This is a genomic window from Pseudomonas sp. BS3782 TE3695 (genome assembly GCF_050435305.1).
Taxonomy (GTDB): domain Bacteria; phylum Pseudomonadota; class Gammaproteobacteria; order Pseudomonadales; family Pseudomonadaceae; genus Aquipseudomonas.
Map to the genome: position 1 here is coordinate 3,510,423 of NZ_JBNDKB010000001.1, position 115,343 is coordinate 3,625,765.

At 60.3% G+C, this 115,343-nt stretch carries 91 protein-coding genes and 2 pseudogenes (2 of these 93 cut by a window edge); 50 read left to right on the forward strand and 43 right to left on the reverse strand.

The genetic code is table 11. The features are described from left to right. Window positions 1-932, forward strand: the 3' portion of a protein-coding gene (tssA, locus tag ABH909_RS15990; protein ID WP_429434803.1) for a type VI secretion system protein TssA. The gene continues 157 nt to the left of window position 1, outside the view; 932 of the gene's 1,089 nt are visible here — the last part of the coding sequence; its start codon lies beyond the left edge, outside the window; it ends in the stop codon at window positions 930-932. Window positions 933-940: 8 nt separating this feature from the next. Here tssA and ABH909_RS15995 read toward each other — a convergent pair whose 3' ends face one another. After that, complete coding sequence (locus ABH909_RS15995) at window positions 941-1,912, reverse strand: 2-hydroxyacid dehydrogenase (protein WP_429434806.1); 972 nt, start codon at window positions 1,910-1,912, stop codon at window positions 941-943. Between the two features lie 579 nt (window positions 1,913-2,491). Between ABH909_RS15995 and ABH909_RS16000 the strand changes: the two genes are divergently transcribed. After that, window positions 2,492-3,772, forward strand: coding sequence for a serine/threonine transporter (locus ABH909_RS16000; RefSeq protein WP_429434809.1), 1,281 nt, complete (start codon window positions 2,492-2,494; stop codon window positions 3,770-3,772). 256 nt (window positions 3,773-4,028) lie between these two features. Here the strand turns inward: ABH909_RS16000 and acnB are convergent, their stop codons facing one another. Further along, entirely contained in the window at window positions 4,029-6,629 is a 2,601-nt protein-coding gene (gene acnB, locus ABH909_RS16005) for a bifunctional aconitate hydratase 2/2-methylisocitrate dehydratase (RefSeq protein ID WP_429439939.1), read from the reverse strand. A 498-nt stretch (window positions 6,630-7,127) separates the two neighbouring features. Here acnB and ABH909_RS16010 point away from each other — a divergent pair, with 498 nt between their 5' ends. Then, window positions 7,128-7,598: a DUF1289 domain-containing protein gene (locus ABH909_RS16010; RefSeq protein ID WP_429427578.1), complete on the forward strand. Its 471-nt coding sequence runs from the start codon at window positions 7,128-7,130 to the stop codon at window positions 7,596-7,598. A 129-nt stretch (window positions 7,599-7,727) separates the two neighbouring features. Here the strand turns inward: ABH909_RS16010 and ABH909_RS16015 are convergent, their stop codons facing one another. After that, window positions 7,728-8,591, reverse strand: a complete 864-nt coding sequence (locus ABH909_RS16015; RefSeq protein ID WP_429434811.1) for a universal stress protein — start codon at window positions 8,589-8,591, stop codon at window positions 7,728-7,730. A 161-nt stretch (window positions 8,592-8,752) separates the two neighbouring features. On the opposite strand from ABH909_RS16015, the gene ABH909_RS16020 reads away from it, so the two are divergent. Continuing rightward, window positions 8,753-9,361 carry a tRNA-(ms[2]io[6]A)-hydroxylase gene (locus ABH909_RS16020; protein WP_429434814.1) on the forward strand — a complete coding sequence of 203 codons (609 nt, stop codon included), beginning with the start codon at window positions 8,753-8,755 and terminating at the stop codon, window positions 9,359-9,361. A 97-nt stretch (window positions 9,362-9,458) separates the two neighbouring features. Here the strand turns inward: ABH909_RS16020 and ABH909_RS16025 are convergent, their stop codons facing one another. The 3 genes from ABH909_RS16025 to ABH909_RS16035 all read right to left on the reverse strand — a co-directional run bounded on the left by ABH909_RS16025 (window position 9,459) and on the right by ABH909_RS16035 (window position 11,860). Further along, window positions 9,459-9,947, reverse strand: coding sequence for a GFA family protein (locus tag ABH909_RS16025; protein ID WP_429434816.1), 489 nt, complete (start codon window positions 9,945-9,947; stop codon window positions 9,459-9,461). Between the two features lie 185 nt (window positions 9,948-10,132). Beyond that, window positions 10,133-10,750, reverse strand: a complete 618-nt coding sequence (locus tag ABH909_RS16030; protein WP_429434818.1) for a DNA-3-methyladenine glycosylase family protein — start codon at window positions 10,748-10,750, stop codon at window positions 10,133-10,135. Window positions 10,751-10,777: 27 nt separating this feature from the next. Beyond that, complete coding sequence (locus ABH909_RS16035; protein ID WP_429434821.1) at window positions 10,778-11,860, reverse strand: bifunctional transcriptional activator/DNA repair enzyme AdaA; 1,083 nt, start codon at window positions 11,858-11,860, stop codon at window positions 10,778-10,780. A gap of 125 nt (window positions 11,861-11,985) precedes the next feature. On the opposite strand from ABH909_RS16035, the gene ABH909_RS16040 reads away from it, so the two are divergent. Continuing rightward, window positions 11,986-12,399 carry a VOC family protein gene (locus ABH909_RS16040; RefSeq protein WP_429434823.1) on the forward strand — a complete coding sequence of 138 codons (414 nt, stop codon included), beginning with the start codon at window positions 11,986-11,988 and terminating at the stop codon, window positions 12,397-12,399. A 112-nt stretch (window positions 12,400-12,511) separates the two neighbouring features. Here the strand turns inward: ABH909_RS16040 and ABH909_RS16045 are convergent, their stop codons facing one another. The 3 genes from ABH909_RS16045 to ABH909_RS16055 form a co-directional block, all read right to left on the reverse strand. Further along, the gene (locus ABH909_RS16045) at window positions 12,512-12,802 is read right to left on the reverse strand and encodes a hypothetical protein (RefSeq protein ID WP_429434825.1); all 291 of its coding nucleotides are present in this window, start codon (window positions 12,800-12,802) and stop codon (window positions 12,512-12,514) included. A 240-nt stretch (window positions 12,803-13,042) separates the two neighbouring features. After that, entirely contained in the window at window positions 13,043-13,255 is a 213-nt protein-coding gene (locus ABH909_RS16050) for a DUF1059 domain-containing protein (RefSeq protein ID WP_429434827.1), read from the reverse strand. 195 nt (window positions 13,256-13,450) lie between these two features. Continuing rightward, a complete protein-coding gene (locus tag ABH909_RS16055; protein WP_429434830.1) occupies window positions 13,451-17,116 on the reverse strand; it encodes a hypothetical protein in 3,666 nt (1,221 codons plus the stop codon). A 243-nt stretch (window positions 17,117-17,359) separates the two neighbouring features. On the opposite strand from ABH909_RS16055, the gene ABH909_RS16060 reads away from it, so the two are divergent. After that, window positions 17,360-17,947, forward strand: a complete 588-nt coding sequence (locus ABH909_RS16060; protein WP_429434832.1) for a LysE family translocator — start codon at window positions 17,360-17,362, stop codon at window positions 17,945-17,947. A 143-nt stretch (window positions 17,948-18,090) separates the two neighbouring features. Here ABH909_RS16060 and ABH909_RS16065 read toward each other — a convergent pair whose 3' ends face one another. Together ABH909_RS16065 and ABH909_RS16070 are read right to left on the reverse strand one after the other, a co-directional pair. Continuing rightward, window positions 18,091-18,924 (reverse strand): helix-turn-helix domain-containing protein, encoded by an 834-nt coding sequence (locus tag ABH909_RS16065; RefSeq protein ID WP_429434835.1) that lies wholly within the window; start codon window positions 18,922-18,924, stop codon window positions 18,091-18,093. A gap of 34 nt (window positions 18,925-18,958) precedes the next feature. After that, window positions 18,959-19,462, reverse strand: a complete 504-nt coding sequence (locus ABH909_RS16070) for a VOC family protein (RefSeq protein WP_429434838.1) — start codon at window positions 19,460-19,462, stop codon at window positions 18,959-18,961. A 391-nt stretch (window positions 19,463-19,853) separates the two neighbouring features. On the opposite strand from ABH909_RS16070, the gene ABH909_RS16075 reads away from it, so the two are divergent. The 4 genes from ABH909_RS16075 to ABH909_RS16090 all read left to right on the forward strand — a co-directional run bounded on the left by ABH909_RS16075 (window position 19,854) and on the right by ABH909_RS16090 (window position 23,771). Beyond that, a complete protein-coding gene (locus ABH909_RS16075; RefSeq protein ID WP_429434840.1) occupies window positions 19,854-20,309 on the forward strand; it encodes a (2Fe-2S)-binding protein in 456 nt (151 codons plus the stop codon). A gap of 25 nt (window positions 20,310-20,334) precedes the next feature. After that, the gene (locus tag ABH909_RS16080; RefSeq protein ID WP_429434843.1) at window positions 20,335-22,503 is read left to right on the forward strand and encodes a molybdopterin cofactor-binding domain-containing protein; all 2,169 of its coding nucleotides are present in this window, start codon (window positions 20,335-20,337) and stop codon (window positions 22,501-22,503) included. 1 nt (window position 22,504) lies between these two features. Continuing rightward, on the forward strand, window positions 22,505-23,083 hold the full coding sequence (locus ABH909_RS16085) for a hypothetical protein (protein WP_429434845.1): 579 nt from the start codon (window positions 22,505-22,507) through the stop codon (window positions 23,081-23,083). Window positions 23,084-23,159: 76 nt separating this feature from the next. Further along, window positions 23,160-23,771 carry a GGDEF domain-containing protein gene (locus ABH909_RS16090; RefSeq protein WP_429439942.1) on the forward strand — a complete coding sequence of 204 codons (612 nt, stop codon included), beginning with the start codon at window positions 23,160-23,162 and terminating at the stop codon, window positions 23,769-23,771. Here the strand turns inward: ABH909_RS16090 and ABH909_RS16095 are convergent. Next, window positions 23,750-25,039, reverse strand: a complete 1,290-nt coding sequence (locus ABH909_RS16095) for an amidase (RefSeq protein ID WP_429434848.1) — start codon at window positions 25,037-25,039, stop codon at window positions 23,750-23,752. The genes ABH909_RS16090 and ABH909_RS16095 overlap by 22 nt on opposite strands. Next, window positions 25,036-25,461: a VOC family protein gene (locus ABH909_RS16100; protein ID WP_429434851.1), complete on the reverse strand. Its 426-nt coding sequence runs from the start codon at window positions 25,459-25,461 to the stop codon at window positions 25,036-25,038. The genes ABH909_RS16095 and ABH909_RS16100 overlap by 4 nt, the downstream gene beginning before the upstream one ends. A 114-nt stretch (window positions 25,462-25,575) precedes the next feature. Here ABH909_RS16100 and ABH909_RS16105 point away from each other — a divergent pair, with 114 nt between their 5' ends. Beyond that, window positions 25,576-26,442, forward strand: a complete 867-nt coding sequence (locus ABH909_RS16105; protein ID WP_429434853.1) for a LysR family transcriptional regulator — start codon at window positions 25,576-25,578, stop codon at window positions 26,440-26,442. 177 nt (window positions 26,443-26,619) lie between these two features. Here ABH909_RS16105 and fabI read toward each other — a convergent pair whose 3' ends face one another. The 8 genes from fabI to gloB form a co-directional block, all read right to left on the reverse strand. Next, window positions 26,620-27,414, reverse strand: coding sequence for an enoyl-ACP reductase FabI (fabI, locus tag ABH909_RS16110; RefSeq protein WP_090282903.1), 795 nt, complete (start codon window positions 27,412-27,414; stop codon window positions 26,620-26,622). A 21-nt stretch (window positions 27,415-27,435) separates the two neighbouring features. After that, window positions 27,436-29,046 carry an ABC transporter ATP-binding protein gene (locus ABH909_RS16115; protein ID WP_429434857.1) on the reverse strand — a complete coding sequence of 537 codons (1,611 nt, stop codon included), beginning with the start codon at window positions 29,044-29,046 and terminating at the stop codon, window positions 27,436-27,438. A 1-nt stretch (window position 29,047) separates the two neighbouring features. After that, the gene (locus tag ABH909_RS16120; RefSeq protein ID WP_429434859.1) at window positions 29,048-30,067 is read right to left on the reverse strand and encodes an ABC transporter permease; all 1,020 of its coding nucleotides are present in this window, start codon (window positions 30,065-30,067) and stop codon (window positions 29,048-29,050) included. 1 nt (window position 30,068) lies between these two features. Next, the gene (locus tag ABH909_RS16125) at window positions 30,069-31,142 is read right to left on the reverse strand and encodes a microcin C ABC transporter permease YejB (protein WP_429434861.1); all 1,074 of its coding nucleotides are present in this window, start codon (window positions 31,140-31,142) and stop codon (window positions 30,069-30,071) included. A 4-nt stretch (window positions 31,143-31,146) separates the two neighbouring features. Next, the gene (locus ABH909_RS16130; RefSeq protein ID WP_429434863.1) at window positions 31,147-32,988 is read right to left on the reverse strand and encodes an extracellular solute-binding protein; all 1,842 of its coding nucleotides are present in this window, start codon (window positions 32,986-32,988) and stop codon (window positions 31,147-31,149) included. Next, on the reverse strand, window positions 32,985-34,817 hold the full coding sequence (locus ABH909_RS16135; RefSeq protein ID WP_429434865.1) for an extracellular solute-binding protein: 1,833 nt from the start codon (window positions 34,815-34,817) through the stop codon (window positions 32,985-32,987). Before ABH909_RS16135 ends, ABH909_RS16130 begins: the two co-directional genes overlap by 4 nt. Before the next feature lie 282 nt (window positions 34,818-35,099). After that, window positions 35,100-36,554 carry a transglycosylase SLT domain-containing protein gene (locus ABH909_RS16140; RefSeq protein ID WP_429434868.1) on the reverse strand — a complete coding sequence of 485 codons (1,455 nt, stop codon included), beginning with the start codon at window positions 36,552-36,554 and terminating at the stop codon, window positions 35,100-35,102. Between the two features lie 99 nt (window positions 36,555-36,653). Then, window positions 36,654-37,421: a hydroxyacylglutathione hydrolase gene (gene gloB / locus ABH909_RS16145; RefSeq protein WP_429439945.1), complete on the reverse strand. Its 768-nt coding sequence runs from the start codon at window positions 37,419-37,421 to the stop codon at window positions 36,654-36,656. A 65-nt stretch (window positions 37,422-37,486) separates the two neighbouring features. Between gloB and ABH909_RS16150 the strand changes: the two genes are divergently transcribed. The 5 genes from ABH909_RS16150 (at window position 37,487) to ABH909_RS16170 (ending at window position 42,991) form a co-directional block, all read left to right on the forward strand. Next, window positions 37,487-38,245, forward strand: coding sequence for a methyltransferase domain-containing protein (locus ABH909_RS16150; protein WP_008074391.1), 759 nt, complete (start codon window positions 37,487-37,489; stop codon window positions 38,243-38,245). Between the two features lie 92 nt (window positions 38,246-38,337). After that, a complete protein-coding gene (rnhA, locus tag ABH909_RS16155) occupies window positions 38,338-38,790 on the forward strand; it encodes a ribonuclease HI (protein ID WP_003180633.1) in 453 nt (150 codons plus the stop codon). 263 nt (window positions 38,791-39,053) lie between these two features. Then, complete coding sequence (dnaQ, locus tag ABH909_RS16160) at window positions 39,054-39,812, forward strand: DNA polymerase III subunit epsilon (protein WP_123495104.1); 759 nt, start codon at window positions 39,054-39,056, stop codon at window positions 39,810-39,812. Window positions 39,813-40,106: 294 nt separating this feature from the next. Beyond that, window positions 40,107-42,362 carry an Orn/Lys/Arg decarboxylase N-terminal domain-containing protein gene (locus tag ABH909_RS16165; RefSeq protein ID WP_429434870.1) on the forward strand — a complete coding sequence of 752 codons (2,256 nt, stop codon included), beginning with the start codon at window positions 40,107-40,109 and terminating at the stop codon, window positions 42,360-42,362. A gap of 14 nt (window positions 42,363-42,376) precedes the next feature. Next, the gene (locus tag ABH909_RS16170) at window positions 42,377-42,991 is read left to right on the forward strand and encodes a GNAT family N-acetyltransferase (RefSeq protein WP_429427533.1); all 615 of its coding nucleotides are present in this window, start codon (window positions 42,377-42,379) and stop codon (window positions 42,989-42,991) included. Here ABH909_RS16170 and ABH909_RS16175 read toward each other — a convergent pair. Continuing rightward, entirely contained in the window at window positions 42,957-43,850 is an 894-nt protein-coding gene (locus ABH909_RS16175; protein ID WP_429434873.1) for a LysR family transcriptional regulator, read from the reverse strand. The two genes, ABH909_RS16170 and ABH909_RS16175, sit on opposite strands and share 35 nt — an antisense overlap. 88 nt (window positions 43,851-43,938) lie before the next feature. Further along, the gene (locus tag ABH909_RS16180; protein ID WP_008074401.1) at window positions 43,939-44,175 is read right to left on the reverse strand and encodes a hypothetical protein; all 237 of its coding nucleotides are present in this window, start codon (window positions 44,173-44,175) and stop codon (window positions 43,939-43,941) included. Between the two features lie 184 nt (window positions 44,176-44,359). Here ABH909_RS16180 and ABH909_RS16185 point away from each other — a divergent pair, with 184 nt between their 5' ends. Continuing rightward, entirely contained in the window at window positions 44,360-44,920 is a 561-nt protein-coding gene (locus ABH909_RS16185; RefSeq protein ID WP_063343483.1) for an NADPH-dependent FMN reductase, read from the forward strand. 206 nt (window positions 44,921-45,126) lie between these two features. Here the strand turns inward: ABH909_RS16185 and ABH909_RS16190 are convergent, their stop codons facing one another. Continuing rightward, window positions 45,127-46,077, reverse strand: a complete 951-nt coding sequence (locus ABH909_RS16190) for a DUF1853 family protein (protein ID WP_429434877.1) — start codon at window positions 46,075-46,077, stop codon at window positions 45,127-45,129. Window positions 46,078-46,200: 123 nt separating this feature from the next. Here ABH909_RS16190 and ABH909_RS16195 point away from each other — a divergent pair, with 123 nt between their 5' ends. The 8 genes from ABH909_RS16195 to ABH909_RS16230 all read left to right on the forward strand — a co-directional run bounded on the left by ABH909_RS16195 (window position 46,201) and on the right by ABH909_RS16230 (window position 57,295). Next, complete coding sequence (locus ABH909_RS16195) at window positions 46,201-47,091, forward strand: NAD(+) kinase (RefSeq protein ID WP_007906781.1); 891 nt, start codon at window positions 46,201-46,203, stop codon at window positions 47,089-47,091. Beyond that, window positions 47,088-48,062: a metallophosphoesterase gene (locus ABH909_RS16200; RefSeq protein WP_429439948.1), complete on the forward strand. Its 975-nt coding sequence runs from the start codon at window positions 47,088-47,090 to the stop codon at window positions 48,060-48,062. Before ABH909_RS16195 ends, ABH909_RS16200 begins: the two co-directional genes overlap by 4 nt. Beyond that, the gene (locus ABH909_RS16205) at window positions 48,059-48,931 is read left to right on the forward strand and encodes a rhomboid family intramembrane serine protease (protein ID WP_429434879.1); all 873 of its coding nucleotides are present in this window, start codon (window positions 48,059-48,061) and stop codon (window positions 48,929-48,931) included. Before ABH909_RS16200 ends, ABH909_RS16205 begins: the two co-directional genes overlap by 4 nt. Window positions 48,932-48,962: 31 nt before the next feature. After that, window positions 48,963-49,223: a YeaC family protein gene (locus tag ABH909_RS16210; protein ID WP_429434881.1), complete on the forward strand. Its 261-nt coding sequence runs from the start codon at window positions 48,963-48,965 to the stop codon at window positions 49,221-49,223. Continuing rightward, window positions 49,220-50,050 carry a DUF2797 domain-containing protein gene (locus ABH909_RS16215; RefSeq protein WP_429434884.1) on the forward strand — a complete coding sequence of 277 codons (831 nt, stop codon included), beginning with the start codon at window positions 49,220-49,222 and terminating at the stop codon, window positions 50,048-50,050. Before ABH909_RS16210 ends, ABH909_RS16215 begins: the two co-directional genes overlap by 4 nt. A 10-nt stretch (window positions 50,051-50,060) precedes the next feature. Continuing rightward, window positions 50,061-52,718 (forward strand): aminopeptidase N, encoded by a 2,658-nt coding sequence (gene pepN, locus ABH909_RS16220; protein WP_429434886.1) that lies wholly within the window; start codon window positions 50,061-50,063, stop codon window positions 52,716-52,718. Between the two features lie 1,096 nt (window positions 52,719-53,814). Next, window positions 53,815-54,882 (forward strand): WD40/YVTN/BNR-like repeat-containing protein, encoded by a 1,068-nt coding sequence (locus ABH909_RS16225; RefSeq protein ID WP_429434888.1) that lies wholly within the window; start codon window positions 53,815-53,817, stop codon window positions 54,880-54,882. Between the two features lie 28 nt (window positions 54,883-54,910). Then, on the forward strand, window positions 54,911-57,295 hold the full coding sequence (locus ABH909_RS16230) for an efflux RND transporter permease subunit (RefSeq protein ID WP_429434891.1): 2,385 nt from the start codon (window positions 54,911-54,913) through the stop codon (window positions 57,293-57,295). Window positions 57,296-57,466: 171 nt separating this feature from the next. On the opposite strand, the gene ABH909_RS16235 is transcribed toward ABH909_RS16230, so the two are convergent. Both ABH909_RS16235 and ABH909_RS16240 read right to left on the reverse strand, forming a co-directional pair. Continuing rightward, window positions 57,467-58,186 (reverse strand): FadR/GntR family transcriptional regulator, encoded by a 720-nt coding sequence (locus tag ABH909_RS16235; RefSeq protein ID WP_168185149.1) that lies wholly within the window; start codon window positions 58,184-58,186, stop codon window positions 57,467-57,469. Between the two features lie 161 nt (window positions 58,187-58,347). After that, entirely contained in the window at window positions 58,348-60,084 is a 1,737-nt protein-coding gene (locus ABH909_RS16240) for an IlvD/Edd family dehydratase (RefSeq protein WP_429434892.1), read from the reverse strand. 193 nt (window positions 60,085-60,277) lie between these two features. Here ABH909_RS16240 and ABH909_RS16245 point away from each other — a divergent pair, with 193 nt between their 5' ends. From ABH909_RS16245 to ABH909_RS16285, 9 genes are all read left to right on the forward strand, one after another. Next, on the forward strand, window positions 60,278-61,600 hold the full coding sequence (locus ABH909_RS16245) for an MFS transporter (protein ID WP_429434895.1): 1,323 nt from the start codon (window positions 60,278-60,280) through the stop codon (window positions 61,598-61,600). Between the two features lie 150 nt (window positions 61,601-61,750). Further along, window positions 61,751-62,740 carry an AraD1 family protein gene (gene araD1, locus ABH909_RS16250; protein ID WP_429434896.1) on the forward strand — a complete coding sequence of 330 codons (990 nt, stop codon included), beginning with the start codon at window positions 61,751-61,753 and terminating at the stop codon, window positions 62,738-62,740. 10 nt (window positions 62,741-62,750) lie between these two features. Next, window positions 62,751-64,331 carry an aldehyde dehydrogenase (NADP(+)) gene (locus ABH909_RS16255; RefSeq protein ID WP_429434898.1) on the forward strand — a complete coding sequence of 527 codons (1,581 nt, stop codon included), beginning with the start codon at window positions 62,751-62,753 and terminating at the stop codon, window positions 64,329-64,331. A gap of 201 nt (window positions 64,332-64,532) precedes the next feature. Then, a complete protein-coding gene (locus ABH909_RS16260) occupies window positions 64,533-64,829 on the forward strand; it encodes a DUF5629 family protein (protein WP_429434901.1) in 297 nt (98 codons plus the stop codon). After that, window positions 64,816-65,991: a lactonase family protein gene (locus ABH909_RS16265; protein WP_429434902.1), complete on the forward strand. Its 1,176-nt coding sequence runs from the start codon at window positions 64,816-64,818 to the stop codon at window positions 65,989-65,991. The genes ABH909_RS16260 and ABH909_RS16265 overlap by 14 nt, the downstream gene beginning before the upstream one ends. Window positions 65,992-66,146: 155 nt before the next feature. After that, window positions 66,147-66,326 carry a hypothetical protein gene (locus tag ABH909_RS16270; protein ID WP_429434904.1) on the forward strand — a complete coding sequence of 60 codons (180 nt, stop codon included), beginning with the start codon at window positions 66,147-66,149 and terminating at the stop codon, window positions 66,324-66,326. 205 nt (window positions 66,327-66,531) lie between these two features. Further along, window positions 66,532-66,657 carry a hypothetical protein gene (locus ABH909_RS16275; RefSeq protein ID WP_429434907.1) on the forward strand — a complete coding sequence of 42 codons (126 nt, stop codon included), beginning with the start codon at window positions 66,532-66,534 and terminating at the stop codon, window positions 66,655-66,657. Window positions 66,658-66,772: 115 nt separating this feature from the next. Further along, window positions 66,773-66,985: a hypothetical protein gene (locus tag ABH909_RS16280; protein WP_429434909.1), complete on the forward strand. Its 213-nt coding sequence runs from the start codon at window positions 66,773-66,775 to the stop codon at window positions 66,983-66,985. Beyond that, the gene (locus ABH909_RS16285) at window positions 66,982-67,239 is read left to right on the forward strand and encodes a hypothetical protein (RefSeq protein WP_429434911.1); all 258 of its coding nucleotides are present in this window, start codon (window positions 66,982-66,984) and stop codon (window positions 67,237-67,239) included. The genes ABH909_RS16280 and ABH909_RS16285 overlap by 4 nt, the downstream gene beginning before the upstream one ends. A gap of 81 nt (window positions 67,240-67,320) precedes the next feature. On the opposite strand, the gene ABH909_RS16290 is transcribed toward ABH909_RS16285, so the two are convergent. The 10 genes and pseudogenes from ABH909_RS16290 to ABH909_RS16335 form a co-directional block, all read right to left on the reverse strand. Further along, window positions 67,321-67,929, reverse strand: a complete 609-nt coding sequence (locus ABH909_RS16290) for a glutathione S-transferase (RefSeq protein WP_429434913.1) — start codon at window positions 67,927-67,929, stop codon at window positions 67,321-67,323. Beyond that, a pseudogene (locus ABH909_RS16295) lies at window positions 67,926-71,568 on the reverse strand (AAA family ATPase). Before ABH909_RS16295 ends, ABH909_RS16290 begins: the two are co-directional and overlap by 4 nt. Beyond that, window positions 71,565-72,809 (reverse strand): exonuclease SbcCD subunit D C-terminal domain-containing protein, encoded by a 1,245-nt coding sequence (locus tag ABH909_RS16300; protein WP_429434915.1) that lies wholly within the window; start codon window positions 72,807-72,809, stop codon window positions 71,565-71,567. Before ABH909_RS16300 ends, ABH909_RS16295 begins: the two are co-directional and overlap by 4 nt. 206 nt (window positions 72,810-73,015) lie before the next feature. Beyond that, complete coding sequence (locus tag ABH909_RS16305) at window positions 73,016-74,665, reverse strand: BatD family protein (RefSeq protein WP_429434918.1); 1,650 nt, start codon at window positions 74,663-74,665, stop codon at window positions 73,016-73,018. Continuing rightward, a pseudogene (locus ABH909_RS16310) lies at window positions 74,662-76,399 on the reverse strand (tetratricopeptide repeat protein). The gene ABH909_RS16305 and the pseudogene ABH909_RS16310 overlap by 4 nt, the downstream one beginning before the upstream one ends. Continuing rightward, window positions 76,396-77,490 (reverse strand): vWA domain-containing protein, encoded by a 1,095-nt coding sequence (locus tag ABH909_RS16315; RefSeq protein WP_429434921.1) that lies wholly within the window; start codon window positions 77,488-77,490, stop codon window positions 76,396-76,398. The pseudogene ABH909_RS16310 and the gene ABH909_RS16315 overlap by 4 nt, the downstream one beginning before the upstream one ends. Beyond that, entirely contained in the window at window positions 77,483-77,977 is a 495-nt protein-coding gene (locus ABH909_RS16320) for a DUF4381 domain-containing protein (protein WP_429434924.1), read from the reverse strand. Before ABH909_RS16320 ends, ABH909_RS16315 begins: the two co-directional genes overlap by 8 nt. Then, on the reverse strand, window positions 77,974-78,918 hold the full coding sequence (locus ABH909_RS16325; protein ID WP_429434927.1) for a DUF58 domain-containing protein: 945 nt from the start codon (window positions 78,916-78,918) through the stop codon (window positions 77,974-77,976). The genes ABH909_RS16320 and ABH909_RS16325 overlap by 4 nt, the downstream gene beginning before the upstream one ends. Window positions 78,919-78,923: 5 nt before the next feature. Next, complete coding sequence (locus ABH909_RS16330; protein ID WP_095053787.1) at window positions 78,924-79,883, reverse strand: AAA family ATPase; 960 nt, start codon at window positions 79,881-79,883, stop codon at window positions 78,924-78,926. A 294-nt stretch (window positions 79,884-80,177) separates the two neighbouring features. Next, window positions 80,178-80,531 carry a hypothetical protein gene (locus ABH909_RS16335; RefSeq protein ID WP_429434929.1) on the reverse strand — a complete coding sequence of 118 codons (354 nt, stop codon included), beginning with the start codon at window positions 80,529-80,531 and terminating at the stop codon, window positions 80,178-80,180. Between the two features lie 502 nt (window positions 80,532-81,033). Here ABH909_RS16335 and ABH909_RS16340 point away from each other — a divergent pair. After that, window positions 81,034-85,941: an NAD-glutamate dehydrogenase gene (locus ABH909_RS16340; RefSeq protein WP_429434932.1), complete on the forward strand. Its 4,908-nt coding sequence runs from the start codon at window positions 81,034-81,036 to the stop codon at window positions 85,939-85,941. 215 nt (window positions 85,942-86,156) lie between these two features. On the opposite strand, the gene ABH909_RS16345 is transcribed toward ABH909_RS16340, so the two are convergent. The 3 genes from ABH909_RS16345 to ABH909_RS16355 form a co-directional block, all read right to left on the reverse strand. After that, window positions 86,157-86,573: a cupin domain-containing protein gene (locus ABH909_RS16345; protein WP_429434933.1), complete on the reverse strand. Its 417-nt coding sequence runs from the start codon at window positions 86,571-86,573 to the stop codon at window positions 86,157-86,159. 268 nt (window positions 86,574-86,841) lie between these two features. Next, the gene (locus tag ABH909_RS16350; protein ID WP_429434936.1) at window positions 86,842-87,135 is read right to left on the reverse strand and encodes an antibiotic biosynthesis monooxygenase family protein; all 294 of its coding nucleotides are present in this window, start codon (window positions 87,133-87,135) and stop codon (window positions 86,842-86,844) included. 123 nt (window positions 87,136-87,258) lie between these two features. After that, complete coding sequence (locus ABH909_RS16355; protein ID WP_429434938.1) at window positions 87,259-88,692, reverse strand: PLP-dependent aminotransferase family protein; 1,434 nt, start codon at window positions 88,690-88,692, stop codon at window positions 87,259-87,261. Between the two features lie 205 nt (window positions 88,693-88,897). Between ABH909_RS16355 and ABH909_RS16360 the strand changes: the two genes are divergently transcribed. Beyond that, a complete protein-coding gene (locus ABH909_RS16360) occupies window positions 88,898-89,338 on the forward strand; it encodes a carboxymuconolactone decarboxylase family protein (RefSeq protein ID WP_429434940.1) in 441 nt (146 codons plus the stop codon). A gap of 214 nt (window positions 89,339-89,552) precedes the next feature. On the opposite strand, the gene ABH909_RS16365 is transcribed toward ABH909_RS16360, so the two are convergent. Continuing rightward, a complete protein-coding gene (locus ABH909_RS16365) occupies window positions 89,553-89,900 on the reverse strand; it encodes a hypothetical protein (RefSeq protein ID WP_429434943.1) in 348 nt (115 codons plus the stop codon). Window positions 89,901-90,091: 191 nt separating this feature from the next. On the opposite strand from ABH909_RS16365, the gene ABH909_RS16370 reads away from it, so the two are divergent. Genes ABH909_RS16370 through ABH909_RS16380 form a run of 3 tightly spaced genes read left to right on the forward strand, consistent with a single transcriptional unit; the run spans window position 90,092 to window position 92,284 of the window. Beyond that, window positions 90,092-90,775 (forward strand): STN domain-containing protein, encoded by a 684-nt coding sequence (locus ABH909_RS16370; protein ID WP_429434946.1) that lies wholly within the window; start codon window positions 90,092-90,094, stop codon window positions 90,773-90,775. Further along, complete coding sequence (locus tag ABH909_RS16375; protein ID WP_095053779.1) at window positions 90,772-91,317, forward strand: RNA polymerase sigma factor; 546 nt, start codon at window positions 90,772-90,774, stop codon at window positions 91,315-91,317. The genes ABH909_RS16370 and ABH909_RS16375 overlap by 4 nt, the downstream gene beginning before the upstream one ends. Window positions 91,318-91,354: 37 nt before the next feature. Continuing rightward, window positions 91,355-92,284 carry a FecR family protein gene (locus ABH909_RS16380; protein ID WP_429434949.1) on the forward strand — a complete coding sequence of 310 codons (930 nt, stop codon included), beginning with the start codon at window positions 91,355-91,357 and terminating at the stop codon, window positions 92,282-92,284. 137 nt (window positions 92,285-92,421) lie between these two features. Here the strand turns inward: ABH909_RS16380 and ABH909_RS16385 are convergent, their stop codons facing one another. Together ABH909_RS16385 and gspH are read right to left on the reverse strand one after the other, a co-directional pair. Further along, on the reverse strand, window positions 92,422-93,030 hold the full coding sequence (locus ABH909_RS16385; RefSeq protein WP_429434951.1) for a prepilin-type N-terminal cleavage/methylation domain-containing protein: 609 nt from the start codon (window positions 93,028-93,030) through the stop codon (window positions 92,422-92,424). Then, entirely contained in the window at window positions 93,027-93,479 is a 453-nt protein-coding gene (gene gspH, locus ABH909_RS16390) for a type II secretion system minor pseudopilin GspH (protein WP_429434954.1), read from the reverse strand. The genes ABH909_RS16385 and gspH overlap by 4 nt, the downstream gene beginning before the upstream one ends. 120 nt (window positions 93,480-93,599) lie before the next feature. Between gspH and ABH909_RS16395 the strand changes: the two genes are divergently transcribed. Then, entirely contained in the window at window positions 93,600-94,052 is a 453-nt protein-coding gene (locus ABH909_RS16395; RefSeq protein ID WP_429434956.1) for a type II secretion system protein N, read from the forward strand. Between the two features lie 96 nt (window positions 94,053-94,148). Here the strand turns inward: ABH909_RS16395 and gspI are convergent, their stop codons facing one another. After that, window positions 94,149-94,529, reverse strand: a complete 381-nt coding sequence (gene gspI / locus ABH909_RS16400) for a type II secretion system minor pseudopilin GspI (RefSeq protein WP_429434959.1) — start codon at window positions 94,527-94,529, stop codon at window positions 94,149-94,151. A 147-nt stretch (window positions 94,530-94,676) separates the two neighbouring features. Here gspI and gspG point away from each other — a divergent pair, with 147 nt between their 5' ends. The 10 genes from gspG to ABH909_RS16450 form a co-directional block, all read left to right on the forward strand. After that, window positions 94,677-95,135: a type II secretion system major pseudopilin GspG gene (gspG, locus tag ABH909_RS16405; protein WP_007901208.1), complete on the forward strand. Its 459-nt coding sequence runs from the start codon at window positions 94,677-94,679 to the stop codon at window positions 95,133-95,135. Between the two features lie 8 nt (window positions 95,136-95,143). After that, entirely contained in the window at window positions 95,144-96,145 is a 1,002-nt protein-coding gene (gspK, locus tag ABH909_RS16410; RefSeq protein ID WP_429434962.1) for a type II secretion system minor pseudopilin GspK, read from the forward strand. Beyond that, window positions 96,142-97,317 carry a type II secretion system protein GspL gene (gene gspL, locus ABH909_RS16415; RefSeq protein ID WP_429434965.1) on the forward strand — a complete coding sequence of 392 codons (1,176 nt, stop codon included), beginning with the start codon at window positions 96,142-96,144 and terminating at the stop codon, window positions 97,315-97,317. The genes gspK and gspL overlap by 4 nt, the downstream gene beginning before the upstream one ends. Beyond that, entirely contained in the window at window positions 97,310-97,867 is a 558-nt protein-coding gene (gene gspM, locus ABH909_RS16420; protein WP_429434967.1) for a type II secretion system protein GspM, read from the forward strand. The genes gspL and gspM overlap by 8 nt, the downstream gene beginning before the upstream one ends. Then, window positions 97,864-100,233 (forward strand): type II secretion system secretin GspD, encoded by a 2,370-nt coding sequence (gspD, locus tag ABH909_RS16425; protein WP_429434969.1) that lies wholly within the window; start codon window positions 97,864-97,866, stop codon window positions 100,231-100,233. The genes gspM and gspD overlap by 4 nt, the downstream gene beginning before the upstream one ends. A gap of 148 nt (window positions 100,234-100,381) precedes the next feature. Continuing rightward, window positions 100,382-101,800 (forward strand): type II secretion system ATPase GspE, encoded by a 1,419-nt coding sequence (gspE, locus tag ABH909_RS16430; protein ID WP_429434971.1) that lies wholly within the window; start codon window positions 100,382-100,384, stop codon window positions 101,798-101,800. After that, a complete protein-coding gene (gene gspF / locus ABH909_RS16435) occupies window positions 101,800-103,011 on the forward strand; it encodes a type II secretion system inner membrane protein GspF (RefSeq protein ID WP_429434974.1) in 1,212 nt (403 codons plus the stop codon). The genes gspE and gspF overlap by 1 nt, the downstream gene beginning before the upstream one ends. A gap of 455 nt (window positions 103,012-103,466) precedes the next feature. Further along, complete coding sequence (locus ABH909_RS16440; RefSeq protein ID WP_429434976.1) at window positions 103,467-103,826, forward strand: DUF6124 family protein; 360 nt, start codon at window positions 103,467-103,469, stop codon at window positions 103,824-103,826. A 715-nt stretch (window positions 103,827-104,541) separates the two neighbouring features. Continuing rightward, window positions 104,542-105,714 carry a substrate-binding domain-containing protein gene (locus ABH909_RS16445; RefSeq protein ID WP_429434979.1) on the forward strand — a complete coding sequence of 391 codons (1,173 nt, stop codon included), beginning with the start codon at window positions 104,542-104,544 and terminating at the stop codon, window positions 105,712-105,714. A gap of 210 nt (window positions 105,715-105,924) precedes the next feature. Then, a protein-coding gene (locus ABH909_RS16450) for a filamentous haemagglutinin family protein (protein ID WP_429434981.1) crosses the window boundary here: on the forward strand, window positions 105,925-115,343 show its 5' portion. Its footprint extends 3,172 nt past the window's final position; the window shows 9,419 of its 12,591 coding nt (coding positions 1-9,419); its start codon is at window positions 105,925-105,927; the stop codon falls past the right edge of the window.

A 115,343-nucleotide genomic window follows, 5' to 3' on the forward strand; every position in this document is an offset into this window, starting at 1 on the left:
TGTGGCAGTCGTCGATCAAACGCGCCCAATGGCCAGAACTGGAAAAACTGACCACCAGTCTGTTGCTTGAACGCAGCAAGGATTTGATGCTCAGCGCCTGGCTGGGTGAGGCCTGGCTGCATCAGGACGGGCTCGAAGGTTTGCCGGGCAGCCTGGCGCTGGTGGCCGGGTTATGCGAGCGCTACCCCGAGCACCTGCACCCACAGGCTGAGGACGGCGATCAGTCATGGCGGGTGATACCGCTCGAATGGCTGGCTCGACGCTACGCTGAAGTGTTGCTGACCCGCGTGCCGCTGTTCGAGCCGCGCAACAATGAATTCGATAGTTTCTGTCTGGATGCCTGGCGTCGGTTGCAGCTGCAACAGGTACAAGCCAGTGACAGTAAAACGGCCAAGACCTCGGCCGAGAACGCGCGTAACGAACAGAAAAAACTCACCGAACAGATTCGCGCCATCCCGTTGTCATTCTGGTTGCGCAGCCAGGGCACGCTGCTGCTCAGCCAGCAGCACCTGCAACGCCTGGAGGTGTGGAGCGACGCTTATCTCGGCAATCAGGCCCCAGGCTTCAAAGCGTTGCAGGACGTGATTGAAGCGTTGTTGACGCTGGTTCAGGAGTTCATCGCCATGCACCCACGAAAACCGACCCCGGCGCCTGTCGAAATTCCAGCGGTGGCGGCATTGAGCCCGGCCGACGTGCCACCCGTCATTGCGACGCCTCAGGTGTTCAGCGAGCCGGCGAATCGTGAAGAGGCGTACCGGCAATTGCTGTTGATCGCCGAGTACCTGGCGCGCACCGAACCCCACAGCCCGGTGCCCTATTTGATCAAGCGGGGCGTGGAATGGGGCAACAAGCCTCTGAGTGAGTTGCTTGGAGAATTGATCAGCGCCGATGCTGAGTCCCGTCGACTCTGGACGCTGTTGGGCGTCCTTTAGTGCGTCCTTTAATGACTGTTGCGGGCGGTTGCCGACGGCGGCGGTAAAGCAATGGGGGTGAGCACCGGTTGACCGGAAAAAAATGCCGTCAGGTTTTTGCCGACCAGTTCCACGGTGCCTTGGGTGGCCTCCGGCGACAACCCGGCCACATGCGGGGTCAGAACCACGTTGGCCAGCCCCTTGAGGGCGTCCGGTACATGGGGTTCATTATCGAAGACATCCAGCGCGGCGCCAGCGATCCGTCGTTGTTCCAGCGCGCTGATCAGGTCAGCCGTGACGATCACGCTGGCCCGCGCAATGTTGACGATAAATCCGTTACACCCTAAAGCGTCGAGTACCTGCCTGTTGATCAAGTGTTGAGTACCGAGCCCGCCGGGCGCGGCAACGATCAGAAAGTCCGAATGGCGTGCCAGTTCGGTCGGCGTCGAGCAAAAGCTGTAGGGCACGTCGCTGCGATGCTGGCGGTTGTGGTAACTCACGCTCATGTCGAAGCCGTTGGCGGCACGTTTGGCAATAGCGATGCCGACGGCACCGAGGCCGAGGATGCCCAGGCGTTTGCCGGCCAGCGAAGGGCGCATGATTTTCGGCCACTCGCCCCGACGCACGGCAGCATCGGCCCGAGGAATATCGCGCACCAGGGCCAGCAGCAACGCCATGGCGTGGTCGGCGCCGGAAGAGGCATTGACGCCGGCCCCGTTGGTGACGGTAATGCCGCGATCGGCGGCAGCTTGCAGGTCGACGTGTTCGTAACCGGCCCCGATCACGCAGATGATTTTGAGATTGGGCAGGGCAGCCATTTCGTCGGCTCGCAGGCCCAATGGACCGCGTGTCAGCACCGCGTCAATCTGGCTGCCCTGTCGGGCAATGGCGGCGGCGCGCTCGGCCGGGGTCGGGGCCAGGATCAAATGAAACCCCTGATGTTCGAGAATCGGCAGGTATTCATTGATGGTTTCAACCAGTACCAGAACAGTTGCGGTCATGCTGGGCTCCTGTGGGCAGCGGAATGTCGGGGATTGAACGTCGCTTCAGGTTGCTGACTCCAAAGCGGTTTGGCAATGACCAGGGGTTTGGCGCCCGATGTCGGCGCTGGCGAAGCCTGCGATCCTTCCAATGACAACACTAGATCATTTGTCCGCGATCGTAGGAGCGAAACTTGCCCGCGAAGAACGATTACTCGGTATTCCTGATGGACCGAGGTGACTGGTTCGCGGGCAAGCCTCAATGCCAGTCAGTTAAGGCGCGGAACCTGTGGGAGCGGGCTTGCTCGCGAAAGCGGCGTATCAGGCGACATGTTGACTGTGCCGCCGTCTTCGCGAGCAAGCCCGCTCCCACATGGATTGCGCTTAACTGACAGGCATTGGGGCAAGCCTCGCTCCTACAGGAGAACGCGTGTTCGGCCCGCTGCATCTGATCCGCATAACCATTGCTCAGCTAAGTCTTTGCTTCTGTTGATTAATCCCGGACAATCGCGCCCCTGTTTCGGCCAGGGCGCTGCCTGTCGGGTTTTCCGACTCGTCCTGACCGGGTGGCAAGTGACCGGAAAGCGGAGATCCGAGCGGATGAATGATCAGGCCAATAGCGTCGACGAACGCTATGTAGCGGCGACACCAGCGAGCCTAGAAAGCTGGAATCGCCATGACACCACCTGGATGCTGGGCCTGTTTGGCACGGCAATCGGGGCCGGCACCCTGTTTTTGCCGATCAACGCGGGGCTGGGCGGCTTCTGGCCGCTGTTGATCCTGGCGGTGCTGGCATTCCCTATGACGTTTTACGCCCACCGTGGCCTGACCCGCTTTGTGTTGTCCGGCCGCGAAGGCGCCGACATCACCGAAGTGGTGGAAGAACACTTCGGCATCAAGGCCGGCGCATTGATCACGTTGCTGTATTTCTTCGCGATCTTTCCGATCCTGCTGATTTACAGCGTGGCCCTGACCAACACCGTGGGCAGTTTCCTCGAACATCAACTGCACATCCTGCCGCCACCACGCGCCGTGCTGTCGTTCGTATTGATTCTCGGCCTGTTGGCAGTGGTACGTTGCGGTGAGCAGGTAATCGTCAAGGCCATGAGCCTGATGGTCTATCCGTTCATCGTCGCGCTGCTGTTTTTGGCGGTGTTCCTGGTTCCGCACTGGAATGGTGGCATTCTCAGCACTGCCTCCACGCTGCCTGAACCGTCGGCGCTGTTGCACACGCTATGGCTGGCGATTCCGGTGATGGTGTTCTCGTTCAACCATTCACCGATCATCTCGGCGTTCGCGGTGGACCAGAAGCGTCGCTACGGCACGCATGCCGAAGAGCGCAGCTCGCAGATCCTGTCCCGCGCCCACCTCTTGATGGTGGCGATGGTGCTGTTCTTCGTCTTCAGCTGCGTGCTGACCCTGTCGCCGGCGCAACTGGCGGAAGCCAAGGCGCAGAACCTGTCGATCCTGTCGTACCTGGCCAATCACTTCAGCAACCCGACCATCGCCTTCGCGGCGCCGTTGATTGCCTTCGTGGCCATTTCCAAGTCGTTCCTGGGCCACTACATCGGCGCCAGCGAAGGCTTGAAGGGCCTGATCGTCAAGAGCGGCAAACGCCCGGCACCGAAGACCCTGGACCGCATGACTGCCGCCTTCATGCTGGTGGTCTGCTGGATCGTTGCCACGCTGAACCCGAGCATTCTGCTGATGATCGAAACCCTTGGTGGCCCGGTGATCGCCGCGATCCTGTTCCTGATGCCGATGTACGCAGTCCGCAAGGTTCCGGCGATGGCGCGCTTTCGGGGTCAGGCCTCTAACGTCTTCGTGACGGCGGTGGGCCTGGTGGCGATTTCGGCGTTGATCTATTCCCTGACGGCCTGAGTGCCGATCTTCCGGGCACGCTGAATACCCTGTGGGAGCGGGCTTGCTCGCGAATGCAGTCCTACAGTCAACGAAGATGTTGGATGGGATGGCCTCTTCGCGAGCAAACCCGCTCCCACATTTGTTTTGTGTGATTCATGCAAAATCCCTGTGGGAGCGTGGCTTGCCCGCGATGAACGATAACGCGGTCTTCCTGAAGACATAAAAAAACGCCGCTCATCTCACGATGGGCGGCGTTTTTTATGGCGTTGTAACGTTAGGCTTGAACGACCGGGATGTTGGCGTTCGCAGCAGCTTCACGGAACTCGGCGATCTGGTCGAAGGACAGGTAGCGGTAAACATCGGCCGCCATGCTGTCGATCTTGCCAGCGTATTCCATGTACTCCTCGACGGTCGGCAGGCGACCCAGGATGGACGCAACGGACGCCAGCTCGGCCGAAGCCAGGTAGACGTTCGCGCCGTCACCCAGACGGTTCGGGAAGTTACGGGTCGATGTCGACACCACGGTGGAGTTCGGCTCTACACGTGCCTGGTTACCCATGCACAGCGAGCAGCCTGGCATTTCCATGCGTGCGCCAGCCTTGCCGTAGATGCCGTAGTAGCCTTCTTCGGTCAGCTGGTGAGCGTCCATTTTGGTCGGCGGCGACAGCCACAGGCGGGTTGGCAGCTGTCCCTTGACCTGATCCAGCAGTTTACCGGCGGCGCGGAAGTGACCGATGTTGGTCATGCACGAACCGATGAACACTTCGTCGATCTTCTCGCCAGCAACGCTGGACAACAGACGGGCGTCGTCCGGATCGTTCGGCGCGCAGAGCACAGGCTCCTTGATGTCGGCCAGGTCGATTTCGATGATTTCAGCGTATTCGGCGTCAGCATCGGCAACCATCAACTCAGGGTTGGCGATCCAGGCTTCCATCGCTTGGGCACGACGTTCCAGGGTACGCACATCACCGTAGCCTTCACCGATCATCCAGCGCAGCAGGGTGATGTTCGATTGCAGGTATTCGGTGATCGATTCTTTCGACAGCTTGATGGTGCAACCGGCAGCCGAACGTTCGGCCGAGGCGTCGGACAGCTCGAAAGCCTGTTCGATGCTCAGGTTGTCCAGGCCTTCGATTTCCAGGATGCGGCCGGAGAACGCGTTCTTCTTGCCTTTCTTCTCGACGGTCAGCAGGCCAGCCTGAATCGCGAAGTAAGGAATGGCGTGAACCAGGTCACGCAGGGTGACGCCCGGTTGCATTTTGCCTTTGAAGCGCACCAGGATCGATTCCGGCATGTCCAGCGGCATCACGCCAGTGGCAGCGGCGAAGGCGACCAGACCGGAACCGGCCGGGAACGAAATGCCCATCGGGAAACGGGTGTGGGAGTCACCACCGGTACCGACGGTGTCCGGCAGCAGCATGCGGTTCAGCCAGCTGTGGATGATACCGTCGCCCGGACGCAGGGAAACGCCACCGCGGGTCATGATGAAGTCAGGCAGGGTGTGGTGGGTGGTCACGTCGATCGGCTTTGGATAAGCCGCGGTGTGGCAGAACGACTGCATCACCAGATCAGCGGAGAAGCCCAGGCATGCCAGGTCTTTCAGTTCGTCACGGGTCATTGGACCGGTGGTGTCCTGGGAACCGACGGTGGTCATCTTCGGTTCGCAGTAGGTGCCTGGACGCACACCGGCTACGCCGCACGCCTTGCCGACCATTTTCTGCGCCAGGGTGAAGCCCTTGGTGCTTTCGATCGGGGCATCCGGTTTCTTGAACAGGTCGAACGCTGGCAGACCCAGTTCGGCGCGAGCCTTGTCGGTCAGGCCACGGCCGATGATCAGCGGAATACGACCGCCGGCACGGACTTCGTCCAACAGCACTGGGGTCTTCATTTCGAAGGTGGTGATGACTTCGTCGGTACCGTGCTTGCAGACTTTGCCAGCGTGCGGGTACAGGTCGATCACGTCGCCCATGTTGATGTTGGTCACATCGAATTCGATTGGCAGTGCGCCGGCATCTTCCATGGTGTTGTAGAAGATCGGAGCGATCTTGCTGCCGAAGCAGAAGCCGCCAGCACGCTTGTTCGGCACGAAAGGAACGTCGTCGCCGAAGAACCACAGCACCGAGTTGGTGGCCGATTTACGCGACGAACCGGTACCGACCACGTCACCGACGTAGGCGATCGGGAAGCCGCTGTTGCGCATTTCTTCGATCTGCTTCATCGGACCGATGGAGCCTTGCACGTCCGGCACGATGCCGTCGCGAGCCATTTTCAGCATGGCCAGGGCGTGCAGCGGGATGTCCGGGCGGGACCAGGCATCAGGAGCAGGGGACAGGTCGTCGGTGTTGGTTTCGCCAGGAACCTTGAACACGCGCAGGCTGATCTTGTCGGCCAGTACAGGGCGGTTCTTGAACCACTCGCCGTCGGCCCAGGATTGCAGCACGGCTTTGGCGTGAACGTTGCCGTTCTTGGCGCGTTCAGCTACATCGTGGAAAGCATCGAACATCAGCAGGGTGTGCTTGAGTTCTTCGGCAGCGACTGGCGCCAGTTCGGCGTCGTCCAGCAGATTGACCAGAGTTACGATGTTGTAGCCGCCCTGCATGGTGCCGAGCAGTTCAACAGCGCGTTTCTTGTCGATCAGAGGGGATTTGGCTTCGCCTTTGGCGAGGGCAGAGAGGAAACCGGCCTTTACATAGGCCGCTTCGTCTACGCCTGGCGGAACGCGATTGGTGATCAGGTCAACGAGGAAGGCTTCTTCGCCAGCAGGGGGATTCTTCAGCAGCTCGACCAGGCCTGCAGTTTGTTCGGCGTTAAGCGGCTGGGGAACGATACCCAGTGCTGCACGCTCTTCGATATGTTTGCGGTAGGCTTCAAGCACAGTTATTACCCTCATCAGTGGTCCCAAATGGGTGTCCGGGACGCTCATCCCGAAATTGCCGTACTCATGCGCTGCGTGGCGTTGTGGGCCGCTTAGCCAGAATTACCGACAATTCCTTACAGAAGCTGCTTTCAAAGTTTTACGCCTGCAGAACGGGGAGCTGATGAGGGTTGGCGTCAGGTTTTTCACCGCTGAAAAACCCTTCGCCAACACCGCTCTGAAGGAACGACTGTGCTCGTGACGCTTTGAAAACAGCTTCTAACGGACATTGGCGCCTTAAAAGGCTGGCTGATTCTACGGCAAAAAAAAATTAAAGGTAAGTCAGGGTCTATTGAACTTTGGTGGCGAGCCGCGTTGCCGGGCCAACGTGTGCGAGACAAGGCGCGGGATGCCGCCAATGGTTGTTCCCTTGTCAGGGCCTGAATTTTGAGGGGTGATGAATATTGGACAAAGGGCTAACATGCCGACCTGTTCTGCTTTCCCGTGTTTTGCCTACCTATGCCCAATCAGACCATCAAGACCCCCTGCATCGGCCTCTGCTCCACTGTTTACGGTGATCTGGTGTGCCGTGGCTGCAAGCGTTTCCACCATGAAGTGATTCATTGGAACGGTTACAACGAGGAAGAAAAACGCGCGGTGTGGCTGCGTCTTGAGCAACTGTTGTCGCAGGTGATGGCCAGTAAGGTAGAGATTTTCGATCCCGCGTTGCTGCGTCTGCAGCTGGAGCAGCGCAAGATCCGCTTTGTGCCGCACCAGTCGGAATATTGCTGGGCTTATCAGCTGATCGCCCGGGGGGCGCGGGTCATCAACAATCTGGAAGCCTACGGGATGGTGCTGCTGCCGGAGTTTCGCGACTGGAACCTGCCGGAATTGCGCGATGCCATTGATCGGGAATTTTTCCTGCTCTCGGAAGCGCATTATCAGCGCTACATTGCGCCGGGGTTTCTCAAGGATGCGTTTGGCGGTTAAACCTTAAAAGCTTCGCGAGCAAGCCCGCTCCCACATTGGATCTGTATCGTTCACAAATTTCATGTCCAATGGAGATCCCATGTGGGAGCGGGCTTGCTCGCGAAGGCTATTTATCTGACGCCGAAAATCTCAATGCTGGGTCACGATCTCTTCCAGATGATCCATGATCGTATCCGGCTTGAGCACCAGCACATCGCTCTCCAGCGAATCCAGCACCACTTCCGCCGTATTACCGATCAACGCCCCCGACAACCCGGTCCGCGCCACGGTGCCGATCACCGTCACCGATGCCCCCAGTTTATGGGCCATGTACGGAATCAACACATCCGCCGGGCCTTCCTCGATGTGCAGATGATCGTCATCGATATCGAACTCGGCCTGGAACGCCTTGCATTGCTCGCGGTAACGGGCCTCGATGGTTTCCTTGAGCTGAAACGTCGGGTCAGCCGCCGACAACATGGGCGATGGATGAGCGCTGATCACGTGTAAATGCGCCTTGGCCAGGCTGGAAATGTCGTAGCCATGATCAATGATGCTGGCATGCAAGGTACGGTGTTCGCCGTCGATGTTGCCGACATCGATGGCTGCCAGGATCACGCCGCCGGTCCAGGGTTTGGCCGTTTTCACCAGCAGCACCGGAGTAGGGCAGTAGCGCAGCAGTTTCCAGTCAGCCGGGGTCAACAGGGCTTTTTTCAGCGGGCTGTCCGGGAAATGCTGCTTGACCACCAGCCCGCAGCCTTCGGCTTGCTGCACATCGACGATGGTTTCATGCAGGCTTTCGTTCCAGGCCTGTTCGGTGGTGACGCTATAACCGTCCGCCACCAGCGCAGCCTTGAGCACGCCAAGCATGCCAGCGTGATCATGCTTTTTATCGCAGACCAGCAGGTGCAGATGGGCCTGGGTCACGCCAGCGATCAATTTGGCCCGTTTAAGCGCCAGGCTTTCCGAGTGTTCGGGTTCGATGACCACCAGGATGCTGCGAATGGCTTGCATGATCGGGATCTCCATGAAGATAAAAAACACTGCGTTGGACAACTATAGTTGCTGGCCGGCATTCGGCGACTTGATGCATATCAACGGTTGGCGTCTGGTGGTCTGTCGGCAGGCCGGTATAATCGGCGCCCTTCGTTTTGTACCTTTTATCCGTGAGCCCCATGATCCTTCCCGAAATTCACGAGTTCCTCGGCTGCCGCACGCCTGATGGCTGGATCCAGGCCGCGTTGGCCGATCAGGAAACCTTGCTGATCGACCATAAAAACTGCGAATTCAAGGCGGCCAGCACGGCGTTGAGCCTGATTGCCAAATACCACTCCCATGTCGATCTGATCAACCTGATGTCGCGTCTGGCCCGGGAAGAGCTGGTGCACCACGAACAGGTCATGCGCCTGATGAAAAAGCGCAAGATCGAACTACGTCAGTTGTCTGCCGGGCGTTACGCCTCGGGGCTGCGCAAAGTGGTGCGCAGCCACGAACCGGTGAAGCTGGTGGACACGCTGGTGGTCGGCGCCTTCATCGAAGCCCGTAGCTGCGAGCGTTTCGAGGCGCTGGTGCCGCATCTGGATGACGAACTGGGCAAGTTCTACTTCGGTTTGCTGAAAAGCGAGGCCCGACATTTCCAGGGTTACCTGAGACTGGCCTATCAGTACGGTGACGCCAAGGATATTGCCCAGGTGATCGACAAGGTTCGTGACGCCGAGCAGGCGCTGATCGAGTCGCCGGATGTGGAGTTTCGCTTTCACAGTGGTGTGCCGGTCGCGGCATGAGATCAAAAGATCGCAGCCTGCGGCAGCTCCTGTAGAACCGGGGTATATACACGGTCGGCGTAGGAGCTGCCGCAGGCTGCGATCTTTTGATCCGGCTTTAGCGGCTCAAACCCAGACGCTCATGCCACTGGGCGATGGACTCTTCAGGCCACCTGTCGCACCGTCGATCAGCGGGCTGCATCTGGACTTCTACCCATGACGCTTTCGAACCGAGCATCACGTGCGTGTTCTCGGGTGGCGCCGGCAGCGCCGTGTCGATGACCGAGGCGAATGGGTGAACAAGATCCGGCCATTCAGGACTGAACACCCATAATCCCGAGCCGCAAACGGAACAGAAATGCCGCTCTGCGGTGCTGCGGTGGGCGCGTTTGTCACCTTTTTCCTTGAGCCGCGCATGGTATATCGAGATGTGTTTACGGCCGCGTACTTTCAGGCTGGCGGCATCGCCAGCGATGTTGATCGCATAACCGCCACCGCCCTGGGTCTTGCGACAGATCGAGCAATAGCAGCGTTGATAAGGGTAGGGGTGGGCGCTGGTCAGGCTGAACGATACCGCGCCACAATGGCAGGAGCCTTCGAGTTGCATGGAAACCTCCGACGGGTCTAGACAGCCTGGACTGTCCGCATTCCTGGCCTTGGATTTATGCTGGATGTGTGGGCCTCTTCGCGAGCAAGCCCACTCCCACACTTGATCGTTTTCGTACACAAAATCTGCGTTCACTGAAAATCTAATGTGGGAGCGGGCTTGCTCGCGAAGAACGATAACGCGGTCTACCGGCCGGGCACCCGCCACAAATACCACGCCGCCACCGTCCGATATGGACTCCACGCCAACCCGATGTCGATCATCTGCTTACGAGTCGGCTGCACCTCCAGCCCCTTCAGCCGCCGATAACCCTCGCGCACGCCAAAGTCATCGGCCGGTAAAATGTCCGGCCGCTCCAGGCTGTAGATCAGCAGCATTTCCACGGTCCAGCGACCCACCCCGCGCAAGGTGATCAAGCGCTCGATCAAGGCTTCATCGTCCATGGCCAGGGCCGTTGCGTAATCCGGCACCACGCCGTCCAGAGCTGCCTGAGCGATGCCCTGAATGGTCGCGATCTTGCTGGCGGAAAACCCGCAACCACGCATCTGCTCGAAGTCTGTCGCCAGAATCTGCTCAGGCCTTGGGAAGGTGCTCGCCGGAAACAACGCCCGCAGCCGGCCAACAATCGCATCGCCAGCCTTGGCATGCAGTTGCTGATAGGCAATCGCCCGCACCAGCGACTCGTAGGGGTCGCGGGCCGCATGGGGCTGATGCAGGCAGGGGCCGATGGCATTGACGTGGCGTTGCCAGTCAGCATCGAGGGCCGAGAGAAATTCGCTGGCCAGTGAGTAGGTATCGGGCATGGAGCATCCTGAAGAATGGCGGCGTGATCAGAACGCGAGTTGTTCGGTGATTTGCACCGCGGCGCTTTCCAGCCTGAGCAGAAACGCCTTGCGTGGCTGTCCTCCACCATAGCCGGTCAACGAGCCGTCTGCACCGATCACCCGGTGACAGGGCAGGATTATCGCCAGGCGGTTTTGTCCGTTGGCCAGGCCCACGGCGCGACTGGCGCCGGGGTTGCCCAGTTGCGCGGCGATGGCGCCATAGGTCGTGGTCTTGCCGTACGGAATCTTCATCAGCTCGGCCCACACCTGTCGGGCGAAAGCGCTGCCGGGCAGGTGCAATGGCACGTTGAATGTGGTCCGTTTGCCAGCGAAGTATTGCGCCAGTTCTTCTTCGAGCTGCTGCAAATGCCCGTTGTGACCAGGTGCCACGGCGTAGCCATAACGGTTCTGCAGCTCTTCGATTTCCTTGGTCAATGCCGGTCGATCGAGAAACTCCAGCAGCACCAGCCCACGCTGTTCGGCCATGGCGATCATTGGCCCCAGCGGCGTGGTCAGTCGAGTGAACAGCAGCGGCTCGCTATGGGCAGCGCGGCCGGGTGTGATATGGAACGATTTTTGAAACGCATCGCGAAAACCGCTCAGGGATTCGTAGCCGGAGTCGAACGCAGCGTTGTCGATGGATTCGCCTTGTTTGATGCCGCCGAGGGCAATGCCCAGGCGCCGGCTGCGCAGCCAGGCGTGAAAAGTCATGCCGAAATGCTGCTTGAACCAGCGACGCAGTTTCAGCGGCTCGATGCCCTCGGCCAGCAACTGGGCATCGGTCCAGCGCAGGTCAGGGTCGGCGTCGACGAATTTGAGCAACCGCTGCACCCAGTCCGGCGCGATGGCGGCGGCGTCCAGCGGCTTGCAACGCAGGCAGGCACGATAGCCTGCCGACATCGCCTCATCGGCATGAGCGAAAAACTCAACGTTTTCCGGCTTCGGTTTGCGCGCCGTGCAGCCAGGGCGGCAGAAAATGCCAGTGGTTTTGACCGCGGTAAAGAACACCCCTTCATAGGCGGTGTCGCGTTCGAGCATGGCGCGAACCATCTCGGCGTGGGGCGGAAGTACAGCGTTTTGTAGGTTCATGGGCTGAGCATAGGCCGTGTCACCCGGTGCCTCCACCGGAAAATCGACAGTGAATTTTTGTGGTCCTGAGCTACAGTCATCGGGTCACCGATAATCCTGTAAACGTTATTTTCAGGAATCATCCTATGCAACCGTTCACGATCAAACACATCGATCACATCGTCCTGCGCGTGAAGGATCTCGAGCGAAGCATCACTTTTTACGGCGAGGTACTCGGCGCCGAACTGGTCAAGCGCCGTGACGATCTGGGCATGGTGCATTTGCGTGCGGGCACCTCGATGATCGACCTCGTCGACATCCAGGGCGAACTCGGCCGCAAGGGCGGTGCTGCCGCTGGTCACGAACGGCGCAACGTCGATCACTTCTGCCTGCGCATCGAACCGTTCGAGGAGGAAGCGTTGGTCAGTCACTTGCAGTCCTTCGGTCTGACACCTGAGAAAGCCGTCGTGCGTTTCGGTGCCGAAGGCCGCGGGCTGTCGATTTATTGCTTCGATCCGGACGGCAATCAGGTCGAACTGAAAGGGCCGTCTCACGGGTAAAGGTCAGGCCCGTTTCGCCATTTTCTGGATGACAGGGACAGACCACAATTGCCCGGCATTTGCCTTGAATCGCAGCCTGTCCTTTCAATTTTAGATCGACTGGAAAGGCGTGCTATTTGATCTGCACGATGACCGGACCTTCCGTCACGATTGGCGGGTTCGCATGGATATGCGAGGCATTTTTCTGAATCCAGTCGCGCGCGACTTTCAAGCTCGCATCGCTGCCGGCCTTGTCCGTGCAAACAGTCACCGCCGTACCGCCATCACCCGTATTCAGCAGTGTGTAACTTACCAGGCCAGGCACTGTCCGCAGGGTAGTTTCGACGTCGGCCTTGCGCTCCTCTAAAAGTTCGAAAAGCTGCTTTGCTCCAGCACCCAGGTAGGTTCTTATAACCGCATACATGGTTGTCTCCTTTGGGAGTTACCGTCTTGATGCCAATCCATGTCCCTTGATGGCCGTTATTTCAGTTCGCTCCAAATTCAGCTTAGCCAAAGGCTGGCGCCGAGCGAAGTGCAACGACCATCGGCCACTTTTCTATGTGCTGACGGGGAGCAGGCGATCAATTTGGACTGAAAAAAAGGGACGGACTACGATTTTCCGGCATATGCCTAAAATCGTGGCCTGTCCCTTTTATGCTGCTTTTCAAGCGGTGCGCGGTGCTTCAACAGGCGGAGTACCGTCGTGAAACATCGTCTTCAATTGCGCACGCAGTTCTGGTGAATCGGTGTGTTTGTGAACGCTGACCGCATGCTGAGCGGCGGCCTCGAGCAGTTCGTTTTCAGAGTCTGCGCACAGAGCAACCGAGCATTTGGAGTCGCTTGGAAACTCGCGACAGTCGATGTATTTACGGGCCATGATTCTTCTCCTCCCTACGATGAAGGCAGGCTGTGGCCTGCATGAATGATCACTCGATGCGCCATCCCATATATTACGATTGCCTGTCACATCGCGTGTGCCGACTCTTGAAGTATAGGCTCGCTATGTTGCGTATCTTTTTTTTGTGCGCCCCGCCAAGCGAGGCGTAGGTGGGTTTGGCATCAGGTGATACTGTCAGGCCATGCCACTCAGCAAATTGAACACATGTTTTGGCATTGGCGTGAAGCGATCGCGCCGCAATTGGCTGATGGCGTACATCGCGCTGGCGGCGCGACCGTTACCGTCGCCGAAACCCTGGAAGCCCACGATGGTTGCGAGCAAGTGTTTGTCAAAGTGCTTATGGGCGATATCCAGCGTTTTCAGATGCTGTTCCATCAAGGCAAAACCGCTAATGCTGCTTCCATACTTAGCGTCCAACGCGATCAAGCGATCGTAGCCAGCGGCGGCAGACGTAACCCGCCTGTGTACTTCTCTGATGACGGCCGGGTCGGTCAAGGATTTATTGTTGCCTGCATACTCACGCAGTACTGCAAGAATATCGTCGAACTCGTTTGCCTGAGATGTCGCACCGTTCACCATCCAGGCGGCTGCTCTCTGTGCATTGTCGGTATAGCCATGGGTGTTGAAGGCGGCTTCCGGCATGACATCGCTGTAAGGCGCCTTGCCCAGATCCTGTTTCAGTACGTTTTGCTGATAAGTCTTCAAATAGCTGACTTTTTTCGTTTCGACCTGCGCAACTGCGTCCAATATATCGGATAAGTCCTGCGCTCCGATGGTGAAACGCGAATCGACATAGCGTATGGCTTTGTCCTTGATAATCTTGGTAATAAGATCGTCCGCCGACGATTGACCGATCAGCTCGCCCAGGTCTTTTATTTGCTTGTGTTGGAGTGTCGTTTCCCGGACGGCATTGTTAAACAGGTGCTGCAATTCGACAGGGGAAGAACCATTGGGCAAGGGAATGTTCTTTGCGCTCAGTCGGCTCACAATGTGTTCGACGGTTTCAATGGTATCGTCCTTGAACAACGCACGACCATGAGCCACCGTCGGCAACGTCATTCGAACTTCTGTGGCTGCGTCGAGTTTGTTCAATGCCTTGATCAAATCATAAGAGCCGCTGGCGGACGTGAGTTGGCGCAGTTGCCCAGCGCCCAGACGGGTCACGGAATGTCCGTACTGGCTGAGTTTAAGCACTCCTTTGCCGATCAGCTTGACGCCGCCATAAGCCAGTTGCGGAACGCCGTCGAGGGGGTTGAATACCGACAACAGAAAGCGTGTACCGACTTTGCTTAATTCCAGCAGTTTCGCGCTGCTCGCGGCGGCTTTGGCAAACGCACCTGCTGCGCCTGCGAAGACGAACAGTATGGCGGTGGCGTCCATGACACAACTGAACAAGGCCCCGCTACGCCGGTCCGGATCACCTGAACTGAGCCCTTCGATACAGCCTTTGAACGGAATAATCACGTTGAGGATCGTCTCGACAATGTTGTCGAAGTCTTCTTGTTTTTGTTCGATTTCTGTCTTGTCGTAACCCGTCGCGTAAAAATGCTCGTAACTCATCGGCGGGTTATGGCGTGCGATCAGTTCACCAATGTTTTTCGAACGTTCGGCGTTGAAGCTTTCCAGGGGAGTGCGGCTTGGCGGAACTGCTTGGTGGCTTGAATCAAGCATTGCAAAGCGATCCAGCAGAACACCAACATAGCGGCTCTTTGTTTGAGTCTCAGGGGCGATGCCTTTGAAGTAAGGCCAAAAATCTGCCGTAATGGGCGCGGTAAAGGTCAGCGCCTTGAAGTTGTCGTTATCGCCGTTCGGGGATCGGCTGAACCAGAGTTCATTGTCATCCAGGGTGGCGCCTTGAATATAGGCTTGAGCCAATGCCGGGTTTTCGAGACAAACGCCCTGTAACGGAAAAACCTCGTAGCAGCGGGTTTCTCCGAGAAACCGACACAGCATGACGATGCCAAATTGTCCGGTATTCGATGTTCTGCGTGGACTGATACCACCGCTGAAAGCAATGGGTTGTGAGTTACGCACGTAATAGAGTGCCAGTTGGCCACATTCAATGGCTATCCGGTCTTTCTCTGGAAGACGTGACAGGGCCAGGCGGACGATTGTATTGATGCCGGAGCGGTAGTGGGCGTGCTGTTGTTTTACCTGCTCGGCATAGAGCGTATTGACGGGATCCAGAGTGAGTAGATCAGGGTCGTCTTTATAGATGCTGTTACCGCTTTTTTTATCGTATAACTTCGTCGATAACGTGCCTGCCAGGTACAAATCAAGAATCGATTCACCGATGTAGCCGTGTCGTCCGAACTCCCGATACAGCACCTTTGTCGGTTTTATACCGTTATCGAGCAATTCAGTTTTCGCCAGTTTCCGGCGACTGACCGGGGACGCAGTAATAGCGCGCAGGGCCTCGGCAATTTCGTCAATGTGAGTTTTATATTGAGCAATTGCCTGTTGCGCGAACACCTCTACCGTTACTTCATCAGGCGCCTCGCTGTCCGAAGCATTGACCCTGGCCCATTCCATGACGCATTTCAGCGTGATCAAATCATGCAAGGTCTGTTGTTCGGAGCTGGTGGGGGTGATGGCGCCCAGTTCCAGCAGCGTCTCATAAGACATGCTTCGGGACAGGCCCGGTGCAATGCTTTCGGCAATCAAAACCGACTTGCGCAACATGACCCAACCTTGAGAGCCCATTTGCAATGCCACAGGGGAGTCAACCAGAAACTCGGGGGCCAGCCCCGCGAGGATCAGGTTCATAGCCAGTGGGACGGCCGGCTCCTTGACGATCAATGTCCGGGTGAGATGATCGGTCAGCGCTCTGCGCACCGTGTAGGTGTTCGATTGCACATGGCGAGGATGATAAAGGTGCTCTAAACGGAACGAGTTTTGCTGTTGTTCGTCCCCAAGACCGAAGTCCAGCATGATGGCGGCAACCAACAACCGGCTGCGCTCTTCGGTGGACAGGGGTTTGTCTGCGTTCTGCGGGCTCAAGGCCCTCTGGCAGGAATCGGCGAACGCTTTGACCTCGGCCGTTTCAATCAGCAGTGTCCAACTCCAGTGCGGAAACTCTCGTAAGAAAGTCTCGGTTGTTTTTTTCGGCATGGCTTCGGTCAGAAGATTAATCAATGCATCGGTGCGCGACTGGTGTTTCTTCAGTCTGGAGATTTCCTGTTGAACAATCGGTTGCTGAGCTTCGGTGATTGCCAGCGACGGTTCATGGGCATCGGCTGAAATACCCCAATAGTTTGCATGCTGTGGGGGCTCGGGTAGTGACAGACTAAGAAGTGCAATCAGGTTTTTAACGTCATCGACGGTTTCTGGCAGAGTCAATTGCTGAAAACGTAGCCAGTTATGCAACGGGATACGCTCGTCCGACGATACGATTCCCCCCGAAAGTACTGCGGCCTTGGAGAGAAGCGCTACATCCGCCTTCAAAGCTTCAATGGCATTGACTTTAGCGCCCAAGTTGATGCGTTCGATGGAGTTTCCGATGGGCTCCTGATTTTCGTAAGCCTGATAAACGCCTCCTGTGTCATCGACCAGCGTCCAATGATCGTCGGTAATTCCGTGCTCTTCGATCAATTCCTGATATTCAGGGCGTTTGATCAAACGGAGCAATAAAGATTTTGCCAATTGCTGGGCGTTATCAAAACTGCTGTTTCTGGTCGTTTGGACGAGTAGCGACGCTACGCTAATTGATCGTCGTTCATAAAATATGCGTGAGGACTCTCTTTTTTTGAGGGCGGTCGTTAGTGTATCGATAATCGACTTGCGTTCCGTTTTATCAGTGGAAACTGGTTGTGTGTCGAAAAGATTCAAAGAAGCATTCATGTTTTATCCATCCTTGGGTGTTGGTGGTTGGTTGTATCTGAAGTTGCTCTCGGGAGCACAGCAACTATATATAGTTATCCTGTTTTTGTTCTTTAGTTTGATTTCAAGTTGTTAAGGTGGATGACGATTTGAAGTTGCAGAAACTTCTCTTCGAATTGATCGAAAGGGCAGTTTTATTCAATACCGTGTGGGGAGTGGCGGTTACCGTGAGCGCCTTGTTCCTTTCTTTGAAGCAGGTGTGCAATGAGTCTTATTGTTTCGATGGCGGCGTTTGCGTTGGCGGCGTCGATAACTCCAGGGCCGGTGAACATTGTGGCGTTGAGTGCCGGAGCGCGGTTCGGCTTCCGGGCCAGCCAGCGCCATGTGGCCGGGGCGACCTTGGGGTTCGTGCTGTTGTTGGTGTTGATGGGATTGGGTTTGCATGAAGTGCTAAAACTGTGGCCGTTCATGACCCGGGTGGTGCAAGTGGCCGGCGTGGCATTCCTGTTGTTCATGGCCTGGAAACTGGCAACCGATGACGGACGTCTCGATGCGCAAGAGTCGGGGCGGGCACCATCGATGTTGTACGGCGCGGTGATGCAGTGGCTCAATCCGAAAGCCTGGCTGGCCTGCGTGGCGGGGATGGGCGCGTTTGTCGCCGACGGCGAGGCGCGGCTGGTTTGGCAGTTCGCCGCGATTTACCTGGTGATCTGCTATGTGTCGGTCGGTTGCTGGGCGTATGCCGGGACGTTTTTGCGCGGCTACCTGAGCAATCCGGCGGGGATGCGCCTGTTCAATCGGGTCATGGCGTTGTTGCTGGCGGTGAGTGCGGTTTACCTGGTATTGCCTTGAGTCAATCCCGCTGCTGTGGTCAGAGTGCTTCTGTGGCGAGGGAGCTTGCTCCCGCTGGGCTGCGAAGCGGCCCCAAATCCGGGCGACTGCTGCGCAGTCGAGCGGGAGCAAGCTCCCTCGCCACAGAAGTGGGTGTTTCGGCATCAACCGCGATACTGCCCCGGTGTCGCCGCCAGATGCTGTTTGAACGCGCGCTGAAAATGCGCCTGGTCGGCAAACCCGGCTTCCAGCGCCACATCGGCGATCAACTTGCCGTTACGCAGTTGTTCCTGCGCGAACTGGATGCGCCGGTTGATCAGAAACGCATGGGGCGTCATGCCGTAATGCTGCTTGAAGGCGCGGATCAGGTACGACGGCGACAGTTGCGCCGCCTCGCAAATATCCTCGAGCTTGAGCATGTGCGTGCAGTTGTCGCGGATATAGTCGGCGGCCCGCTCCAGCTTGAAATTGGGTTCGCGCAGCGGTTGCTCGGCGGGGTTGAGCCGCTGTTGCACGTCGGTGAAAAACTCCACCGCCACGCTGTGCTTGCGCAGCACGTCTTGCTGCGGGTCAATCAACACCTCATACAAATTCTTCAGACCAGCAAACAGCTCGACGTCGCGATTGTGAGTGATGGAAAACCGGCGAAACGCCGAATCCTGGCTGAAGCCGAGTTGATGTTGCAAATCGGTCAGCCAGGGCGTCTCGACGTATAGCATCAGGTACGACCACGGCTGGTCGTCGATCGGATTGCAGGCATGCACATCGCCGGGATTCATCAGCACCACCGTGCCGGCACTGACCTGAAACTTCGATTGCTCGTGGATATAGATGCTGCGCCCGGCGGTGATCGCCCCGATAGAAAAATGCGCGTGGGAATGCCGGCTGTAGCAGACCTCGCGACCGTCGGCGATGGAGCGGGCTTCGATGAAGGGCAGGGCGTCGTCACGCCAGAAGCGCGGAGCTTTATCTGCATCTTTGGTGACGGAGTGCTTCATCTAGGTATCCTCGGCAGGCCTGGGCCCGAGTGTATTAGCTCTGGCCGGCAAAGGCTCGCTCCAGTTCAGCGATATCGAGCTTTTTCATCTGCAACATCGCTTGCATGGCTCGCTGGGATTTTGCCGTGTCGGGGTCTTGCATCATGTGCATCAGCGCCACCGGCACAATCTGCCACGACACACCGAATTTGTCCTTGAGCCAGCCGCATTGCTGCGCTTGCACAGGGCCACCGGCCGACAGGTTGCCCCAGAAGTGGTCGACTTCCTCCTGGTTCTGGCAGTTGACCTGGAACGACACTGCTTCGTTGAAGGTGAACACCGGTCCGCCATTGAGCCCGGTGAAGGCATGGCCATCGAGCTCGAAACTGACGGTCATCACCGAACCTTCCGGACGGCCATGGATTTCCTGTCCGGCCTTGCCGTAATGGGTGATGGCGGTGATTTTCGAATGATCGAAGATCGAGCAATAAAACTTCGCCGCCGTTTCAGCCTGGTCGTCGAACCACAGGCAGGGGGTGAGTTTGGGAAAGCGTTGCATGGCGGTTGTCCTCGGCAGGTTGAACACGCTGGATTATCAGCGTAGTCAGTCCGCGGTCGACCGGTGGCGCCGTAGATCGACAAGTCCGTAGCAGCTCGGCAGCTGCTACGGGACGGGGTGACCGGTGGTCGACGAACCTGGCTTGCGGAGCAAATTGCGCTTAGCTGTAGGGATAACCAGGACGCGCGTAACCCGCCGACCTTGTAGGAGCGAAGCTTGTGGCGAGGGGGCTTGCCCCCGTTGGACTGCGAAGCTGTCCTAAAACCTGTAATCTCGTTCTGCCAAGCACACCGGTATGCGCTGGATTTGCGACTGCTTCGCAGCCGAACGGGGGCAAGCTCCCTCGCCACGAGGCGCCCCTTCAGAACACCGTGAGTCTGAGGAAACCCGCATGCTGACCCTTAACATCAATGGCAAGGACCAGGAACTGAATGTCCCCGCGGACATGCCGCTGCTCTGGGTACTGCGTGATGTCGCGCACCTGACGGGCACCAAATTCGGTTGCGGCATGGCCCAGTGTGGCGCTTGCACCGTACACGTCGACGGCGCGCCGCTGCGCTCTTGCATCACCCCTGCCACGGCGGTGGCCCACGGGCAGAAAATTCTCACCATCGAAGGCTTGTCCGCCGATGGCTCGCACCCGGTCCAGCGAGCCTGGGCTGAACTCGATGTGGTTCAATGCGGTTATTGCCAGTCGGGGCAGATCATGTCAGCGGCAGCGCTGCTGGCGAAGATCCCCAAGCCCACTGATAGCGATATCGACCAGGCGCTGTCCGGCAATATTTGCCGCTGCGGTACCTATCCAAGAATCCGTGCAGCGGTCAAACGCGCCGCCGAAATCGGTTGATGCCACGTCGAAGGGAGTCTGAGTCATGGACTACATCGATCCTGTTTCGCGTCGCAGTTTTCTGAAGGGCAGCGCAGTGCTGGGTGGCGGTCTGGTGGTGGCGTTTGTCATCCCCGGTGCCAATCGTTTTGCCCTCGGCGCCGAGAATCAAGGAAACGTCTTCGCCCCCAATGCCTTTTTACGCATTGGCAACGACAACAGCATCACCGTGCTGCTCGGCCATTCGGAAATGGGCCAGGGCATCTGGACCGGCCTGACCATGTTGATCGCCGAAGAGCTGGACGCCGACTGGTCGAAAATCCGTGTCGAACATGCGCCGGCCTCGGCGGCCGATTATGGCCTGCCGGGATTCGGCGGGATGCAGATTACCGGCGGTTCGACGTCGACCTGGATGGAGTTCGACCGCTATCGCCAGGCCGGAGCGGCGGCGCGTTTGATGCTGATCGAGGCGGCGGCCAAGCGATTTGACGTGGCGCCCTCGCAGATTCGCACCGATTCGGGTGTGGTCATGGCCGGCGACAAACGCGCCACTTACGGCGAACTGGCAGATGACGCCGGCAAGTTACCGGTGCCGGACCCGGCCACGATCAAGCTCAAAGAGGCAAAAGACTGGAAGATAATCGGCAAACCCACCCAGCGCCTCGACACCCCGGAGAAAATCACCGGGCAAGCCAGGTTCGGCATGGACGTGCAATTCGATGGGCTGATGACGGCGATGGTTGCACGTCCACCGGTGTTCGGTGGCAGCGTCAAATCCTTCGAAGGCGCCGAGGCATTGGCAGTGCCGGGCGTGCACAAAGTGGTGCAGGTGCCCACGGGTGTCGCAGTGATTGCCGATCATTATTGGGCGGCGAAGCTGGGGCGTGATGCACTGAAGGTCGAATGGGACCTGGGGCCGAACGCCGGGCTCGACAGTCAGAAACTACTGGAAAGCTTCCGTAAACTCGCCGCCACCCCTGGCACTTCCGCCAGTCAGGCCGGGGATGCGACGGCGACGCTAGGCAAAGCGGCGAAGATGATTGAAGCAGAATACAGCGTGCCGTACCTGGCCCACGCGCCAATGGAACCACTCAATTGCACAGTGAAAATCTCCAAGGACAAATGCGAAATCTGGACCGGCACTCAGTTTCAGACGCTGGATCAGATGATCGCGGGGAAGATCACCGGGCTCAAACCCGAACAGGTCGAGATCCACACCCAATTCCTAGGCGGTGGCTTCGGGCGTCGGGCCAATCCGACCTCGGATTTTGTCAGCGAAGCCGTGTACGTCGCCAAAGCGGCGGGCGTGCCGGTGAAAACCGTCTGGGCCCGAGAAGATGACATTCGCGGCGGTTATTACCGCTCAGCGTTCCTGCATCAAGCGCGCATCGGCCTGGGTACCGACGGCATGCCAATGGCCTGGAAGCATGTGCTGGTCGGGCAGTCGATTCTGACGGGCACCTCGTTCGCGGCGACCATGGTCAAGGATGGCATCGACAAAACCTCCGTCGAAGGCGTGGCCGACAGTCCTTATCTTGTGGGACTGGCCAACCATCAGGTCGATCTGCACTCACCACAAACCGGCATCAGCGTGCTGTGGCTACGGTCGGTGGGGCACACGCATACGGCCTTCGTCATGGAGTCGTTGATCGATGAACTGGCAGACGCGGCCGGCAAGGACCCTGTGGAATACCGACGCGCCTTGCTCAAGGCGCATCCGCGGCATCTGGGCGTGCTGAATCTGGCGGTGGAGAAAGCCAACTGGAAAGCCCCCTTGCCGGATGGTCACGCATTGGGCGTGGCGGTGCATGAGTCCTTTGGCAGTTACGTCGCCCAGGTGGCGGAGGTGTCGCAGGAGAATCTGGCGATTCGCGTGCACCGGGTGGTGTGTGCGGTGGATTGCGGCATTGCGGTCAATCCGCAGGGTATCGCCGCGCAGATGGAATCGGGCATTACCTTCGGCCTCGGATTTACCTTGCACAGCAAACTGACGTTCAAGAACGGTCAGGTCGAGCAGTCCAATTATCACGACTATCAGGTCTTGCGTCTGAATGAGATGCCGGTGGTCGAAGTGCATATCGTCCCCAGCAGCGACAAACCGGGCGGTATCGGCGAAGTGGGTGTGCCTCCGGTGGCGCCGGCCGTGGCGAACGCGGTGTTTGCCCTGACCGGACAGCGTCTGCGGGAACTGCCGCTGCAACTGTCGGGGGTGTGAGATGAGACGACATGCATTTCTTGGCACGGTGATGCTGATCGGCTTGGGTGGTTATGCCTCGGACCTGTTCGCTGATGATAAAGAGGCGGTAAAGGCGTTCGACACCGTGCAGAAAGTGTTCCAGAGCCCCCGTTGTCAGAACTGCCATATTCCGGGCGATTCACCGTTGCAGTTCGACGCCGGTGTTCCTCACGCAATGAATGTGGTTCGCGGCCTGGACGGCAAGGGCTCGGCCGGTTTGCCATGTGCTACCTGTCATGCCGAAAGCAATCCGCCGGCCAGTTATGGCCCCAACACGCCACCCGGCGCACCGCATTGGAGCCTGCCGCCGGCCGCGCACAAAATGGCCTGGATTGGCCTGCCGGCCGACAAGTTGTGCGCGATGATCAAAGACCGCTCCAGCAATGGCGATCGTGATTTTGCGGCGCTGATCAAGCACGTCAGCGACGACAAGCTAGTGCTTTGGGGTTGGAATCCAGGTGAGGGGCGGGCGCCAGTGCCGGTGCCCCACGATACCTTTGTTACCCAGTTCAAACTCTGGGCCGATGCTGGCGGACCGTGTCCGGTGGCCGGTAGCTGACCAGCGGCGCGTTTATTGGGAGTCATACCGGGGGTGAACGACTCTAACGTTTATACCCCCATCAAAGGAGTGAATGATGTTAACCCCAGGCAAACCGTTCAAAGGCGCTGGCGCAGATGCCTTGCGTGCACCGAACATCCTCGACAGCGCCGCGCAGGATCGCGATGTATTGCGCGATCTGGCGCGAAAGGCCGAGCAAGAACTGACGGGCGTGCAGATGGCGAGCATGGATGAATTGACGCTGCTCTCCAATCGTCATGGCTTCGAGGCTTTGGCTCGGTTAGGGCTGGAGGCCTGCCAGGAGTTGGGCATACCCGCGACGCTATTGTTTTTCGACCTTGATCACTTCAAGCACATCAATCAGCTGTACGGTCGCGCCGAGGGCGACAACGCCCTGAAAACCTTTGCCGATGTGCTGCGCATCGCCTTTCGTGAAAGCGATGTCATCGGCCGGCTGGGCAGCGATGAATTCGCCGCCTTGTTGACCGGCGCCAGCTCGGTGGAGATTGGCGCGGTCAGAGCACGACTCGAAGAAATACTCGATGAACGCAATGCCACGGTGCATCGTGGCTATGACATTCGTTTCAGTGTCGCGCAAATCGAATTCGATCCCGACCATCACAAAACAGTCGATGGCCTGATGCAGGCGCTCGATGAGATTCGTCATCAGCGCCCGGTCGGTTTTTGAGTGTTGCCTTGCAAATCAGCTGCAACCCGGGATGCCGCCCGCAATAACTCGCCATCGCGCCTGAACCGCCCGATCATCTGCAGTCCGATCGGTAATTGCGCGTCAGCGCGAGGCAGCGGGATATTCACCTGCGGCCAGCCGAACGCCCCCCAGAACTTGATGAAGTCCGACGGCCCGGTGCTTTCCAGGCCCACCGGCGCGACCATCCCGCAGGAGGCGCCGAGCATGGCGTCGAAGGGTTGGCAACGCTCGTTCAGTTGCGGCGCGAGGACTGCCAGCCGGTGTTTGGCGGCGGACTCCTGTTCCCAGGTTGTCGCCGCCGCTCGTTCAAACATTGCCAATGTCGAAGGGCTCAATTGTGTGCGGTGTTGTTGAAATTCCTTCATCAGCGAGCGGGCTCCTTCGCAATCGTTGATCAATTGATGATCATCGAACACGCCAGAAAACTCATCCGGCAACTGCACTTCGCTGACGTGATGGCCGATGCTGCGCAACTGATCCAGCGCCTGCTCCAGCGCGTTAGCCACCTCGGGTTCCACCTGATCCCAACGTGAGGTGCGGCACAAACCCAGGTGCAGCGGACGCCGTTCCACGCCAGTGGCCACGAACCCGGGAATCAACACGCTTGCCACGAGCTGCAGGTCGCGCACCGATCGTCCATACCAACCCACGGTGTCGAAGCTGGGTGCCAGCGGCTTTACGCCTTCCAGCGACACCAGCCCCAATGACGGCTTGAAGGCGAAGAGACCGCAGTAGGATGCTGGCTTGAGCAGCGAGCCAGCGGTCTGGGTGCCTAGCGCCAAGGCAAAGAAGCCCGCGGCCATGCCGGCCGCCGAGCCTGCACTGGAGCTGCCCGGCGTGCGGGCGAGATTGTGGGGGTTGCGGGTGGGACCGGTGTGCATGTACGCAAACTCGGTGGTGTGGGTCTTGCCCATGATCAGTGCGCCGGCCTGGCGCAGCAGTGTCACCACATGAGCGTCCCGGGACGGCTGATGGCCGGCGTAGATGGGTGAAAAAAACTGGGTGGGATGGTCGGCGCTGTCGAAGATGTCCTTGATGCCTACCGGCACTCCGGCCAGCACGCCTTGGCCGGGGCATTGTGCGGCGGCGGCACGTACTTGGTGGGCATCGAACGAGACGAAGGCCTGGATGTCCGGCTCCAGCGTTTGAATGCACTCAAGAAAGTGTTCGGCGATGGTGGCAGTGCTCGTCTCGCCACTGGCCACCGCCTCGCTGAGTGCGGTGGCGTCAGGGACTCGGCCGATCATTTGGCGAACAACTGGTCGATGTTCTTGAATGCCTTGAACTCCAGCGCATTACCGCAGGGGTCGAAGAGAAACATCGTGGCCTGTTCGCCAACCAGCCCTTGGAAGCGAATCCCCGGCTCGATCACAAATCGCGTGCCCCGAGACTTCAAGCGCTCGGCCAGGTTTTCCCATTCCTCCATTCCCAACACTACGCCAAAGTGCGGAACTGGTACGTTATGCCCATCCACGGCATTGGTGTGGGCAGCCTCCTGAGAAGCGTTTTTCGGGGCAAGGTGAATGACCAGTTGATGACCGAAAAAATTGAAATCTACCCAATGATCGCTGGAGCGACCTTCTGCCAGTCCGAACACTTCACCATAGAAGCGCCGGGCCGCAGCCAAGTCGTAAACAGGGATAGCCAAATGGAAAGGAGCCAGTTGCATGGGATGTACCTCGATGGGGTGGGTTTTGAGAGCGAGTTTAGCCCTGTGCTTTTTGATTGAAAGACGATAGTTTTTGCAGCGAGATCAAATTATTTCGATCAATTGGGGCGCCATATGCTGCGGGAACTGAAAACCTTCATTGCCGTGACACGTCACGGCACGTTCGCTGCCGCAGGCATGCACATCGGCCTGACCCAGTCAGCGGTCAGCGCGCAGATCCGCAATCTCGAACAGACGTTGGGCATTCGCTTGTTCGATCGCACCGGACGTCAGGCGATTCTCAACGCGGCGGGGCAGCGGGCGTTGCCGATGGCTCGGGACATTCTTGAGACCTTCAGCCGCATGGCCGTCAGTGATAGCGTCGGCGAGTTTCGTGGCGAATTGAAGATCGGCGCGGTGGCCACCGTGCAGACCGGGTTGTTGCCGCGCGCGCTATTGCGACTCCGGCAGCAGGCGCCATTGCTGGAGGCGAAACTGGTGCCGGGCGTATCGCTGAATCTCTTGAGTCAGGTGGACACCGGCGAAGTGGACCTGGCGATCCTGATCAAGCCGCCGTTCGAATTGCCCAAGGAGTTGTCGGCACAGGTGATTTGCAAGGAGCCGTTCGTGCTGGTCGTGCCAGCCAACCTTGAAGGCGATGACCCGCTGCAGTTGCTGGCGGACCATCCTCATGTGCGCTACGACCGCAACTCGTTCGGTGGACGCTTGATCACGCGATTTTTACGCGAGCAGCGGATCGACGTGCAGGTCGCGCTGGAACTGGATGAACTGGAAGCCATCGTGAAAATGGTTGAGTGCGGATTGGGGGTATCGCTGCTGCCCGAGGCGGGGCTGTGGCTTGAGCAAGGGGCGAAGGTGCGGATTATCCGGTTGGGCGAGCTGACGTTCTACCGGGAGATCGTACTGTTGCAGCGTTATAGCCAGCGCACACAACCGATCCAGCAGTTGTTTGCCCGATGTTTGACGAAAATAGACGACTAAACGCTAACCCCTGTGGGAGCGGGCTTGCTCGCGAAGGCGGTGCCCGGCATACAGAAAGTGTCGACTGGCGTACCGCTTTCGCGAGCAAGCCCGCTCCCACATGTTTGACCACATTAAGCCTGGAATTGCAGGCATAAAAAACCCGCCAATCGGCGGGTTTTTTTGGCTAACCGAAGATCACTCTTCGATGTTGCCCATGGCGGTGGTGTTGAAGCCGCCGTCTACGTACATGATTTCACCGCTGATGCCGGACGCCAGGTCCGAGCACAGGAAGGCGCCGGCGTTGCCGACTTCGTCGATGGTGACGTTACGACGCAGCGGGGTTTGCGCTTCGTTGGCGGCCAGCATCTTACGGAAGTTCTTGATGCCGGAAGCGGCGAGGGTGCGGATCGGGCCAGCCGATACGCAGTTCACGCGGGTGCCATCCGGGCCCAGGGAGCCGGCCAGGTAACGCACGCCAGCTTCCAAAGAAGCCTTGGCCATGCCCATTACGTTGTAGTTCGGCATGGTGCGCTCGGCGCCCAGGTACGACAGGGTCAGCAGGCTGCCATTGCGGCCTTTCATCATTTCGCGGCCAGCCTTGGCCAGGGCCACGAAGCTGTAGGCGCTGATGTCGTGAGCGATACGGAAACCTTCACGGGTGGTGGCTTCGGTAAAGTCGCCGTCCAGTTGGTCGCCCGGGGCGAAGCCGACGGAGTGCACGATGCAATCCAGGCCGTCCCACTTCTTGCTCAACTCTTCGAAGACCTTGGCGATTTCTTCATCGCTGGCCACATCGCACGGGAAGCACAGCTCAGGGCTCGAGCCCCAGCCTTGTGCGAATTCTTCGACACGACCCTTGAGTTTGTCGTTCTGATAAGTGAAGGCAAGCTCAGCGCCCTCGCGATGCATGGCGGCAGCGATGCCGGATGCGATGGACAGCTTGCTGGCGACACCGACGATCAGTACGCGCTTACCGGCGAGAAAACCCATGTGTTGCTCCTCTTTTCAGGTTTATTGCGCAGTGGCTGGTGCCAGAAAAGCGGCTTCCAGCAACTGCTGTGTATATGGATGTTGGGGGGCGGCAAAGATACTTTGCGCGTCTCCCTGTTCGACCACTTGGCCATGCTTGACCACCATCAGCTGGTGGCTCAGCGCTTTGACGACAGCCAGGTCATGGCTGATAAACAAATACGTCAGGTTGTACTTGGTTTGCAGTGAACGTAGCAGCTCCACTACTTGGCGTTGCACAGTGCGGTCGAGGGCCGAAGTCGGCTCGTCCAGCAGAATCAACGCCGGTTTTAGCACTAATGCCCGGGCAATGGCGATTCTCTGCCGTTGCCCACCGGAAAATTCATGGGGGTAGCGGTGCCGGGTTTCCGGGTCCAGACCTACCTCCTTGAGTGCCGCAATAATCGCTTGTTCCTGTTCTGCCTCGGTGCCCATCTTGTGGATCCGCAGGCCTTCGCCGACGATCTGGCTCACGCACATCCGTGGGCTCAGGCTGCCGAAAGGGTCCTGAAACACCACCTGCATCTCCCGCCGCAGCGGCCGAACTTCGCTCTGCGTCAGGCAGTCTAGCTGCTTGCCTTCAAAACGGATGGTGCCTTTACTACCGATCAGCCGCAAAATCGCCAGACCGAGGGTCGACTTGCCAGAACCGCTTTCTCCCACAATCCCCAAGGTCTGGCCCTGGGGCAGGCTGAAATTGATGCCATCGACCGCTTTGATATGGTCCACGGTCTTTTTCAGCAAGCCTTTCTTGATCGGGAACCAGACTTTCAGGTCCTCGACTTGCAGTAACGGCGGGCCAATCACATTGCTCGCCGGTTTGCCGCTGGGCTCCGCTGCGAGCAGTTCCCGGGTGTACGGATGCTGCGGTGCGCGGAACAATTCTTCGCACGATGCTTGTTCGACGATGCAACCGCGCTGCATGACACATACCCGATGCGCAATTCTTCGTACAAGGTTCAAATCGTGACTGATCAGTAACAACGCCATGCCCAGGCGGGCCTGCAATTCCTTGAGCAGTTCGAGAATTTTCAGTTGAACGGTCACGTCCAGGGCCGTGGTCGGTTCGTCGGCGATCAGCAATTCCGGCTCATTGGCCAGGGCCATCGCGATCATGACCCGCTGGCGCTGGCCGCCGGACAATTCGTGGGGCAGGGCCTTGAGACGCTTCTGTGGTTCGGGTATGCCAACCATTTCCAGCAGTTCCAGCGTGCGTTTGGTCGCCACTTTACCGGTCAGGCCCTTGTGGATGCCCAGTATCTCGTTGATCTGCTTCTCGATCGAATGCAGCGGATTGAGCGAGGTCATTGGCTCTTGAAAGATCATCGCAATCCGGTTGCCGCGGATGTGGCGGATGGTTTTCTCTTTCAGTTCCAGCAGATTCCGGTCGGAATAGGTGATGGTGCCGGACGGGTGCCGGGCCAGCGGGTAGGGCAGCAGTCGCAGGATCGAGTGGGCGGTCACCGATTTGCCGGAGCCGCTTTCGCCCACCAGCGCCAGGGTTTCGCCGCGCTTGATGTCGAAGCTGACGCCCTCGACCACCCGCTGCACGCGTTCACCGACGACAAATTCGACGGCCAGGTCGCGCACTTCGATCAGATTGTCCTGATTCATTTCACTTCCTCGGGTCGAAGGCATCGCGAGCGGACTCGCCGATGAACACCAGCAGACTCAACATCAACGCCAGCACCGCAAACGCACTCATACCCAGCCACGGCGCTTGCAGATTGGATTTGCCCTGGGCTACCAGTTCACCCAGGGACGGCGCGCCCGGCGGCAGGCCGAAGCCGAGGAAATCCAGGGCGGTGAGCGTGCCGATGGCGCCGGTCAGAATGAACGGCATGAAGGTCATGGTCGAGACCATGGCGTTGGGCAGGATGTGGCGGAACATGATCGCACCATTCTGCATGCCCAGCGCCCGGGCCGCGCGCACGTATTCCAGGTTCCGGCCGCGCAGGAACTCGGCGCGCACCACGTCCACCAGGCTCATCCACGAGAACAGCAGCATGATCCCCAGCAGCCACCAGAAGTTTGGCTGCACGAAACTGGCGAGGATGATCAGCAAATACAGGACTGGCAGCCCGGACCAGATCTCCAGAAAACGCTGCCCGGCCAGGTCGACCCAGCCGCCATAAAAACCCTGCAAGGCTCCGGCGATCACGCCGATGATCGAGCTGAGAATGGTCAGCGTCAAAGCGAACAGCACCGAAATCCGGAAGCCGTAAATCACCCGGGCCAGCACATCGCGGCCCTGATCGTCGGTGCCCAGCAGGTTATCGGCCGAAGGCGGTGCAGGGGCCGGGACTTTCAGGTCGTAGTTGATGCTCTGGTAGCTGTAGGGGATCGGCGCCCACAAGACCCAGGCGTCCTTGGCCTTGAGCAGTTCGCGGATGTACGGGCTTTTGTAGTTGGCTTCCAGCGGGAATTCGCCGCCGAACGCGGTTTCCGGGTAGCGCTTGAGGGCCGGGAAGTACCAGGCGTTGTCGTAGTGCACCACCAGCGGTTTGTCGTTGGCGATCAGTTCGGCACCCAGGCTTGCGCCGAACAGAATCAGGAACAGCCACAACGACCACCAGCCACGCCTGTTGGCCTTGAACAGCTCGAAACGTCGGCGATTGAGAGGGGACAGGTTCATCTCAATGCTCCCGGCTTTCGAAATCGATGCGCGGATCGACAAAGGTGTAAGTGAGGTCGCCGATCAGCTTCACCACCAACCCCAGCAGGGTAAAGATGAACAGCGTACCGAAAACCACCGGGTAATCGCGGTTGATCGCCGCCTCGAAACTCATCAAGCCGAGGCCATCGAGGGAGAAAATCACCTCCACCAGCAACGAGCCGGTGAAGAAGATCCCGATGAACGCCGAAGGGAAACCGGCGATCACCAGCAGCATGGCGTTGCGAAACACATGGCCGTACAACACGCGATGGCGGGTCAGGCCCTTGGCCTTGGCGGTGACCACGTATTGCTTGTTGATTTCATCGAGGAAGCTGTTTTTGGTCAGCAGCGTCATGGTCGCGAAGTTGCCGATCACCAATGCAGTCACCGGCAGCGCCAGGTGCCAGAAGTAATCAAGGATCTTGCCGCCAGTGCTCAGTTCGTCGAAGTTGTTCGAGGTCAGGCCCCGTAGTGGAAACCAGTCGAAATAGCTGCCGCCGGCGAACACCACAATTAACAGGATGGCGAACAGAAATGCCGGGATTGCGTAACCGACGATGATCGCCGAACTGGTCCAGACATCGAAATGGCTGCCGTGTCGCGTCGCCTTGGCGATCCCCAGCGGGATCGACACCAGGTACATGATCAGCGTGCTCCACAGCCCCAGTGAGATCGACACCGGCAGCTTTTCCTTGATCAGGTCGATGACCTTGGCGTCACGGAAGAAACTGTCGCCAAAATCCAGGGTGGCGTAGTTCTTGATCATGATCCACAAACGTTCTGGCGCCGATTTGTCGAAGCCGTACATGTGCTCGATTTCCTTGACCAGTGCCGGGTCCAGGCCCTGTGCACCGCGATAGGCCGAGCCTGCCACCGACACTTCGGCACCGCCGCCGGCAATGCGGCTGGTGGCGCCTTCGAAGCCTTCGAGCTTGGCGATCATCTGTTCCACAGGCCCGCCGGGGGCGGCCTGGATGATCACGAAGTTGATCAGCAAAATGCCGAACAGCGTCGGGATGATCAGCAGCAGTCGCCGAAAAATATACGCCAGCATCTGATTACTCCGTGCCCGCAGGGTCGGCTTGCAATTTGGTTTCGACTTCTATCGGCAATGTCGCGTTGGGCTTGACCCACCAGGTGTTGATGCCGATGTCATATTTGGGCGAAACCTTCGGGTGGCCGATGTGGTTCCAGTACGCCACGCGCCAGGTCTTGATGTGCCAGTTGGGGATCACGTAATAGCCCCATTGGAGCACCCGGTCCAGCGCCCGGGCGTGAGCCACCAGGCTTTGCCGCGAATCGGCATTGATCAGTTGCTCGACCAGTTGGTCCACCACCGGGTCTTTCAACCCCATGGAGTTGCGGCTGCCGGGTTTATCGGCCGCGTCGGTCATCCAGAACTCACGCTGTTCGTTACCCGGCGAGTTGGACTGCGGGAAGCTGCCGACGATCATGTCGAAGTCACGGGAGCGCACGCGATTGATGTATTGCGAGACGTCGACCCGGCGGATCACCATGTCGATGCCCAGGTCGCTGAGGTTGCGCTTGAACGGCAACAGCACCCGCTCGAACTCGGTCTGGGCCAGCAGGAATTCGATAGTCACCGGTTTGCCGGTGGCGTCGACCATTTTGTCGTCGACGATCCGCCAGCCGGCTTCTTGCAGCAGTTGATAGGCTTTGCGCTGCTGGGTGCGGATCATGCCGCTGGCGTCGGTCACCGGGTTCTGGAACGCCTCGCTGAACACTTGCTCGGGAATCTTGCCGCGCAACGGATTCAAGATTTCCAGTTCATTGGCGTCCGGCAGGCCAGTGGCGGCCATTTCCGAGTTTTCAAAGTAACTGCGGGTGCGCGCGTAGGCGCCGTTGAACAGTTGTTTGTTGGTCCATTCGAAGTCCAGCAACAGCGTCAGCGCCTGACGCACGCGCACATCCTGAAACACCGGGCGGCGCAGGTTGAACACAAAGCCTTGCATGCCGGTTGGGTTGCCGTTGAGGATTTCTTCCTTGATCAGCCGACCTTCGGCCACCGCCGGAATGTTGTAGGCCTTGGCCCAGTTTTTCGCGGCCGATTCCAGCCAGAAGTCGAACTGACCGGCCTTGAGCGCTTCCAGCGCGACGGTGTTGTCGCGGTAGTAGTCAGTGGTCATCACGTCGAAATTGTAGAAACCGCGATTGACCGGCAGGTCCTTGCCCCAGTAATCCTTGACCCGTTCATAGCGCACCGAACGGCCGGCCTTCACTTGGCTGACTTTGTAAGGGCCGCTGCCCAGCGGCAGTTCCAGGTTGCCCTTGCTGAAGTCGCGGGTGGCCCACCAATGCTTGGGCAGCACCGGCAATTGGCCGAGGATCAGCGGCAATTCACGGTTGTTTTTGTGCTTGAACTTGAACAGCACTTTGAGCGGGTCTTCGGCGACCACGTCCTCCACGTCACTGTAATAGACGCGGTAGAGCGGGGCGCCGTCCTTGGTCAGGGTCTGGAAGCTGAACACCACGTCTTCGGCACGCACCGGGTGACCGTCGTGGAAACGTGCTTCGGGACGCAGGTAGAAGCGCACCCAGCTGTTGTCCGGGGCTTTTTCGATTTTGCCGGCGATCAGGCCGTATTCGGTAAGCGGCTCATCCAGACCCTGTTTGGCCAGGGTGTCGTAGATCATGCTGATGTCGTCGGCCGGCACGCCTTTGTTGATGAACGGGTTGAGGCTGTCGAAGCCACCGAACCCGGCCTGGCGAAAAATCCCGCCCTTGGGCGCGTCGGGGTTCACGTAATCGAAATGTTTGAAATCGGCCGGGTATTTCGGCGGCTCGTTGTACAGCGTCAAGGCATGTTGCGGGGCGGCAAAGGCCAGCCCGGCGAACAACAGACCGCTGGCCTGCAAGAGCAGGGCGCGTAGGGGTTTCATCGATCTTTCTCCGAAGATTTCAGCCACCACGCGCTCAGGCCCAGGGTGTAGGGCGGCGTGGTGACGAAGGCGAACCGGTTGCGGTAGGCCAGGCGGTGATAATTGAGATACCAGTTGGGAATGATGTAGTGCTGCCACAGCAGCACCCGGTCCAGCGCCTTGCCGGCGGCGACTTGTGCATCACGGGTCTGGGCGGCCAGCAGTTGTTCAAGCAAATGGTCGACCACCGGGTTGGCGATACCTGCGTAATTCTTGCTGCCCTTGACCCCGACCTGGCTGGAGTGGAAGTACTGCCATTGTTCCAGGCCCGGGCTGAGAGTCTGGTTGAGGGTCATCAGGATCATGTCGAAATCGAACTGATCGAGGCGCTGTTTGTACTGGGCGCGATCGACCGTGCGCAGCCGTGCGTCGATGCCGATGCTGGCGAGGTTCTCGACGTAAGGCTGAAGGATGCGTTCCAGGTTCGGGTTGACCAGCAGGATCTCGAAGCGCAACGGTTGGCCAATGGTGTTCTGTAGCCGCTGACCGTTGAGCTTCCAACCGGCCTCGGCGAGCAGCTCCAGGGCCTTGCGCATGGTGTCCCGCGGAATGCCGCGGCCTTCGGTTCGCGGCAGGCTGAACGGTTCGGTGAGCAGCTTGGCGGGCAACTGATCGCGATAGGGCTTGAGCAGCAGCCACTCATGACCGACCGGTAGCCCGGTGGCAGAGAACTCGCTGTTGGGGTAGTAACTCAGGGCTCGCGTGTAGGCGCCGCTGAACAGCGTGCGGTTGGTCCATTCGAAGTCGAACATCAGGCCCAGCGCTTCGCGGACCTTGGCCTCGGCGAAGGTTGGTCGCCGGCTGTTCATGAACAGGCCCTGGCTTTGAGTCGGGATCTGGTGCGGTATCTGCGCCTTGATCACATCGCCTCGGCGCGCGGCCGGGAAGTTGTAGCCGTTGGCCCAGTTCTTCGCCTGGTGTTCGATATAGATGTCGAATTCGCCCGCCTTGAACGCTTCGAAAGCCACGTCGCTGTCACGGTAGAACTCGACTTCCATGCGATCGACGTTGTACTTGCCGCGATTGACCGGCAGGTCTTTGCCCCAATAATCCTTGACCCGCTCGAAGACGATCTGCCGCCCGGGCGTTACCGAGGTGATGCGATACGGTCCGCTGCCCAATGGCGGCTCGAACGTGGTGGCCTTGAAATCGCGACCTTCCCAGTAATGCTGAGGCAGCACTGGCAACTCGCCCAAGCGCAGGATCAGCAGCGGATTGCCGGCGCGCTTGAAGACGAAACGGATGCGCCGTGGGCTGAGAATATCCACCCGCGACACTTCCTGAAGGTTGGTGCGGTATTGCGGGTGACCTTCCTTGAGCAGCAAACGGTAAGAGAACGCCACGTCGTAAGCGGTGATCGGCATGCCATCCTGGAAACGCGCTTCGGGGCGTAGGTTGAACACCACCCAGCTGCGGTCCTCGCTGTATTCCACCGATTGGGCAATCAGGCCATAACTGGAAGTCGGCTCATCGCCGGACGGCGCGTATTGGCCGGTGCCGACCATCAGCGGTTCATTGAGTTCGTTGATGCCGTACTGCAGGAAATTGGCGGTGGAAACCGGGCTCGAGCCTTTGAATGTGTAAGGGTTGAGCGTATCGAAGGTGCCAAACGCCATCACCCGCAATGTACCGCCCTTGGGCGCTTGCGGGTTGACCCAGTCGAAGTGGGTAAATCTGGCCGGGTACTTGAGCGTGCCGAACTGCGCATAACCATGGCTTTCGCTGATCGTCGCGCTTGCGGGGGAGCTCAAGGCCAGGCTGATCAGGAGCAGGAGGAGGGGACGCTTCAAGTCAGAGATCCGATCCAGGCGGCTTGGGCTTTGTGGGCCGTACAGTAACAGCTTGTATCGACAGGAAAAAGACGGGGGGTTAATGCGTTGTTAATTGTGAGGTGATGGTCCGGTGGATTGCAGAACCTGTGGCGAGGGAGCTTGCTCCCGCTCGGCTGCGAAGCAGTCGTAAACCTGACTGCGCGGTGTCAGAAATCATCGGGTTTCAGGTTTTGGGGTTGCTTCGCTACCCAGCGGGAGCAAGCTCCCTCGCCACAAAAAAGCCCCATTGCCCGAAGCCGCTTAATGCGGCGAAGCAACCGTCAGCATCTGCCCCGGTTTCAGCGCCTGGCCCACCCGAGGGTTCCAGCGCTTGAGGTGCTGCATTTCAACATTGAAGCGTTTGGCGACCATATACAGCGAGTCGCCTTGCTTGACCTTGTATTGGGTCTGTTGCGTCTTGTTGGTGACCTTGCCATTCGCCTTGCTGTTCGCCGCGACCACGGTGTTGACGCGCCCGGATTTGCGCTTGGCGGTGTCTTGCATCACCAGGGTCTGACCGACCTTGAGGTTCTTGCCGGTCAGTTTGTTCCAGCGTTGCAAGTCCTTGACGTCGACTTTGTTGGCCTTGGCGATGGTGCCCAGATTGTCGCCACGTTTAACCCGATAGGCGCGCTTGAGGCTGGCGATTTCGCTGTCATCTGCGCCTTCGAATACCGGCTTGAGCGATCGCTGACTGATCAGCTCGTCAGGGCGCATGGTTGACAGGCTGGCGGTCAGCAGTTGCGCCTTGGACGTTGGCACCAGCAGATGCTGGGGGCCGTCGATGGTGGTGCGCTGTTTGAAGGCCGGGTTGAGCTGGAACAGTTCGTCTTCGTCGATATTGGCCACCGCGGCAACCTTGGACAGGTCCATGCGCTGGTTGATTTCGACGACCTGGAAGTACGGTTCGTTGGCGATCGGGTTGAGGTTCACGCCATAGGCGTCGGGCGCCAGGACCACTTGCGACAACGCCAGCAGTTTCGGCACATAGGCTTGGGTTTCCGCTGGCAGAGGCAGGTTCCAGTAGTCGGTCGGCAGGCCGAGTCGTTCGTTGCGTTCGATGGCCCGGCTGACGGTGCCTTCGCCGGCGTTGTAGGCCGCCAGGGCCAGCAACCAGTCACCGTTGAACATGTCGTGCAGGCGGGTCAGGTAATCCATGGCTGCAGTGGTCGAGGCGGTAATATCGCGACGGCCATCGTAGAAGCGGGTCTGACGCAGGTTGAAGTAACGCCCGGTGGAAGGAATGAATTGCCAAAGACCCACCGCGTTGGCCCGGGAATAGGCCATCGGGTTGTAGGCGCTTTCAATCACCGGCAACAGCGCCAGTTCCAGCGGCATGTTGCGTTCTTCAAGGCGTTCGACGATGTAGTGAATGTAGAGGCTGCCGCGTTCGCCGGCGTTTTCGAGGAAGGACGGGTTACTGGCGAACCACAGGCGCTGTTGCTCGATGCGCGGGTTGATACCCAGATTGTCCTGCAACTGGAAGCCCTGGCGCATGCGCTCCCAGACGTCCTGTGGAATTTGTGGTGTTGGTTTTTCACTGAGCCACACAGGTTTCTGCTTGGCTCGAGCGGCGATGTTCGGAGTGTGTGTCGCTTCGGTCTGCGGCACTTGGCTGGAACAGCCCGCCAACGTGGCGGACACAGCCACCGCGATGGCTTGAGCCAAGCGGGTCAATGCGTCTGAATTGATGGCTTTACGAATAGGTGACGACATTGGCTGGAAGTAAGTTCCGGGCAAAAATGTCGGGCGATTCTAGAAAGCGCACCCCCCGCGGTCAACCATTCAGAATTTTTGTACCAACGTGATGGCTACTTAGAACTTATCTTTCCAAGCGCGTAGAGCAGCAAAAACCGCACTCGGAGCCCGGTTTTGGGTTCCGTTCCGTTCGTCCACTTTTTCTTTAACGGATGTTTCGTCAACACGCAAAAACGGATTGGTAAGCTTTTCAAGCGCCAGAGTAGAGGGCAGCGTCATGATTCCGGCTTCACGTTGCGCGGTGACTTTTTCCAGACGTGCGGCGGTGTCCGGATTGCCTGGTTCTACCGCTACGGCAAACTTCAGATTGCTCAAGGTGTATTCGTGAGTGCAGTACACCAGCGTGTCTGCGGGCAGCGCCGCGAGACGGCTCAGCGAGTGATGCATTTGCTCCGGCGTGCCTTCGAACAGGCGTCCGCAACCCGCGGCGAACAGGGTGTCGCCGCAAAACAAATGGCCCTGGTGATAAAAAGCGATGTGCCCAAGCGTATGCCCCGGCACCTGGATAATGTCGAAGTCCCAGCCCAGCACGCTGATGTGGTCGTGGTCCTTGAGCGCCACGTCCCGCGCCGGAATACTTTCGCTGGCCGGGCCATAGACGGTCGCGTCTGTCGCTTTTTTCAGCCGCTCGACGCCACCGACATGGTCATGATGGTGATGAGTGATCAGAATGTCGCTTAATACCCAACCCGGGTGCGCGGCGAGCCAGGCTTGTACTGGCGCGGCATCGCCCGGATCGACCACGGCGCAGCGCTGGGTGCTGTGGTCTTGTAACAACCAGATGTAGTTGTCGGTGAAGGCGGGCAGGGCACTGATCTGTATCATCGTCGGATTCGCCAAGCGGAAAACATTGGCGCATCTTAGAACTTCCTGGCGCGTTGGAGAATGCAATGACCGATAAAGCGTTCGCTCAAGCCGATCCTGAGTGGCTGACATTGATCAGTGCGGCCCGTGAATGGCTGTCCGGGCCCATCGGGCAATTTCTGCTGGACGAAGAACGACGCATGCTCGAAGACGAGTTGGGGCGCTTCTTCGGCGGCTATCTGGTGCATTACGGCCCCTCGGCGCAGACGCCGCCGTCGGCGCCGCAGGTTCAGCGCAATGTGCGGCTCGGCGCGCCGTTGCCGGGCGTGGAGATCGTCTGCGAAGAGCAGGCCTGGCCTTTGAGCGAACACGCCGCCGACGTGGTGGTGTTGCAGCACGGGCTGGATTTCTGCCTGTCGCCCCACGGTTTGCTGCGCGAAGCGGCGAGCAGTGTCCGGCCTGGCGGGCATCTGCTGATTGTCGGGATCAACCCCTGGAGCAGCTGGGGCCTGCGTCATGTGTTCGCTCATGATGCCTTGCGCAAGGCCCGCTGCATTTCGCCATCGCGGGTCGCCGACTGGCTGAACCTGCTGGGCTTCGCGCTGGAGAAACGCCGCTTCGGGTGCTATCGTCCGCCGCTTGCGTCGCCAGCCTGGCAAGCCCGTCTGGCCGGTTGGGAGCGCAAGGCCGGTGACTGGCAGTTGTCGGGAGGTGGCTTCTATTTATTGGTCGCCCGCAAGATTGTGGTAGGCCTGCGGCCGGTGCGTCAGGAACGGCGCGAACCGATGGGCAAACTGATTCCCTTGCCGATGGCCAAGGTCAACCGTCGTCACCTCGAACCGTAATACACATTTTATTTTCCCGGCCGGGTTCGCCCCGGCCTCGGGCATCGTCGGTCACCGATCGGCGAGCCACCGCATTTTCTGGATAGATTGGCATGAGCGATAGCGTAGAACTCTTCACCGATGGCGCCTGCAAGGGCAACCCTGGTCCGGGCGGCTGGGGCGCGTTGCTGGTGTGCAAGGGCGTTGAAAAAGAACTCTGGGGCGGCGAAGCCAACACCACCAACAACCGCATGGAGTTGATGGGCGCGATCCGTGGTCTGGAAGAGCTCAAGCGCTCCTGTGACGTACTGCTGGTGACCGACTCCCAGTACGTGATGAAAGGCATCAATGAATGGATGGCCAACTGGAAGAAGCGCGGCTGGAAAACCGCAGCCAAGGAACCGGTAAAAAACGCCGATCTGTGGAAATTGCTCGACGAGCAGGTCAACCGCCACAACGTCACCTGGAAATGGGTGCGCGGGCACATCGGCCATCACGGCAACGAACGAGCCGACCAACTAGCCAACCGTGGAGTGGATGAAGTGCGTGGGTACAAGCAGGCCTAAAACCGCGCAATTCCCCCGTCATGATCGTTCCCACCCTCTGGGCGGGAATGCCGCCTGGGACCGCGCGCCTCTGTAGGAGCTGCCGAAGGCTGCGATCTTTTGATCTTGATCTTCGGCAATTCCGAAATCGCCAAAAGATCGCAGCCTTCGGCAGCTCCTACAAGGGCCGTGTTCACAACATCAGTGCCGGTTATGTGGCGGCGCTCGCGAGCGTGTTAACATCGCCGCTTTTGCACGATAGACCCGTTGAGAGCTGAGCACTGATGGCCACCAGATCCGTTGTACTCGATACCGAAACCACCGGCATGCCGGTGACCGACGGCCACCGGATTATCGAAATCGGTTGTGTCGAGTTGATCGGTCGGCGCCTGACCGGCCGGCATTTCCACGTTTACCTGCAACCGGATCGCGAGAGTGACGAAGGCGCCATCGGCGTCCACGGCATCACGAACGAATTCCTGGTGGGCAAGCCGCGTTTCAATGAAGTGGCCGATGAGTTCTTCGAGTTCATCAAGGGCGCGCAGTTGATCATTCATAACGCGGCGTTCGACGTTGGCTTCATCAACAACGAATTCGCTCTCATGGGGCATCACGATCGGGCGGACATCACGCAACACTGCTCGATCCTCGACACCCTGATGATGGCCCGGGAACGTCACCCGGGGCAGCGCAACAGCCTCGACGCCTTGTGCAAACGTTATGGCGTCGACAACTCTGGTCGTGAGCTGCACGGCGCCTTGCTCGACTCCGAGATTCTCGCCGACGTTTACCTGACCATGACCGGCGGCCAGACCAGCCTGTCGCTGGCCGGTAACGCGTCCGATGGCAATGGTTCGGGTGAAGGCGCGGACAACTCCGCCACCGAAATCCGTCGTCTGCCGGCCGATCGTCAGCCGATCCGGATCATCCGGGCGAGTGAAGAAGATCTGGCCCAGCACATTGCGCGTCTGGAGGCCATCGCCAAATCCGCCGGCGCTCCGTCGCTGTGGCAGCAATTGGCTGAGGCCAAGGCTCAGGCCTGATTCCCTTCGAGCTGAAGGGCTTTTGTGGCGAGGGAGCTTGCTCCCGCTCGGCTGCGCAGCAGTCGCAAATCCTGCCAATACGGTGTATCTGAGCGAATGCAGGGGGCCGCTTCGCAGCCCAACGGGAGCAAGCTCCCTCGCCACAGGTTAACTTTTTGAACAATGGGTTTGCTGGCCACTTGCTGGTGCGCCCGCCGACCCACTTCAGGGCATCCCCCTCGCCACATGCGCTCCAACCCTCTACCCTGAGGTTATTGGCAGGCTCAGGTCTGCCGCCTCAGGATACCGAGCCCCATGTATAAAGATTTGAAATTCCCGGTCCTGATCGTCCACCGCGACATCAAAACCGACACCGTTGCCGGTGATCGTGTGCGCGGCATCGCCCGGGAACTGGAGCAGGAAGGCTTCAGCATCGTCTCGGCGGTCGATTACAACGAAGGGCGTCTGGTCGCCTCGACCCATCACGGCCTCTCTTGCATGTTGATCGCCGCCGAAGACGCCAGCAGCAATGCTCATCTTCTGCATAACATGGCCGAGCTGATCCGCTTGGCACGGGTTCGGGCGCCGGACCTGCCGATCTTTGCCCTGGGCGAGCAGGTGACCCTGGAAAACGCCCCGGCCGATGCCATGGCGGAACTCAATCAGCTGCGCGGCATTCTTTATTTGTTCGAAGACACCGTGCCCTTCCTTGCCCGTCAGGTTGCCCGCGCGGCGCGCAAATATCTGGACGGTCTGTTGCCGCCGTTTTTCAAGGCCTTGGTGCAGCACACCGCCGACTCCAATTATTCCTGGCACACCCCCGGCCATGGTGGCGGCGTGGCGTATCACAAGAGTCCGGTGGGGCAGGCGTTTCACCAGTTTTTTGGGGAAAACACCCTGCGTTCGGATTTGTCGGTGTCGGTACCGGAACTCGGTTCGCTGCTCGATCACACGGGCCCGCTGGCCGAGGCGGAAGCAAGAGCTGCACGTAATTTCGGCGCCGATCACACCTTTTTCGTGATCAACGGCACTTCGACCGCCAACAAGATCGTCTGGCATTCCATGGTGGCCCGCGATGATCTGGTGCTGGTGGATCGCAACTGCCATAAATCGGTGTTGCATTCGATCATCATGACCGGCGCGATTCCGTTGTACCTGTGCCCCGAGCGCAATGAGCTGGGGATTATCGGCCCGATTCCGTTGAGCGAATTCAGCCGTGAATCGATCCAGGCCAAAATCGACGCCAGCCCGCTGACCAAGGGTCGCGAACCCAAGGTCAAGTTGGCGGTGGTGACCAATTCGACTTACGACGGCCTCTGTTACAACGCCGAATTGATCAAGCAGAGCCTGGGCAACAGCGTCGAGGTCTTGCATTTCGATGAGGCCTGGTACGCCTACGCGGCGTTTCACGAGTTTTTCGCCGGTCGTTACGGCATGGGCACTTCCCGCAGCGAAGACAGCCCGTTGGTGTTCACTACGCACTCCACGCACAAATTGCTGGCGGCGTTCAGTCAGGCATCGATGATTCACGTTCAGGACGGCGGAGCGCGGCAACTCGACCGCGATCGTTTCAATGAAGCGTTCATGATGCACATTTCGACCTCGCCGCAGTACAGCATCATTGCTTCGCTGGACGTGGCCTCGGCGATGATGGAAGGGCCGGCTGGCCGTTCGCTGTTGCAGGAAATGTTCGACGAGGCCCTGAGCTTTCGCCGGGCCCTGGCCAATCTGCGTCAGCACATCGCCGCCGATGACTGGTGGTTTTCCATCTGGCAACCACCCTCGGCCGAAGGTATCGAGCAGGTGGTCACCGAAGACTGGTTGCTGCAACCCGACGCCGATTGGCATGGCTTTGGCGGTGTAACCGATGATTACGTACTGCTCGATCCGATCAAGGTCACGCTGGTGATGCCGGGTTTGACGGCGGGCGGTGCCCTGAGCGCGCGGGGTATTCCGGCGGCGGTGGTCAGCAAATTCCTCTGGGAACGTGGGCTGGTCGTGGAAAAGACCGGGCTGTATTCATTCCTGGTGCTGTTCTCCATGGGCATTACCAAGGGCAAATGGAGCACGCTGCTGACCGAGTTGCTGGAGTTCAAGCGCAGTTACGACGCCAATGTCAGCCTGGCCACCTGCCTGCCGTGCGTGGCGCAACACAATATTGCCCGTTATCAAGGCATGGGTTTGCGCGATCTGTGTGATCAATTGCACGCCTGTTATCGCAGTAATGCCACGGCCAAACACCTCAAACGCATGTATACCGTATTGCCGGAAGTCGCGATGAAGCCGGCGGACGCCTATGATCAATTGGTACGCGGGGAGGTTGAGGCTGTTTCGATCGATGCTCTGGACGGGCGGATCGCAGCGGTAATGCTGGTGCCATACCCGCCGGGGATCCCGTTGATCATGCCCGGCGAGCGTTTCACCGAGTCGACCCGTTCGATCATCGATTACCTGAAGTTTGCCCGTACGTTCGACAGTAGCTTCCCCGGATTTGTCGCTGATGTGCATGGCTTGCAACATGAAGACGAGGGCAATGGACGGCATTACACCGTCGATTGCATCAAGGAATGAGGACCTTTGCGACTATGCAACCTGTCATGAATCCCAAATACCCGGGCCTCTCGGTGCGTGTCGCCGATGAGGGGTTTGCGGCTTATATCTGGGGCAGTGATTTCAGTTTTGAAGTCGCCGCCTATGGTGCCGCGCAAATCGGTAAGCCGGTGGCGCAGTGGCCGGTGACGCCAATCACTCCGTATCGCAAGTGTTACGGCATCGATCCCGAGGAATTCAGCAGTTTTCGCGATGCCGCCGACAGTGAAATTTTCATGGCCTATCTGGATGACGAGCCGGTGGGGCATTTAGTGGTCAGCACCAACTGGAACGGCTTCGCCCATATCGATGAATTGGCGGTGCATGCGCCGGCGCGCCGTCATGGCGTGGCCAAGGCGTTGCTGGACGTGGCGCAGTTCTGGAGTCGCAAGAAAAAACTGCCGGGCATCATGCTGGAAACCCAGAACAACAACCTGGGCGCCTGTCGGCTTTATGAGCGCTGTGGCTATGTGGTGGGCGGGATCGATCACCTGCGCTACCGCGGAATCGATCCGAATACCGCTGAAATGGCGCTGTTCTGGTATCGATTATTCGATAATCCGCTGGAAAACCCGCTCAGCTCGCCAGCATCGCCACGGCTTGTTCCGTGATGATGTCCAGCAGCGTTTGAATGGCCGCGGAGGGCTCGGCGCTCTTCAGGTTCAAGGCATACACGCTGATCGGTACGGCAGGCGCCAGCGGGCAGGCATCGAGCCCGGCCGATTTGGCGCCGAGGGCGGTAAAGGGGTCGACAATCGCCAGGCCTTCACCGGCCTCGACCATGCTGCGCATCATCTGATGAGTCTGTACCCGGGTCTGAATGACCGGGGCAGGGCGCAGCGCATGCAGCTTGTTGTCCAGCGCCGGGCTTAACGGGTCGTGACCTTCCAGGCCGACCATCGACTGACCGGCCAGGTCCTGCAGCGAGATGTACTTCTGTTTCGGTTGCAGCCAGCCATGGGGCGCCAGCAACTGGAGCTTGCCTTGAGCGATGACCTGGCAATGGATATCGGCGTGGTCCGGGTCATGCAGACTCAAGCCCAGGTCGCTTTCACGCAGCAGCAGGCTTCTGACAATCTCGCGGGTCGGCTGGCTCAGGAGGGTGCAAGGGGCGTCGGGCAAGCGTCGGCGCAGGGCCGCGATGCTGTGTGGCAACAGGTGTTGTGCCAGCGGCGGGGTGCAGATGATGCGCAGGGGCGGGGCCAGATACTGCTTGAGGCTGCTGGCCAGTCGCTGGACCGGCTCGAGGGCTTCGTAGACGTGGGCGATCTCGACTTGCAGCTCTCGTGCTTCGCGCGTGGCTTGCAGGCGACCACGCACGCTGGCGAACAGCATGAAACCCAACTGATCCTCGGCATCACGCAGGGTGCGTTCCACCTCGGTCACTGGCAACTGCAGCCATTCGGCGGCGGTGCCCAGGTGACCGGTCTGCAGGAGCGCCTGGATCACTTCGATATGACGTAAACGCATGCGTGAAGTCCATGTTCAGCAGGTGAGGGAGTCAGTCACTGAATCCTAACTCAAGTGCGCCCATATGACTTCTGCTCATAACAGCGGGTTATGAGGCGACGTGCGTTTCAGGTTCGCGGGTGAGGGTGACGCCCGATTGCACCAGCACAAATTCGTTGTCGTCGAGTTTGTTGAGCCGGTCGCCAATGGCCAGCTTATAGGTGGTGACAGGCACCGAGCCGGCGAGGCCGTCGTGCGACGGGGTGGATTCCTGGAACTCATGCACGGAATAAACGCGGCCTTCCGCGTCTCTTGCATGGAACTGACCGACGAGTACTGCTGCCATCTGCTTAGAACCTCTGGAGATAAATCACTCAATTTGCGGTTCTGTAGACCGTGGTTGGGCGAGGTAAGTTTTCCTACAGGAAAAAAATAGTCAGGGGCGGCGATTTTCCGTCGCCCGCTGGTTGAATCGTCATCTGATCATCTATAACTAGAAGCTCTTCCCATCGGACAGTCGAGAATCTTCCATGAGTAACGTCTACGAGATCGCCGTTCTGGTCGGCAGCCTGAGAAAAGCGTCGATCAACCGCAAGGTCGCGCTGGCGCTGGCCGAGCTGGCGCCTGCCAATCTGAAGCTGAACATCGTCGAAATAGGCGATTTGCCGCTCTACAACGAAGACATCGATGGCGAATCACCGCCGGCAGCCTACAGCACTTTCCGACAACAAGTGAGTTCATCCGACGCGGTGCTGTTCGTCACCCCGGAATATAACCGTTCGGTACCGGCGCCATTGAAGAATGCGATTGACGTGGGGTCGCGCCCTTATGGCAAGAGCGCCTGGAACGGCAAGCCAGGTGCGGTGATCAGCGCTTCACCGGGCGCCGTCGGCGGATTTGGCGCCAACCACAACATTCGCCAGTCCATGGTGTTTCTCAATGTGCCGTGCATGCAGCAACCGGAAGCCTACCTGGGCGGCGCCGGTTCAGCGTTTGACGAGGCGGGCAAATTGTCGGAGTCGGTCAGGCCGTTCTTGCAGAAATTCATTGATGCGTATGCGCTGTGGGTTGAGCAGCATAAAAAGCAATGACCCGTTACGTGGGGCTGATTAGTTGTTGTGTCAGCCACAATCCCTGTGGGAGCGGGCTTGCGAATGCAGTTTAACATTCAACGTTTATGTCGATTGACATACCGTCTTCGCGAGCAAGCCCGCTCCCACATTGGATCTGCTTATGGCGAAGGTCCTTGTAGGAGCGAGGCTTGCCCGCGAAGAGGCCTACCCAGACGCTACAAGACTCAACCATTACCCGGCACATTCGGCCAAAGGTCGGACACCAGAAACAGCCGCTCGGCTTCTTCCCAATCGCCTTTGCCATTCTCCGTCAGCCGCACCATCAATTGCGCCGGTGCCAGCGGGTCCAGCTCGCTGAGCCATGCGCTCAGCTGTTCAGTGTTCCAGGTTTGCTCTTCGGGATAATGCGCCGGCGCCAGCCAGGCATGGCGGGGCAGGGGCTGCCAGCGGCCGAACGGGCGTTGCACGACAAAGTCCGCCCAGTCCTTCTGATGCAACCAGCTACCGCGCAAATGCTGAGGGTGCGCGCCGCTCGGTGATGCGGCCTGCCCCGGCCACGGATAAAGCAGATAGCCGCCCAGCCACAGATGCGCGCTGAACTGCTGGATATCCAGCGACGCCAGCACTGCACGGCTTTCCGCCCGCGCGGAAATCGGTAATTGATGCTGGCAAAGGTGTTTCAGTTTGCGGTCGAGCCGATCATGACAACCCGGTCCGAGCCACTGCGCGGTGTCGTGGCCGTCACCGTTCTGTGGTCCCAGATAAAGCTTGATCGCCAGTTCCAGGTGATGCACGCCATCGCGATCACGCAGCAGCATGTCCAGCTCGCCCAGGGTATGGCCTTCGCGGCGGATCGGCATGTTGGCGGCAATCAGTTCAATGCCTGGCGCGTGCCGCACGGCATATTGCCACAGCCGCTCGTAGTACAGACCCAGTCGCCGGGTTCTGGCCTGGGCCAGCCAGTGCAGCAAATCGTAGCTGTCGCGATCCAGTTGCCGGAGCCAGTGTTCCAGGCGCTCCGGTGCCTGCACCCAGTCGCTGCCGGCCAGCGGATGACGCTGCGGCCAAGGCGTGACGGCCAGCATCGGCGGCGCGAGGATGACCCAAGCCAGGTCGCGCACTTCAGGGTGGCGCAACTGGTGAGGTAACTGGAGCAAATCTGGAAATAGGATCATCTTGCGAGCATAGCCCGAAACGCGCGCGCACCGTCGTGGCTGAAAGGGTTTTGTCTACGCCGTGCTTTCGCCCATAATCGTGTTTTTCGCCGTCGCAGGCCCCCGCATCCTAATAGGAGCCCCATGGAGCAATTTCGTAATATCGGCATCATCGGTCGCCTGGGCAGTTCTCAGGTGCTGGATACCGTCCGCCGACTGAAACGGTTTCTGCTCGATCGTCACCTGCACGTGATCCTCGAAGACACCATCGCCGAAGTCCTGCCGGGTCATGGCCTGCAAACTTCGTCGCGCAAGATGCTCGGTGAAGTCTGTGACATGGTGATTGTGGTCGGTGGTGACGGTAGCCTGCTGGGCGCCGCCCGCGCGCTGGCCCGACACAATATCCCGGTGCTCGGCATCAACCGGGGCAGCCTGGGGTTCCTGACCGATATTCGTCCCGATGAGCTCGAAGTCAAGGTCGCCGAAGTGCTCGACGGCCACTATCTGGTGGAAAACCGCTTCCTGCTGCAAGCCGAAGTCCGGCGCCACGCCGAGGCCATCGGCCAGGGCGATGCGCTGAACGACGTGGTGCTGCACCCCGGCAAATCGACGCGGATGATCGAATTCGAGTTGTACATCGATGGCCAGTTCGTCTGCAGCCAGAAGGCCGACGGCCTGATCGTCGCCACGCCGACCGGTTCGACCGCCTACGCACTGTCGGCGGGCGGCCCGATCATGCATCCCAAGCTCGACGCTATTGTGATTGTGCCGATGTACCCCCATACCTTGTCAGGTAGACCGATCGTGGTCGATGGCAACAGTGAGCTGAAAATCGTCGTGTCCAAAGATATGCAGATTTACCCGCAAGTTTCCTGTGACGGGCAGAATCACTTCACCTGCGCGCCCGGTGACACCATCACTATCAGCAAGAAAGCGCAGAAGCTGCGGCTGATTCACCCGCTCGACCACAACTACTATGAAGTCTGCCGGACGAAACTCGGCTGGGGCAGCAAGTTGGGTGGTGGAGGCGACTGATGCTCGATCCCGCGCGTAGCTACGACCTGATCGGTGACGTGCACGGTTGCGCTCTGACCCTTGAGCACTTGCTCGACCGGCTCGGTTATCACAAACAGGCTGGCGTCTGGCGGCATCCGTCGCGCATGGCGGTGTTCCTGGGCGACATCATCGACCGCGGCCCGCGGATTCGCGAGGCGCTGCACATCGTCCACGACATGGTCGAGGCCGGGCAGGCGCTGTGCATCATGGGCAACCATGAATTCAACGCCCTCGGCTGGAGCACGCCAGCGCCGCCGGGCAGTGGCCAGCAGTTCGTGCGTGAACATACGCCACGCCACGCGCGCCTGCTCAAGGAAACCCTGACCCAGTTCGAAGACCATCCCGCGGAATGGCATGACTTCCTGCAATGGTTCTATAAGCTGCCATTGTTCATCGATGCCGGGCGTTTTCGGGTGGTGCATGCCTGTTGGGACGCAGGCCTGATCGAACCGTTGCGCAAGTTGTTTCCCGACGGTTGCATCGATGAGCATTTCCTCCAGGCCTCCGCAGTGCCGGGCAGTTTTGCCTGCACCGTGTTCGACCGCCTGTTGCGCGGCACCGACATGCGCTTGCCACACGGGTTGACCATGACCAGCGGCGACGGCCTGACGCGCTCGTTTTTCCGCACCAAGTTCTGGGAAGACGACCCGCAAACCTACGGAGATATCGTGTTCCAGCCCGACGCCTTGCCTGAGCCGGTGGCCCGCACGCCGCTGTCGTCCAGCGAAAAAGACAACTTGTTGCGCTACGGCGTCGATGAGCCGTTGTTGTTCGTCGGCCACTACTGGCGCAGCGGCAAACCGGCGCCGATTCGTCCGAACCTGGCGTGCCTGGATTACAGTGCGGTGCTCTACGGCAAACTGGTCGCTTATCGTCTGGATCAGGAAACCCGTCTCGACCCGCATAAATTTGTCTGGGTCGATGTCGAACGGCCGGAGGTGCTGCAATGACGGCGGTGGCGGTATTGCGTCTGCCTCTGGCGGTGGATTTGAGCGGGTTCGTCAAACTGCTGCAGCGCATGCAAGTGCCCCATCGGGTCAGCGAAGAGGCGGGCGAGCAAGTGCTGTGGGTGCCGGCCAGCATCAGCGACGACGTGCGCTCATTGTATGAACGCTTTCCAGCGGGCGACCCCGATCAGCAACTGGATATCTCGATCGCGCAAACACCGCAGCGTCCGGGCTTCGTCGAGCAGTTGCGCCACAGCAAGGCTACGGCGTTGGTGCTGTTGCTGACCCTGATCGTCGCGATGGTGACGCTGCTGGGCGATAACCTCGAAACGATACGCTGGCTGACTTTCCTCGATTTCCGAGTGGTCGGCGAGTACATCCATTTCACGCCACTGGCCGACAGCCTGGCGGCGGGGCAGTGGTGGCGTCTGATCACGCCGATGCTGATCCACTTCGGCATCCTGCACCTGGCCATGAACGCCATGTGGTACTGGGAATTGGGGCGGCGCATCGAGTCGCGGCAGGGCAGCATCAACCTGATCGGCCTGACATTGCTGTTCAGCCTGGTATCGAACTATGTCCAGTTCCTTTTCAGCGGCCCGAGCCTGTTCGGCGGGTTGTCCGGGGTGCTGTACGGTCTGCTCGGGCATTGCTGGATCTTCCAGCTTCTGTCGCCGAACCCGGCGTATCGCCTGCCCCGAGGGGTGTTGGTGATGATGCTGGTGTGGTTGCTGGTGTGCCTGTCGGGGCTGATCTCGATGATCGGCTTCGGCCAGATTGCCAACGCCGCCCACGTCAGCGGGTTACTCATCGGATGCTTCACCGGTTTGTTGGGCGGTTTGTACAACCGCCGTAAACTGACTTCCAGATAAATTATGTGAATCAAAGAGCGCGGAGCCCTTGATGTCCTCTTTTAATGAAATGATCAAAAACATCACCCCGGATATCTACCAGAGCCTGAAACTGGCGGTGGAAATCGGCAAATGGTCCGACGGTGGCAAACTCACCGCCGAGCAGCGCGAATTGTCCTTGCAAGCGATGATCGCCTGGGAAATCCAGAACCTGCCCGAGGAAGAACGTACCGGCTACATGGGCCCCCAGGAATGCCAGTCGAAGTCGACTGAAGTGCCAAACATTCTGTTCAAATCGGATGCCGTCCATTGATCGAGATTGGCCGCGGTGCAATCAGTAAAATGTCGGCGCGCCTTGACGGGTCGAACGTTCAGTACGCTTTTCGTCTCGGCGACGCCGAGGTACCGGTCAATCCGTTGATCGGCACCACGGTGCGCCTGGAATACCTGGGAGCGATCCACTGCACCCATTGCGGACGCAAGACCAAAACCAGTTTCAGCCAGGGTTACTGCTACCCGTGCATGACCAAACTGGCCCAATGCGACCTCTGCATCATGAGCCCGGAGCGTTGCCACTATGACGCCGGCACCTGCCGTGAGCCTGCGTGGGGCGAAACGTTCTGCATGACCGATCATGTGGTGTATCTGGCCAATTCGTCGGGGATCAAGGTCGGCATAACCCGCGCCACGCAATTGCCCACCCGTTGGCTCGATCAGGGCGCCAGCCAGGCATTGCCGATCATGCGCGTTGCGACCCGTCAGCAGTCAGGCTTCGTCGAAGAGCTGTTCCGCAGCCAGGTAGCCGACAAGACCAACTGGCGTGCTTTACTCAAGGGCGATGCGGTATCGGTGGATCTGGCGCAGGTTCGCGATCAGCTGTTTGAAAGTTGTGCGCCAGGTTTGCAAGGTTTGCAGGAACGATTTGGCCTGCAAGCAATCCAGACCATTACCGATGTCGAACCGCTCGAGATCCGTTATCCGGTCGAGCAATACCCGGCCAAGATTGTCAGCTTCAACCTGGACAAGAACCCGATTGCCGAAGGCACGCTGCTGGGAATCAAGGGGCAGTACCTGATTTTCGACACCGGCGTGATCAATATTCGTAAATACACGGCCTACCAGCTCGCCGTGCATCAGTAAGGATTCCAGTATGCGCACCGAACAACCGAAGATGATCTACCTGAAGGACTATCAGGCGCCTGAGTACCTGATCGACGAGACGCACCTGACCTTCGAGTTGTTCGAGGACCACAGCCTGGTCCACGCGCAACTGGTGATGCGCCGCAATCCTGAACGTGGCCCGGGCCTGCCGCCGCTGGTGCTGGATGGCCAGCAACTCGATCTGCTGTCGGTGACGTTGGCCGATCGTGAGTTGAGCCCTGCCGACTATCAACTGACCGAGAATCACCTGACCCTGCACCCGGCCAGTACAAGCTTCACGGTCGACACCAGCGTCCGGATTCATCCGGAAACCAACACCGCCCTGGAAGGCCTGTACAAATCCGGCACCATGTTCTGCACCCAGTGTGAAGCCGAAGGTTTCCGCAAAATCACCTATTACCTCGACCGCCCCGATGTGATGAGCACGTTCACCACCACGGTGGTCGCCGAGCAGCACAGCTATCCGGTGCTGCTGTCCAACGGCAACCCGATTGCCTCGGGTCCCGGCGAAGACGGCCGGCACTGGGCGACCTGGGAAGACCCGTTCAAGAAACCGGCGTACCTGTTCGCGCTGGTGGCCGGTGACCTGTGGTGCGTCGAAGACACCTTCACCACCATGACCGAGCGCTCCGTGGCGCTGCGCATCTATGTCGAGCCGGAAAACATCGACAAGTGCCAGCACGCCATGAACAGCCTGAAGAAGTCGATGCGTTGGGACGAAGAGGTTTACGGTCGCGAGTACGACCTGGACATCTTCATGATCGTCGCCGTCAACGACTTCAACATGGGCGCCATGGAAAACAAGGGCCTCAACATCTTCAACTCCAGCGCCGTGCTGGCCCGCGCCGAAACCGCCACCGACGCCGCACACCAGCGGGTCGAAGCGATCGTTGCCCACGAATACTTCCACAACTGGTCGGGCAACCGTGTGACCTGCCGCGACTGGTTCCAGTTGTCGCTGAAGGAAGGCTTCACCGTGTTCCGGGATTCCGGCTTCTCTGCCGACATGAACTCGGCCACGGTCAAACGCATCCAGGACGTGGCGTACCTGCGCACCCACCAATTCGCCGAAGACGCCGGCCCGATGGCGCACGCCGTGCGCCCGGACAGCTTCATCGAGATTTCCAACTTCTATACCCTGACCGTGTACGAAAAGGGTTCAGAAGTGGTCGGCATGATTCACACCTTGCTGGGCGCCGAAGGCTTCCGCAAAGGCAGCGACCTGTACTTCGAACGCCATGACGGCCAGGCCGTGACCTGCGACGACTTCATCAAGGCCATGGAAGACGCCAACGGCGTTGACCTGACTCAATTCAAACGCTGGTACAGCCAGGCCGGCACACCGCGTTTGGCGGTGAGCGAGTCCTACGACGCCGCGGCAAAAACCTACAACCTGACCTTCCGCCAGAGCTGCCCGGAAACCCCGGACAAGGTGGAAAAACTGCCGTTCGTGATTCCGGTGGAATTGGGCCTGCTGGACAGCAAGGGCGGCGAGATTGCCCTGCGTCTTGCCGGTGAAGCCAGTGCTCAAGGCACCTCGCGGGTCATTTCGGTGACGGAAGCCGAGCAGACCTTCACCTTCATCGATATTGCGCAAAAGCCGTTGCCTTCTTTGCTGCGCGGCTTCTCGGCGCCAGTGAAACTGAGCTTCCCGTACGACCGCGATCAGTTGATGTTCCTGATGCAGCACGACAGCGACGGTTTCAACCGCTGGGATGCCGGCCAGCAATTGTCGGTGCAGGTGCTGCAAGAATTGATCGAACAGCAACAGAAGGGCGAAGCGCTGGTGCTGGATCAGCGTCTGGTTTCAGCACTGCGTACCGTGCTGTCCGATGAGACGCTGGATCAGGCAATGGTCGCCGAAATGCTCTCGTTGCCGGGCGAGGCGTATCTGACCGAGATCAGTGAAGTGGCTGACGTAGACGCCATCCACACAGCTCGCGAGTTTGTCCGCAAGCAATTGGCTGAAGGTTTGTTCGAGGCATTGTGGCTGCGTTATCAGGCCAATCGCGATCTCTCGAAGAAAACGCCGTATGTAGCCGAGGCCGAGCATTTCGCCCGCCGCGCCCTGCAAAACATTGCGCTGTCGTACCTGATGCTCAGCGGCAAGCCGGAAGTCTTGGCGGCAACCCTCGAACAGTTCGACACCAGCGACAACATGACTGAACGTCTGACGGCGTTGGCGGTGTTGGTCAACTCGCCATTCGAAGAGCAGAAAGCCACGGCGCTGGCGACCTTCGCCGAACACTTCAAGGACAATCCGCTGGTCATGGATCAGTGGTTCAGCGTTCAGGCCGGCAGCCCATTGCCGGGCGGTCTGGAGCGGGTCAAAGCCTTGATGCAACACCCGGCGTTCACCATCAAGAACCCGAACAAGGTGCGGGCACTGATCGGCGCGTTTGCCGGCCAGAACCTGATCAACTTCCACGCGGCTGACGGTTCCGGGTATCGGTTCCTGGCGGATCTGGTGATCGAGCTGAACGGATTCAACCCGCAGATCGCTTCTCGCCAACTGGCGCCGCTGACTCGCTGGCGCAAATACGACGACGCTCGTCAGGCGTTGATGAAAGGTGAGCTGGAGCGGATTCGCGCTTCGGGGCAACTGTCCAGCGATGTGTTTGAAGTGGTCAGCAAGAGCCTGGCTTGAGTTTGGCCTTGCTCCCTCAGGGTTCACTCGAGCCCCTGTGGGAGCGGGCTTGCTCGCGAAGGCGGCCTGATAGCCGACCTGTACGCCGATCAAATTGTGGGAGCTGGCTTGCCTGCGATGGCGGCCTTTGGGCCGACCATGCTTTGGTTGGTGGTGTACATATCCGTTGTTGCGGTAACGGCTACTTATGGTTTCGCCCTTACGGCGAGTCCCTTTTGGCAAACGCCCGGAATGCCGGCCCAGCCAAAAGGAACCAAAAGGTCTCGCCCCAAGCGTACGGCCCCTCGCTAAGGCTCGGCGTTCCTTCGCTCCGGTATCCATCTGGGGGCATCGCCCTACGGTCTGCTTCGCTACGACCTACATGCGATGGGTTCGACTGCGTCGAACGGCGCTGCGCGCCAATCCCCAGATGAACACCTCCGCTCTGCCTCCCGAAGGGGCGGGTAGATCAAGATCAAAAGCCAAGCAAAGCAAATGCAAGATCAAAGGATCGCAGCCTCGCTTCGCTCGACAGCTCCTACAGGGAAATGTGTTCGCTTGAGATCAGGCCGGCCGGTAGGCCGCCTTGCTTTTGATTTTGACGCACCGCCCCCTCGAGAGGCCGAGAGGAGGTTCTGCGCAGTGGGCAACCCGGCATGGATGCCGGGTTAGCCGCCCCGGCCATGGATGGCCGATGGCGGCGGGCCCACGGAGCAGGACCGGAGCGAGGGCATGCCGAGCCTAGGCGAGGCACCGAACGAAAGGGGCAAAAGCGCTTTGGTTACTTTGGCGCTTTTCCAAAGTGACCCGCTGTAAGAGCGGAACCTTAAGTGGCCGTTACCGCAGAAACGGATATGTACACCAATCACCAAACCCCAATCACCCCTCCGAATGCCTCCCCATTCACCCACAACCCATATCCCCTCCAGTTAACAAAACATAACGTGGCGTCGATTGTCAGACCTTTCCAAACCCCGATAGGATAAGCCAGCTTCCGAAGGGGCTCTGGATTGCGGGTTTCAGGACTATGCTCCTGAATAGGTCAATCCCGATGCGCATCCCTTACGGCGCCCTGAAGGGTTGAACGACCTAACAATAATAATGTGAGGGAAGGTCTATGAGTGAGCCTGTCATGGGTGTGAGTGTTGGCCGCCCGCCGGCGTTACGCAGGTTCGCGTTGCTGGCTACAGCGCTCTCGCTGTTGGGCTGTACCGTGCTGTCGGCGCCTGCGCTGGCCGCTGCCGCGTCGGCCACCGATGTGGTTTATTCCGTTGAATCCGCCAAGGCCAGCAAAGGCCTGATGCTCGATGTCGTACACGCGGGCAAACGCCTGGTGGCGGTCGGCGATCGCGGGCACATCCTGTATTCCGATGACCAGGGCGCAACCTGGACCCAGGCCAAGGTGCCGACCCGGCAACTGCTGACGGCGGTGTTTTTTGTCGATGACAAACACGGCTGGGCTGTTGGCCATGACGCGCAGATCCTCGCCAGTGAAGACGGCGGCATCACCTGGAGCAAACAATTCGAAGACCTGACACGCGAATCGCCGCTGCTCGACGTCTGGTTCAAGGACGTTGACAGCGGCTTTGCCGTGGGCGCTTACGGTGCCTTGCTTGAAACCACCGATGGCGGTAAAAACTGGGAAGACGTCAGCGATCGCCTGGACAACGAAGACCAGTACCACCTCAACGCCATTGCGGCGGTCAAGGATTCCGGCATTTTCATCGTCGGTGAGCAGGGCAGCATGTTCCGTTCCGCCGATGACGGGCAGACCTGGGAAAAGCTTGAGGGCCCTTACGAAGGCTCACTGTTCGGTGTGATCGGCACTGCGCAACCGGCCACGCTGCTGGCTTACGGGTTGCGCGGCAATCTCTATCGCTCCACGGATTTCGGCAGCACCTGGGAGCAGATCGAGCTCAAGGCTGCACGTGGCACACTGGAATTCGGCCTGTCTGGCGCCACGCTGCTCGATGACGGTTCCATCGTGATCGTCGGCAATGGCGGCAGCGTGATTCGCAGCACCGACGACGGCGAAACCTTCAGCGTGTTCAACCGTCCGGATCGCATCTCCGTCTCGGCGGTCACGGCGGCAGGCAACGGCAATCTGATTCTGGCAGGACAGGGTGGCGTTCGCGTCACTTCGCCTACCGGCGCAGAGAATGGAAAAAACGGGTCGTCCAAATGAGCCGGGCAAATAATAAGAAGGCGGGTCTATGACATCCTTAAGCACTCCTCATCAGGATAAGGCGACGTTTCTTGAGCGCCTGATTTTCAACAACCGCCCGGCAGTCATCGTCATCTGCCTGCTGGTCAGTGTTTTCCTGTTCTGGCAGGCGACGCTGATCCGGCCGTCCACCAGTTTCGAAAAAATGATCCCGCTCGAGCATCCGTTCATTGAAAAGATGATGGAGCACCGCAACGATCTGGCGAACCTGGGCAACACGGTGCGGATTTCCGTGGAAGCCACCGACGGCGACATCTTCTCCAAGGAATACATGGAGACCCTGCGTCAGATCCACGACGAGGTGTTCTACATTTCCGGCGTCGACCGTTCCGGCCTCAAGTCGCTGTGGAGCCCGAGCGTGCGCTGGACCGAGGTGACGGAGGAGGGCTTCGCCGGCGGTGAAGTGATTCCCCAGAGCTATAACGGCTCCCAGCAAAGCCTCGACCTGCTGCGCAACAACGTGCTCAAGTCCGGGCAAGTCGGACGTTTGGTGGCCAACGACTTCAAGTCGAGCATCATCGACATCCCGCTGCTGGAGTCCTACCCGGACCCGCAGGACCAGGGCAAGTTGCTGGCGCTGGACTACCGCAAGTTCTCCCACGAACTTGAAGACAAGATCCGCAACAAGTTCGAAGCCCAAAACCCCAACGTGAAGATCCACATTGTCGGGTTCGCCAAGAAAGTCGGCGACCTGATCGATGGGCTGGTCATGGTGGTGATGTTCTTCGGCGTCGCTTTCGTCATTACCCTGATCCTGCTGTACTGGTTCACCCACTGCATGCGCAGCACCATTGCGGTATTGAGCACGACACTGGTGGCGGTGGTCTGGCAGTTGGGCTTGATGCACTTCTTCGGTTTCGGGCTTGATCCGTACTCGATGCTGGTGCCGTTCCTGATCTTCGCCATCGGGATTTCCCACGGCGTGCAGAAAATCAACGGTATCGCCTTGCAGTCCAGCGAGGCGGAGAACGCTCTGACCGCAGCGCGGCGCACATTCCGTCAGCTGTTTTTGCCGGGGATGATCGCGATCCTTGCGGATGCGGTGGGCTTCATCACGCTGTTGATCATCGACATCGGGGTGATTCGTGAGCTGGCCATCGGTGCGTCCATCGGCGTGGCGGTGATCGTGTTCACCAACCTGATCCTGCTGCCGGTGGCGATTTCCTACGTCGGTATCAGCAAACGCGCGGTCGAGCGCAGCAAGAAAGACGCGCACCGCGAGCATCCGTTCTGGCGCCTGCTGTCGAACTTTGCCAGCCCCAAAGTCGCACCGATTTCCATTGCCCTGGCGCTGATCGCTTTCGGTGGTGGCCTCTGGTACAGCCAGAACCTGAAAATCGGCGACCTCGACCAGGGCGCGCCGGAACTGCGTCCGGACTCGCGTTACAACAAGGACAACAGCTTCATCATCAACAATTACTCCACCAGTTCTGACGTGCTGGTGGTGATGGTCAAGACCAAGTCTGAAGGTTGCTCGCGCTACGAGGCCATGGCGCCGATCGACGAGCTGATGTGGAAAATGCAGAACACTGAGGGCGTGCAATCGGCGATCTCGTTGGTGACTGTGTCCAAGCAGATGATCAAGGGCATGAACGAGGGCAACCTGAAATGGGAAACCCTGTCGCGCAACCCTGATGTGCTGAACAACTCCATCGCCCGTGCCGATGGCCTGTACAACAACAATTGCTCCCTGGCGCCGGTGTTGGTGTTCCTCAACGACCACAAGGCCGAAACCCTGGACCGCGCCGTGCATGCGGTGCAGGACTTCGCCAAGGAGAATAACAAGGAAGGCCTGGAATTCATCCTTGCCGCCGGTAACGCCGGGATCGAAGCGGCCACCAACGAGGTGATCAAACGCTCTGAATTGACCATTCTGGTCCTGGTGTACATCTGCGTCGCAACCATGTGCATGATCACCTTCCGTTCCTGGGCGGCGACCTTGTGCATCGTGCTGCCGCTAGTACTGACCTCGGTCCTGGGCAACGCGCTGATGGCGTTCATGGGCATCGGCGTGAAAGTGGCGACCTTGCCGGTCGTGGCGCTCGGGGTGGGGATAGGCGTGGACTACGGGATCTATATCTACAGCCGTCTGGAAAGCTTCCTGCGTGCCGGCCTGCCGCTGCAAGAGGCGTACTACCAGACGCTGAAGTCCACCGGTAAAGCCGTGCTGTTCACCGGCCTGTGCCTGGCGATCGGCGTATGCACCTGGATCTTCTCGGCGATCAAGTTCCAGGCCGACATGGGCTTGATGCTGACCTTCATGCTGCTCTGGAACATGTTCGGCGCGCTGTGGCTGCTGCCAGCGCTGGCGCGGTTCTTGATCAAACCGGAGAAACTGGCAGGGCAGAAGGGCAATTCGTTGTTCGCTCACTGATCCCTGGCAGAAACAGAAAAGCCGCAACCTTGGTTGCGGCTTTTTTAGGTACATGAAGATCAAAAGATCGCAGCCTTCGGCAGCTCCTACATTGATTGAGTACATCCGCAATTCAACGGTACACACGGTCCCTGTAGGAGCTGCCGAAGGCTGCGATCTTTTGACTTTGCTTTACGACAAATCGGTGCCAAGCACCACATTCAAAGCACTACGCGCATCATCCAGCTGCACCAGCGTCGCATGCCGCGCGCCCAGCGCATCGCGATTCTCGATAGCAGTGAGGATCGCCTTGTGCCGTGGCATCGCCAACTCATGCAGATTCGGCCGCTGGTTGGAATGCTTCAACGCTTCGGCAATCGCCACCGACAGCATATTGCACAGGTTCGCCAGCAGGTCGTTATGCGTCGCGTCGGCGATGCGGCTGTGGAAATCCAGGTCCGGCTGCAGCAAGGCTTCGGGCGTCGGTGCCGCTTCCATGCGTTGGTAGGCTTCACCGATGGAGGCGATGTCTTCGTCGGTGGCGAATTGCGCGGCCAGTGCGGCGGCGGCCGGCTCGATGATGCTGCGCACGCTGGTCAGCAGATCAAAAAATTCATTTTGCGGACTGCTTTGCATCAGCCAGTGCAGCACGTCCGGGTCGAGCATGTGCCATTCCTTGCGCGGCTTGACCACCGTGCCGACCCGCGGACGGGAATACACCAGGCCCTTGGCCACCAATACGCGAGTGGCTTCGCGCAGCACCGGTCGGCTGACCGCGTATTCCTCGCACAGCAAGGCTTCGGCGGGCAGTTTGTCGTCCGGCTTGAACCGTCCCGAGACGATCTGCATGCCCAATTCCTGGACGATGCGCGAATGCATGCTTTTGCGGTCGGAGGGTTTGCGGTAATCCATGGGGAACGGCGCGATCCTGTGCGATGGGGTGCCGCGCATGATAGCAGGCGCCCTTGAAAAGATCGCAGCCTTCGGCAGCTCCTACACCGACCGGGTGCGCTACGATTTCGTCGCCATTCCCGATCCCTGTAGGAGCTGCCGAAGGCTGCGATCTTTTGACTTTAATGGGAGTGACGCGGCACCTCGGCCCCTCGGCACCCGACGAGGAAGTCAAAGTCGCAACCCTGATCCGCCTGCAGCACATGGTCGATGTACAGCTGACGATAACCGCCCACGATTAACTGTTGCGGTGGTTGCAGATCCGCCATGCGCGCTGCCAGTTCCGCATCCGGAATGTCCAGGTGCAAACGCCCGTTGGCGCAATCAAGCTCGATCCAGTCGCCTTCCTTCACGGTCGCCAATGGTCCGCCGGCCGCCGCTTCCGGTGCCACATGCAGCACAACAGTGCCGTAAGCGGTGCCGCTCATGCGTGCGTCGGAAATCCGCACCATGTCGGTCACGCCTTGGGCCAGCAGCTTGGCCGGTAATCCCATGTTGCCGACTTCGGCCATGCCCGGATAACCCTTTGGCCCGCAGTTTTTCATCACCAGAATCGAATTGGCATCCACGTCCAGTTCCGGATCGTTGATGCGCGCCTTGTACATGTCGAAGTTCTCGAACACCACCGCACGCCCGCGATGTTGCATCAATTCGGCGCTCGCGGCAGAGGGCTTGAGCACCGCACCGAGTGGCGCCAGATTACCGCGCAACACACAGATGCCGCCGTCGGCGCGGATCGGGTTGTCGAGGGTGCGGATCACTTCGTCCTGGCCGTAGATCGGCGCGTCTTTGGTGTTCTCGCTAATGGTTTTACCGTTGACGGTGAGGGCGTTCGGGTTCGGGATCAGGTTGGCTTCGCCGAGACGACGCAGCACCGCGGGCAAACCGCCGGCGTAGTAGAACTCTTCCATCAGGAAGCGCCCGGACGGTTGCAGGTCGACGATGGTCGGCATGCCGCGACCGATGCGGGTCCAGTCATCCAGGTCCAGCTCGACGCCGATGCGCCCGGCGATGGCTTTCAAGTGGATCACCGCGTTGGTCGAACCGCCGATGGCGGCGTTCACCCGGATGGCGTTTTCGAAGGCTTCCTTGGTCAGGATCTTCGACAGTTTCAAATCTTCGCGCACCATCTCCACCGCGCGCATGCCGGACATGTGCGCCAACACATAACGGCGCGCATCGACCGCCGGAATCGCCGCGTTGTGGGGCAGGGAAGTGCCGAGGGCTTCGGCCATGCAGGCCATGGTCGAGGCCGTGCCCATGGTGTTGCAGGTACCGGCCGAGCGCGACATGCCGCCCTCGGCCGCGAGGAAATCGTCAAGGGTGATGGTACCCGCCTTGACCTGTTCGCTGAGCTGCCAGACCACCGTGCCCGAGCCAATGTCCTGGCCCTTGTGCTTGCCGTTGAGCATCGGCCCACCGGTGACGACGATTGCCGGCACGTCGCAACTGGCCGCGCCCATCAGCAGCGCCGGTGTGGTTTTGTCGCAGCCGGTGAGCAGCACCACGCCATCGATCGGGTTACCGCGAATCGCTTCTTCGACGTCCATGCTCGCCAGGTTGCGGGTCAGCATGGCGGTGGGGCGCAGGTTCGATTCGCCATTGGAGAACACCGGGAATTCCACCGGAAAGCCACCCGCTTCGATCACCCCGCGTTTGACGTGCTCGGCGATCTGCCGGAAATGTGCGTTGCACGGGGTCAGTTCCGACCAGGTGTTGCAAATGCCGATGATCGGCTTGCCGTGGAATTGGTGGTCGGCGATGCCCTGATTCTTCATCCAGCTGCGGTACATGAAGCCGTTCTTGTCGGCGGTGCCAAACCATTGGGCGGAGCGCAGGGTGGGTTTCTTATCAGACATGATCGATTCTCTTATTGTATGACTATATTGTTCGAGCTATGGCGTAACATAAGCGCAATTTCGCCTGTTTGGAAGGGTTGTTGGTTAAATAGTATTACTATATAGTCATTTTCAACGGAGGGATGGCCCTGGCAGTTTTCTGCGAGAGGCGTCCCCCGAGGTTCTATAACAACAACAATCGGAGACCGAACTCATGAGCCAGGAACTGCGGCTTATCCGTCGCATCACGCTGAAACTGATTCCCTTCCTGATCCTGCTGTACCTGATCGCCTATGTGGATCGCTCCGCGGTAGGTTTCGCCAAGCTGCACATGGGCGCCGACATCGGCCTGGGTGACGCGGCTTACGGCTTGGGTGCCGGGTTGTTCTTCATTGGCTACTTCCTGCTGGAAATCCCCAGCAACCTGATGCTCGACCGCTTCGGCGCCCGGCGCTGGTTCGCGCGGATCATGGTCACCTGGGGCGCTATCACCATCGGCATGGCGTTCGTCCAGGGACCGAACAGCTTCTACGTGATGCGTTTTCTGCTCGGCGCGGCCGAAGCGGGATTCTTCCCGGGCGTTCTGTACTACATCACCCAATGGTTCCCGATTCGCCATCGCGGCAAGATCCTCGGGTTGTTCATCCTTTCCCAACCCATCGCAATGATGATCACCGGCCCGGTGTCCGGCGGCTTGCTGGGCATGGACGGCATTCTTGGGCTGCACGGTTGGCAGTGGCTGTTTATCGTCATCGGTATGCCCGCAATCTTGCTGACCTGGCCTGTGCTGCGTTACTTGCCGGACGGTCCGCAACAGGTGAAATGGATGGACCAGTCTGAGAAAGACTGGCTGACCGGCGAGCTGAAAAAAGACCTGGAGGTGTACGGTCAGACCCGCCACGGCAATCCGCTGCATGCACTGAAGGACAAACGCGTGTTGCTGCTGGCGCTGTTCTATCTGCCGGTGACGCTGAGCATCTACGGTCTCGGTTTGTGGCTGCCGACGTTAATCAAACAGTTCGGTGGCACTGACCTGGTGACCGGCTTCGTGTCGTCGGTGCCGTACATCTTCGGGATCATCGGTTTGCTGATCATTCCGCGCAGTTCCGATCGCTTGAATGATCGCTACGGCCATCTGGCGGTGTTGTATGTGTTGGGCGCCATCGGCCTGTTCCTCAGCGCCTGGCTGACGGTGCCGGTGCTGCAATTGGCGGCGCTGTGCCTGGTGGCGTTCGCGCTGTTTTCCTGCACGGCGGTGTTCTGGACCTTGCCGGGACGTTTCTTCGCCGGTGCCAGTGCGGCGGCGGGGATCGCGTTGATCAACTCGGTGGGCAACCTCGGTGGCTACATCGGCCCGTTCGTGATCGGTGCGCTGAAGGAATACACCGGCAATCTGGCGTCAGGGTTGTACTTCCTGTCCTGCGTGATGGTGTTCGGCCTGGTCCTGACGGGTGTGGTTTATCGCTTGCTGGAGCGTAAGCATGTGCTGCCGGCCGACCAGTTTGCGGCCAGTGCGCGTGGGGCTACCCGCACCTGAGGTCAACACGATCCAAATGTGGGAGCGGGCTTGCTCGCGAAGGCGGAGTGTCAGTCACCGGTGATGTTGAATGTGACGGCCTCTTCGCGAGCAAGCCCGCTCCCACAGGTTTTTTCGGTGTTTTGAAGAATTGTTTTACAGGAGAAAATCATGCGTTTAGTTCAGTTCGAATCGAGTCACGAACGCCGCGTTGGCGTGGTCGAGGACGGCCTGGTGCGCGAAGTGCAAGGTGCGCGCTCGGTGCGGGATCTGGCGTTGGCGGCGATCGAGGCAGGGATCAATCTTGAGCATCAGGTTCGAACCCTGGGGCTGGGCATCAGCCATGACTATTCAGCGCTGCTCGCCAATCTGCAAATCCTGCCGCCGCTGGATCACCCGGACCCGGCGCACATGTTGGTCAGCGGCACCGGCCTGACCCATCTGGGCAGCGCTTCGGCCCGAGACAAAATGCATCAGCAGGCTGGCGACGAAACCGCCATGACCGACACCATGCGTATCTTCAAGTGGGGCGTGGAGGGCGGTAAACCCGCGACCGGCCAGGCCGGCGTGCAACCGGAGTGGTTCTACAAGGGCGATGGCAGCATCGTTGTGCGTCCGGGCAAGCCGTTCCCGCTGCCGCCGTTTGCCGAAGATGCCGGGGAGGAGCCCGAGCTCAGCGGCCTCTATGTGATCGGCCACGACGGCAAACCCTATCGCCTCGGTTTCGCAGTGGGCAACGAGTTCTCCGATCACGTGATGGAGCGCAAGAATTACCTCTACCTGGCCCATTCGAAACTGCGCAGTTGCAGTTATGGCCCGGAGCTTCGGGTCGGCGAATTGCCCCCGCATCTGGCCGGCACCAGCCGTATCCTGCGCGATGGTGAAGTGCTGTGGCAGAACGAATTCCTCAGTGGCGAAGCGAACATGTGCCACAGCCTGGAAAACCTCGAGTATCACCATTTCAAGTACAACCAGTTCTTGCGCCCTGGCGATGTGCACATTCACTTCTTCGGCACCGCGACCCTGTCTTTCGCTGACGGCATCCGCACCCGGCCGGGTGACGTGTTCGAGATCAGTCAGGCCGAGTTCGGCGCGCCCTTGATCAACGGCATCGAGCCCGTTGAAGCGGCGTTCGAACCCGGCACCGTCGGCACACTTTAAGGAGACACCCATGACCCGGATTCTTGGTCACAACTACATTGGCGGTCAGCGCAGCGCTACCGGCACCGTCAAGCTGCAGAGCGTCGACGCCAACACTGGCGAGGCTTTGCCTCACGATTTTTATCAGGCCACCCTTGAAGAAGTCGACGCCGCCGCGAAGGCTGCCGCCGCTGCTTACCCGGCCTATCGCAGCCTGAGCGCCGAGCGACGTGCGCAATTTCTCGATGCGATTGCCGATGAGCTGGACGCGTTGGGCGATGACTTTATCGCCGTGGTTTGTAGCGAAACCGCGCTGCCGGCCGGTCGTATTCAAGGTGAGCGCGGGCGCACCAGCGGCCAGATGCGCCTGTTCGCCAAGGTACTGCGGCGCGGTGATTTTTATGGGGCGCGGATTGATCGGGCGCTGCCTGAGCGCACACCATTGCCACGTCCGGATTTGCGTCAGTACCGCATCGGCCTCGGGCCGGTCGCGGTGTTTGGTGCGAGCAACTTTCCGCTGGCGTTTTCCACGGCAGGCGGCGACACCGCTTCGGCATTGGCCGCTGGTTGTCCGGTAGTGTTCAAGGCGCACAGCGGCCACATGGCAACTGCTGAGTGGGTGGCCGATGCCGTGATCCGCGCTGCCGAGAACACGTCGATGCCTGCCGGTGTGTTCAACATGATCTACGGCGGCGGAGTGGGTGAAGCGCTGGTCAAGCACCCGGCCATTCAGGCCGTCGGTTTTACCGGTTCGCTCAAAGGTGGCCGTGCGCTGTGCGACATGGCCGCAGCCCGTGCGCAGCCAATTCCGGTGTTCGCCGAGATGTCGAGCATCAACCCGGTGATCGTGCTGCCTCAAGCGCTGGAAGCTCGTGCTGAAAGCGTCGCCCGAGACCTCACGGCGTCGGTGGTACAGGGTTGTGGGCAATTCTGTACCAACCCGGGGTTGGTGATCGGCATTCGTTCGCCGCAGTTCAGTGCGTTCGTGCAGCAGGTGGCGGGGCTGATGGGCGATCAACCGGCGCAAACCATGCTCAATGCCGGCACCTTGAGCAGCTATGGCAAGGGCCTGCAGAAGCTTCTTGCACATCCGAAAATCGAGCATTTGGCCGGCAACCCGCAGCAAGGCAATCAAGCGCAACCGCAACTGTTCAAGGCCGATGTCAGCCTGTTGCTCGATAGCGATGAAGTGCTGCAAGAGGAAGTGTTCGGCCCGACCACGGTGTTCGTCGAAGTGGCGGATCAGGTGCAACTCAGTGCCGCGTTGAACGGTCTGCATGGGCAACTGACGGCAACGATCATCGGTGAGCCGGCGGACTTCGAACAATTCGGCGAACTGACGCCATTGCTGGAACAGAAGGTCGGACGGATTCTGCTTAACGGCTATCCGACCGGCGTGGAAGTCTGCGACTCGATGGTTCATGGCGGGCCGTATCCGGCGACTTCCGATGCCCGAGGCACCTCGGTGGGCACCCTGGCCATCGACCGTTTCCTGCGCCCGGTGTGCTTCCAGAACTACCCCGACAGCCTGCTGCCGGAAGCACTGAAGAATGGCAATCCGCTGCGCATCCAGCGCCTGGTCGACGGCAAGCCATCGCGCGAAGCTCTCTAACGGTTGTACGCAGTCCCTGTGGGAGCGGGCTTGCTCGCGAAAGCAATTTGACAGTCACTGCGATGTTGGATGTGCCGCCGCCTTCGCGAGCAAGCCCGCTCCCACATTTTGTTTGGTGTCGTGTGTGAGTGTTGTGAGTGACACTGGCCCGCTTTCACTTTGCGCTATCATTGCCTCTTTCCCATTCAAAGATTGACTGCCATGACTGCCGTAACCAACACCTTGCTCAGCGCCCTCGAAGTCTGCGACATGCTTGAAATCGACGGGCTGCACGCGTTCGACTTTTCCCTCGATGAAGACGATAACCTGCACATCGAATGCATGGACGGTCGGGCGCTCAAGCGCTGGGAGTTCAACATGGCGCAGATCGCCGCGGCAACGTTCGATCCCGACTTGAAGAGCTGGATCATCACCGGCGATTCCGGCGAACACCGGTTGGTGCCCATGGAAGCATTCGGCGGTGGTGATGACGAGGACGAAACGAATGAAGATGCGTAACTTCTGGCCACTGTTGATGGCCGGCAGCGTCGGCGCGATGGGCGTGCAAGCGGCCCCGGTCGACAGTTACGAATTGCTGGTAGGCTCCTACACCGCCGGCCAGAGCCAGGGGATTTATCGTCTGAGTTTCGACAGCCGTACCGGGCAGATCGACGCCAAACCCCTGCAGGTGGTGAAGAGCGCCAACCCGTCCTGGCTCGCCGTATCCAAGGATCAACAGCGCCTGTTCGCGGTCAACGAAAACGGCCCGGGGCAGGCCGATCCGGTCGGGCGTGTCAGCAGTTACGCAATCGATCCGAACACCAATGAATTGAGCCTGATCAGTCAGGTGCAAACCCTGGGAAATGAGCCGACGCACTCGAGCGTTAGCGGCGATGCCAGTCACGTGTTTGTCAGCAATTACTCGGTGGCTGAAGACCCGGGCGGCACTTTGGCAGTGTTACCGGTGGGCACCGACGGCAAGCTGAAACCCGTGGTGCAGATGAGCAGTCATCCGTCCAGCCGGGTCAATCCTGAGCGGCAGAAGTCGGCACACGTGCATTCGGTGGTTTCTTCGCCCGATGGCCACTACGTGTTTTCCAACGATTTGGGTGCGGACAAGATTTTCGTCTATCGCTTCGATCCCAAGGCCAATCCTGAACGGCCGTTGACCGCCGCCAAGCCTGCGTCCGTCCAGTTGCCACCTGGCAGCGGGCCGCGACACTTGCTGTTCAGTGCTGATGGCAAGCACGCCTGGCTGACCATGGAAATGAGCGCGCAGTTGGCCGTGTTCGATTACCGCGACGGCACGCTTGAGCAAACGCAGTTGGTGGATCTGGCGGCGGGTCTGCCCACATCGGGCAAGGCAGCGGCTGCGCTTCACGCCTCGGCCGATGGCAGGTTCCTTTATGTCAGCAACCGTGGCACCACCAATCAGTTGTTGGTGTTCGCCATCGACCCGGCGACCGGGCAGCTCAAGGAGCTTCAGCGCCGCTCCGTGGACGGTGATCACCCGCGCGAGTTCAGCCTCGACCCGAGTGGCAAGTTCGTGCTGATTGCCAACCAGAAGAGCAACCAGATTGTCGTCGTCGAGCGCGATGCCAAGACCGGTCTGTTGGGTAAAACCGTGCAGAAACTGCCGATGGATGCCCCCAGCGATCTCAAGTTCCTGGCGCGTCAATAGACCGCAGGCCCCGGTTGATGGGGCCTGCAACCTTCTATTAATGAGGTTGATATCGGCTAATGTTGCAAAGCATTTCAAGGCGCCAACCCTCGGGAGTTAAGTTTGCTTCACGGCCCAAGCGGGCAAGCAAGCCAACTGAATCGAGGACTACCGCTATGAACTTCAATCTCTTCTCTGTCATCGCCGCTTCCGCTATTTCCGCCACTGTTGCATTGCCCGCCAATGCCAACGTTGAAATCAGCGACAAAAAATCCCACACCCAAAGCTACACCCCGAAATATCTGCAACAGAGCGCCAATTTCTACGCCGCGCTGGATCACAAAATCCAACATTGAAACCTAAGCCCTGCCATCTTTTATGCAGGAGCGAAGTCACTTGCCGATCGTGCTACAAGCTCGAAGAGCATCGAAGTGATGTCGCTCCTGCATAACGCGTTTACGACAGCATCATATTGCTATCAATGTATTGCTTGATATCACATGGCCATGAGTTTAAATTTGACGCTGATTTTTTGACTCCTTCCCTAAAAGGATCGACAGCATGGCGATGCGTCTGGCAGTGGTTCTCCTGTTTCTCTATTCCACCCCGATTCTGTCGGCTGCCCAGCCCGTTCCCAACGAGCCTGAAGCGGCCCGCGAGCGCTTGATAAGTTTTATCGAGGACTGAAACACGCTGGGTTCATGATCAATAAAACTGATAGCTACTATGCATAAAGCTCGCTAGTTATCTTCTGTTTTTTGATCGATTCTGTGGGCACTGAAACATGCCCACGGAGAACACCATGGCCAGCGCAATCATTACTTCTGCCAAATACGGCGCCTACCTGGCCATCGGCTTTTACGTGGCCATGGTGTTGGTCGTCAGCCTTTCGGCTCAATCGCAGCAAAGCGTTCAAGCACCGATTCAGGTCGCCTATCCCGCCATTCAATTCGAACACCGCGCGCCAAGCGTAATGGTCGATCACGCCGACGTGGCGGGAGTGGTGGGGGCATGAAAGGACGCAAGCTCTGGGTCATCGCCTTCCTGGCGTTCATGACCAATGGCGCTTCTTTACTTGGGATCGGGCAGGGTTCGGCGGGGTCGGTGGCGCGGGCTATCGAATGCAACCACAACATCGCCCACAACATTCAGACTGCCAAGGCTCTGGAGCTGTTGGTGGGCAATCCGCCGATCAAACCCAATGGCGAATTCTTCGGGCCATTCCAGGTGGATTGCTCGGTGTTGGGAATGTGCGCGGTATTCACATGAATCCCCCCGTAGGAGCTGCCGAAGGCTGCGATCTTTTGACCTTAAAAATCAAAATCAAAAGATCGCAGCCTTCGGCAGCTCCTACGGGGACCGAGTTTTCGCCATGACTGATGTGAACAGATCTGAGTCGATGAAGCGCTGCAGCCATGCCTGCAATCGCACATAAGGCGTCTGCCCGAACCACTCGCGATCCACGTGGGCGAACTGCCGCACGAACGGCATCAGGGCGATATCCGCCAGGCTCGGGTGATCGGCCAACAAGTAGTCGCGCCCCTCCAGCAATTCATCCAGCTTGCCCAAGAACACCTCGCCTTCGGCGCGATAAACAGCCATCGGCTGCTCGGGATAATGCTCGGCGTATTTGTAGCGATTCAGGTGCACCTTGAACACTTGATCGTTCTCTTCGATCAACGCGGCGCTGCGTTGCTGTGCTTGCGGATCATCCTTGAGCAACCAGTCTTGCGGATCGTTTTGCGCCAGCGCCCAGCGCATGATGTCCAGGCTTTCATCGATCACCCGCCCATCCACACTCAGCACCGGTACCGTGCCTTTGCTCGACAGCGCGAGCATTTCGGCTGGTTTGGCCTTGAGGCTGACCTCGACGATCTGCACCGCAACCCCCGAATAGCGCAGGGCCATGCGTGCGCGCATGGCGTAGGGGCAGCGGCGGAACGAATACAGCGTATTCATTTCACCTCCAGCGTACTCAGGCCGTTGCCTTGGCGGTGGACCTGAATTTGCACCGGAATCCGTTCATGCATTTCCTGCACGTGGGAAATCACCGCGACCTTGCGTCCTTGCGCCTGCAAACCGTCGAGAGCGTCCATGGCCAGTTGCAGGGATTCCGGATCGAGACTGCCGAAGCCTTCGTCGATGAACAGCGATTCGATTTTCAGCGTGCTCGACGCCATCGACGCCAAACCGAGCGCCAGGGCCAGCGACACCAGGAATGTCTCGCCGCCGGACAGCGAATGCACCGAGCGCAGTTCGTCGCCCATCTCGGTGTCCATCACTAATAACCCGAGCATGCTGCCGCCACGTTTCAGGCGATAGCGCCGCACCAGTTGCCGCAACTGGACGTTGGCGTGATGCACCAGCAAATCGAGGTTGTAGGCCTGGGCGATCTTGCGGAAGGTGTCGCCGGTAGCGGAACCGATCAGCGCATTCAAACGCGCCCAACGCTGATACTCGGCGTAGGCGTCGGCAATCTGCTGCGCCAGCGCCTGGTTGGCATTCTGTCGACGCTGATCCTCGGCCTGTTCGGCGCGCAATTCGGCGCATCGGTGCTCGCTGGCGGCGAACAGGTTTTGCAGCTCGGCGAGCGCCGTGGCCAGTTGTTCGGCGTCCAGATTGCCGTTGTGCTGCGCCTGATGATCGAGCAGGCGCTTATCCCGTTCCTGCAGCAGCACTTTGGCTTGTTCGATGGCTTTTTCGCTCTGCTGCAATCGTTGACGCAGTTCGCTGACCTGTTGGTCGTCGACGCTCAACAGCTCTTCAAGGCCGCCGTCGTCGAGCTCTGTATGCTGCGCACGCCAGTCAGCGATCTTGGCGCTCAGCTCGCGGTCTTCGGTTTCCAGGGCCTGCGAACGTTCCTGCTGCGCTTTGAGTTCAGCGGCCAGTTGCACCAGCCGCGTGCGCACGGTTTGCAGTTCCTGATTGGCCGTCGCTTCGGCAGTGCGCGCCTGCTCGACGGCCTGATCCAGTTGCTGCTGCCACTGTTCGGCGCTGGCATGTTCGCCCAGCAGTTGCGTCAGTTTTTCCTGGCAAGCGTGTTGCTGCCCGGTCAGTGCCGTGAACTGCTGCCGGGCAGTTTCCAATTGCTGGACGCGGGTCTGCTGTTGGTACTGTTCTTTTTTCCAGCGTCTGCTGGCGCTGTTGCTGTTCGCCGAGTTCTTCGCGCTGCTGGTCGAGTTGTTGCAGGCGCTGGGCGATCTGCCGGTCGAGCTGCATGAAGGTCGCGGCGGGTTCGTTGCGCAAGGCCTCCAGTGTGTCGGCCGGGAGCAGGGTGCTGAACGCCTTCAGTTCTTCGTCCAGACGATGGCGATCGCTGCTCAGTTCACGTTGTTGGTTGATCAGGTGCTGTGTGGCTTGCTGACTCGCCGTTTCGGCGCTACGCAGTTGCTGTGCAAGGCGCGCGGCATCCTGTTGCAGGGTGAGCAGGGCGGTTTGCCGTTGTTCGTCCTGCATGATGCTCTGGTTCAACTGGCTGCTTTGTTGGGTTAGCCAGGCATCACGTTTGCTGGCGTCCTGGGCCAACAGTTGCGCGGACAACGGGTGCGCCTCCAGGTTTGGCGTCAGGCCTTGTTGCTGAGTCGCGAGTTGTTCTTGCTGTTGCAGCAATTCCTTTTGCTGAGCAATCAAACCGCCGACTTCGGCACGCAGATCGGTGAGTTTTTCCTTGAGCAGATCCACCGCTTTCTGAGCGTTGGCCTGTTCGCTTTCATCATGGCGGCCGAGGCTTTGCAGCAAGGCTTCGGGCTGATGATAAGGATGGTCCGGGCTGCCACAAACCGGGCACGGCTGATCGTCCTGCAACTGCGCGCGCAGTTCTTCGACGCTGGCACTGCGCGCCAGACGCTGACGTTCCAGCAGTTCGCGGGTAACGGTCAGGGTCTGTTCGGCGACACTCAGTTCGGCCTTGGCCTTCACGCCGTCCTGGGTCAGACGATCGCGGTCTTGCTGAGCGGCGAGTTGCCGCTGCTGAAGCTCGGCGCCACGTTTGTCCAGTTCCTGCTGGCTGGCCCAAAGCCGCGTCAGCTCTTCAAAGGCCCGCAGTTGCTTGCGGTTGTCCTGCAGCAAACCGCCGAGGATCTGAATCTGCTCGGCCACCGCTTCAGGCTCGGCGCCGGCTTCCTTGTACAGCACCTCAAGGCTCTGGCGTTGTGTGGCCAGCTCTTCGGCGGCACGAGCGGCGCTTTGCTCGAGGGCGGCCAGTTCGGCCTGGCCCTTGTTCAGGCGATTGCCGATCAGCATCAGTTGTTGCAGGCGATCGCGGTAGGCGTTCCAGGCATCGCTCAATGGCGCCAGGTGGGTGCTCTGCTCAAGCTCCCCAGCAATCCGTTGCAACCGTTCGGCAACCTGTTTCTGCTGGTCGAGCAAACCCTGAATCGTGCCCTGAACCTGAGTGCAGGCTTGTTCGGCCTGCTGCTTGAGGTCGGCACTGAGGCTGGCGTCCTTGACCAGGCGGGCGAGGGTGCTTTGCTCTTCGAAGGCCTGACGCAGCAGGGGGGCGCTGGAGGTGTGTTGGCTTTGCGCTTGGATCAGCGCCGTTTGCGCAGCGCTCAGGCTCTGTTCGAGTTGAGTCTGTCGCTCGGTCAGCTCGCTTTGCTGTTGCGTGTGTTGCTGAATCTGCGCTGCCAACGGAGTGAGCTGGGCGGTCAGTTCGGTCTTGCGCGCGAACTGATGCCGTTGCGGGGCCAATTGCTCCAGGCGAGTCAGCTTCAAGCGCTCGCCGGCCAGGCTGTTCCAGTGTTGCTGGGCAGATTGCAGTTGCTCGGTGGCGCTCTGTTGCGAGTCTTGCAACTGGCGCAGGTCCTTGAGCCAGGTGTGTTGCAACTCCAACTGTTTGAGCTGCGCCTGTTGGGTCTTGAGTTGCTGCTGAGCGTCGTTGAAGCGCTCATCGAGTTCGGCCCGGGCTTCTGGCGACAGCGGCGTGACCCCGGTGGCCTGATCCTGCAGCAACTTATGAGCTTCGCGAGCCTCTTTGGTCTTGTCGAAAGCGCGGCGACCGAGACGGGTGTAGAGCGCGGTGTCGGTGAGCTTTTCCAGCAATTCGCTGCGGTCGTTGTCGTCAGCCTTGAGGAAGGCGCTGAACTCGCTCTGAGCCAGCATTACAGCGCGGGTGAACTGTTCGAAGTTCAGGCCCAGCGCGGCTTCGAGCTGTGCTTTGTATTCGCCTTTCTGGCTGGCCAGTAGTTGATCCTGATCGATGTCACGCAGGCTCTGGCGACTGGCTTGCAGTTTGCCGCCGGCCTTTTCCCGGGCGCGATTGGCCTCCCAGCGAGCGCGATAGCGGCGACCGTCGATGCCGACGAAATCCACTTCTGCATAGCCTTCGCCGGTGCCGCGACGCAGCAGGGTGCGCGGGTCGCCGGTGCCGATTTCGCCATTGGCATCCGGGACCTTGGCGTCGCGGCCGGTGTTGTTCAGGCGTGGCACGGCGCCAAACAGCGCCAGGCACAGGGCGTCGAGCAGCGTGCTTTTGCCCGCACCGGTCGGCCCGGTAATCGCGAACAGGCCGGCGCTGGCCAAGGGCTCGGCGGTGAAGTCGATTTCAAACGGCCCGGCCAGGGAGGCAAGGTTTTTCAGGCGGATCGCGAGGATCTTCATGGCTGTTCGCTCTCCATCTGCACGTCTTGCAACAGCTCGGCGAAGTCCTTGAGCGTTTGCTCGTCGACCTCGCTGCCGTAGTTGTCCTGCCAGGCGCGGCTGAACAGTTCCTGGGGCGAAAGCTGATCCAGTTCGATCAAGGTTGTGCCGTCATCGACACCATCGCGGCTGCCGTTGCCGGCGTATTCGGCGGCAATCCGCACCAGCCGCACGGCTTTGCCTTGCAGGGCGGTTTCCACTTGATGGCGCAGGTCCGGTTGCGGTTCGTCGAGACGGACCCGCACTTCCAGCCACGGCTGACGCTGGATATCGGCGAGCAGGTCGATGTTGGGCAGGTCGGCCAGTTGCAACAGGATTTCCGCCAACGGCGCGCAGCCGAGGCGTTGCAAGTGGACAGAGCGCGGAATCAGGCGCGGTTCGACGCTGACCAATGTTTCGCCATCGAGCTGAATGTCGAGGATCTGATGCTGGTAATTGATCTCGGAGAACGACAACGGAATCGGTGAGCCGCAGTAGCGGATGCGCTCTTCACCGTTGACCTTCTGCGGCTTGTGCAAATGCCCGAGGGCGACGTAACTGATGCTCGGCCCGAACAGACTGGCAGGCAAGGCTTCAGCATTGCCAATGATCAAACTGCGTTCGGAGTCTTCCGAGACCGAGCCACCGGCCATGTGCGCGTGGCTGATGGCGATCAGCGCCTGGCCCGGCTTGCGCTTGGCATTGGCCGCTTCAATCAGCCATTCATGAACCTGGCCGATGCCGCGCAAGTAGTTATCACCCAGATGCGCGCCGGTCACTTCGGCGGGGCGCAAGAACGGCAGCGCCAGGCACCAGGCGGCAATTTCGCCGCTGGCATCAGGCAACGGCAACAACAGGCGCTCGGCATCCAGTTGACCGTCATCGAGCCACAGCACGCGACCGAGGGCGTGAGTGCGCAAGCGCCGCATCAACGGCGCGGGCAGTTCGATGCGCGAGCCGGAGTCGTGGTTGCCGGCGATCATCACGATGGTCAGCAACGGCTGCTGTTCGTGGGCGCTGACGATGAAGTCGTAGAGGCGTTCCTGGGCTTTGACCGGCGGGTTGACCGTGTCAAAGATATCGCCGGCGATCAGCAGCACATCGGGCTGATCCAGCTTCAGCTGACGCAGCAGCCAGTCAAGAAAACAGGCGTGCTCGAAATCGCGCTCCTGGCCGTGCAGGTTCTGCCCAAGGTGCCAGTCGGAGGTATGAAACAGACGCAAGGCGTACTCCGCAACAAAATAAGGTGATGGCCGCGAGGAAAATGATGGCGGCTAAAGAGGGGAGAGTTTACTGGCAAAAGGTCGGGAATGCAGAAGGGCAGAAAAGATCGCAGCCTTCGGCAGCTCCTACATTGGTCGTATTCGCCGCGATTTTTGCGGATGAACACGCACCCGTAGGAGCTGCCGAAGGCTGCGATCTTTTGATTCTATTTCGGATACAGCGGCGGCAACCCGGTATCGCCAACCAGATCCTGAACCCCTTCGGCCGTCGGGATCGCCCGAATCGCGCGCCACAGATCTTCGCCCTGCCAGTACTGGCCGGTTTCGCTGTACAGCGCGCCGTTCAGGCCATCCAGGGCGTCGGACAAGGGTACAAAACGCGCTGCCATGTCGGCCAGGGTTTCCGGTTGTTGTCGGGCCCAGGCGTCGAGGGCCTGACGGGTGGCGTGGGAGTCGTTGGCCTGGCAGGCGCGTTTGAGGTCGTCGAGCAGGGTGCGTGGGCTCGGGCCGGTTTGCGCGGCACGCTGGATTGCCGGTTGCGAGCGGGCGCGCCACCAGAGGCCGAAGCCCAGCAGGGTGGTGCAGGCCAGGATCACGGTGCTGAGTTTCCACCAGAGGGCTTCGTTGTTGGCACCGGACATCACCTGCGGGCTGCCCGCCGGAGTATCGACGATCAGGCTTGGATTGCTCGCCACTTGCAGCGTACGGGCCGGCAGGCTGCTGTGTTCCAGGTGATCCTCGAAGGTGTTCCACCAGACCACTTCAACGCTGGGCACGTCAATGTTGCCGGTGCGGGTCGGCACCAGGGCTTCACGGTCCTCGCGACTGCCGATCAAGCCACGCTCGCTGCTCTGGTTGCCCAGCACCGGTTGATCCGGATAGCGCCGCAGGCCGTTGATTTCGGTGGCGGGCAGCGGTGGCAGTTGCGAACTGGCGAGGCCTTCGGCGTTCAGGGTCAGGCTGCGGGTCAGCGATTCACCGACCTGCAAATGATCCGGTTCCGGGCTCCAGCTTTCGCTCAGGCTCAGGCTACGGGCCGGCAGCCAGGGAACATCGGCCGGATACGTGCCGGGTTTGGCCTTGACCGTCAATGGGATTTCGGCGGATTTGACGCGCATCAGCTTACCCGGCCTCGGCCCTTGAGGTGTTGCGTCCTGGGACGGCAAGATATCGACCAGTGTGGCGCTGAACATCTGCGCTGGAATGGTCAATTCACCGCTGTGCTGCGGGTAGATTGCGTAGCGCATCTCGATCACGCCATGGCGCAGGCCGTTGATGACTTTCTCGTAGGTGCGCGAGTCGCCCAGCTGTTCGATGCGCGCATCGGGAATCTGCAACGGGGTCAGGCTGCTGTCGTCGTACAGCGACACCGAATGGTAGATGCGCAAGGTCAGGATCGCCTGAGCCTGCACATAGACGCTGTTCTGGTCGAGGCTGGCCTCGATGAACACCGGCGCCAGTGCATTGCTGCTGTCCTGGGTTTCGCTCTCGATCACTTGCACGGTAATCGGCTGGCTCTGGATGTCGCCCAGTTGCAGCGATGGAATCACCACGCTACCGTTTTGCCGGGGCAGCAGGGTGATGATCCAGCGGGTGGTTGCCTGAGTGTCGCCGTTGAGGGTGTTCAATTGGTTGACCTGGCGGGTGCCACGCACTTCGAACAGCGGCTCCAGCGGGGTCAGGTCGGGTTTACCGAACTGGGTCACGTCGCTGGTTTCCAGGGTCAGCTCGATTGTCTCGCCGGAATTCAGGCGGCTGCGATCGACGCTGGCGACCAACCCCACAGCCAGGGCCTGAGCGGTGCTGAGCAACAGGGCGGGCAACAGTGCGAGCAATAAGGCGGTGAAGCGGGTCATCGAGTTTTTTCCTGATCCTGATGTTGTTGCTGTTCGTACCAGAATTTGCGTCTGAGCAATTCGCCGGGGTCATCCGGGATTTTGCGCAGCCATTGCTCCAGCGCCTGGAGCTGCTCGCTTTCAATCATGTCGCTGGCCGGGCGTCGCGGTGGCGTGGTGCTTTGCTCATCGCCCAACTCGCTGCCCGGGACTTCATTGGCGCCCGGTTGCGGTGGCGTCGTGGGCGGCTGCCCGGTGTCCGGCGTGGTTTGCTCGGTGTCGGATTTCGGCTCGCCATTGCTGGATTGGGTGGCGCTGCCGGGTGGCGGTTCCTGGGTGATGCTTTCGGTTTTGCCATCGGCGGTTTTGTCCGGCTCGACGGGCGGCGCTGCGGTTTTCTGCTTGAGCAGGCTTTCCACCAGTGCCTTGTTGGTCAGGGCCGGGCGCAGATCCGGTTGACGTTCCAGCGCTTGGTCGTAAGCATCCAGCGCCGCTTCCAGCTCACCGCTTTTGGCCAGGGCGTTACCCCGATTGTAGTGGGCGTGGGCGTCATTGCCTTGGGCAAACCGCTGGGCGGCGCCACTGTAGTCACCGGCCTGATAGAGCGCAACGCCTTGCCACTGCGGATCTTCGAAATGCTGGGCGGCCTCGGCCGGGCGCTTTTGTTTGAGCAAATGCAAGCCTTGCTGATCGGGACGCAGCCACAAGTCCTCGAAATCGAAGGCGTAGCTCGGTTGCGGCAACATGAACAACAGCGGCAGGCAGAACAGCCAGCCCCGGCGCCCGGCACAGGCGGCCAGTAATAACAGTGGCAGCAACAGCCAATAGCCCTGATCGGCCCAAGTGTCGAGGCGCAATGTCTGGCCGTCGTTGCGCAGATCCCGTGGGCCGTCGAGCAGGCCAAGGCCGCGCAGGTCGGCATCGTCCAGACGCGCCTGGCGATAGCGTCCGCCCAGGCCGTTGGCGAAGGCTTTCAGGCTGGGGCCGTCCAGGCGCGGCACCAGAATTGCGCCCACGTCATCCTTGAGGAAACTGCCGTCATCTTGCGCGACCGGCGCCCCTTCGGCGGTGCCAATACCGAGCATCAGAAATTGGGTGGATCTGTCGTCCAGCGCCTGACGAATCCCTTGGCGCTCCTGCTCCGTCAGCGACGAACCGATCAGCAGGATCCGGCCTTGGCCGAGGGCGCCCTGATCCAGCAGCGCAAGGGCCTTGGCCACCGCCAGATCGGCACGATGACCGGCCAGGGGCATCAGCGACGGCTTGAGTGCATCCACCAGATTGCGGCTGGTCGACAGGTCATCCGACAGCGGCACCAAGGTGTGGGCGCTGCCGGCATAGACAATGATTGCGGTCTGCGCGTCGCTGCGGTTTTGCAGCAGGTCGAACAGTTTGCGCCGGGCATGTTCCAGCCTGTTCGGCGCACTGTCGGTGGCGAGCATTTCCGGGGGTCAGCTCAAGCAGCACCACCAGCGGGTCGGCGGGTTTTTGACTGGTTTGTTCGACACGCTGCCAGCTCGGCCCGAGCAGGGCCAGAACGGTCAGCACCCAGGCCAGGCCCAGGGCGACCCACGGCAGTTTGCTTTCGCGACCGCTGCCACCGCTGAGCAACGCGGCATGGAAGGCTGGCGGCAGAATCATTTGCCAGCGCCCGGCGCGTTTCTGTCGATGCCAGAGTTGCCAGAGCAACCAACCCAGCAGCGGCAGCAACAGCAGCCACAAGGGGCGGAACCAGTGCGGCCAGAGCGCAATCATCGGCGCCTCCGCAGACGCAGGCGTTTAAGCCGCTGCCGCCAGTCGGGCAGTTGGGTTTGCAGAAACCGTTCTTTGTTAAACAGCTTCTTGGTAAACAGCCGTTGCAACGGATTGTCCGGCCAGCGCTCGCGGATCACCAGCAGCATGCTCAACAGCAGAGCCATTGCCAGAGGCCAGTGATACAACGCCTGGGCGGGGCGGGCCTGAGTGGGTTGTTGAGTCACCGGTTCCAGTTGATCGAGGGTGCGCTTGATCGCCTGTAATTCCTCGCTGTCGTGGGCGCGGAAGTACTGGCCGCCAGTGGCTTGGGCGATGGCTTTCAGGGTCGGTTCGTCGAGGTCCAGGCTCGGGTTGAGCCCAAGGAAGCCCAGGGTGCCGCTTTGTTCCGGATCGGCGCCGATACCGATCGGGTAGATCTTCACCCCTTCGTTGGCCGCCAGTCGGGCGGCGGTCAGCGGGTCGATCTCGCCGCCATTGTTGGCGCCATCGGTGACCAGAATCAGCACGCGGCTTTGTGCCGGGCGTTGGCGCAAGCGTTTGAGGGCCAGGCCGATGGCGTCGCCGATGGCGGTGTTCTTGCCGGCGATGCCGATCCGCGCTTCGTCGAGCCACACGCGCACGGTGTGCCGGTCAAAGGTCAGCGGCGCTTGCAGATACGCCTGGCTGCCGAACAGGATCAAGCCGACCCGGTCGCCGTCGCGGCTTTCAAGAAAATCACCGAGTAAATGTTTCACCAATGTCAGTCGGCTGACGTCTTCGTTCTGCCACTGCATGTCGGGGAAGTCCATCGAGCCGGATACGTCCACCGCCACCAGCAAGTCGCGGCCGCTGGCGGCAATTGGCAGGGGCTCGCCGAGCCATTGCGGGCGTGCGGCAGCGATCAGCAATAACAGCCATAGCAGAATGAAGGGGGCTTGCTGGCGCCATGCCGGCAGATTCGCCCGGGCGCGGCGGCGAGCGAGGCCTTCCAGTTCGCTGAGGAAGCTGACCTTGAGCGCCGGTTCGCCACTGTCGGCCACCGGCAGCAGCACCCGCATCAGCCAGGGCAGTGGCAGCAGGGCGAAGATCCACGGCCAGGCGAACTCAAACATGTTTGCGAATCCAGGTGTCGACAGCTTGGGTCAGGCCTGCGATGGCCTTGTCGTCGAGTTTGCATTCGGGTTTGTAGGCGCCTTCCACCAGCACCATCCAGCGCGTCAGGCCGGCGGCGGGGCAGCGGTTATCAAGGAATGCCAGCCACTTGCGCCCGTTAAGGGTGTGACTCTGGCTGTAGGGATAATGGTTGCGGCACAGGCGTTTGAGCAAGCCATTGAGTTGCTGCAGCCAGGCGCCGGCCGGGGCGCCATCGTAGGGTTTGGGCATCAGGGCGAGTTCGGCCAGGGCCGCGAGACGCACCGGGTCCAGCGGTTGTTCGGCGCGGACGACAGGACGTTTGTTCACAATGAAACGGTGCACCTGCCACAGGCCAAAACCGATCAATGGCAGCAATAACAGCAGCAGCCACCAGCCCGGTGCCGGCGGCCAGAAGCCAATCGGTGGCGGGGCAATCAGTGGTTGCAGTTGATCGAGGCTGCTCATCGACTTTTTCCCGGACGCTGCGGGTTCAGGTATTCGCGCAGTTGCTCGACCATTTCGCTCTGGGTGCTCAAAGGCATCAGCAATACCCGCAGTTTCTGCGCCAGCAACTCCCAACGGGCGATACGCGCTTCCGCTTGTGCGCGATAGGCCTGGCGCAAATCGAAATTCAATGTGTCGAGCTCCAGTTGCGCTCCCCGTTCCGCAAAGCGTAAAAGGCCGGCAGCGGGCAGGGCGTGATCCAGCGGATCGGACACGGGCAGCAGCAACAGGTCGCAATGGCGGGATAACAGGCTCAATTGTTGCTCGGCGCTGTCGGACAAGGCGCGTTCATCGCAGATCACGATCACCAGGCTGCCGGGGCGCAATACTTCCCGGGCGCGGCGCAGGGCAATGCCGAAGGCGTCGCGGTCCGGATCACGCTCAGTGTGCAACGACTGATTGACCCGCACCAGTCGGTTGAGCAATTGCAGCAGGCTCTGTTTGCTGCGTCGCGGTTTGATCTCGTAGTGCTCGTCATCGCCGAACACCAGCCCGCCGACCCGGTCGTTATGGCCCAGCGCGGCCCAGCCAATCAGGCTCGCCGCCTGGGCCGCAAGTACCGATTTGAACATCAGTCCGGAGCCGAAAAACAGCCGGCGGCTCTGTTCGACCATGATGAAAATCGGTCGCTCGCGTTCTTCATGGAACAGCTTGGTGTGGGGCTCCTGGGTCCGGGCGGTGACGCGCCAGTCGATGCTCCGCACGTCATCGCCGGCCTGATACACCCGCACCTGATCGAAGTCCACCCCGCGCCCGCGCAGTTTGGAATGGTGCAGGCCGATCAGCGGGCTGCGCTGGCTCGGCGTGGAAAACAACTGCACTTCGCGCACGCGATGACGCATCTGGATCAGCTCGGAAAGGCTGACACGGATGCCCGGCTCAGGCGGCAGGAGAACGTTCATCGGGGTCAAGCGACGGCTACGACGTCGAGAATCCGCTGGACCACCCGGTCCTGGTCGATGCCAGCGGCTTCGGCTTCAAAGGAAAGAATGATGCGGTGGCGCAATACATCGAACAGCACCGCCTGAATGTCTTCCGGGCTGACGAAATCGCGACCGGCCAGCCAGGCGTGGGCCCGGGCGCAACGGTCCAGGGCGATGGAGCCGCGCGGACTGGCGCCATAGGCGATCCATTCGGCCATTTCCGGGTCGAACTTGGCGGGGATGCGCGTGGCCATGACCAGTTGCACCAGGTATTCCTCCACGGCATCGGCCATGTACAACCCGAGGATTTCCTTGCGCGCGGCGAAGATCGCCTGCTGGCTGACCCGGCGTTCGGGCTTGGTTTCGCCGTGCAGCGCTTCACCGCGGGCCTGTTGCAGAATCCGGCGCTCGACGGCGGCATCAGGGAAGCCGATTTTCACGTGCATCAGGAAGCGGTCGAGCTGGGCTTCGGGCAGCGGGTAGGTGCCTTCCTGCTCGATGGGGTTTTGCGTGGCCATGACCAGAAACAACGGCGACAGGTCGTAGGTGCTGCGCCCGACGCTGACCTGGCGTTCGCCCATGGCTTCGAGCAGGGCCGACTGAACCTTGGCCGGGGCACGGTTGATTTCGTCTGCCAGCACCAGGTTGTGGAAGATCGGGCCTTGCTGGAACACGAAACTGCCGGTTTCCGGGCGATAGATTTCCGTGCCGGTGATGTCGGCTGGCAGCAGGTCGGGAGTGAACTGGATGCGATGGAACTGTGCTTCGATGCCTTCGGCGAGTTCTTTGATGGCCTTGGTCTTGGCCAGGCCCGGAGCGCCCTCGACCAGCATGTGGCCGTCGGCGAGCAAGGCGATGAGCAAGCGCTCGATGAGTTTTTCCTGGCCGAGAATCTGCGTTGAAAGAAAGGTTCGCAGCGCGAGCAGCGCTTCACGATGTTCCATCGATGACTGTTCCTGGAAAGGGTGACCGAAGACGTTCGAATAACGCCAGGGCTGGGGGCGTTACTTTAATCCATCGCAGGGTGCGCCGACTAACGGCATTTTGTGCAAAGTGCGGGAATTGATGGGCTAAATTGTTGGAATTTTGTAGACAAGGGGCAGGGCGGTGATTTGACTGGCCTCTTCGCGAGCAAGCCCGCTCCCACAGTTAACCGCGTTCTTCCAGGAAAAATGCAATCGAATGTGGGAGCGGGCTTGCTCGCGAAGGCGTCCGTTCAGGTACTGAGATTCCGAGGCTCAGAGCTCACTTATATAGGTACCAGTCCCCTTGAGGATGTTCTGCAAGGTCTCTTCCACTTCCGCCAGATCCTGCGCGTCGGTGCTGTGCAGGATTTCCAGCGAATCTTCGCCACCCAGCACATCGGCGTCCGCGGCGGCGATTTCGATCAGCAAGCGGTCAGGGCTGAGGGTGACTTTCACACCGTTGAGGGCCGAAGGCTTGTCGTGGAAGATGATCTCCAGCTCATCCTCGTCCGGAAAGCGGCTCATCAGGAACATTTCGCCGTCAGCGCTGTTGCAGCAGAGCATGGCCAAGTTGTCTTCTTCTTCGTCGCACGGGTTGACGATCAAGAGGTCAGTTGTCATTTGCATGGGAAAATCCTGGCTCGGCGAGCGTGGTGAACGTAACAAAAGGCAATTCTGCCAGCCCCGGGGAATTTCTGCTCGGCTGAGTGTCAGAAGATGTGTCGTGAACATTCGGGGTGTTACTGGTCATTATTGGCACGCATGCACCGTAAAACCGGGCATAAAACGCCCGTTTTGCGACACGGCTGCTAATGTTGTTCGAGGCACTTGCCGCGCGCTGCGTACCGTTGACCGAATATGTCGCAGCGCTGCAAGCATGGCCCTTGCCGCAGTCGTTAAGCTGCGCAACGGATGAGCACCCGTAAAGGCATTGCCTGTTGCCTTGGCAGTCGTTTTTGCAGATGCCCATTCAATGGAAGGTGAATGTGACCTGAGTGTCTCGTCCAGCTTCATCCACCTGTCATCCTGTTTCCTCTGCCCGAGAATCAGGAACAGGGTGACGGATTGCCCCGAAAGGGGTTTGCACGCGACGCTTCCATCAATAACAAGCCCAAGCGGAGTACCACAGATGGCGTTCTTCACCGCAGCCAGCAAAGCCGACTTCCAGCACCAACTGCAAGCGGCACTGGCGCAGCACATCAGTGAACAGGCACTGCCACAAGTGGCGCTGTTCGCTGAACAATTCTTCGGCATCATTTCCCTGGACGAGCTGACCCAACGCCGGTTGTCCGACCTCGCCGGCTGCACCCTTTCTGCGTGGCGCCTGCTTGAGCGCTTCGATCACGCGCATCCGCAAGTGCGCGTCTACAACCCCGATTACGAACGCCACGGCTGGCAGTCGACCCACACCGCGGTCGAAGTGCTGCACCACGACCTGCCATTCCTGGTGGACTCGGTGCGCACCGAGCTGAACCGTCGCGGCTACAGCATTCATACCCTGCAAACCACTGTGCTGAGCGTGCGTCGCGGCAGCAAGGGCGAGCTACTGGAAATCCTGCCCAAAGGCACCCAGGGCGAAGGCATTCTGCAAGAATCGCTGATGTACCTGGAAATCGACCGTTGCGCCAACACGGCCGAACTGAACGTCCTGACCAAAGAGCTGGAGCAGGTTCTCGGTGAAGTCCGCGTCGCGGTCGCCGATTTCGAACCGATGAAAGCCAAGGTCCAGGAGCTGATCGAAGGCATCGACAACAGCCAGTTCATCATCGACGCCGACGAAAAGTCCGAAATCAAGAGCTTCTTGGAATGGCTGGTGGGCAACCACTTCACCTTCCTGGGCTACGAAGAATTCGTGGTGGGCGAGGATCAGAACGGCGGTCACATCGAATATGACCAGAACTCGTTCCTCGGCCTGACCAAACTGCTGCGTGCCGGCCTGACCGTCGACGATCTGCGCATCGAAGACTACGCCGTGAACTACCTGCGCGAACCGACACCGCTGTCGTTCGCCAAGGCTGCACACCCAAGCCGTGTCCACCGTCCGGCTTACCCGGATTACGTGTCGATCCGCCAGATCGATGCCGATGGCAACGTCGTTAAAGAATGCCGCTTCATGGGCCTGTACACCTCGTCGGTGTATGGCGAAAGCGTGCGGGTCATTCCTTACATCCGTCGTAAGGTCGAGATCATCGAACAGCGTTCGGGCTTCCAGGCCAAGGCTCACTTGGGCAAGGAACTGGCCCAGGTGCTTGAAGTCTTGCCCCGCGACGACTTGTTCCAGACCCCGGTGGACGAGCTGTTCACCACCGTGATGTCGATCGTACAGATCCAGGAACGCAACAAGATCCGCGTGTTCCTGCGCAAAGACCCGTACGGCCGTTTCTGCTACTGCCTGGCCTACGTGCCGCGCGACATCTACTCCACCGAAGTGCGCCAGAAGATCCAGCAAGTGCTGATGGATCGCCTGAAAGCCTCGGACTGCGAGTTCTGGACCTTCTTCTCCGAGTCCGTGCTGGCCCGTGTGCAACTGATTCTGCGGGTCGATCCGAAGAACCGTCTGGACATCGACCCGGTTCTGCTGGAAAAAGAAGTGGTACAGGCCTGCCGCAGCTGGCAGGACGACTACGCGAGCCTGGTGGTCGAGAGCTTCGGCGAAGCCCAGGGCACCAACGTGCTGGCCGACTTCCCGAAAGGCTTCCCGGCTGGTTACCGCGAGCGTTTCGCCGCCCACTCAGCTGTGGTCGACATGCAGCACCTGCTGAGCCTGAGCGAAAAAAATCCGCTGGTCATGAGCTTCTATCAGCCGCTGGCCCAGGTCTCCGGTCAGCGCATGCTGCACTGCAAGCTGTATCACGCCGATACCCCGCTGGCGTTGTCCGACGTGTTGCCGATCCTGGAAAACCTCGGCCTGCGCGTGCTGGGTGAGTTCCCGTATCGCCTGCGTCATAACAATGGCCGCGAATTCTGGATTCACGACTTCGCGTTCACCGCCGCCGAAGGCCTGGAACTCGACATCCAGCAACTCAACGACACCTTGCAGGACGCCTTCGTCCACATCGTGCGTGGCGATGCCGAGAACGATGCCTTTAACCGCCTGGTGCTGACCGCCGGCCTGCCATGGCGCGATGTGGCGCTGCTGCGTGCCTACGCCCGTTACATGAAGCAGATCCGTCTGGGCTTCGACCTGGGTTACATCGCCAGCACCCTGAACAACCACACCGACATCGCTCGCGAGTTGACCCGGTTGTTCAAGACCCGTTTCTATCTGGCGCGCAAGCTTGCCAGCGATGATCTGGAAGACAAGCAACAACGCCTGGAACACGCGATTCTGGCGGCACTGGACGATGTCCAGGTGCTCAACGAAGACCGCATCCTGCGTCGTTACCTGGACCTGATCAAAGCGACCCTGCGGACCAACTTTTACCAGACCGATGCCCAGGGTCAGAACAAGTCCTACTTCAGCTTCAAGTTCAACCCGCACCTGATTCCGGAGCTGCCCAAGCCGGTACCGAAGTTCGAAATCTTCGTTTACTCGCCTCGCGTCGAAGGCGTGCACCTGCGCTTCGGCAACGTTGCTCGCGGTGGTCTGCGCTGGTCCGACCGTGAAGAAGACTTCCGTACTGAAGTCCTGGGCCTGGTAAAAGCCCAGCAAGTGAAGAACTCGGTCATCGTGCCGGTGGGCGCGAAGGGCGGCTTCCTGCCGCGTCGCCTGCCACTGGGCGGCAGTCGTGACGAGATCGCGGCCGAGGGCATCGCCTGCTACCGCATCTTCATCTCGGGCCTGTTGGATATCACCGACAACCTGAAAGACGGCGTACTGGTACCGCCGGCCAACGTCGTGCGTCATGACGACGATGACCCGTACCTGGTGGTTGCTGCGGACAAGGGCACCGCGACCTTCTCCGACATCGCCAACGGCATCGCCATCGACTACGGCTTCTGGCTCGGTGATGCGTTTGCATCCGGTGGCTCGGCCGGTTACGACCACAAGAAAATGGGCATCACCGCCAAGGGCGCGTGGGTCGGCGTACAACGCCACTTCCGCGAACGCGGCATTAATGTCCAGGAAGACAGCATCACCGTGGTGGGCGTCGGCGACATGGCCGGTGACGTGTTCGGTAACGGCTTGCTGATGTCCGACAAGTTGCAACTGGTCGCTGCTTTCAACCACCTGCACATCTTCATTGACCCGAACCCGGAGCCGGCTAACAGCTTCGCCGAGCGTCAGCGTCTGTTCGATCTGCCGCGTTCGGCCTGGTCGGACTACGACACCAGCATCATGTCCGAAGGCGGCGGGATCTTCTCGCGCAGCGCAAAAAGCATCGCGATTTCCCCGCAGATGAAAGAGCGCTTCGACATTCAGGCTGACAAGCTGACCCCGACCGAACTGCTCAATGCCTTGCTCAAGGCACCTGTGGATCTGTTGTGGAACGGCGGTATCGGTACCTACGTCAAAGCCAGCACCGAAAGCCACGCCGATGTCGGCGACAAGGCCAACGATGCCCTGCGCGTGAACGGTAACGAACTGCGCTGCAAAGTCGTGGGCGAGGGCGGTAACCTCGGTATGACTCAGCTGGGTCGTGTCGAATTCGGCCTCAATGGCGGCGGTTCCAACACTGACTTCATCGACAACGCCGGTGGTGTGGACTGCTCCGACCACGAAGTGAACATCAAGATCCTGCTGAACGAAGTGGTACACGCCGGTGACATGACCGACAAGCAACGTAACCAGTTGCTGGCGAGCATGACCGACGAAGTCGGTAACCTGGTGCTCGGCAACAACTACAAGCAGACTCAGGCACTGTCCCTGGCGGCCCGTCGTGCTTATGCGCGGATCGCTGAATACAAGCGTCTGATGAACGATCTGGAAAGCCGCGGCAAGCTGGACCGCGCCATCGAGTTCCTGCCGTCTGAAGAGGCGATCAACGAGCGCGTCGCGGCGGGCCATGGCCTGACCCGTGCCGAGCTGTCGGTGCTGATTTCCTACAGCAAGATCGACCTCAAGGAAGCGCTGCTCAACTCCTTGGTGCCGGACGACGACTACCTGACCCGCGACATGGAAACCGCTTTCCCGCCGACGCTGGTCAGCAAGTTCTCCGCCGCCATGCGCCGTCACCGTCTGAAGCGCGAAATCGTCAGCACCCAGATCGCCAACGATCTGGTGAACCACATGGGCATCACCTTCGTTCAAAGGCTCAAAGAGTCGACCGGCATGAGCCCGGCGAACGTGGCCGGTGCTTATGTGATCGTGCGTGACATCTTCCATCTCCCGCACTGGTTCCGGCAGATCGAAGCCCTGGATTACCAGGTTTCCGCTGACGTACAACTGGAGCTGATGGACGAACTGATGCGTCTGGGTCGCCGCGCTACGCGCTGGTTCCTGCGCAGCCGTCGCAACGAGCAGAACGCTGCCCGTGACGTCGCGCACTTCGGTCCGCACCTGGCGGCGTTGGGCCTCAAGCTCGACGAACTGCTGGAAGGCCCGACCCGCGAAGGCTGGCAGACCCGCTATCAGGCTTACGTCGCTGCTGGCGTGCCTGAGTTGCTGGCGCGCATGGTTGCAGGCACCACTCACCTGTACACCTTGCTGCCGATCATCGAAGCATCGGATGTGACCGGCCAGAACGCAGCGGACGTGGCCAAGGCCTACTTCGCCGTGGGCAGTGCGCTGGACATCACCTGGTACCTGCAACAGATCAGCGCTCTGCCGGTTGAAAACAACTGGCAGGCCCTGGCCCGTGAAGCGTTCCGTGATGACGTCGACTGGCAGCAACGTGCGATCACCATCTCTGTCCTGCAACAGGGCGACGGCACCCAGGACGTGGAAACACGCCTGGCGCTGTGGATGGAAGAGCACGAAGGCATGATCGAACGCTGGCGCGCCATGCTGGTGGAAATCCGTGCCGCCAGCGGCACCGACTACGCCATGTACGCGGTGGCCAACCGCGAACTGCTGGACCTGGCGTTGAGCGGTCAAGCGGTGGTGCCTGCCACTGCACCTGCCGCTGTCAGCACCGAGCTGGAACCGGCTGCCTGATAGGCGTTGAATGAAAAAGCCCCGTCTCGAAAGAGATGGGGCTTTTTTTTGTCTGAAGGTTTTGTGGTGTCTGGTCGGGCCTCTTCGCGGGCAAGCCTCGCTCCCACAGGTTTTGTGTTGACCGCCGGTTTTGTGGGCACCCGCAATCCCTGTGGGAGCGAGGCTTGCCCGCGAAGAGGCCATCAGCCGCACCGAGGCCTTTTTATGTGCAGCGATCAGTTTTCCAAAGGAATCAACACTTTCTCTTCCGGGGCCAACACCATGAACACCAGCAGCTTGGCGGGTTGGGTGGCGCTGGCATTTTTCGAGACCAGATGTTCAGAACCCGCCGGTTCGTACCAGAATTCGCCGGCCTTGTAGGTGATCGCTTTTTCACCTTTGACTTGCGAAATGATCTCCCCCGAAAGCACGTAGGCCATGGCCGTGCCCTGATGTTTATGGGCGATGGACGATTGGCCTGGCTGGTAATCGACTTCGATCATCAAGGCTTTTTTTCCCGGTGCGTTTTTCAGCATCTGGTCCTGCAGGACGGTGACTTTTTCTGACGGGGCGGTCTCATGGGCGAAGGCCGGGGCTGAAACGCTCAGCGTCAGGGCGGCGAGAGGGGCAGCAAAAAAATGAAGCGCATTCATGGTTGATTACCTGAGGTGGTGAGTCGTCAGGGACCACAGTAAGCCGCGCTATCGGGCAATCAAACGGCCAATTTTCGGGAAGGTGAGGGGCCAATCATAGAGTGCGCAGGGCTAAAGGGTGATGAACTGTGGCGAGGGAGCTTGCTCCCGCTGGGCTGCGAAGCGGCCCCAAAACCGGTGACCGCGCGGGACCAGACAGCCCGTGTTCGCCGGATTTACGTCTGCTGCGCAGACGAGCGGGAGCAAGCTCCCTCGCCACAGGTGTTTGTTAGACGATTGGAAAGCTGTTGAAGTCGACGGCATTGGCCAACCGGCTGTCGATCAGGCCGATGAAGCCTTGCACTTCGGGGCAGTTGAAATGCGATTGCATGGCCGCTTCCGATTGCCAGCGGGCGCTGACTGTCCAGCGGGTGTCGTCCTCGGGGCAGCGGTCGACCATATAGGAGTCACAGCCGGGAAGTTCGCGCAGGGTGTCGACAATCTTTTGCAGTTGCTTACCCAGTTCGTCCGAGCGGCCGGCGGCGGCCTGCACCTTTACGGTGGTCATCACTTCGTTGGACATTGCTCACACTCCTGAATCAGGCCGGACGAATCCTGCTCATTGAGGGATAACGCCCAATCAGGATAGGCCTGCACCTCCAGACCGCCAATAGCCAATCACCGGATAAAGCCGCAGACCAATCCCTCAGCCGAGCTGCTGCAAGATATCCCTTAACCGGTCCAGGGCAATGTCGATGTCCAGGGTGTCGATCGCGCCGAACCCCAGGAAAAGCCCGGCCCGTGGCGCTTGCTGGTAAAAAAAGCCGTCCAGGGCATAGAGCCCCACTTCGACTTTTTTTGCCAATTCAATCACCAGTGGAATATCGACCGGCACCTTGCACAGCACCGCCATGTGGAAGCCGGCCGTGGTTGGCACCGCTTCGAACCATGGCGAAAGGTCGCCCGCCATGCGCGCCAGGATCCGTTCACGGCGCCCGGCGTAAATCGTGTGGCAGCGCCGGATGTGCTTGAGCAGGCAGCCCTCGGCGATGAACTTGGCGAGCGCCCATTGGGGCAGGGTGGAGGTGTGCAGGTCGGTGAGCTGCTTGGCGCGGATCACCGCTTCGAGAATCGCCGGCGGCAATATCGCGTACCCGAGCCGCAGCTCTGGCAACAACGTCTTCGAGAAAGTGCCGACGTAGGCGACGATGCCGCGCTCATCCAGGCTTTTCAGCGAGTCGGTGGGCCGGCCTTCGTAGCGGAATTCGCTGTCGTAGTCGTCTTCGATGATAATCGCCCCGAGCTCATAGGCCCTTGCGAGCAGGGCTTCGCGCCGGGCCTGGCTCAAGGGCATGCCCAGCGGGAACTGGTGCGACGGGGTGACGTAAATCAGCCGGGTGCCGTCGGGAATGTGCTCGACCTGAATGCCTTGAGCATCCACCGGCACGCCAACCACCGTCGCGCCATGGCTCCCGAACAACAGACGTGCCGGCGGGTAGCCGGGGTCTTCCATGGCGACGAGGCTGCCCGGTTGGGTCAACACCCGGGAAATCAGATCCAGCGCCTGTTGCGCGCCGTTGCACACCACCACGTCTTCGTCCTGACAATTGACCCCACGTGAAAACGCAATGTGCTGTGCGATGGCATTGCGCAACGCCGGCAGGCCTTCGGGCAGGCTATAGAAACCTTTGGAACCGGCCATCTGGCGTAAGGCATGGGAAGTGCAGCGGCGCCAATCGTCTTGCGGAAACTGGCCCTTGCTGGTGGCGCCACCGAGGAATTCATAACGTAACGAGCCTTCCAGCGTCGGGTGGCGCAAGAAGGTCGGGAGGTTGCGCCAGCGTTCGATGACATCAAAGCTGGCCAGCTCCGAATGGCTCTGCTTGCGAGTGATTTTTGCCGGCCGGGCATTGACGTAAGTGCCTTTGCCAATCACCCCGGTGAGGAAGTTTTCGTAGGTCAATTGCGCATACGTGTCGGAAATAGTCTTGCGCGAGATCCCCAGTTGTTCGGCCAGCAAGCGGCTGGGCGGCAGTTGCGTCCCGGCTGTCAGGCGACCGGATTCAATGGCGTCGCGCAGTTGCCGGTACAACTGGCCTGCCAGGTCCTTGCGGCCGTTGATGACAACATGAAGTTCCATACCGGCGGGGCTCCTGGGGCGGTTGAGGCGACTGTGCGTCGCGCCAGATTACCCGCATGAACGGCTGCGCAGAAGTTGCGTGGGCGAAAAAACTGCGATTGGCCTGCTGCCGGGCGGTCCATGGTTTTTTCGCCAAATTGGCTCTGTAACCCTCGTGCATCGGGGCCTACCGTGGAGGCACTGATCAGCGCCTTGAGGCACCGTCATGAACGCCCGCCTGGATTACTACAACGCATCGCCCAAAGCGATGAAAGCCATGATCGCGATGGAGGCCTTGACCAGCAACCTGAGCATCGAACAGGCGTTGCTGAACCTGATCAAAATCCGCGCCTCGCAGCTCAATGGCTGCGCCTTCTGCACCGACATGCACTCGGTGGACGCGCGCCGCTTCGGTGAGAGCGATCGTCGGCTGTACGCGATTGTGGTCTGGCGCGACAGCAACTTCTTCAACCCTCGGGAGCGAGCGGCCCTGGCCTGGACTGAAGCGGTGACTCTGCTTGCGCAAAGCCATGTGCCGGATGACGTGTACGCTCAGGCTCGGGAGCAGTTCAGCGAAGGCGAACTGGTTGACCTGACCATGGCCGTCAGCACCATTAACAGTTGGAATCGCCTGGCGGTGAGCTTTCGGCAAACGCCCAGCGATTGATTAATGAGGAGTGTGGCGAGAGGGGCTCGCCGCAATCCATGTGGGAGCGGGCTTGCTCGCGAAGGCGTTGTGTCAGGCGACATCAATGTTGACTGTTCCACCGTCTTCGCGAGCAAGCCCGCTCCCACAGGTTTTGCACCTTGACTGACGGGCATTGGGACAAGTCCCGGTCTGGCCTGCAGATCTCACACAAAGCCAGCCATGCAATGACTGATCACCTGCCATTAAGCAGCGGCGAAGTTGCGGTCGCCGGCGCCGGGCGCTGCGGTTTCACCGATGTGCCAAAGGTATTGCCCATGCGCGTACTGGTGGCGGCCGGTGTGGCCAGGCCCAACTGATGGGGCGGCCGTTTGTTGACCGGCACGTTCATCGCCTGCTGATTTTTTTGCGCAGCGGCCGTCCCCTCCGGGTTGTTGCCCATCTGCTGGCTAAGGCAGTTGTAATCCGGCGCCTTGAAGCCACCGACCGTCACGTCGACACAACCCGGCGGGTGTTCGGCGTAAGCCAGCGACAACCCGCTCATCAGCAGTACGCCCACTGCAAGGTTCGACAGATGTTTCATTGAAGGCCTCCTGGCCGGCCACAAAGGGGCCGCTCTGGAACGAGAGTCTAGAGCAAAGCGCTTGAACGGCGCGTGATGGTTTTTTTGCACCGGCCGTCACATCAGGTTCATATACAGCCCTCAGGATGACGGTTTTCAGGGGTACGTCAGCCGTGCAGCGAGGCAGAGCCAGGGACGGGCGCCAGGTTTTAATGACTCACGTCCGCCAGGCTTGCCTGGCGTTGCTGTTTTGGTTGACGTCATCGGCAGTGTCCGCAGGTCCGGTCGATCCACGCACACCGCTGGAACTGGACATCCCGGCCCAGGCATTGGCCAGCGCGCTTGAACGGTTCAGTCGCGCCACCGGCATGGCGGTGCTGGTGGATCGTCAGTTGACTCGCGGTCGTCGTTCGGTCGCCGTGAAAGGACACTTGAATGCTACCGATGCGTTGAGCCTGATGCTCAGCGGCAGCGGGCTGATGGCGCGGTATGCCCGAGCGGATGCGTTCACTTTACAGGTGGCGCAGGTCGCCGAGGTGCCCACGGTGTCAGGCACAGTCGCAAGCAATGCGTCGCTTGCGGGCGGCAGTTATGCGACGGCGATTCAATCGGCGCTCGAACGTCGCTTGTGCCGTTCGCCGTTGACCCGCCCGGGCAGTTTTCGGGCGTTGTTGCAACTGTGGATCGGCCGTGACGGTGTGGTGCAGTACAGCCGCCTGGTCAGTTCCACGGGTGATGTTCAGCGTGACTCGGCGTTGGTGGAAAGTTTACGCAACCTCAGCATAGAACGCCCGGCGCCCAGCTCTCTTGGCCAGCCGGTCACGCTGCTTTTACTACCGGACTCGTCAGGAAAACGCATGGAATGCACACAATGGGAAGGAGTTTCCGGGGGATGAAAGACACCGGGCAAAGTTCGATGGTCAGGCTGTTCCTGACGTCCTATGACGATTTCAAGGTGCGCTTGCGCAGGCGCCTCGGTTCGGAGGATCTGGCCAACGACGTCCTGCACGAAACCTACCTGCGGGTCGACCGCATGGAAGCCCCGCCGAACATTGCGCAACCCAATGCCTACCTCTATCGCATGGCCCTGAACATTGCGGCCGACCGCCGTCAGTCGGACGCCCGGTTGCTGACCGGCAGTGAGGTAGAGGAGCTGTTGCAGGTGTCCGACGAAGCGCTCGACCCGGCGCGGGTGGTCGGCGGCCAGAAGGAAATTCAGTCGCTGCTCAAAGCGCTGTACGAGCTGCCGGCGCGTCGGCGCAAGATCTTTATCGCTGCGCGTCTGGAAGAGGCGCCGCACCTGGAAATCTCCCGGCGTTTCGGCATTTCGACACGGATGGTCGAGAAGGAAATCAAAGCCGCCCTGGGCCATTGCGCCGCGCGCCTGGAAAGAAAAGTCATTCAGCGGTTCGGTCCCGGCGCGGGAAAACCGTCTTGATAGAAGAGTCCAGATTAATCCGTGAGTACCCCCGCGCTTGAACATCTTCCGTATGTCATTTCCTGAGGTAACACCCCAGGACCGGCTGCAAAGCGAAGCCCAGGACTGGTTGATCCTTTTGACCTCGGGCCGGGCGACTGTCGCCGATGCTCGTGCCTTGCGCCAGTGGTGCGCGCAAAGCCCCGAACACGCCCATGCCTTCGAGCAAAGCAAGCTGTTGTGGCAGCAGTTGCAACCCGCCGTCGAAGGTTTGCAAGCGCCACGGCATCTGGGTCGTCGGGCGTTTCTGGGCGGCGCCATCGCGGCGTCCGCAGCGTTCTTGCTGATTCGTGGCACCGTGCCGGGCGGGTTTTCCGGGCTGGGCGCTGACTACATCACGGAAGTCGGCGAGCAGCGACGGGTCGATCTGGCGGATGGCGTGAGCCTGGAGCTCAATACCCAGACGCGGATCAACCGCCGTGACAGTGCCGATTTCGAACTGGTCAGCGGCGAAGTCGAAGTCCTGACCCGTGCCCAGGCAACGCTCAAGGTTCAGGCGGGGGCAGGATGGCTGAGTGCGAGCCAGGCGCGGTTCAATCTGCGTAACACTGATCAGAGCGTATGCGTGACCTGTCTGGACGGCGCGTTGCTAGTCGATGTACAAGGGCGCAGCATTCACCTGGAATCAGGTCAGCAACTGACCTATGACGCCCGGCAAGTCGGCACGCCGCAAGCGGTCGACACCTCGGCGGTGATTGCCTGGCGTCAGCAAGTACTGGTGTTCAACGACGCCACGCTGTCGACGGTGATCGACGAGATCAACCGTTACCGCCCCGGTATGTTGCTGTTGCTCAACAGCGAATTGGGCAAGCGCAAGGTTCAGGCACGTTTCAGCCTGGATCAACTGGCGGGCGTGGCGTTGTTGATCCGCGATGCGTATGGGGCCAAATGCACTGAATTGCCGGGTGGGGTGGTGGTGCTAAGTTAGTGGTGGACTTGAGGTTTTTGGGTGTTGCGACTGACGCCTTCGCGAGCAAGCCCGCTCCCACATTGACCGTGTGAACACTGGAGATCAAATGTGGGAGCGGGCTTGCTCGCGAAGAACGCTAACGCGGTCCAACTGACTTACTCCAACGGCCCCAACACCTGCCGATACCGCTCAACCCCCTGAGGCGTTTGCCGCGTCAGGCTGATCTCGACCCCCAGCGGATTCTCCCGCCGGTTACCGCTCAGTTTCCTCCAACCCTTGTCCACCTCCCACACCCGCAACGCGGCTGCGCTGACGTCATTGAGCACGGACACTCCATCGGTGGGAGCCGGCAACGGATACTGACTGCGCGATGGCGCCTGCGCCCGGTACAGCGTGTCGCCCTTGAGCCACCAGCGCACGCGCTGCAACTCGCCATTCTGATTGGGCGCGACGCGGATGACGTCCAGACGAAAGCCTTTGCCATCAGTGCTGCGCACGGTCAGCGCGGGCGGGGCGCTGGACGGTTCGTCGTCTGCCCCGGGTCTGGCCGGCTCGGACAGCTCGATGCTGGCGCGCATCGCGACGTCGCGTTCCAGTTGGTTCAACGTCCGCAGCAGGGCTTCGGTCTGTTCGGTGCTGGCCTGTAAATGAGCGTCGGCACGGGTGACGCTGTCCAGGCCGCGCCAGGCAATCAGGCTGACCACGGCCATGAGCATGATCGCGACCATCACTTCGATCAGGGTAAAACCTTGCTGGGCTTTCATTGGACGCTCACCTGGCCGGTGGCGTTGCGTTGCACGTTGATGCTGTTGAGCCCGTCCGACAGCTTCAACTGCAAGGGCGGGTTGATCCACTCGGCATTCAGCACGACTTTTTGCCTGGGTTCCACGCGCACTTCCATCCCTGGGGTTTGCCAGGGGCGGGGGCGCAGTTGTGGGTCGTTGTTGAAGTGATCGAAGCCTTTGTTTTGGTCATTGCGGCGACTGAAACGAAAGCCCTTGGCGTCGGCCAGCCAGGTGATCGGCCGCCCATCGGCCCGGGCTTCGGCCTGGGCCACCTGGAGCAGTTGCGCGACACGTTCGGCGTCCTTGCGCAACAAATGCAACGGGTCCGGTTTGATGCTCAAACTGATCGCCGCGCTGGCGATGCCGATGATCACCAGCACCACCATCAACTCGATCAAGGTAAAGCCCTGTTGTTTGAAGCCGTTCATCGACTGCGCGCTCCTTTGCGTCGGTTTTTATCCTGCACGGCCAAGATGATGGGTGTGTGAAATAAAAACGTGAGAATTAAGCGCTAGGCTCAGGGCAGGGACTAAAAGGAGATTCAGCCCATGTCGTTCACCGATCGATTTTCCCCGGCACAGTGCGTGCAGGCTGTTGCCTTGCTGGCGACCCTGGCCGGTGTCGTCACCTGGTCATCGCTGCTGCTTGCTTCGGCCGAATCCCGAACCCCGGAGGCGGCGTCGCAGTTGATCGCCGAGCGCTCCAGTAACCCGGCCCTGCAATGGTTTTCCAACCAACCGGTGCCGGTCGATATCAAGGTCGGCGGCGTGCTGGCGGGTAGCCGTGGCGCCGTGGCCATCCTCAGCCTCAACGACGGCCCGCCACGCAGCTTCCTGGTGGGCGAGCGTGTGAGCCAAGGGGTGAAAGTGGTGACCATCGACGGCGACGCCGTGGTGATCGAACGTGGCACTGAACAAACCCGGCTGATGCTCGACAAATTGCCAGATTCACCGGTATTGCCCGTGTTGACTCGACCTGAAACCCCCACAAATTCCCTGTAGGAGCTGCCGAAGGCTGCGATCTTTTGATCTTGTTTTTTAAAAGCAAAGTCAAAAGATCGCAGCCTTCGGCAGCTCCTACATGGACCGTGTTGCGGCTTATTTCGTCACCGGCCGGCTGAGCAAGGTATCGAGTCGGGCCAGTGGCGGTGCCTCGCGGCTGCGGTCGAACACTTGCAGCTCTACCCGCAACAAGCGGCCGTTTTGCGCATTGCCAATGGCCTGTTCGCAGCGCAACAACAGCCGCCCCTGATCGCATTCGATCGCTTTCGCCCCCACCGGCAAACGGCCCTCCAGGCGCAACTCGGCCAGACGACTCTGGGCCGCCAGCAGCGCGATGGATTTGTCGCGCAACAGGCCATTGCTCTGGGTCATCAACCCGGCCACCCGTACCGCGGCAGACATCGCGACGGCGATGATCGCCAGCGCCACCAGCACTTCAATCAAGGTAAAACCGGCTTCTCGGGGAGGGCGTCGCATCAGGCGCTCGGGCAGTCTGGAGAGCGCTTTACGATAGCGTCCGGGCTTGACGGCTTGACGACTGAAGCTCCCGAGAATTTTCAACATCACTGACATATCTTCTTGCAACACTGCGCGTCGAATCGAATCAAGCCAAGGAATGTCGAGATGGATATCGCGCGCTTCAAGTTGCTGAATCAGCAGCCCCGCCTGCCTCGGGGGCAGCAAGGTTTCACCTTGATCGAAATCATGGTGGTGGTTGTGATTCTCGGGATTCTGGCGGCGATGGTGGTGCCCAAGGTGCTGGACCGTCCGGACCAGGCCCGGGCCACGGCCGCCAAACAGGACATCGGCGGCTTGATGCAAGCCTTGAAGTTGTATCGCCTGGACCACGGCACCTATCCGAACATGACTCAGGGCTTGAAAGTGCTGGTCGAACGCCCCGCCGACGCCAAGAACAGCAACTGGCGCTCGTACCTGGAACGCCTGCCGAATGACCCGTGGGGCCGTCCCTACAACTATCTGAATCCGGGCGCGAATGGCGAAGTCGATATCTTCTCCCTCGGTGCCGACGGCCAGCCTGACGGCGAAGGTGTGAATGCCGATATCGGCTCCTGGCAGCTGTAAGCGCGGTCATGAAAGCCTATTCGCTGGCAGTGGCGAAGCAACGCGGCATGGCGATCATCAGTGCCTTGCTGATCGCGGCGGTGGTGGCGGTGATTGCGGGCGGCATGCTCACCCGGCAAACGGTGTTTACCCGAAGCCTTGAGGCTGAGCAGTTGCGAGTGCAGGGCGCCTGGGTGCTGCACGGCGGCATCGAGATCAGCCGACATTTGCTGTGGGATGCGCGCCGGCGTGACCCGTTGACCCGTCTCGATCAGCCGTGGGCGCAGCCCTTGGTCATGGCGCGTTATGACGGTCATGATTTGCCTTTCGAAGGTCGGCTGGAAGATGAACAGGGCAAGTTCAACCTGCGCAACCTGGTCGCCAATGAACGAATCGACGAGGAACAACTGGTGAACTTCCAGCGTCTGTGCCAGTTGATCGGGGTCAATGGGGCCCTGAGCCAACGCATCAGCCAGCGGGTGATCGCCTCCTATCCACGTCTGTTGAGCCCCCCTCTGTTGAACCCAGAGTTGGCGGACAAAACACCGCCCACGAGCGGCTTTGACAGCGGCCGCGATACCTCGCCGAATGCCGTGCGCAAACCTCAATTGCCCACGCGCCCGATGCTGCGCAGCCTCGACGATTTGCGCAGTGTCGAAGGCATGAATGACGCGCTGCTGGCGAAGATCACGCCCTATGTCACCATCCTCCCGGCCAATACCTGGCTCAACGGCAACACCGCCAGCGCCCCGGTGCTGGCTGCTTATGTGCCGGGGCTGTCGATCGCGCGCGCCCAGGCCTTGATCAATGAGCGTGATGGCGGCCAGTGGTTCATCAATCGCGGGGATTTCGTCAACCGCCTGCGCATGCCAAACCTTGAGCTGGCGACCATCAAAGTCGGGATCACCAGCGACTGGTTTCGCTTGCGTGGCAAGGCGCGTAGCGATCAGCGCCGGGTCAGCCTCGATGCCTTGTTGCACCGCAGCGAAGACCGTTTGCCCGAGGTGATCTGGTCACGGGTGGGCGTATGAGCCAGTTGCGCATCGCCTTGCCGCCATTGGCTGATCTGACTCTCGACAGCCCGCTGCAATTCGCCTGGCTGGACCGTCAGGGGCAGGTGACCCGCGAGGGCCAAAGTACCTTGCTGCAATTGGGCCAGAGCGGAAAAACCCCGGCGATTGCATTTTTTTTGCACCCCCAGGACAGCCTGTTGGCGAGTATCGACCTGCCGATCTTGCCGGCCAGCAAAACCACGGCGGCGGTGCAGTGCGCGACGCAGGCGCTGATTCTCGGGGCCTGCGAGCAGATGCACATCGCCCACAGCCCTAGGGACGAGCAGGGGCGCGTGCACATTGCATGGTTGTCCCGGGAATGGCTGAGCCAGTTCGGCCAGCTACTGCGGATGGCGCGATTGACCCTGCGCGGTGTGTACTCGGGTGCGTATTGCTTGCCTGTCGCGGAGGGCCCGGTGGCCTGCGTTCGGGACGGGCATCTGTTGGTGCGTCACAGCCTTCAGCACGCGGTCGTACACCCGGCGGTGGAGGAGGCGTTGAATGATCTGTTGCTGGAGCACGGCGCCAGCGTGCAATGGATCGGCGAAGCGCCGCCGGAGACGACGATCACGCCGTTACCCGCCGAACAACGCTGGACCGGGGCCTTGCCCGGATGGGGTTTGCACGGCGGGATTCAACAACGCAGCGCCGGTCAATCAGGCTGGGGCCGGGCGGCGGCCTTTTGTGCGCTGGCCGTGGCGGTCTGGACCCTGGGGCTGAATCTGTACGCGGCCCGTGAAGCGACGCAGGGCCAGCGACTCAAGACGCACATGAACTTGCGGGTGAAGCAGGCCTTCCCTGAGTTGCCGGTGATCCTCAATCCGCTGCAACAAGCGCGTCAGCAATTGGCCGCCCGCCAGAGCGGTGCCGCGACCGACCCGACCCAGCGTTTCGCCAGCCTGGTGCTGCTGGCCGGCAGCGGCATGCCCTTCATCGTCGGCAGCGTGCAACAACTGGTGTTTGAACAGGGCGAGTTGCAGCTGAGCTTGCTCAGCGATGCGCGCAAAACCGGCAGCGACAAGCAATGGCAAACCGCGCTGACCCAGGCCGGCGTTGCGATCAACGCCACCGAAGATGGCTGGACCTTGCGCCCGGCCGCCGAGGCTGCGGCCAGCGATGCAGACAACACCAGCGGAGCCGACGATGAGTAACTATTCCCTGGGGATTTACCGTGCGCGCTGGCAGCACTTCAACGCCCGTGCCCAAGTGATCTGGCAAGGCCTGGCCCTGCGCGAAAAACGCATGGTCGCGGGCACGGCGCTGGTGCTGGCAGGTTTGTTGACCTGGCTGTTGCTGATTCAACCGCCGCTGAAAAAGATTGATTACTGGCAGGCCGAATCGCCAAAGCTGCGTTCCCAGGCCGAAGCGCTGGAGGTCTTGCTGCGAGAGGTGGCGCGACCACCCACCGCGCAGGGCCTCGAACAATCCCTGCGCCAGAGCCTTGAAGCCAGCGGCCTGGCCGGGCATTACCAATTACAGGCGCCGGACAGCGCAACTTCCCAGGCCTGGCACTTGACGTTCGACCACGCTCCGGCAGACGCCGTGGTCGGCTGGTTGCTGGTCAATCCCCGGCAATTTTCCCTTGAAGTGGTCGAGGCTCGTTTGCAGCGCGCGGGCGAACCTATGTCCAATGACACGCCAGGCATTCTGTCCGGAACCGTTCGCATGAATCAGGCGCCAGGCGCTAAGGAAGCTTCATGAAGTGGTCAGGTTCTCTGTATGTGCGTCAGTGCCGCATGGCCGCGCCGTTTCTATTGCTGGCACTGAGCGCGTGCAGCAATACCGCCACGACGCAACAGCCGCCGTTGCTGGTGGACAGCGAATTGGGACGCCCGTTGGCCGACACCAACCGTACCGGCGATGCATTGGCGGATCGGCAAAAAAACCAGGCGCAGTTGAAGCAACCGCCGGGAGTGCAGCACAAAATCAGCAGCCCTAACCTGCGCAATGCACTGCCCGCCGGTAGCACGCCAGCGAGCAATCCGTTGGGCAACCAACCGGTGACGCTGAATTTTGTCGACGTCGATATCCCGGCGGTAGTGCGTGCATTATCGCGGTCCACCGGTCGCCAGTTTCTGGTCGATCCACGGGTCAAAGGCAACCTGACGCTGGTCTCCGAAGGGCAAGTGCCGGCGCATCAAGCCTACGACATGCTGCTGGCGACCCTGCGCATGCAGGGTTTCAGCGTCGTCGATGTCGGCGGGGTTTCCCAAGTGGTGCCGGAGGCCGACGCCAAGTTGCTCGGCGGGCCGATTTACAGCGCCGACAAACCCGCCGGCAATGGCATGCTGACCCGCACCTTTCGCCTGCAATACGAAAACGCGGTGAACCTGATCCCGGTGCTGCGCCCGATCGTGTCGCCGAACAACCCGATCAACGCCTACCCCGGCAACAACACCATCGTCATCACCGACTACGCCGAGAACCTGGCGCGGGTGGCGCAGATCATTCAAGGCATCGACAGCCCAAGCGCTATCGACACTGACGTGGTGCAGGTACAGAACGGTATTGCAGTGGACATTGCCGGCATGGTTTCGGACTTGCTGGAAGCGCCGGGCAATGACCCGACGCAGAAGATTTCGGTGATTGGCGACCCGCGTTCCAACTCGATCATCATCCGTGCCGGCAGCCCGGAACGCACTGAGCTGGCACGCAACCTGATCTACAAACTCGACAACGCCCAGAGCAACCCGAGCAACCTGCACGTGGTGTACCTGCGCAATGCCCAGGCCGGCAAACTGGCCCAGGCCCTGCGCGGTTTGCTCACCGGGGAAAGCGACAGCGGCGGCAGCGACGGTGCGCGCTCGGTGCTCAGCGCGATGGGCGGTAACACCAGCGGTGGCCAAAACGGGCAGAGCGGCAGCCAGAGCAGCAGCGGCACGCAAACCTCTACGTCGAGCAGCACCACGGGCGGCAACGGTTACGGGCAGGGCACTAGCGGCTCAAGTGGCCAGACAGGCAGCGGTCAGCAGAGTGAGCAGAACGTGGCTTTCAGTGCGGGCGGCGTGACCATTCAGGCCGATGGCACCACCAACACCTTGCTGATTTCCGCGCCGGAACCGGTGTACCGCAACCTGCGTGAAGTGATCGACATGCTCGATCAGCGCCGCGCGCAAGTGGTGATCGAGAGCCTGATCGTCGAAGTCGGCGAAGACGATGCCAGTGAATTCGGCGTGCAATGGCAGACCGGTAATCTGGGTGGCAATGGCGTGATCGGTGGCGCCAACCTCGGTGGCGCCGGGATCAATACCAACGCCAATACCAGCATTGACGTGTTGCCCCAAGGCCTCAACCTCGGCTACGTCAACGGCACGGTGGACATTCCCGGCATCGGCAAGATCCTCGACCTGAAAGTGCTCGCCCGCGCCTTGAAGAGCAAGGGCGGAACCAACGTGCTGTCGACACCCAACCTGCTGACCCTGGACAACGAAGCGGCGAGTATTTTTGTCGGCCAGACCATTCCTTTTGTCAGCGGCAGCTACGTCACTGGCGGTGGCGGCACCAGCAACAACCCGTTCCAGACCGTGACCCGTGAAGAAGTCGGTTTGAAGCTCAATGTGCGGCCACAGATTTCCGAAGGCGGCACGGTCAAGCTGGACATCTATCAGGAAGTCAGCAGCATCGACGAGCGTGCGTCCAACAGCGCGACCGCCGCCGGGATCGTGACCAACAAACGCGCGATCGACACCAGCATCCTGCTCGATGACGGGCAGATCATGGTGCTCGGTGGCTTGCTGCAGGACGGCTACAGCCAAAGCAACGACGCGGTGCCATGGTTGTCGACCCTTCCCGGGATCGGTGCGCTGTTTCGCAATGAGCGCCGGGCGATCACCAAGACCAACCTGATGGTATTCCTGCGCCCCTACATCATTCGCGACAGCGGCGCCGGGCGTGCGATTACCCTCAACCGCTACGACTTCATGCGTCGTGCCCAGGGCGGGATGCAACCGGAGCGCAGCTGGGCCATGCCGGACATGCAGGCGCCGCAATTGCCGACGGCGGCGCAGGGTGTGCCGGTGTCGAATGCGCAGCCGCGGGCGACCATTCGCGCGGTGCCGATCCAATGAACGCACCAACTCCCGTAGGAGCTGCCGAAGGCTGCGATCTTTTGATCTTGATCTTCATCAGTTCCAATAAAACAAAAATCAAAAGATCGCAGCCTTCGGCAGCTCCTACAGGGGGATTGTGTCGCTCGTTGAATAGAGGGTTATGGCCATGAGCGCTTTGCCCTACGCCTGGGCCAAGGCCCAACGCATCCTGCTGCGCACCGGCGAGGAGGGCGCGGTGTTGACGGTGTGTCCGTCGACCCCAGGCTGGTCGATCAGTGAAGTGCGGCGTCAGTTTGGCCCGGCGCGGCTGGAGCGGGTGCGCGACGAAGAACTCGACGGCTTGCTCGCCAGCGCTTACGCCGACACCGGCAGCGCAGCGGCGGTTGTCGGCGCGGCGGAAAACGAAGTCGATCTCGATCGGCTGATGCACGACATCCCGGAAATCACCGACCTGCTGGATACCCAGGACGGCGCGCCGGTGATCCGCATGATCAACGCCTTGCTCACGCAAGCGGCGCGGGATGAGGCCAGCGACATTCACATCGAACCCTATGAAAGCCATTCGGTGGTGCGCTATCGGGTCGACGGCACGCTGCGGGATGTGGTGTCGCCGCGCAAGGCGCTGCACGGCGCATTGGTGTCGCGGATCAAGATCATGGCGCAACTCGACATCGCTGAAAAACGCCTGCCCCAGGACGGCCGCATCGCCTTGCGCGTGGCAGGGCGGCCGATCGATATTCGCGTCTCCACCGTACCCACCGGCCATGGCGAACGGGTGGTGATGCGCCTGCTGGACAAACAGGCCGGGCGCCTGCAACTGGAAACCCTGGGCATGGACCCGCAAGTGCTGGCCAAACTCGACAACCTGATCCGTCAACCCCACGGCATCGTGCTGGTCACCGGCCCCACCGGCAGCGGCAAAACCACCAGTCTCTACGCCGCTCTGGCACGGCTCGATGCCAGCACCAGCAACATCCTCACCGTTGAAGACCCGGTGGAGTACGACTTGCCGGGCATCAGCCAGATCCAGGTCAACGCCAAGATCGACATGACCTTCGCCCTGGCGCTGCGGGCGATTTTGCGGCAAGACCCGGACATCATCATGATCGGCGAAATCCGCGATCTCGAAACCGCACAAATCGCCGTGCAGGCTTCGCTCACCGGGCACTTGGTATTGGCGACGCTGCACACCAACGACGCGGTGTCGGCGGTCAACCGGTTGATCGACATGGGGGTCGAACCGTTTCTGCTGGCGTCATCGATGCTCGGAGTGCTAGCGCAACGGCTGGTGCGACGGCTGTGTCAGCACTGCAAACAGCAAGACCCGGCCGCCCCCGGCACCTGGCGCCCGGTTGGTTGTGCCACATGCAACCACACGGGTTACAGCGGTCGTACCGGCATTCATGAATTGTTCTGCATCGACGATGACATTCGCACGCTGATCCATCAGGGTGCCGGCGAGCAGGCCTTGAGAGCCGCCGCCCGCGAGGCCGGGATGTTCAGCATGCGTGAAGACGGCGAGCGCTGGGTACGCAGCGGTGCCACCGCGCCGGAAGAAATCCTTCGCGTGACACGGGACGCCTGATGAACCGCTACCGTTTTGAAGCCGCCGACGCCAACGGCAAGATCGAGGCCGGCCATCTGGAAGCCGACAGCCAGAGCGCGGCGTTCGGCGTCTTGCGCAGTCGTGGCCTGACCGCGTTGTTGGTGCAAGTCGAGAGCAACACGCCGGCGGGCGGTGGCAGCGGACTGTTCAGCGCGAAACTTTCGGACAACGATCTGGCCTGGGCCACTCGGCAATTGGCGAGCCTGCTCGGCGCGAGCCTGCCGCTGGAAGCCGCGTTGAGCGCGACGGTGGAGCAAGCCGAACGCAAGCACATCGCCCAGACCTTGAGCGCGGTGCGCGCCGATGTGCGTGGCGGCATGCGCCTGGCCGAAGCGTTGGCGGCGCGACCACGGGATTTTCCAGAGATCTATCGGGCGTTGATTGCGGCGGGCGAGGAGTCTGGCGACCTGGCCCAGGTCATGGAGCGGCTGGCCGATTACATCGAAGAGCGTAACAACCTGCGGGGCAAGATTCTCACCGCGTTTATCTATCCCGGGGTGGTGGGGCTGGTGTCGATTGCCATCGTGATTTTCCTGCTCAGCTACGTGGTGCCGCAGGTGGTCAGCGCGTTTTCCCAGGCGCGGCAGGACCTGCCGGGGCTGACCCTGGCGATGCTCAACGCCAGTGACTTCATTCGCGGTTGGGGCTGGTTGTGTTTCAGTCTGATGGCGGGCGGTTTCTGGGGTTGGCGCCTGTACTTGCGCAACCCGGCGGCGCGTTTGAACTGGCACAGTCGAATCCTGCGTTTGCCGTTGATCGGGCGATTCGTGCTGGGGCTCAACACCGCGCGTTTTGCCTCGACCCTGGCGATTCTCGGTGGCGCCGGGGTGCCGTTGTTGCGTGCGCTGGAGGCGGCACGCCAGACCTTGTCCAACGACCGTCTGAGCCTGAGCGTCAGCGACGCCACGGCCAAGGTTCGCGAGGGCGTTAACCTGGCCGCTGCGCTGCGGGTTGAGAAAGTCTTCCCGCCGGTGCTGATCCACCTGATCGCCAGCGGCGAGAAAACCGGCTCGCTGCCACCGATGCTCGAACGCGCCGCGCAAACACTGTCCCGGGACATCGAGCGCCGGGCCATGGGCATGACTGCGTTGCTGGAGCCATTGATGATCGTGGTCATGGGCGCGGTGGTGCTGGTGATCGTCATGGCGGTGCTGTTGCCGATCATTGAGATCAATCAGTTGGTGCAGTGAAGCAGGATCAGAAGATCGCAGCCTCGTTGCACTCGACAGCTCCTACAGGGTTTGGTGTCCACCTGTAGGAGCTGTCGAGTGCAACGAGGCTGCGATCTTTTGATCTTAAACATGGATGTTTAAAAGACATCTCCAGACACTCTCTCAGGCTACACATCCTTGCGCCGCTGCCTACGACTGCGCCAGAATCCGCCGGCTTGTGCGCCTTGAGGCCGGGCTCTATCGTTTGCCTGTCGCTGAAAAACAGCGATCGGGTTTGGTAGCCCGGTTTGACTTGCGTGCATAGCGCACCTGATGCAGAGCCTTTTCGGCCTGCGTTTATGGTGGCCATGCGCAGGGCGCCTTCGGGCGCGCCGGTTTTCCAAGTCACCGGTCTACCAACCTTCGCATGGCCACCACCCCTTCGTTTGGTAGCGAGGGTGATGGCTCCTCTTTTCTGATTTGGAGTTTCATCTATGTTCAAACCGACGCCTAATCCGCCGGAAACCGATCCGGCATCCCCGTACGAATCCCTCGATTCGAAAAAACTCCACGAAGCCGCCAACCGCGCCCTCGACCACTACCTCAAACCACCCACCCCCAAAGACGCCAAGCGCAAACCCAGCACCATTTACCATGTCGGCCCCGAGGTCGATAACGAAACCCTGCTGGTCAACGCCTGCGAATCCCTGGCGTCAGCGAGCATGATGCTCAGTGAGTTCGCCGGATTGATGGACATGCCCCATCGCAACATGATGTTGGGGATTCAATCGGTCGTCATGCTTGGGGAGTTGGCGGTGAATCGGGTGCTGGATAACCTCGATCCGCAGAACTGAGCGATCCATTGTGGCGAGGGAGCTTGCTCCCGCTCGGCTGCGCAGCAGTCGTAAAACCGGTATACGCGGTATGCCAGAAAAAATGCGATTGCAGGTTTTGGGGCCGCTTCGCAACCCAGCGGGAGCAAGCTCCCTCGCCACAAAAGCATCTGTGCATGATAAACGGCTCTAAACAGTCTTTGTGAAAACGCACTGATGGTGGTTTCTGTAAACGCCCCCCGACATGTTCGGGGCGTTTACTTTTGTACGGACAGCAAATGGGTCATGGCACAACACGACCTGTAGCAGCTGCCGAGCCCGCGAAGTTGCGTTCGGCAGCTGCTACAGGGGGTCACAAGATTTTTTCCACCCACACAAAATTATTTTTCAAGCCTTGCACCATCACCCGAGCCCCAATCCCATCATCCTCGGGTTCGTCGTTCTGTCATCTGCAACGCCCCGTCAAGCCCTCCAGCCGACCTTCAACCAAACCAACGAAAGTAGCGCGCCAAACATCGCGCAAAGCCCCCGCAAACACCCGAGAATCCGCCGGAAAATCAACGCCCGGCTCCCGAGGTTTTTTCCTTTATCTGTCACTGGAAGCTGCGAACTTCTGACCCATGGCCTCACCCCATACGCCGTTCGACCTACGCGGTTCCGGGCACAGGACTTGAGCGCCATGGCGTCATGCACGAGCAACTCACCCACGTACGAACACGACGAAAGGAGACTCTTCATGTTTAAGCGCAACGTTCTCGCGGTATCCCTGACCCTCGCTGCCCTGTGCTCGGCACAGGCTGCAATGGCTGACATCAACGGGGGTGGCGCGACCCTGCCACAACCGCTGTACCAGACCACTGGCGTACTGACCACTGGCTTCGCCGCCTACATCGGTGTCGGCAGCGGCAACGGCAAGGCTGCCTTCCTGAACAACGATTACACAAAGCTCAAACCAGGCGTTACCGGCATCAATGTCCATTGGGCCGGTAGCGATTCCAAACTCAGCGCTACCGAATTGAGCAACTATGTGTCGGCGCATGGCGCTGCCTGGGGTCCATTGATCCAGGTGCCTTCGGTGGCCACTTCGGTTGCGATTCCGTTCAACAAAGCCGGCACGGCCAACGTTGATCTGAGCGTCAACCAACTGTGCGGCGTGTTCTCCGGCCGTCTGAACGACTGGAGCCAGATCACCGGTTCCGGCCGCACTGGCGCGATCACTGTCGTTTACCGCAGCGAAAGCAGCGGCACCACCGAGCTGTTCACCCGCTTCCTGAACGCCAAGTGCGCCGAGACCGGCACCTTCGCCATCACCACCAACTTCGCCTCCAGCTACAGCGGTGGCCTGCCGGCCAATGCGGTGTCTGCGGTTGGCAGCCAGGCGGTGATGACGGCCTTGAATACTGCTGATGGTCGCATCACCTACATGAGCCCGGATTACGCAGCGACCACCCTGGCTGGCCTGGACGACGCCACCAAAGTCGCCAAGGTTGCCGGTGTGTCGCCAGCACCCGCCAACGTGTCGGCAGCCATCGCCGCCGTCGCCGTGCCTGCCGCTGCCAACCGTTCCAACCCGAACGCCTGGGTCCCAGTGTTCGCCGCCACCACTAGCCCGACCGATCCAAGTGTCGTGGCTTACCCAACCACCGGTTACCCGATCCTGGGCTTCACCAACCTGATCTTCAGCCAATGCTATGCCGACGGTACCCAGAGCACACAAGTGCGTGACTTCTTCACCCGTCACTACGGTGCCAACGCCGCCACCAACAACGACGCCGCCATCACCGCCAACCGCTTTGTGCCGCTGCCAGCAGCCTGGAAAACTGCAGTACGCAGTAGCTTCCTGACCGCGACCAGCGCTCAGAACATCGGCAACACCAACGTGTGCAACGCCCTCGGTCGTCCGCTGTAACCCTCGCTTCAACGACCCGCAATACCCGGTCAGCAACGGCGCAAGCCGTTGCTGGTTTTTTGCGTATGACCTGGGCAAAACAGCCAGATGAATATTGCGTGACAGAAGTTCGGTCACGTCTTCGTGAAACCGCCTATCCCCTATAAGCAACGCTGGCCGCTTGATGGCACGGCGTTGCAGACCTTCTGCAAATCGAAAGGATGAGTAGTGATGCTGCGCTGCAAACCTCTGGCAAAACCGAATGCCCTGCGTCGTGATGGCGAGCTGTCGATACTGCGGCTCAAGCCGCTGGCCCAGGCCATTGCGTTGTTGATGGTGACCGGCAGTGCTCATGCGGCGACTGCATTCAGTTCCAGTTGGTTTGCCGCCAAGGGCGCGGCGCAGTCTGCCGGCGCGGCGCGGCCAGGGGCGACAGTGCCGGGCATGCCGCCACCGCTGGCGCAGCAGCAAAAGGCCAATCAACAGTTGCAGCGTTCACTGACCAACCTCAACAACACCGTGGCCGCGATTGCCGCGCAGCAAGCCGCGCAAGCGGCGGGGCGGCAGGCAGCGTTCGGTCGGGTGCAGACGGTGCCGGATGGTTTGGGCGAGGGCGGTTTGAAAGTCGACAACAGCCTGACCCAGGGTTGGGCCAATGCCCAGGCACCCGAGCAAACCCAAGCCGACGGCAAGACCACGGTGAAGATCCAGCAGACCGCCGACAAGGCGATTCTTAACTGGGAAACCTTCAACGTCGGGCGCAACACCACCGTGGATTTCAAGCAGCAATCGAACTGGGCGGTGCTTAACCGCATCAACGACCCGAGTGCGCGCCCGAGTCAGATCCAGGGTCAGATCAAGGGCGACGGCACGGTGATGCTGATCAACCGCAACGGCATCGTGTTCAGCGGCACCAGCCAGGTCAACGTGCGTAACCTGGTGGCCGCTGCCGCGACGATCACTGATGCTCAATTCAATCAGGGCGGCCTGTATGTCGATGCCACCGGCAGTCAGCCGACCTTCGCCGATGCCGTCGGTAAAGTGCTGGTGGAGCGCGGTGCCTTGATCGAAACCCACAAGGCGGCATCGTCCACCGATGCGGGCGGTTATACCTTGCTGCTCGGTACCGAGGTTGAGAACGCCGGTTCCATCGTCACTGCCAAAGGGCAGACTACGTTGGCCGCCGGCGACAGCTTTTACATTCGTCGCGGTGTCGGCACCAGCGGCAACCAACGCTCTACCACCCGTGGCAACGAAGTGGCCACGGCGCTCAAAACTGGCAGCAGCGCCGGTACGGTGATCAACAACGGCCTGATTCAGGCGTCCACCGGCGACATCACCCTGACCGGGCATCAAGTGCAGCAAAACGCCGTGGCCGTGGCCAGCACGTCGGTCGATATTCGCGGCACGGTGCACCTGCTCAACTCGGCCACCGACAACACCGGCAGCGTGACGCTCGGCCAGGGCAGCACCACGGCGATCCTGCTTGACGCCGCCAGCGGTTCGGCCCTGGACAGCCAGCGCAATGCGGCGCTGGCGGGACTCGACGGTTTATCGAACACACTGAATATCGGGCGCTTCAACAACCTCAGCGCTGTTGCCGACCGCACCGACCAGTCGCGGGTCGAGATCGTCAGTGGCGGTAGTGTCGATTTCCAGAACGGCTCGATCACCCTGGCCACTGGCGGCCAGGTCGCAGTCAGTGCCGGCCGTCGCAGCCTGGTGCGCGAGGGCGCGGTAATCGATGTGTCCGGCGCCATCGGCGTCAAAGTGGCGATGGAATCCAACAGCATCAAGGTCAATGTCCAGGGCAACGAGCAGCGCGACGCCTCGGTCAACCGCGATGGCGGCAAACTGAGCAACAGTGATGTGTGGGTCGATTTACGTGAGCTGGTGCACGTAGCCGCCGGCACCAATGGTTACGCCACTGATCGTTGGTACACCGCCGGTGGTTTGCTGGAAATGGGTGGTTACCTTGGCACGCAAAATCACAGCGTCGGCGAATGGATGGCCCAGGGCGGCACGTTGACGTTCACCGGCAATGACGTGGTGACGCAGCAGAACGCGCAACTCAACCTGTCGGGTGGCACGCTGGATGTGCAGAGCGGTTACATCCAGCAATCCTGGCTCAAGGGGCCGAATGGCCGCTTGTATGAGTTATCGCGCGCACCGGGGGACATTCTCTATTCCGGGCTTTACAACGGCTATGAAGATCACAGCGAACGCTGGGGCCAGACCAATTATTACTACAGCCCGCTGATCGCGCCCAAGCAACGGTACGAGGACGGTTACACCGTGGGCCGCGACGCCGGCAAACTGGTGATCGCCACCACCAGCGCGGTGCTTGAAGGCCAGATTGTCGGTGAAGTGTTCAAGGGCGAGCGCCAGACGCAAGCACCGATTTCCGGTCTCGACGGATACCGGCAAGCGCAAACCGCTGTGGCTCGGCGGGCACAGTTGTTGGTCGGTAACTACACGCCGATTTACGACGCCACCACGGGTTCGCTCAACAGTGGCTTGAGCCCAACCCTCAATCAGGTGCTCATTGGCGATGTCGAGCAGAAGATCGCCACCGGCCTTGACTTGACCTCGATGGTGCCCAGTGACCGGCAAGGCAAACTGCAACTGGACGGCGATCAGCTCAATGGTTTCCAGCTCGGGGCGCTGAAGGTCGCGGCCCGGCAACAGGTTCAGGTCGACACCGCGCTGACCGTGGCTGACGGTGGTGAAATCACCCTGTATGCCCCGCAAGTCAGCACCAACGCTGACCTCACCGCTCGCAGTGGCAGCATTCGTCTGGGCAACGTGCTCAAACAGATCAATGTTGACAGCAACTTCGTGGTCGGCGATGTGATCCTGGCGCCCACCAGTGACTTCAAGGCCCAGGTAACGGTGGCCGAGGGCGTGCGACTGAACACCGCCGGTCTATGGAGCAATCTGCTGCTTGATGCCAGCGACAGCACGCGTTTGCCGTACCTCAATGGCGGCACGGTGTCGTTGCGCAGCAGCGGCGATATCGACTTGCAGGCGGGCAGCCTGATCGATGTGTCCTCTGGCGGCGCGGTCATGGCCGACGGCAAGACCCGCGGCGACAAGGGCGGTGATATGACCCTGGCGGCGGGTGACAGCAGCCCGTCAGGATCGGCTTCGTTGACCCTGGGGGCCGGGTTGCGCGGTGAAGGCGTAACGGGTGGCGGCACCTTGAAAATCCAGTCCCATAAGGTGCAGATCGGCGAGGCGGACGCTGTCCCCGCGAGCGACACGCTGCAGTTGGCCGCGGACTTTTTCAACAAAGGCTTTTCAGCCTACGACATCACCGGCAATGAAGGTTTGATCGTCGCGGATGGCGCTCAGGTGGACGTGATCGCGCCGGCTTATCGCTTTGGCGAAGATGCCACGCGCACGGCAACCGGCGCGGAACCGGCGACGGCGCTGGAGCGTTGGCTGCCGACCCTGTATCAGGAAAATCCGCTCAAAGGCGTGCTGACCCAGCGTAAAGGCGCCAGCCTGAGCTTGAATGCCGGAACCGCACAATCCACGCCTGCCGACATGGCCACTACCGCGTTGACCCTCGGCCAAGGCTCCGTGATCAGCGTTGACCCTGGCCAGTCAATCAACCTGCGCAGCATCGGCCAGCTGACCGCCAACGGCACGCTGAATGCCTGGGGCGGGCAGGTCTCGCTAGGTGGGCTGAATGTCACCGGACAGGCGGCCGACGCGGTAAACGCCATCGGTCATGGCCGCTCCATCTGGCTCGGTGAACAGGCATTGATCGATGTCGCGGCACGCGCAGCGACGGCGGTTGATGCCCGTGGCCAGACCTATGGACTGGTGCGCAACGGCGGCCAGATCGTGATCGGTGGCCAGATCGACAGTAAAACAGGGATAGCCACGGCGTCCGATCTGTTTGTGGTATTGCGCGAAGGCTCGCGCCTGGAAGCCTCGGGCGCCCGGGCGCTGCTGGACATTCCCGGCCAGGGCAAAACCTGGGTGGCCAGTCATGGCGGCAGTATTGCTCTGGGCTCCAATAATGGCTTGTACCTGGACGGCAGCTTTAACGCCAAAGCGGGCGGGGCGGGGGCGGCGGGTGGCAGTTTATCGGTCGCGCTTGAGACGCCTTATTACCTGAAAGCCACCGTCACTGATCGGGTGCTGCAGGTTCGTGAGCTGATCCTCAGCCAGACGCATGTGCCCGGCACGGTGCAAGGTTCGCCTGAGGACGCCGCTGGCTCGCTGGTCTACGGTCGCGGCCAACTGGGTGTCGATCAAATCCAGGCCGGCGGTTTCGACAATGTGGCGCTGCTCAGTAATGGCTTGTTGAGCGTGGCCGGCGATATGGCGCTGACCACCGGCCAGAGCCTGAGCCTGTATTCCCGGGGCGTTGGCCTGGCCAAAGACGCGGCGGCCAATAGCCGGATTGAGCTGAACGCGCCCCATGTGCTGTTGGCGGGGATACTTGCCCCGGTTGACCCAAACAAGACTGTTTACGTCCGACCACTGCTCGACGCCACTGTGTTCACGGCGAATAACCAGGCGCTGTTCGCGGTCAATGCCGATCTGCTGGATGTTCAAGGCAGCGTCAGTTTTAGCAGCAAAGGTACGTTCGGGCGTGCCGACGAGTCCACCGTCACCGTCGAGCGCGAGGGCTTCGACCAGATCGAGCTGAACAGCCGCGGCGACTTGCGCTTTCTCGCTGGCACTGAGGGGCTGGGAATGCCGACCGGTATTACCACGCAATTGATCACCCCCGGCGATATGACCTTGCGCGCTGCCCAGTTATACCCGGCCACCGGGGTCGGCGCGCGGGTGCTGGCCGGTTATGGCTGGAACGCGGGGGCGGGGACGTCAGTGACGCTCTATGACCCGACGCGAACCTTGGTCATCGGTCGCACAGGCAGCGTGACACCCGCTGTACCGTATTCGGTTTTCGGTCGATTGCAATTGGGGGCAGGAACAATCGAACAAGGTGGCGTCGTGCGCGCGCCGTTGGGGTTGATTGAAGTCGGAACGGTGGTCAATACGTCCGGCGCAACGACGAACGTCGAGCTGCTCTCCGGCAGCCTCACTTCCGTCAGTGGCAAGGGATTGACGTTGCCCTATGGCGGCACCGTCGATGGTCAGGCCTACAGCTATGGGGGCAAAAATGTGGCACTGGTCGGCCAAGGATCCGTGCTCAATGAGAACGGTGATCTGACGGTCGGGGTGATTTTGGGTGGCCAGTCGATCACGGCACAGGAAGGCTCCGTACTGGACCTGTCCGGTGGCGGTGATTTGTTGGGGGCCGGGTTTATCTCCGGCCGTGGCGGTTCGACCGACGCCCGTTACAACCCGTTGGTGCAAATCGGCGCCAATGGTGGCTTTACCTTGCCGGGCCTTGCCACTAACCCGGTGTATGCCATCGTGCCGGGCAATCAGAGTGCTTATGCACCAGTGGCCGCCGAAGGCGGTGCACTCGACCCGGTGATCGGGCGACAAGTCACCATTGGTGCGGGCGTGCCAGGGCTGACAGCGGGCACCTACACGTTGATGCCTTCCACCTATGCCTTGTTGCCGGGGGCATTCCGGGTCGAGGTCAACGGCCTGGCGGGATTGGGCAGCGTGGCTGGCGCGCAACGGATGCGTAATGGTTCGTGGACCACCGCCGGTACGCTCTCGGTGGCCAATACCGGGCTGCGCGACAGCATCACCAGCCAATTGATCCTGACATCTGGTGATGTGTTGCGCCGTTATTCGCAATACAACGAAACCAGTTACGCTCAGTTCGCAGTGGCCGATGCCGCGCGGTTGGGCGTTCCGCGAGCGATGCTGCCGATGGACGCGAAAACGCTTAAGCTGGCGCTGCTCAAGGGTGCCAAAGAAGAGGCGTTTTCGTTCAACGGCACCGGCAGATTCGACGCCGCACCGGGTGGGTATGGCGGCACTGTCGTGGCATTGTCGGCCGTCCCCAACGTTGATCTGGAAATCGTCGGCGCGGGTCAATCGGCTACCCCGGCCTTCTCCGGCATCACGCTGGATGCCGACAGCCTGAATGCCTTGCAGGCGACGCGGTTGATGGTCGGCCGACTGCCTTTCGTGGTGTATGGCCAAGGCGGTAACTACATCAATTTCACCGGCGTCGGTGCCAGTTCGAACATTACCCTGCGCCAGGGTGCGACCCTCTCTGCCCCGGAAGTCTTCCTGGTGACCGGTAACGGTAATCTGGTGGTAGAGCAGGGGGCGATGATCAACACCATTGGCCGAGGCGCGGCGTCGTTTGATGCCCGGGACGGCTTCATTTACCAGGCGACCAACCTGCTCGCGGCCTCCAATGGCTTGCTCAACGTGCAGTTCGCGCCCAATACCATCAGTGGTTCGATCAGCGTGGGCGGTTGCGACAGCCTCTGCACCGGGCAGACACGGCTTTATTCCGAAGGCAGCCTCGTCGCGGCGACGGGCACGACCCTGGAACTGGGCGATCAGGTGCGCTACGGCACCCGCCACCTGACGCTGGCCGTGGGCAACATCAACGTCGGCAGCAGCCAGGCATTGACCGATGCCGCGACGCGCAACGTATTGCCCACCGGTTTGAGTTTGAGCCAGCCAGTGCTTGAACGCTTATTACAGGGCGACACCGAGTATGGCGCTCCGGCATTGGAAACGCTGGAACTGTCGGCCCGCGAAGCACTGAATTTCTACGGCAGCGCCAGCCTCGACACCTACGATGCCCAGAACGGTCGCTCGCGACTGAACAACCTGATGCTCACCACTCCCGCGATGTATGGCGCTGGCGGCGCGAATGATGTGGCGACGATTCGCACGTCCAATCTGATCTGGAACGGCGCCAAGGGCGTACCCGGCACAGTGATCGCCGGTGGTGCCGGCACCGGCAGCGGGCGTCTGGACATTCAGGCCGAGCGCATCGAGTTCGGTTATGGCGATTTCGCCCAGCCCAATTCTGTCGATAGCCTTGATCGTCTGGCGCTGGGCTTTGCCAACGTCAACCTGAGCGCGAGCGAGCGCATCACCGCCAATCATAAAGGCAGCCTCGCGGTGTACCAGACCCAGGGAGCCTTCGACGCGCAAAAGGGTTTCAGTTACAGCGGCGGTAACCTGAACATCGCCACGCCGTTGATGACCGGAGAAGCCGGTTCGGTCAATCGCATCACTGCCGGCGGTGCCATTGACGTCAGCGGCACGGCCAACCCGACAGCCAGCGCCGTCGGCCTCGGGGCTGAATTGTCATTGAGCGCCAGCCGCATCAATCTGGCGAGTGCGGTGGTGTTGCCCAGCGGCAAGCTGACCCTCAACGCTACCAACGACTTGACGCTGACGGATGGCGCGCTGATTGACGTGGCCGGACGTGCCATCGTTTTCAATGACTTGACCAAATACAGCAGCGGCGGTGAGGTCATTTTGCAGAGCCGCAACGGCAACATTCTTCAGAGCGCCGGCTCGCGGATCGATCTGTCGGCGCGCAACAATCGCGCCGGGCAACTCAGTGCCGTGGCACTGGACCCGGCAGCCGGAATGGTCGACCTGCAAGGCAGCATTCTGGGGAGCAGCAGTGGTGAATACGACGCCGGTGGCACCTACATGCCATATTTGGCCGGTGAGGTCGAAATCCAGGCTCAACGCTTGGGCGGCAGTGGCAATTCGAGTGAGCAGTTCGCGGCGCTCAACCAGCGTTTGAATCAGGGCGAAGTGTTTGGTTCGCGCAGTTTCCAGCTCAAGCAGGGCGATCTGGTCATTGGCAATGACCTTAAGGCGTCGAACATCACCGTGTCGCTGGATAACGGCAGCCTGTGGGTCAATGGCACGGTGGACGCCAGTGGCGAGCGGGTCGGCAACATTAGCCTGTCGGCGAAAAACGCCTTGACCCTGGGCAGTGGCGCCTTGCTTGATGCCCATGGCCGCCGTCTGCGAGTGGACAGTTACGGCAAGATCATCGACTCGCCGAACCGCGCCATGATCGACCTGACCTCCCGCGAGGGCGTATTGACCCTGGCCAGCGGAGCGCGCATCGATCTGCGTCACGGCACCGACGTGGCGGTCGGCAGTCTGCCGGGGCAGAACGACGGTCGCGCCCGTGGCACCTTCGAACTCAATGCCCGGCGCATGGGCCTCAGTGCTGCCGATCCGGTCTACGGGGACATCGCCATTGATGCCAGCGGCAATCTGGATATCCAGGGCGCGCGCTCCATCGCGCTGAACGCGACCTGGCAATACGACGATGCGCCGCCAGGCACTGATCCGGCGGCCAGTGGCCGACCGTATCAAGTGATCGATCAGGGTTATCTGGACGGCAAGCATCAACAGAGCATCCAGTTCATCAATGCTGCGCTGGCCAATAGCGACTTGATGCAGCGCAAACTGGCGGGGCTGAATAACGCCCGTTATGCCGACGTCTTCCATCTGCGCCCTGGTGTCGAGATTGTCAGTGCCACCGCCGACGGCGATCTGGTGGTGCAGGGCGATCTGGACCTGTCGGGTTATCGCTACGCCAGCCTCAACCCGCATACGCAAAAAACAAGCGTCTACGGCTCCGGCGAATCCGGCAACCTGACGTTGCGCGCCGGTGGCGACCTGAATATCTATGGCAGTATCAACGATGGTTTTGCACCGCCGCCGGACACCCAGGACGACAAGGGCTGGGTGCTGTTGCCGGGGATCGATTTCACCGGTGGCGATATCGTCGTGCCGGGCGCGGGCGTCACCCTGGCCGATGGCACAGCGTTCCCGGCCGGGACGATCCTGAACTACGACGTACCGCTCAAAGGCATGACGGTGGTTGCCGGCACTCGTTTACCGGTGGCCGTGACACTCGCTCAGCCGCTGGTACTGCCGGCGGGCACCGTTCTGGCGGCCGAGGTGCGCGATAACGTGGGCAACCTGTTGTTCGCCGCCGGTACCTTGTTGCAGCAAAACGTGACCCTGGCCATCGATTCTCAACTGGGCGCCGGGAGCCTGTTGACCAGCACTGCGTCCTTGCAAAACTTTGTCTGGCCCAAGGGGGTGCCGTTGCCGAGTGTCGCGGGGGCGATGAATGCTCAGACCAATGTGTTGAATCTCGTCGGCAATCTGGCGCTGGCCCGTGGCGCGCTGATTCCGTCCGGCACCGATGTGAAACTGCCCACCGGGGTGGATTCGGTGCAGTTGCGGCCGGAAGTCGCGGGGCGACAGGGGCGCAACTGGGCCATCGCGCCGATGCTGGCCGAAGGTTCGCAATCCTGGTCGCTGCGTCTGGTGGCCGGTGCTGATACCGATGCAGCGGATAGCCGCATCCTGCAGCCGCTGCCGGTCAGCGGGGACTTGCACCTGGCCGACAGTCACTACGGCATGTTTGGCAAGGCCAAGGCTGGGGGGATGGTGTGGACCGAAGAGGGGTCGATCAACTGGGCCGGCGATACCAGTCTGGTGGGGCAACCGATCGATGAAGATGCTCTTGGTTATCCGGGACTTTGTTCCGATAACCCGACGTTCTGTAAGGCCAGCAGCGGTTTTGTCTGGACCGAAGATGGATCAATCAACTGGGTCGGCGATACCAGTCTGGCGGGCCAGCCGATTGACTTTGACGCCATTGGCTATCCCGAGCTATGCACCGACAATCCGACGTTCTGTCAGGCCAGCGGTCAGTCTGAGTACAAGCCCGGCAGCCAGCGCTGGAGCGTGAT

Coding starts and splice junctions, on each gene's coding strand:
- ABH909_RS16115 (WP_429434857.1), bottom strand. CDS start 29,046: ATGAATCAGGACAATCTGATCGAAGTGCGCGACCTGGCCGTCGAATTT.
- gspI (WP_429434959.1), bottom strand. CDS start 94,529: ATGCGACGCCCTCCCCGAGAAGCCGGTTTTACCTTGATTGAAGTGCTG.
- gspF (WP_429434974.1), top strand. CDS start 101,800: ATGAACCGCTACCGTTTTGAAGCCGCCGACGCCAACGGCAAGATCGAG.
- ABH909_RS16285 (WP_429434911.1), top strand. CDS start 66,982: ATGAAAGGACGCAAGCTCTGGGTCATCGCCTTCCTGGCGTTCATGACC.
- ABH909_RS16275 (WP_429434907.1), top strand. CDS start 66,532: ATGGCGATGCGTCTGGCAGTGGTTCTCCTGTTTCTCTATTCCACCCCG.
- ABH909_RS16000 (WP_429434809.1), top strand. CDS start 2,492: ATGAATGATCAGGCCAATAGCGTCGACGAACGCTATGTAGCGGCGACA.
- ABH909_RS16055 (WP_429434830.1), bottom strand. CDS start 17,116: ATGAATGCTTCTTTGAATCTTTTCGACACACAACCAGTTTCCACTGAT.
- ABH909_RS16190 (WP_429434877.1), bottom strand. CDS start 46,077: ATGATCCTATTTCCAGATTTGCTCCAGTTACCTCACCAGTTGCGCCAC.
- gspM (WP_429434967.1), top strand. CDS start 97,310: ATGAGTAACTATTCCCTGGGGATTTACCGTGCGCGCTGGCAGCACTTC.
- ABH909_RS16265 (WP_429434902.1), top strand. CDS start 64,816: ATGAAGATGCGTAACTTCTGGCCACTGTTGATGGCCGGCAGCGTCGGC.
- ABH909_RS16340 (WP_429434932.1), top strand. CDS start 81,034: ATGGCGTTCTTCACCGCAGCCAGCAAAGCCGACTTCCAGCACCAACTG.
- ABH909_RS16100 (WP_429434851.1), bottom strand. CDS start 25,461: ATGCAACTGGCTCCTTTCCATTTGGCTATCCCTGTTTACGACTTGGCT.
- ABH909_RS16075 (WP_429434840.1), top strand. CDS start 19,854: ATGCTGACCCTTAACATCAATGGCAAGGACCAGGAACTGAATGTCCCC.
- ABH909_RS16230 (WP_429434891.1), top strand. CDS start 54,911: ATGACATCCTTAAGCACTCCTCATCAGGATAAGGCGACGTTTCTTGAG.
- ABH909_RS16245 (WP_429434895.1), top strand. CDS start 60,278: ATGAGCCAGGAACTGCGGCTTATCCGTCGCATCACGCTGAAACTGATT.
- dnaQ (WP_123495104.1), top strand. CDS start 39,054: ATGGCCACCAGATCCGTTGTACTCGATACCGAAACCACCGGCATGCCG.
- ABH909_RS16040 (WP_429434823.1), top strand. CDS start 11,986: ATGCAACCGTTCACGATCAAACACATCGATCACATCGTCCTGCGCGTG.
- ABH909_RS16280 (WP_429434909.1), top strand. CDS start 66,773: ATGGCCAGCGCAATCATTACTTCTGCCAAATACGGCGCCTACCTGGCC.
- ABH909_RS16045 (WP_429434825.1), bottom strand. CDS start 12,802: ATGTATGCGGTTATAAGAACCTACCTGGGTGCTGGAGCAAAGCAGCTT.
- ABH909_RS16345 (WP_429434933.1), bottom strand. CDS start 86,573: ATGAATGCGCTTCATTTTTTTGCTGCCCCTCTCGCCGCCCTGACGCTG.
- ABH909_RS16175 (WP_429434873.1), bottom strand. CDS start 43,850: ATGCGTTTACGTCATATCGAAGTGATCCAGGCGCTCCTGCAGACCGGT.
- ABH909_RS16125 (WP_429434861.1), bottom strand. CDS start 31,142: ATGCTGGCGTATATTTTTCGGCGACTGCTGCTGATCATCCCGACGCTG.
- ABH909_RS16205 (WP_429434879.1), top strand. CDS start 48,059: ATGACGGCGGTGGCGGTATTGCGTCTGCCTCTGGCGGTGGATTTGAGC.
- gspL (WP_429434965.1), top strand. CDS start 96,142: ATGAGCCAGTTGCGCATCGCCTTGCCGCCATTGGCTGATCTGACTCTC.
- ABH909_RS16185 (WP_063343483.1), top strand. CDS start 44,360: ATGAGTAACGTCTACGAGATCGCCGTTCTGGTCGGCAGCCTGAGAAAA.
- ABH909_RS16060 (WP_429434832.1), top strand. CDS start 17,360: ATGAGTCTTATTGTTTCGATGGCGGCGTTTGCGTTGGCGGCGTCGATA.
- gspK (WP_429434962.1), top strand. CDS start 95,144: ATGAAAGCCTATTCGCTGGCAGTGGCGAAGCAACGCGGCATGGCGATC.
- ABH909_RS16315 (WP_429434921.1), bottom strand. CDS start 77,490: ATGTTTGAGTTCGCCTGGCCGTGGATCTTCGCCCTGCTGCCACTGCCC.
- ABH909_RS16020 (WP_429434814.1), top strand. CDS start 8,753: ATGATCCTTCCCGAAATTCACGAGTTCCTCGGCTGCCGCACGCCTGAT.
- ABH909_RS16050 (WP_429434827.1), bottom strand. CDS start 13,255: ATGGCCCGTAAATACATCGACTGTCGCGAGTTTCCAAGCGACTCCAAA.
- ABH909_RS16360 (WP_429434940.1), top strand. CDS start 88,898: ATGAACGCCCGCCTGGATTACTACAACGCATCGCCCAAAGCGATGAAA.
- ABH909_RS16180 (WP_008074401.1), bottom strand. CDS start 44,175: ATGGCAGCAGTACTCGTCGGTCAGTTCCATGCAAGAGACGCGGAAGGC.
- pepN (WP_429434886.1), top strand. CDS start 50,061: ATGCGCACCGAACAACCGAAGATGATCTACCTGAAGGACTATCAGGCG.
- ABH909_RS16015 (WP_429434811.1), bottom strand. CDS start 8,591: ATGCAAGCCATTCGCAGCATCCTGGTGGTCATCGAACCCGAACACTCG.
- gspH (WP_429434954.1), bottom strand. CDS start 93,479: ATGAACGGCTTCAAACAACAGGGCTTTACCTTGATCGAGTTGATGGTG.
- rnhA (WP_003180633.1), top strand. CDS start 38,338: ATGAGCGATAGCGTAGAACTCTTCACCGATGGCGCCTGCAAGGGCAAC.
- ABH909_RS16030 (WP_429434818.1), bottom strand. CDS start 10,750: ATGCCCGATACCTACTCACTGGCCAGCGAATTTCTCTCGGCCCTCGAT.
- ABH909_RS16195 (WP_007906781.1), top strand. CDS start 46,201: ATGGAGCAATTTCGTAATATCGGCATCATCGGTCGCCTGGGCAGTTCT.
- ABH909_RS16210 (WP_429434881.1), top strand. CDS start 48,963: ATGTCCTCTTTTAATGAAATGATCAAAAACATCACCCCGGATATCTAC.
- ABH909_RS15995 (WP_429434806.1), bottom strand. CDS start 1,912: ATGACCGCAACTGTTCTGGTACTGGTTGAAACCATCAATGAATACCTG.
- ABH909_RS16070 (WP_429434838.1), bottom strand. CDS start 19,462: ATGCAACGCTTTCCCAAACTCACCCCCTGCCTGTGGTTCGACGACCAG.
- ABH909_RS16165 (WP_429434870.1), top strand. CDS start 40,107: ATGTATAAAGATTTGAAATTCCCGGTCCTGATCGTCCACCGCGACATC.
- ABH909_RS16080 (WP_429434843.1), top strand. CDS start 20,335: ATGGACTACATCGATCCTGTTTCGCGTCGCAGTTTTCTGAAGGGCAGC.
- ABH909_RS16350 (WP_429434936.1), bottom strand. CDS start 87,135: ATGTCCAACGAAGTGATGACCACCGTAAAGGTGCAGGCCGCCGCCGGC.
- ABH909_RS16330 (WP_095053787.1), bottom strand. CDS start 79,883: ATGGAACATCGTGAAGCGCTGCTCGCGCTGCGAACCTTTCTTTCAACG.
- gspG (WP_007901208.1), top strand. CDS start 94,677: ATGGATATCGCGCGCTTCAAGTTGCTGAATCAGCAGCCCCGCCTGCCT.
- ABH909_RS16260 (WP_429434901.1), top strand. CDS start 64,533: ATGACTGCCGTAACCAACACCTTGCTCAGCGCCCTCGAAGTCTGCGAC.
- ABH909_RS16255 (WP_429434898.1), top strand. CDS start 62,751: ATGACCCGGATTCTTGGTCACAACTACATTGGCGGTCAGCGCAGCGCT.
- ABH909_RS16120 (WP_429434859.1), bottom strand. CDS start 30,067: ATGAACCTGTCCCCTCTCAATCGCCGACGTTTCGAGCTGTTCAAGGCC.
- fabI (WP_090282903.1), bottom strand. CDS start 27,414: ATGGGTTTTCTCGCCGGTAAGCGCGTACTGATCGTCGGTGTCGCCAGC.
- ABH909_RS16385 (WP_429434951.1), bottom strand. CDS start 93,030: ATGAAAGCCCAGCAAGGTTTTACCCTGATCGAAGTGATGGTCGCGATC.
- ABH909_RS16290 (WP_429434913.1), bottom strand. CDS start 67,929: ATGAATACGCTGTATTCGTTCCGCCGCTGCCCCTACGCCATGCGCGCA.
- ABH909_RS16010 (WP_429427578.1), top strand. CDS start 7,128: ATGCCCAATCAGACCATCAAGACCCCCTGCATCGGCCTCTGCTCCACT.
- ABH909_RS16225 (WP_429434888.1), top strand. CDS start 53,815: ATGAGTGAGCCTGTCATGGGTGTGAGTGTTGGCCGCCCGCCGGCGTTA.
- ABH909_RS16025 (WP_429434816.1), bottom strand. CDS start 9,947: ATGCAACTCGAAGGCTCCTGCCATTGTGGCGCGGTATCGTTCAGCCTG.
- ABH909_RS16375 (WP_095053779.1), top strand. CDS start 90,772: ATGAAAGACACCGGGCAAAGTTCGATGGTCAGGCTGTTCCTGACGTCC.
- ABH909_RS16140 (WP_429434868.1), bottom strand. CDS start 36,554: ATGTCGTCACCTATTCGTAAAGCCATCAATTCAGACGCATTGACCCGC.
- ABH909_RS16305 (WP_429434918.1), bottom strand. CDS start 74,665: ATGACCCGCTTCACCGCCTTATTGCTCGCACTGTTGCCCGCCCTGTTG.
- gloB (WP_429439945.1), bottom strand. CDS start 37,421: ATGATACAGATCAGTGCCCTGCCCGCCTTCACCGACAACTACATCTGG.
- ABH909_RS16035 (WP_429434821.1), bottom strand. CDS start 11,860: ATGAACCTACAAAACGCTGTACTTCCGCCCCACGCCGAGATGGTTCGC.
- ABH909_RS16235 (WP_168185149.1), bottom strand. CDS start 58,186: ATGGATTACCGCAAACCCTCCGACCGCAAAAGCATGCATTCGCGCATC.
- ABH909_RS16130 (WP_429434863.1), bottom strand. CDS start 32,988: ATGAAACCCCTACGCGCCCTGCTCTTGCAGGCCAGCGGTCTGTTGTTC.
- ABH909_RS16440 (WP_429434976.1), top strand. CDS start 103,467: ATGTTCAAACCGACGCCTAATCCGCCGGAAACCGATCCGGCATCCCCG.
- ABH909_RS16085 (WP_429434845.1), top strand. CDS start 22,505: ATGAGACGACATGCATTTCTTGGCACGGTGATGCTGATCGGCTTGGGT.
- gspE (WP_429434971.1), top strand. CDS start 100,382: ATGAGCGCTTTGCCCTACGCCTGGGCCAAGGCCCAACGCATCCTGCTG.
- ABH909_RS16395 (WP_429434956.1), top strand. CDS start 93,600: ATGTCGTTCACCGATCGATTTTCCCCGGCACAGTGCGTGCAGGCTGTT.
- ABH909_RS16445 (WP_429434979.1), top strand. CDS start 104,542: ATGTTTAAGCGCAACGTTCTCGCGGTATCCCTGACCCTCGCTGCCCTG.
- ABH909_RS16170 (WP_429427533.1), top strand. CDS start 42,377: ATGCAACCTGTCATGAATCCCAAATACCCGGGCCTCTCGGTGCGTGTC.
- ABH909_RS16365 (WP_429434943.1), bottom strand. CDS start 89,900: ATGAAACATCTGTCGAACCTTGCAGTGGGCGTACTGCTGATGAGCGGG.
- ABH909_RS16090 (WP_429439942.1), top strand. CDS start 23,160: ATGTTAACCCCAGGCAAACCGTTCAAAGGCGCTGGCGCAGATGCCTTG.
- ABH909_RS16150 (WP_008074391.1), top strand. CDS start 37,487: ATGACCGATAAAGCGTTCGCTCAAGCCGATCCTGAGTGGCTGACATTG.
- ABH909_RS16270 (WP_429434904.1), top strand. CDS start 66,147: ATGAACTTCAATCTCTTCTCTGTCATCGCCGCTTCCGCTATTTCCGCC.
- araD1 (WP_429434896.1), top strand. CDS start 61,751: ATGCGTTTAGTTCAGTTCGAATCGAGTCACGAACGCCGCGTTGGCGTG.
- ABH909_RS16065 (WP_429434835.1), bottom strand. CDS start 18,924: ATGAAGCACTCCGTCACCAAAGATGCAGATAAAGCTCCGCGCTTCTGG.
- ABH909_RS16335 (WP_429434929.1), bottom strand. CDS start 80,531: ATGCAAATGACAACTGACCTCTTGATCGTCAACCCGTGCGACGAAGAA.
- ABH909_RS16325 (WP_429434927.1), bottom strand. CDS start 78,918: ATGAACGTTCTCCTGCCGCCTGAGCCGGGCATCCGTGTCAGCCTTTCC.
- ABH909_RS16105 (WP_429434853.1), top strand. CDS start 25,576: ATGCTGCGGGAACTGAAAACCTTCATTGCCGTGACACGTCACGGCACG.
- ABH909_RS16355 (WP_429434938.1), bottom strand. CDS start 88,692: ATGGAACTTCATGTTGTCATCAACGGCCGCAAGGACCTGGCAGGCCAG.
- ABH909_RS16370 (WP_429434946.1), top strand. CDS start 90,092: ATGACTCACGTCCGCCAGGCTTGCCTGGCGTTGCTGTTTTGGTTGACG.
- ABH909_RS16320 (WP_429434924.1), bottom strand. CDS start 77,977: ATGAGCAGCCTCGATCAACTGCAACCACTGATTGCCCCGCCACCGATT.
- gspD (WP_429434969.1), top strand. CDS start 97,864: ATGAAGTGGTCAGGTTCTCTGTATGTGCGTCAGTGCCGCATGGCCGCG.
- ABH909_RS16240 (WP_429434892.1), bottom strand. CDS start 60,084: ATGTCTGATAAGAAACCCACCCTGCGCTCCGCCCAATGGTTTGGCACC.
- ABH909_RS16095 (WP_429434848.1), bottom strand. CDS start 25,039: ATGATCGGCCGAGTCCCTGACGCCACCGCACTCAGCGAGGCGGTGGCC.